At 70.1% G+C, this 115,343-nt stretch carries 59 protein-coding genes and 5 pseudogenes (2 of these 64 cut by a window edge); 41 read left to right on the top strand and 23 right to left on the bottom strand.

What is annotated here, in order from left to right; all coding sequences use genetic code 11:
* From KCH87_RS36615 to KCH87_RS36585, 7 genes are all read left to right on the top strand, one after another.
* On the top strand, positions 1-2,042 hold the 3' portion of the coding sequence (locus KCH87_RS36615) for an AAWKG family protein (protein ID WP_210592170.1). The gene continues 1,192 nt to the left of window position 1, outside the view; the window shows 2,042 of its 3,234 coding nt (coding positions 1,193-3,234); the start codon falls outside the window, past its left edge; its stop codon occupies positions 2,040-2,042.
* Between the two features lie 43 nt (positions 2,043-2,085).
* On the top strand, positions 2,086-2,565 hold the full coding sequence (locus KCH87_RS36610) for a YbaB/EbfC family nucleoid-associated protein (RefSeq protein ID WP_247197341.1): 480 nt from the start codon (positions 2,086-2,088) through the stop codon (positions 2,563-2,565).
* Positions 2,562-2,918, top strand: a complete 357-nt coding sequence (locus KCH87_RS36605; protein WP_210592169.1) for a hypothetical protein — start codon at positions 2,562-2,564, stop codon at positions 2,916-2,918. Before KCH87_RS36610 ends, KCH87_RS36605 begins: the two co-directional genes overlap by 4 nt.
* Complete coding sequence (locus KCH87_RS50230; RefSeq protein WP_210592168.1) at positions 2,919-46,631, top strand: lonely Cys domain-containing protein; 43,713 nt, start codon at positions 2,919-2,921, stop codon at positions 46,629-46,631.
* Positions 46,632-46,677: 46 nt separating this feature from the next.
* Positions 46,678-47,313: a type VII secretion system-associated protein gene (locus tag KCH87_RS36595; RefSeq protein WP_210592167.1), complete on the top strand. Its 636-nt coding sequence runs from the start codon at positions 46,678-46,680 to the stop codon at positions 47,311-47,313.
* A 108-nt stretch (positions 47,314-47,421) separates the two neighbouring features.
* On the top strand, positions 47,422-48,300 hold the full coding sequence (locus tag KCH87_RS50545; protein ID WP_210592166.1) for a type VII secretion system-associated protein: 879 nt from the start codon (positions 47,422-47,424) through the stop codon (positions 48,298-48,300).
* On the top strand, positions 48,297-51,053 hold the full coding sequence (locus KCH87_RS36585; RefSeq protein WP_210592165.1) for a hypothetical protein: 2,757 nt from the start codon (positions 48,297-48,299) through the stop codon (positions 51,051-51,053). The genes KCH87_RS50545 and KCH87_RS36585 overlap by 4 nt, the downstream gene beginning before the upstream one ends.
* Before the next feature lie 306 nt (positions 51,054-51,359).
* Here KCH87_RS36585 and KCH87_RS36580 read toward each other — a convergent pair whose 3' ends face one another.
* The gene (locus tag KCH87_RS36580; protein ID WP_210592182.1) at positions 51,360-52,100 is read right to left on the bottom strand and encodes an SDR family NAD(P)-dependent oxidoreductase; all 741 of its coding nucleotides are present in this window, start codon (positions 52,098-52,100) and stop codon (positions 51,360-51,362) included.
* A 407-nt stretch (positions 52,101-52,507) separates the two neighbouring features.
* On the opposite strand from KCH87_RS36580, the gene KCH87_RS36575 reads away from it, so the two are divergent.
* Positions 52,508-53,005 (top strand): EamA family transporter, encoded by a 498-nt coding sequence (locus KCH87_RS36575; RefSeq protein WP_210592164.1) that lies wholly within the window; start codon positions 52,508-52,510, stop codon positions 53,003-53,005.
* A 317-nt stretch (positions 53,006-53,322) separates the two neighbouring features.
* Here KCH87_RS36575 and KCH87_RS50225 read toward each other — a convergent pair whose 3' ends face one another.
* From KCH87_RS50225 to KCH87_RS49595, 4 genes are all read right to left on the bottom strand, one after another.
* A complete protein-coding gene (locus KCH87_RS50225) occupies positions 53,323-54,516 on the bottom strand; it encodes an RICIN domain-containing protein (RefSeq protein ID WP_210592163.1) in 1,194 nt (397 codons plus the stop codon).
* A 424-nt stretch (positions 54,517-54,940) separates the two neighbouring features.
* Positions 54,941-55,945 carry a methyltransferase gene (locus tag KCH87_RS49600; protein ID WP_210592162.1) on the bottom strand — a complete coding sequence of 335 codons (1,005 nt, stop codon included), beginning with the start codon at positions 55,943-55,945 and terminating at the stop codon, positions 54,941-54,943.
* A gap of 149 nt (positions 55,946-56,094) precedes the next feature.
* On the bottom strand, positions 56,095-57,552 hold the full coding sequence (locus KCH87_RS36560; protein ID WP_210592161.1) for an amino acid permease: 1,458 nt from the start codon (positions 57,550-57,552) through the stop codon (positions 56,095-56,097).
* A complete protein-coding gene (locus tag KCH87_RS49595; protein ID WP_282613040.1) occupies positions 57,515-57,997 on the bottom strand; it encodes a transposase in 483 nt (160 codons plus the stop codon). The genes KCH87_RS36560 and KCH87_RS49595 overlap by 38 nt, the downstream gene beginning before the upstream one ends.
* 269 nt (positions 57,998-58,266) lie before the next feature.
* On the opposite strand from KCH87_RS49595, the pseudogene KCH87_RS50850 reads away from it, so the two are divergent.
* Both KCH87_RS50850 and KCH87_RS49585 read left to right on the top strand, forming a co-directional pair.
* Positions 58,267-58,953: pseudogene (locus tag KCH87_RS50850) on the top strand (class I SAM-dependent methyltransferase); the annotation flags it as partial.
* A gap of 311 nt (positions 58,954-59,264) precedes the next feature.
* Entirely contained in the window at positions 59,265-60,410 is a 1,146-nt protein-coding gene (locus KCH87_RS49585) for a SagB/ThcOx family dehydrogenase (protein WP_247197339.1), read from the top strand.
* A 28-nt stretch (positions 60,411-60,438) separates the two neighbouring features.
* Here the strand turns inward: KCH87_RS49585 and KCH87_RS36540 are convergent.
* From KCH87_RS36540 to KCH87_RS36520, 5 genes and pseudogenes are all read right to left on the bottom strand, one after another.
* Positions 60,439-60,576, bottom strand: a pseudogene (locus KCH87_RS36540) (IS110 family transposase); the annotation flags it as partial.
* Between the two features lie 22 nt (positions 60,577-60,598).
* Positions 60,599-61,462, bottom strand: a pseudogene (locus KCH87_RS36535) (transposase); the annotation flags it as partial.
* Positions 61,461-61,655 (bottom strand): annotated as a pseudogene (locus KCH87_RS36530) (NAD(P)-binding domain-containing protein); the annotation flags it as partial. The pseudogenes KCH87_RS36535 and KCH87_RS36530, both read right to left, overlap by 2 nt.
* 7 nt (positions 61,656-61,662) lie before the next feature.
* A complete protein-coding gene (locus KCH87_RS50845; RefSeq protein ID WP_374199081.1) occupies positions 61,663-61,881 on the bottom strand; it encodes a GntR family transcriptional regulator in 219 nt (72 codons plus the stop codon).
* A 110-nt stretch (positions 61,882-61,991) separates the two neighbouring features.
* Positions 61,992-62,573, bottom strand: a complete 582-nt coding sequence (locus tag KCH87_RS36520; protein ID WP_308298998.1) for an SDR family oxidoreductase — start codon at positions 62,571-62,573, stop codon at positions 61,992-61,994.
* A 263-nt stretch (positions 62,574-62,836) separates the two neighbouring features.
* Between KCH87_RS36520 and KCH87_RS36515 the strand changes: the two genes are divergently transcribed.
* Positions 62,837-63,433, top strand: coding sequence for a TetR/AcrR family transcriptional regulator (locus KCH87_RS36515; RefSeq protein ID WP_210592158.1), 597 nt, complete (start codon positions 62,837-62,839; stop codon positions 63,431-63,433).
* A gap of 418 nt (positions 63,434-63,851) precedes the next feature.
* Here the strand turns inward: KCH87_RS36515 and KCH87_RS36510 are convergent, their stop codons facing one another.
* Positions 63,852-64,376: a hypothetical protein gene (locus KCH87_RS36510; protein ID WP_210592157.1), complete on the bottom strand. Its 525-nt coding sequence runs from the start codon at positions 64,374-64,376 to the stop codon at positions 63,852-63,854.
* Between KCH87_RS36510 and KCH87_RS50220 the strand changes: the two genes are divergently transcribed.
* Positions 64,327-65,043 (top strand): TetR-like C-terminal domain-containing protein, encoded by a 717-nt coding sequence (locus tag KCH87_RS50220; protein WP_308298997.1) that lies wholly within the window; start codon positions 64,327-64,329, stop codon positions 65,041-65,043. The genes KCH87_RS36510 and KCH87_RS50220 overlap by 50 nt on opposite strands.
* An 82-nt stretch (positions 65,044-65,125) precedes the next feature.
* Here KCH87_RS50220 and KCH87_RS49580 read toward each other — a convergent pair.
* The 4 genes and pseudogenes from KCH87_RS49580 to KCH87_RS36480 all read right to left on the bottom strand — a co-directional run bounded on the left by KCH87_RS49580 (position 65,126) and on the right by KCH87_RS36480 (position 68,307).
* Positions 65,126-66,355 (bottom strand): annotated as a pseudogene (locus KCH87_RS49580) (DUF3500 domain-containing protein).
* A gap of 18 nt (positions 66,356-66,373) precedes the next feature.
* On the bottom strand, positions 66,374-66,865 hold the full coding sequence (locus KCH87_RS36490) for a nuclear transport factor 2 family protein (protein WP_210592153.1): 492 nt from the start codon (positions 66,863-66,865) through the stop codon (positions 66,374-66,376).
* A complete protein-coding gene (locus KCH87_RS36485; protein WP_210592152.1) occupies positions 66,862-67,005 on the bottom strand; it encodes a hypothetical protein in 144 nt (47 codons plus the stop codon). Before KCH87_RS36485 ends, KCH87_RS36490 begins: the two co-directional genes overlap by 4 nt.
* 477 nt (positions 67,006-67,482) lie before the next feature.
* Positions 67,483-68,307 (bottom strand): hypothetical protein, encoded by an 825-nt coding sequence (locus KCH87_RS36480; protein ID WP_210592151.1) that lies wholly within the window; start codon positions 68,305-68,307, stop codon positions 67,483-67,485.
* Between the two features lie 343 nt (positions 68,308-68,650).
* Between KCH87_RS36480 and panD the strand changes: the two genes are divergently transcribed.
* The 3 genes from panD to KCH87_RS36465 are packed head-to-tail and all read left to right on the top strand — an operon-like array spanning position 68,651 to position 70,114.
* Positions 68,651-69,070: an aspartate 1-decarboxylase gene (gene panD / locus KCH87_RS36475; protein WP_210592150.1), complete on the top strand. Its 420-nt coding sequence runs from the start codon at positions 68,651-68,653 to the stop codon at positions 69,068-69,070.
* Between the two features lie 38 nt (positions 69,071-69,108).
* Entirely contained in the window at positions 69,109-69,453 is a 345-nt protein-coding gene (locus KCH87_RS36470) for a GNAT family N-acetyltransferase (RefSeq protein ID WP_210592149.1), read from the top strand.
* A gap of 19 nt (positions 69,454-69,472) precedes the next feature.
* Positions 69,473-70,114 carry an aspartate/glutamate racemase family protein gene (locus KCH87_RS36465; RefSeq protein WP_210592148.1) on the top strand — a complete coding sequence of 214 codons (642 nt, stop codon included), beginning with the start codon at positions 69,473-69,475 and terminating at the stop codon, positions 70,112-70,114.
* A 392-nt stretch (positions 70,115-70,506) separates the two neighbouring features.
* On the opposite strand, the gene gndA is transcribed toward KCH87_RS36465, so the two are convergent.
* Positions 70,507-71,946: an NADP-dependent phosphogluconate dehydrogenase gene (gndA, locus tag KCH87_RS36460; RefSeq protein WP_210592147.1), complete on the bottom strand. Its 1,440-nt coding sequence runs from the start codon at positions 71,944-71,946 to the stop codon at positions 70,507-70,509.
* 293 nt (positions 71,947-72,239) lie between these two features.
* On the opposite strand from gndA, the gene KCH87_RS36455 reads away from it, so the two are divergent.
* Complete coding sequence (locus KCH87_RS36455) at positions 72,240-73,376, top strand: transglycosylase family protein (protein WP_210592146.1); 1,137 nt, start codon at positions 72,240-72,242, stop codon at positions 73,374-73,376.
* Here the strand turns inward: KCH87_RS36455 and KCH87_RS36450 are convergent.
* Entirely contained in the window at positions 73,366-74,475 is a 1,110-nt protein-coding gene (locus KCH87_RS36450; protein WP_210592145.1) for a DMT family transporter, read from the bottom strand. The genes KCH87_RS36455 and KCH87_RS36450 overlap by 11 nt on opposite strands.
* A 560-nt stretch (positions 74,476-75,035) precedes the next feature.
* Between KCH87_RS36450 and glgA the strand changes: the two genes are divergently transcribed.
* The 7 genes from glgA (at position 75,036) to KCH87_RS36415 (ending at position 87,827) form a co-directional block, all read left to right on the top strand.
* Complete coding sequence (gene glgA / locus KCH87_RS36445) at positions 75,036-76,187, top strand: glycogen synthase (RefSeq protein WP_210592144.1); 1,152 nt, start codon at positions 75,036-75,038, stop codon at positions 76,185-76,187.
* An 80-nt stretch (positions 76,188-76,267) separates the two neighbouring features.
* Entirely contained in the window at positions 76,268-77,488 is a 1,221-nt protein-coding gene (gene glgC / locus KCH87_RS36440; RefSeq protein ID WP_210592143.1) for a glucose-1-phosphate adenylyltransferase, read from the top strand.
* Between the two features lie 103 nt (positions 77,489-77,591).
* Entirely contained in the window at positions 77,592-79,040 is a 1,449-nt protein-coding gene (locus KCH87_RS36435; protein WP_210592142.1) for a sialidase family protein, read from the top strand.
* A 146-nt stretch (positions 79,041-79,186) separates the two neighbouring features.
* Positions 79,187-81,790 carry a PA14 domain-containing protein gene (locus tag KCH87_RS36430; protein WP_210592141.1) on the top strand — a complete coding sequence of 868 codons (2,604 nt, stop codon included), beginning with the start codon at positions 79,187-79,189 and terminating at the stop codon, positions 81,788-81,790.
* Between the two features lie 19 nt (positions 81,791-81,809).
* Entirely contained in the window at positions 81,810-84,128 is a 2,319-nt protein-coding gene (locus KCH87_RS36425; protein ID WP_210592140.1) for a GH92 family glycosyl hydrolase, read from the top strand.
* A 145-nt stretch (positions 84,129-84,273) separates the two neighbouring features.
* A complete protein-coding gene (locus KCH87_RS36420) occupies positions 84,274-85,617 on the top strand; it encodes a wax ester/triacylglycerol synthase family O-acyltransferase (RefSeq protein WP_210592139.1) in 1,344 nt (447 codons plus the stop codon).
* Between the two features lie 716 nt (positions 85,618-86,333).
* Positions 86,334-87,827 carry an SDR family NAD(P)-dependent oxidoreductase gene (locus tag KCH87_RS36415; RefSeq protein ID WP_210592138.1) on the top strand — a complete coding sequence of 498 codons (1,494 nt, stop codon included), beginning with the start codon at positions 86,334-86,336 and terminating at the stop codon, positions 87,825-87,827.
* A gap of 25 nt (positions 87,828-87,852) precedes the next feature.
* On the opposite strand, the gene KCH87_RS36410 is transcribed toward KCH87_RS36415, so the two are convergent.
* A complete protein-coding gene (locus KCH87_RS36410; RefSeq protein ID WP_210592137.1) occupies positions 87,853-88,302 on the bottom strand; it encodes a hypothetical protein in 450 nt (149 codons plus the stop codon).
* Positions 88,303-88,783: 481 nt separating this feature from the next.
* Between KCH87_RS36410 and KCH87_RS36405 the strand changes: the two genes are divergently transcribed.
* The gene (locus KCH87_RS36405) at positions 88,784-88,957 is read left to right on the top strand and encodes a hypothetical protein (RefSeq protein ID WP_210592136.1); all 174 of its coding nucleotides are present in this window, start codon (positions 88,784-88,786) and stop codon (positions 88,955-88,957) included.
* Between the two features lie 76 nt (positions 88,958-89,033).
* On the opposite strand, the gene KCH87_RS36400 is transcribed toward KCH87_RS36405, so the two are convergent.
* A complete protein-coding gene (locus KCH87_RS36400) occupies positions 89,034-90,371 on the bottom strand; it encodes an amidase (RefSeq protein WP_210592135.1) in 1,338 nt (445 codons plus the stop codon).
* Positions 90,372-90,625: 254 nt separating this feature from the next.
* Here KCH87_RS36400 and KCH87_RS36395 point away from each other — a divergent pair, with 254 nt between their 5' ends.
* The 3 genes from KCH87_RS36395 to KCH87_RS36385 are packed head-to-tail and all read left to right on the top strand — an operon-like array spanning position 90,626 to position 96,342.
* On the top strand, positions 90,626-92,956 hold the full coding sequence (locus KCH87_RS36395; protein ID WP_210592134.1) for an alpha-L-fucosidase: 2,331 nt from the start codon (positions 90,626-90,628) through the stop codon (positions 92,954-92,956).
* Positions 92,949-94,784: a family 20 glycosylhydrolase gene (locus tag KCH87_RS36390; protein WP_210592133.1), complete on the top strand. Its 1,836-nt coding sequence runs from the start codon at positions 92,949-92,951 to the stop codon at positions 94,782-94,784. Before KCH87_RS36395 ends, KCH87_RS36390 begins: the two co-directional genes overlap by 8 nt.
* A gap of 13 nt (positions 94,785-94,797) precedes the next feature.
* A complete protein-coding gene (locus KCH87_RS36385; protein ID WP_210592132.1) occupies positions 94,798-96,342 on the top strand; it encodes an alpha-L-fucosidase in 1,545 nt (514 codons plus the stop codon).
* A 45-nt stretch (positions 96,343-96,387) separates the two neighbouring features.
* Here the strand turns inward: KCH87_RS36385 and KCH87_RS36380 are convergent, their stop codons facing one another.
* Together KCH87_RS36380 and KCH87_RS36375 are read right to left on the bottom strand one after the other, a co-directional pair.
* Complete coding sequence (locus KCH87_RS36380) at positions 96,388-97,407, bottom strand: S9 family peptidase (protein WP_210592131.1); 1,020 nt, start codon at positions 97,405-97,407, stop codon at positions 96,388-96,390.
* Positions 97,408-97,555: 148 nt separating this feature from the next.
* Positions 97,556-98,605 carry a LacI family DNA-binding transcriptional regulator gene (locus tag KCH87_RS36375; RefSeq protein WP_210592130.1) on the bottom strand — a complete coding sequence of 350 codons (1,050 nt, stop codon included), beginning with the start codon at positions 98,603-98,605 and terminating at the stop codon, positions 97,556-97,558.
* A gap of 183 nt (positions 98,606-98,788) precedes the next feature.
* Between KCH87_RS36375 and KCH87_RS36370 the strand changes: the two genes are divergently transcribed.
* The 6 genes from KCH87_RS36370 to KCH87_RS36350 are packed head-to-tail and all read left to right on the top strand — an operon-like array spanning position 98,789 to position 106,278.
* Positions 98,789-100,078, top strand: coding sequence for an ABC transporter substrate-binding protein (locus KCH87_RS36370; protein WP_210592129.1), 1,290 nt, complete (start codon positions 98,789-98,791; stop codon positions 100,076-100,078).
* Positions 100,079-100,080: 2 nt separating this feature from the next.
* Positions 100,081-100,968 carry a carbohydrate ABC transporter permease gene (locus KCH87_RS36365; RefSeq protein ID WP_210592128.1) on the top strand — a complete coding sequence of 296 codons (888 nt, stop codon included), beginning with the start codon at positions 100,081-100,083 and terminating at the stop codon, positions 100,966-100,968.
* A complete protein-coding gene (locus KCH87_RS36360; RefSeq protein WP_210592127.1) occupies positions 100,965-101,816 on the top strand; it encodes a carbohydrate ABC transporter permease in 852 nt (283 codons plus the stop codon). The genes KCH87_RS36365 and KCH87_RS36360 overlap by 4 nt, the downstream gene beginning before the upstream one ends.
* 27 nt (positions 101,817-101,843) lie before the next feature.
* On the top strand, positions 101,844-103,100 hold the full coding sequence (locus tag KCH87_RS36355) for a cellulase family glycosylhydrolase (protein ID WP_210592126.1): 1,257 nt from the start codon (positions 101,844-101,846) through the stop codon (positions 103,098-103,100).
* The gene (locus tag KCH87_RS50215) at positions 103,097-103,225 is read left to right on the top strand and encodes a hypothetical protein (RefSeq protein ID WP_282613039.1); all 129 of its coding nucleotides are present in this window, start codon (positions 103,097-103,099) and stop codon (positions 103,223-103,225) included. The genes KCH87_RS36355 and KCH87_RS50215 overlap by 4 nt, the downstream gene beginning before the upstream one ends.
* A gap of 35 nt (positions 103,226-103,260) precedes the next feature.
* Positions 103,261-106,278, top strand: a complete 3,018-nt coding sequence (locus KCH87_RS36350; protein ID WP_210592125.1) for a glycoside hydrolase family 38 C-terminal domain-containing protein — start codon at positions 103,261-103,263, stop codon at positions 106,276-106,278.
* 19 nt (positions 106,279-106,297) lie between these two features.
* Here KCH87_RS36350 and KCH87_RS36345 read toward each other — a convergent pair whose 3' ends face one another.
* The gene (locus tag KCH87_RS36345) at positions 106,298-106,999 is read right to left on the bottom strand and encodes a FadR/GntR family transcriptional regulator (RefSeq protein WP_210592124.1); all 702 of its coding nucleotides are present in this window, start codon (positions 106,997-106,999) and stop codon (positions 106,298-106,300) included.
* Between the two features lie 200 nt (positions 107,000-107,199).
* Between KCH87_RS36345 and KCH87_RS36340 the strand changes: the two genes are divergently transcribed.
* Genes KCH87_RS36340 through KCH87_RS36305 form a run of 8 tightly spaced genes read left to right on the top strand, consistent with a single transcriptional unit; the run spans position 107,200 to position 115,007 of the window.
* Positions 107,200-108,243 carry a sugar ABC transporter substrate-binding protein gene (locus tag KCH87_RS36340; protein ID WP_210592181.1) on the top strand — a complete coding sequence of 348 codons (1,044 nt, stop codon included), beginning with the start codon at positions 107,200-107,202 and terminating at the stop codon, positions 108,241-108,243.
* On the top strand, positions 108,240-109,739 hold the full coding sequence (locus KCH87_RS36335) for a sugar ABC transporter ATP-binding protein (protein ID WP_210592123.1): 1,500 nt from the start codon (positions 108,240-108,242) through the stop codon (positions 109,737-109,739). Before KCH87_RS36340 ends, KCH87_RS36335 begins: the two co-directional genes overlap by 4 nt.
* On the top strand, positions 109,732-110,757 hold the full coding sequence (locus KCH87_RS36330; protein ID WP_210592122.1) for an ABC transporter permease: 1,026 nt from the start codon (positions 109,732-109,734) through the stop codon (positions 110,755-110,757). The genes KCH87_RS36335 and KCH87_RS36330 overlap by 8 nt, the downstream gene beginning before the upstream one ends.
* Before the next feature lie 36 nt (positions 110,758-110,793).
* A complete protein-coding gene (locus tag KCH87_RS36325) occupies positions 110,794-112,152 on the top strand; it encodes an L-fuconate dehydratase (RefSeq protein WP_210592121.1) in 1,359 nt (452 codons plus the stop codon).
* Positions 112,149-112,904 (top strand): SDR family NAD(P)-dependent oxidoreductase, encoded by a 756-nt coding sequence (locus tag KCH87_RS36320; protein WP_210592120.1) that lies wholly within the window; start codon positions 112,149-112,151, stop codon positions 112,902-112,904. Before KCH87_RS36325 ends, KCH87_RS36320 begins: the two co-directional genes overlap by 4 nt.
* Positions 112,901-113,869, top strand: coding sequence for an aldo/keto reductase (locus KCH87_RS36315; protein ID WP_210592119.1), 969 nt, complete (start codon positions 112,901-112,903; stop codon positions 113,867-113,869). Before KCH87_RS36320 ends, KCH87_RS36315 begins: the two co-directional genes overlap by 4 nt.
* Positions 113,866-114,180: an L-rhamnose mutarotase gene (locus KCH87_RS36310; protein ID WP_210592118.1), complete on the top strand. Its 315-nt coding sequence runs from the start codon at positions 113,866-113,868 to the stop codon at positions 114,178-114,180. Before KCH87_RS36315 ends, KCH87_RS36310 begins: the two co-directional genes overlap by 4 nt.
* A complete protein-coding gene (locus tag KCH87_RS36305; protein WP_210592117.1) occupies positions 114,177-115,007 on the top strand; it encodes an amidohydrolase in 831 nt (276 codons plus the stop codon). The genes KCH87_RS36310 and KCH87_RS36305 overlap by 4 nt, the downstream gene beginning before the upstream one ends.
* On the opposite strand, the gene KCH87_RS36300 is transcribed toward KCH87_RS36305, so the two are convergent.
* Positions 114,995-115,343 carry the 3' portion of a lipase maturation factor family protein gene (locus tag KCH87_RS36300; protein WP_210592116.1) on the bottom strand. Its footprint extends 1,073 nt past the window's final position, so 349 of the gene's 1,422 nt are visible here — the last part of the coding sequence; the start codon falls outside the window, past its right edge; the stop codon is at positions 114,995-114,997. The genes KCH87_RS36305 and KCH87_RS36300 overlap by 13 nt on opposite strands.

Here is a 115,343-nt window from a genome sequence, read left to right as displayed (position 1 = left end):
CGCGTGGCGACGACCTCAAGACGTCCTTCCAGGAGGACCTGGCGTACAAGGATAAGAAGGACGCCGAAAAGGCCGAGGAGGAAGCCAGGAAAGAGGCCAAGGAAGAGGCCGCCAAGCAGCGTGAGGAGGAGCGGGAGTACCGCGAGGAGCAGGAAAGGATCCGTAAGGAGCAGGAGGCCAAACAGGACCGGATCCGCGAAGAACAGGAGGCCAAGGCCGACAGGCAGCGTGAGGAGGACCTGAGGCGCCAGGAGGAGCAGGAGGCGAAGCAGGACCGGATCCGCAAGGAGCAGGAGGCGAAGCAGGAGGAGTACCAGAGGGAGCAGGAGCAGGAGCAGAAGGAGCAGGAGGCGAAGCAGGACCGGATCCGCGAAGAGCAGGAGGCGAAGCAGGAGCAGCAGCAGAGGGAGCAGGAGCAGGAGCAGAAGGAGCAGGAGGCGAAGCAGGACCGGATCCGCGAAGAGCAGGAGGCGAAGCAGGAGCAGCAGCAGAAGGAGCAGGAGCAGGAGCAGAAGGAGCAGGAGGCGAAGCAGGACCGGATCCGCGAAGAGCAGGAGGCCAAGCAGGAGGAGCAGCAGCGCAGGCAGGAGCAGATGCAGCTCCAGCAGATGGCCCAGCAGAGGGCCATGCAGGAGCAGCAGCGGAAGGAGCAGGAGAAGAGGGAGCGGGAGCAGGAGGCCGAGCAAGAAGAGCAGGAGAGGGAGCAGGAGCAGGAGCAGAGGGAGCAGGAGCAGGAGCAGAAGGAGCAGGAGGCGAAGCAGGACCGGATCCGCGAAGAGCAGGAGGCCAAGCAGGAGCAGCAGCAGAAGGAGCAGGAGCAGGAGCAGAAGGAGCAGGAGGTGAAGCAGGACCGGATCCGCGAGGAGCAGGAGGCCAAGGCCGACAAGCAGCGTGAGGAGGACCTGAGGCGCCAGGAGGAGCAGGAGGAAAAGCAGGACCGGATTCGCGAAGAACAAGAAGCCGAACAGGAAGAGCTGCGCAAGGAACAGGAGGCCGAGCAGAAAGAGCAGCAGAAGGAGCAGGAGCAGGAGCAGAAGGAGCAGGAGGCGAAGCAGGACCGGATCCGCGAAGAGCAGGAGCACAAGCAGGAGCAGTACCAGCGCAGGCAGGAACAGCAGCAGAGCCAGTACCTGGATGAGCAGCAGCAGCGTCAGAACGAGATCACCGGCCCGGTCAACGGCGACGATTCACTGAGGAACCCCGGCGGCAGCAACTCGTACGTGGACGAGCACGACCGTGTCGTCACCGAGTATCCGGACGGCAGCCGGACCACAGTCGACCCGGAGACCCAGACCGTGACCGTCGCCGAGCCCGACGGCTCGACCTCCTCCGGACCGCTGAACGCGGGCGACGTGTTCACCAACCCCGACGGCAGCGTCTCCCACCTCGACTCGCAGGGCCAGGTGGTGACCGAGTACCCGGACGGAAGCACGACCACGGTGGACCCGAAGACCGGCGCCACCACGATGACCAGCCCGGACGGCACGACGACCACGGGACATCTCAACGGCGGCCAGGGGAACGGCTTCTCGCAGCAGGTCCCCCAGGACGTCGCGGGCGGACCGGGCGAGTTCAGCAGCCAACAGGGCCAGGAGCAGGAGCAGTACGACCCGCAGTCCGAGGGCGGAGACGGGCAGAACAACCTCGGCGGAATCGGCAACACGGGCCAGGGCGGCGGAGGCATGCCGGGCGGTATGCCGATGAGCCCGGGAATGATGGGCGGCCGTGGTGCGGGCGGGGGTGGCGAAGGCGGCCCTTCGGAGCGCACCCGGAACTTCGTCGAAGCCGCAGAAATCTTCAGGCAGCGCCGGCAGGCGGCCAGGAACGGCCGGGCGGCGAACAGGCGCTACGACCACCGCGAGCCCGCGGTCAACACGAGCAGCAACTCCCCCTTCGTCCCGCCGATGGGCGCGGGTGCCGGACAGGGGGACCAGGGACAGCAGACGCAGAGCAGCGACCGCACGCGCGATGTGTGGGCGCCGGAGGAGGAGGACGTGTGGGGCTCGGACGAGGGTGGCGCACCGGCGGTCATCGGGCGATGAACGACGACCGGACGAAGAGAGCGACGAGTGAACGGAGGCCGTGATGGCGGGTCAGACTGAGGAACCAATGCAGGACCGCATGGCCAAGGCGCGGGCCCATCTGGAGGCGACCCAAGCTGCCATTGCCCGTGCCGAGCAGGATCTGATGTCCACCTCGGAGACGGTGCGTTCCAAGGACCGCGCCGTCGAGGTCACCGTCGGGCCGCAGGGCGAACTGACCGGACTGGTCTTTCCTGACAACAAGTTCGCCGGCATGGCAGGGCCGCAGCTCGCGGCCTCGGTGCTGGAGGCCGCCGCCGAGGGCCGCAGGCGGATCGCGGAGCGGGTCATGGAGGCCTTCGAGCCACTGACGCAGCCCAATCCGCACATTCCGGGCTTGTCCGGAGGGGAGATCGACTGGGAGCGGATCTTCGGCTCTGCCCTCTCCGACAGGCCTCGCGCGGGCGGCGGGCGCAGCCGGGGCCAGCTGTGGGACGAGATCCACGAGGACGACACGGACCCGGCTGGGGGAGGCAGGGCATGAGCACGTTCGAAGTCAACACTTCCAAGGCAAAGCAGGCCCTCGACGGCGGGTTCGACAGCGCGAAGAGCACTGCGGAGAATCTCGGCGCGAGGTTCCGTGGTGACCTAGAGGACGTCGAAGGCTGGATGGGGGACGACAAGTACGGCCAAAAGGTGAAACCGCAGTACGACGAGACGAATCGATCCCTGGAGAGCATCAGGACGCTCATCCTTGAGCAATTGGCAACAACGGGCGTCAACCTGACGGAGACCATAGAAAATATCGAGAAGACCAACAACGACGCCAAAGACCTCATCGGCGACGCAGAGCGGAACAGTCCCTTCCAGGACGAATCCGGCGGCGGTAAGCGCTAGATGCTGGAAAAGTACGAGAACTGGCGCTGGACCGATGAAGAGAAGGGCGTGCTCTTCTCCTTTACTGGCGAGATGCCGCCCGATGGCGTGGCGGAGGCGGCGTTCGCCGCCAGGTTGGTGTACGACCACGCGAGGGAGGGGTACACGGAACTTCAGGAGAAGATCCAGGACGCCGTGACCCGGATCGCCGAGGAGCTTCCTGAAGAGGTGGCCGACTCCTTCGAGGAGTCCATGGGCCCACTCACCGGCCGGCGTGGCGGAACGAGCATCTTCGATCAGCTGTACGACGAGCTGATCACGCTCTCGAACAACCAGGTGACCCAGTCCCAGCAGATCCAGCAGGCGGACTGGCAGATGTACGCCGAGGTCGTCAGCTTGATCATCGAGTTGGCGGTGCTCGCCGCGTTGTCGTACTTCACCGGTGGACTGTCCCTGGCCGCGGCGGCGGCGGCCAGGGCGCGCGCCGCGCTCGGGATCACCATGGCGCTCCAGCGGCTGCTGAGCTACGTGCCGGTCATGCCGAGTGGTCTCCAGGCAATCGAGGAGGCGCTCCAGAACTACGCCGTCCAGAAGCTCCAGATGGAGCTCCCCGAGCCTGATCGACGGCTGGACAAGGTCGACTGGAACTCGATCAAGGACGATGCGGTGATCGGCGGCCTGATGGGTGCGTTCACCCACTGGTTCATGGGGCTTGGCGACCTCGTCAAGGACAGCATGTCGAAGATCTTCAAGAAGATCTTCGACACCGACGTTTTCACCAAGATCGACAAAGACCTCGTCAAGACGTTGGGCGAGGACTTCTTCAACGACAAGAAGTGGCTGCACAATCCGGATTTCGACCATCTCGTCAGGAAGCCGGATCCGGTCCCGGAAACCGTCTACGAGGTCGGTCAGATCTTCGTGGCCGAAGGGCTCGGCGAGTCCCTGGCCGAGTACCTCGGTCGGTGGTGGCTGCACGGCGTCCGGGAATGGGATTGGCAGACTTTCGGGGGCGCCGGGCTCAGCAGCGTCGTGCATCACGGCATCGAATCGGGTCTTGCGAAGGGCGTTATCGGGCTGCACCAGAGCGCGTTCCCGAACGGGAACGCCCTCACCAAGTTCTACTACGACAGCTTCCGGCAGAGCGATCTGAACGGCCCGGGCGGCTGGAACGGTTCGGATGCGCCGGGCGGTGCCGGAGGAGGCGTGAACGGGGCTCCCGCCCCCGCGACGGGGCCCAACGACCCCGCGGTCACGCCTCCCCCCGTATCGCCCGACACGCTGCCCACGACCTCGTCCCCGAACAGCGCCTTCAACGGGAACAAGCAGCCGCCGTACTCGATCACCCCGCAGGCCCCTCCGCCGCCGTACTCGCAGGACTCTCCGCCGCCGTACACGCCGCAGGGAGACTTCTCGGACGTAGGACAGCCGGGACAGCCCGGATACACGGCCGACCCGCCCCCGCCCGTGGCGCCGCCCGTGAACAACCCCGTACCGGACTTCGGGACCGTGAGCCGGGTCTCGCCGGGCGAGGTTCCGCAGGTGCCGAACGTCAACCCGCCCCTGGGCAAGGGCGTCGGCGGCACTCCGGGCGGCGTCGACATGTTCAACCCGGAGAGCGAAGTCCTCAACCCCCTGCCGGAGGGCCAGGGCGCCGACGGTGGCCCGCTGTCCCCTCCCGGCGGCGTCGACCCGGAAGCGGCCGACCTGAAGGGCGACAAGAACCTCCTGGACCCCGGCCCCGGGGCCAAGGCTCCGGAAGGCGTGCACGGTGCTCAGCCCCCCGCGCAGGGGCGCGGCGCGGGCCCGGAGGGCCAGCCGTACACGTCCGGCCAAAACCCGGTGCTCGACCCCGAGGAGGAGGGCGCGACCCCTGCGCCGGGCGCCGCACCCCAGGCGCCGGTGGCACCGGGCAGTCAGCCGCCGGCGGGCCAGCAGCCGGGCAGTCATCAGCCGGGGAATCAGCAACCCGGTGGCCAGGGCAACCGCGTCCCAGAACAGCCGCAATCCCCTGTCTCCCGTCCGGAAGCAGAGCAGGACGCACAGCAGGCCCCGCACGCCGACGACATCTCGGAGACGAGCTCTGTCTCGTCCCAGAGCAGTTCCAGCGACCTCGATGACTTCTCGGACACGAGCTCCGTGTCCAGCTTCACCAGCGTCGACAGCTCCGAGATCCCGGGGCCCACGGACGACGCCCAACGCCGGTGGCTCGCCCAGCGGTTGACGGCCGAGGACCTGGGCGGCGACTCTTCGCCGCTCGATCCGGACGAGACGGTAAGCGCCGCCGAACTGGGGGCGGCCGGCTATCCGGAAGAGGAAGTCCTCGCCACCATGGGCGACGGCACGCTGCCCATGCACGCCACGAGCCTGACGCCGCTGGACCAGGCGCGGCTCCTCATGGCCCGGACCGGCCCCTGGAGCGGGCAACTCGAGGCCATCGCAGACCGGGTGGCTCAGCGGATCTGGCAGGAGGCGTACGCGGACTTCGCCGCTTCGGCCCCGGCGGACGCCACCCCCGAGGATCTCGCCCGCACCTGGGCGACCGTCGTCTCGCACCACGGCGGCGAGACCTTCCGCGACGCGGTCCGGCCGGTCGCCGGCAAGCTGCTGACGCACAGCCGGGGCGGGGACTTGACCCCGGATCCAGCCCCGGCCCCGGCGTTCCTCGACACCGTCCGCGCGGACCTGGGCCTGGCCGAGACCGGCGTCGTTCCCCCGGCCCGGATCGCCACCATGTCGTCGGACATCGAGGGCAAGGGCAAGGGGCGCCTCGTGTCGGGCGATCCCGACCGCGCCCCGGACGACACCACCAGCCCCGCTGTACCGCCGCCTGCCCAGGAGTCCTATCCGCCCGTGGAAACGGGCCCGGTCACCTCTGCGCGACAGCGGACTCGGTCGCTGGATCCGCGGCCGGCACCGATGGCGGACGCGGCCCTGCGGGCGATCAAGGTGCCTGCTGCCGCCGGTCCGTCCCGGCGGGTGTTCACACTGCCGGTGGTCGAGGTGTTGGCCGGCGACCCGACGGACGACCTCTCGGCTGCCCCGGCCGACGCGCCGACGAACGCGCCCCCGCCGGGGCCCGTGCCCGCTACCGGGCCTGCGCCCGCGGCCATGCTGACGCCGCAGGCGGCGGCGCGGCACTACGAGGAGATCCTTTCCGGGCTGTACGACCCACGGCCCCCGGGCGCCTCGCAGCCGACCACGGAGCGAGTGGCCCTCCTGGCCTCGCTGGACAGGCTGCGTGCGCAGGTGCCAGCACTGCGGGCCGGGCCGCTCGACATAGTCGCGCTGACCCGCCATGTGCTGATGCTGAAGCCGGGCGAACCGGTGACACCGCAGCATCAACGCGAGTTGCTGCAGGTGGCGATGGACCCGCGGACCCAGGGGGCACGGAAGCTGTCCGTGCTGTCCGCGGTCCATCTGGTGCGCCAGGGGGTGTTCGAGCCCCGGTATCTCCGTGGCACCGCCCAGCGTCCCCGGGGCTGGGACTGGACAGCGCGGCGCGTGCCGGAGGACCTCGATCTGAGCAAGACGGCGACGGAGATCCACCGCGCGGACGGTACGTCGTTCGTCGCGGAGGCCGGTCCCAGCCCGTGGGGCTCGGACGCGTACCTCCTCGCCGCGGACACCGACCAGGGGGGGCAGCGGATCGAGGTGCGTGGCAGTCGCCCGGAGTTCAAGCCGGTCGTGCCCCCCGAGGTGTTCACCGAACTGATGACGTTCGACCCGATGCGGACCCAATTGCCGCCGAAGCTTCCCGTCCTCCTGGCGATGGACGAAGCCATCGCGCGGAACCTCAACGTCCAGGACGGGCTCGTGGGCAAGTACGACCGGGAGGTATGGGCGACGCAAGGTATGAAGGAGTGGGCTGGGTCCGAGCGGTCCGAGCTCAGGCTGAGTGCACAGGAGAAGAAGGGCGTTCGGGGGAGCTGGATACTGCGGGATCCGGCCACGATACGTGCAGCGGCCGAGTTGCTGAGCGGCGACGTGGTCGACTGGAACCAGAAGGAGATCACCTTCCCGCTCGGCGGCCCGGACCACCGCCTCATCGGCTTCATCTCGATAAACCTCGCCGCCGAGCCGGACGGTGGCTGGAAGCGCACTGATAGCTTGCGCCGGGTCGCCGAGGTGAGGTCGTATCTCATCCGCCGCGTGGGCCGGGAGGTCTCGGGTGGCCTGAATCCGGTGCCGTGGGCCGGGGCCGGGGCCGGGCAGCTCCCCGCGATCTTTGCGGGCGTCCACGGTCGGCCGGGGTTCACGTTCTGGTACACCACGGACGGGGTGGAAGAGACCCAAGGCCCCGAGACCGGGCGCAGGATCGCGCGCCAGGTGGCGCTGACCGGGCTGCCCCTGGAGTGCCCCCTGGTGGTGATGAATTGCGGCGCCGCGATGCCCAGGGGATCGGATCACACGTTGCCGAACCCGCCGGCTTCCGGTGCGCGACCGGCCGTGGTCAACCTGCTTGCGGACCGGCCCGAGGCCCAGCACGTCTCCACCAAGAACCGCCGGCAGACGTACGCGGTGTACTACGAGAACCGTCACCTACGCACGGCCAATTCAGAGGAGTTGCTGTTCGGCGTGGCCTCGGACGAGCGTGGTCACGAACTGCACTGGGAGGAGTTCCAGCCCGAGCCGGAGGGCGACGCGCTCGTCAAGCTGGCGCGCGAGGCGGACCTCCACACCGGGCCCGTGTCCGAGGAGACGCTGACCCGGACGCTGGAGCTGGTATACGCCCTGCGACGGGTCTTCGGCGCCTCCGTGGCGAAGAGGGCGGACTACCCGAAGCTGTGGCGCGGCATCGGGGCACTGGAGTCGATGCGCAAGGCCGACCAAGCGCTGGACCGGCCCGGTACGGGCCAGTTCACCATCAAGCTGTTCCAGACCCTCGTGCAGGAACACAACCGCCGCGAACCCGCGCAAGGCGGGCAGGGAACGCAGTCCCTGTCACCGGCCGACCGGTTGCGCGACGGTTACCGGCGCCTGCTCCTGGCCGCGGAGGGCAGGAGCGCCGGACAGAGGAGGAGCCCGCTGACCGGTTGGCTACCACTGCCGCCTGTCACCAGGGCGCTGGCGTGGCTGCACGACTTCCCGGACTCGGAGCGGAAGATCAGGGACGTCCTTGACTTCGACGTCACGACGCCGGTCGGAGAGGACGAGTGGGCACGCACGCTGTGGGCGGAGGTCGAGACCCAGCGGTTGCTCCAACAAGGCGTCGACCGCGGTGCGTTCGCGGCGGAGATGTTGCACCTGTCCAGCCCGGATCCGGGGCGGTGGGACGACGCGGTCGACGCCGTGCGCAGGGCGGTCGCCGCCGGCCGGAACGCCCAGGATGCCAACGAGCTGGCCTCCTACGGCCTGGAGCGGGCCGGAGCGCTGTCCCCGGCCACGCTGCTGCGCGGCCCCGACGGTCAGGTGTGGGGCCGGTCCCCCGGGGACGCGCCGTTCGATCCCGGGAGCTTCGATCCCAGCGTCGTCACGGTGATGGTACTGGCGCCCGACGGCACGTCGTACGTACCCATCAAGACGGAAAGCGCCCCCTGGCACCTGCCGGGTGGACCGCCGCCCTTCGTGTATCTGGTGAACGGCGACCTGAGGCCGTACGAGGAACTCGCCGATCTGGCCTACCGCGACCCGGAGGTACGGAAGCGGCCCGAGACCACCCCGCTGATCGCGGTGAGTCCCGAGGCCATGCCGTCCGGATCCCCATACGATCCCATCAGGGGCAGTCTGCCGGGCGAGTTCGCACGCAACACGGGCAAGAAGACGTGGGCCTCCACGGCGCCGGTCGGGCTGCACCGTGACGAGACGACCGGCATCTACACCGTCGCGGTGTACTTGGAGCCCGGTCAGCAGGCGGCTGTGGCGGACCTGTGGGGGATGGTGACCCCCGACCAGGGCGACCCACCGCGCCCCGCGGCATCAGGAGCTTCACGCGTCGTCCCAGTCCGGGCGCCGGTCGACGCCGCGAGCGCCACATGGGACGATCTCGGGGCCCCTCCCGCGTCCGAAGGGGCGTTCACGTCCACGTTGACCGGGCCCGAGCAGACGTCGGCCGCTCCCCGGAAGGCGGTGCCGACGAGCGCCGCCACGTCGGCGCCGGTGGTGTCGATGGCGCACGGCTCGGTGCCGACCGCGGCGGGGCCGGTGTCCGTCGCGCCGGTCACCGCACCGGACGCGGGCACGGAGGCAGAGGGTCCGGCCCCCGCGCCCGCGAGCACATCCGCGTCGGCGAGGGGGAAGCCGGGGTCGACGGGGCGTCCCCTTCCCGCGACGACCGCATCCGATGCGGAGGCCGTCGCCGGGCCCGCCACCGTCGGCTCCGCCACCGCTTCCGTGCTGCCGGGTACGCCGCCGAGCTGGGGACCGGCGGGGGCGTTGCTGCCCGCGTCGCCGAGCTTCAGGTTCACCGGCGGGGCTTACGAGCTCACCTCCTTCGAGCTCGAGCGGATACCGAAGCTGGTGCGGGAGATCGCGGAGGCCTCCGAGCCGAACGTCCCGGCGGGTGTTCCCGGCCCGCGCCTCTTGGTGACCGGGTATGGAGACGATGGCCACTCCTCCGGTTCGGGCATAGCCGGGCAGCGCGCGAGGGCGGTCGCCCAGGCGCTCCGAGGACACCTCGACGGGTCGGACGTGTTCACGGTCGAGGTGCGCGAGGGGACACGGCCGCAAGGGACTACAGCGTTGGGCGGCCTGGGACGGGTCACGGTCGACATCCAGCTGCGCTCCGACACCGTGGCGGTCGCCCGCCTGGACCAGCTACGGCTGGCCGATCCGGACCTGCAGGAGGGGGCGTTTGATCCGGCCCCCCTGGCCCGTCGGATTCTGCATCTGGAGCCCTCCGCGCCGGTGGACGCGGCGGCGCGTGCCGAGCTGTACGCGGTCGTGGCCGAGGCGAAGGCGGAGGGCCGCGACCGGAGCCTGGCGGCGCTGGCGGCGTTCCACGCAGTCACGCGGGGTGAGGTGCTCTCGCCCCGGTATCTGCTGATCAACACAGATGGGACGGTGGCAGGCCGTACCTGGAGGGGGCTGTTGCAGGGTAGGCACGCGGCGGTCCAGGACATGACCGGAAGTGACGAGGAGTACCTGCTGGACGCGGAGGGTGGCCGGGATCATGCCGTGGCGCCGTGGCCGGACAAGACGACCCGCCGGATTCCGGGTGATGAACTGACCGAAATCCTCGCGATGGACGGGGAGTTGGACAAGCGGGACGACTCGGCGGCGGTGAAGCTGGTTTGGTCGAAGGCGGGGGACGGCGGTTTGGATTTGCCGCGTGGTCTCGCGTTCGGGCTCTCGCGTGAGGTGAGTGCGCACAGCGGCGCCGTGAGACTGGATTTCAACAGCAAGCTGGGGCGGCATGAGCCGAAGGAGGTGCCGGAGCGTCCGGAGGGCGTTTGGATCGTCAGCATGCCGTTCGATCTGGGACCGCAGGGGGCGTGGGCCAAGGCGGGGAACGGGTTCATGGTGATGGCGGACGGCACGAAGCTGATGGACCGGCACCTCAAGAGCACCACCTTCACCGATCCGAGCACCAGGCGGCCCAGGGACCGTGCCGTCCTGAGCGATGATGACCTGGTCAGTCGGCAGGGGCGGTTGGGGGATGTGCAGAACCGGCCCCTGTACGACATCGACCCGGTCACCCATCACATGATCGGGCCTCCCAGGAAGCGCCTGCGGACATGGCGGAACGCATATGTATTCCTATTGCACGCCCTGCCGGGCGCCTACTTCGTGGTGGACATCACAAACCGTTCCAGGGCCACTTCCGGCGAGCAGCTCGGGGGCTATCTGAAGCGCCGTCCCAGTGTGCAGGCGCTCGATAAGAACCACCCGATCGTGATTCCGGGGTGCTGGTCCAACGCGCGCTGGGACGGAAGTCGGCTCGTTAGCCGGCACGATGGCAGGCCCTCGCCGTTCGTCCCCAATCCGCTGCGGCAGAGAACGGAGGCGGAGAAGACCGCCACCGCGGCCGACCACCTTGTAATCGCTTTCGACCGGCCGCAGCTCATGGCGTTCGACGCACGTGGCAGGCCCATAGAAGGCATCGCGACGACCGTCCAAGGTGAGAGCGGGACGGTGCAGGAGTTGTTGCCGGAGCCTGGTCCGGAGGTGCTGCGCCGGTTGGCCGTGACGGCGGGGTTCTCGGACGCGGTGGTGCCGGAGGATGTGCCGGACAGCGACGTGCTGGTGACGCTGGATCTTGTGTGGGCGTTGCGTTACGTCTTCGGCCATCGCATCGAGGCCGACCGGGACGACCCAGACGGGACGTACCAGAAGCTGTGGGCAGGAATCTCGGCGCTGGAGCGGATGCGCCGGGAAGATCCGCTTGCGGAGGCCGGGCCGTTCACGCTGGATCTGCTCGACTTCGTGGTGCGCTCCTTCCTTGAACGGCAGGGGAGGCCGATCCGGGCGGCGGATCCATTCGAGGACGTGGACGAGATGCGGGCCGAGGTGGAGGATGCGCTGGAGGCGGCGCGGGAGCTTCGGGCGAACACCTCCGGACGGGTGTCCCTGCACGACTTCGTGCCCCTCACCACGCTCGATGACGCCGCAGCAAGGTTTTCCGCGCTCTCGGCAGATGCCGTCGAAAGGTTGCTGGATCCGCGGACACAGACCCCGCCGGGGCAGGCGAGGCGGGAGGTGGCGTTCTGGGGGCTGGCCAAGGCGCTGGGTGCCTGGGCGGATTTCACCGATCCGGAGGGCACCGCGGCCCGGATTCTGCACCTGAGCGACGGCGGTCCGGTGACGGACGAGGTCCTGGAGCGGGTGCTGTCGCTGATGTCGGCCGGGGCGATGATCGGCCGGAATCTCTACGATCCCGTCGACATGGCCGCCTACCACCTCGATCTGATGGGCGCGTTCTCCAAGGGAACCGAGATCCTCTCGCCCACGGGCCAGAGCGTGGGCCGCAACTTGACCGGCCGCCCGTTGGCGGACCCCTTGCTGGCCGATGGCTACCGTGTGTCACCGGACGGCACCTACACAAACACCGAGATCCGCTGGCTCGGTGGAGACGGTCACTACTGGCTGTTGGCCGATAAGGACGGGGATGGCACCGAGATCGACTTGCCCGGCGGTAGCCTGCCGGGCGGTCGCCTGAAGGTGCCGCATGAAGAGGTCGCGGCGCTCGTCAGGGACGATCACCTGCTGTTCGACAGCCCGCTCACCGCGGTACCCGTCAAGCTGTTCGGTACGGCGGCGGGGACCGGACTGGAGAGTGCTGTGGCCGCGCGGGAGGGCGCGGCCCGGAACGTGCTGACGCCCGCGCACCCGGCCCGGCTGGAGTCCAACAGCCATGGCCCGCACAAGTGGACCATGCTCGCCATGCAGGCCGACCCGGCGCGCACGTCTGCCGACGACGACTGGATCCGCACTACCCCGCCGCCTCTGCCCGGAGCGCACAGCAGTCCTGCCGCGGCGGTCATCAGCCACAGCGCGTCCGTGGAATCCGGGAACCCGGAGCCGGACCGGGCCGCGGAAGTGGCCGAGGAGACGGCGGACACCACGTCGGCGACGGCTCCCCGCGCGCGGCCCGCCGAGTCCGGGCTGTCCCCGTACGGCGAGGCCGCCCGTCGGCCTCGCCCTCAGGGCACCCGGCTGTCCGTCCCGCAAGGCGGCGACGGCCTGCTGGCGGCCGTGCTGGCGAGCGGCCCGAGGTTGCTGCGTGACCGGGTGCCGGGTCTGGCAGAGCGCGACCCGGCGGCGTACGTGTGGCTGTCGGATCCGGCTCGGGTGCGGCGCGATCTCGCAGGCCGGGCAGAGGAGTTGGCGGCGACCCCGTACGCCGCTGTGCTCGCCGCCATCCGCGAGATGGTCACGTACCGGCTGGCGCGGGGCCGCGGCCGGGGTGCCGGTCAGATGTTGGTGCAGTACCGACTGAGCGCCCTGGAGGAGGAGTCGTTCGCGGAACGCGTCGCCGGGATGGAGCTGCCGGAACTGGTCTCGAGGCTGGTTGAGCTCGGCGTCGTTCTGCCGGAGGAGAGCGATCTCGCGACGGACGAGGGACTGCGCGGCGAGCTGGCCGACCTGCTGCTGCGTCATGAGCCGCTCCAGGATGATGAGTTGAGCGCTCTCGTCACCGTGGTCATGGACTGGTCGGATCACTGGGACTCGCAGGAAGGCGAGGCGTTCCTGCCGTTGCTGGCGCACATTCTCGATGTGCGGTTCGACGTGTTCCGGGCCGGGCCGTACGGCGAGGTCGGGCCGCTCGACTTCCGGACGCACCAGTCCGTCGGCGCCGCGGATGCCGAGCGGACGATCGAGCTGTTCCACTTCGCTTCCTACGCTCAGGACTCTGGCGACGAGCGCTACGAGGGCAGTGACGCCACCGACGGCGCGGTCGCCGAGAACGAGCTCTGGGAGGACTTCCGGGCGCTGTGGGACCCGGAGCCGCTTCCTTCGGCCGAGTCGCCGGCCGAGTCGCCCGCGGTGCCGCCCGCCCGAGCCCCCCGGCCCAGGGTGCCCGGGGCGCAGATCGACGAGGAACTCCAGGAGCGCCGACCGGCCCGGATGGACCGGGAGATGGCGCCGCCGCCGCGGTTCCCCGGCCCCAGTACGTTCACCGACGACAGCCGGATTCCGGGCTACGCCGACGGCCTGCTGCCCTTCTCACCCGAGGAAGAGCACGACGAGGACAGCCTGTTCACCTTCGGCCCGGGCCAGGCGCGGCTGCGGGGCACCGACCAGGTCGTGCAGGGCATCCGTACGGAGCTGGACTCTACGGACCGGGAAACTAGGCCGGAGCAGCCGTCCGCGCGACCGTCAGCCCGGCGCTCGGAGGCGCCGCACAGCGACGACATCCGCGCGGACGTGTTCCTCAGGGTCCAGCAGGCAATGGCCGAGCGGCCGGCCTCCTTCGCCGGGAGAGGACGGGAATTCCTCTACCGCACGGAGTCCGGCCGACTGCGCAAGCTGCACGTCAAGATCCGCAACTACGGTGCCTGGGAGCGGTTCAACGACGGCAAGGGGCCCACCAGGTCCGACATCGTCCACCGCGGCCAGACCACCACCGGCGGCACCAAGACAGTCAGCCAGACCCGGCAGCTGACGCCCAGCGCCCCCATCGGGCCGCTGAAGGAGATTGTCGCCCCGTTCGGCAGGATCTCCACCCGGCTGGGCTGGTCCCGTGACCTGACCTACACGATGAACGACCGGGTGATGCACCACGGCGAGACCCGCACCGTGGACCACTCCCACCTGCACCTCGACGACGTCTACTACGACGTGAAGGTCACCGACGCACTGCCGCCGCGTCCCGCCAAGCGCGGGGTGCTGGGCACCCCGTGGCGGGCTCGCCCCGCACGTGAGGCGGCGGGCGACGTCGACTTCGGCCTCGGAGTGTGGAGAGGCCTTGCCGCCCGGCTGCCGGACAGCGTGACCGCGCCCGGCAAGGAGGGGACCCGCACACCGCGCCGGATGGCGCTGGGGGCCGGGTCGGACTACCGGCTGGTCGTCACGGAGGCGTTCGGCCCGACCGCCGAGATGCGGGACTGGGCGGCAGGCAGGGTGGGCGCCGAGCCGGGGACCGGGGCCTACCGTGACCTGGGCGGGTTCTTCTCCCCTGAGAACTTCCAGCAGAACGCCCGGCGGCTGGCGCCCTCCATGGTGGCCGGGCCGCAGCTGTTCGCCGACGACAAGAAGGGCACTCCGCTCGGCGCGTTCGTCGTCGAGCGGATGGTCCCCGGACGTGCGGTACTCGCCTCGGAGACCGATCTGGCCGAGATCCGTGACCTGGGCCAGCTGGGCATCATCAACACCCGCAAGCAGGGCAAGACGTACAAGACGGATCTGGGCGCCGCCGCGGGACTCGTCTTCAACCTGCCGACCTTCGGCGTCGCCGACGCGCTCGCGGACTGGGTGAGCCGGCTCAAGCCCCGGCTGCGGCTCGGGCCCAGCGCGCGATTCGCCCACGCCCGGGGACGGACCATGGTCACCGGCGGCACGGGCGAGGTCAAGGCGGCAGGGCGGGCCAAGTCCACCCCCACGGCGCTGTACCGGGTGGAGAAGACCGTCTACATCCGCAAGACCGGGGACACCGAGGCCCGTGCCTTCCGCACCTGGAGCCTCGACCGGATGACCCAGGGCGAGGCCCGCCGCCTGGCCGGCATGGACGACGGGACGACGCTGGCCAAGCGGAACGGCAAGGAGCCGTACGCGCCCGCCTATCTGACCGAGAACAGCCCGCCGACCCTCGGCATGAGCCGCGCCGAGCAGTTCTTCTTCGCCGATGGGCGCTACCGGGACGGCGCCGGCAACACCATGGTGGACGCCTTCACCCAGCAGGTCCTGAGCGCGGTCTCCCGTAAGTACCCCCGGATGGTCGCCACACTCGACGAGCTCGGGGATCCGGACGACAGCAGGTGGCGCAATCACGGCCACTACCAGACGGTGCTGGAGAACACCCTCAAGGTCATCAACGCGCTCTCCCACCACTCCCTGGTCGGGAACCTGGAGCCCCTGCCCACGACCGGGGCGCGTATCACACTGGTCGAGCCCGGCCGGTTCACCCGTGACCGCCGCTACATCTGGCTCGACGCGGAGCTGTTCGACCGGCGCTTCGAGGGCCACGCCGACTCGGTCCTGCGGCGCGGTGTGCCGGGCAGCACCCCCGTCGAAGGCGGGCAGTCCGGCGTTCAGGGATCCGAGGCCGGGGTGGAGGGGATGTTCTCCCTCCGGGACGCGGACCTCACGGACGACAACGTCGCCTCTCTGCACGCGGGCACGGCGCAGGTCGGCTACCGCGCGAACTGGCAGCGGCGGGTCGAGTCCGGATACGGCATCGTCGCCTCCCTCGACCCGCTCACTGCCACCGTGGATCCGGGCCACCTGTACAGCTACGGCATCGCGCTGAAGGTCAGCACCGGCGGCTACTGGCGGTTCCGCGGCTGGCTGCGCGGTTTGTTCTCGCTCGGCGTGCTGGGCACCCAGCCGTTCGTCTTCGGCGAGGAGCAGACCGATCTCATCGGGGGGATGTCCGATGTGCCGGCCGTGACCGGACGGGTGCTGCTCAGCGTCCCCTCCGATCACAGCCCGGAGCGGGACCCGCACGCCCCGGGTGCCGACAACCCCTACCGGGGGCCCGGCCGGGTCGAGCAGGGGTCGATGTCCCGTTCCCGCGCCAGGGAGCTCGTGCGGGGGCGCCCGTCGGCCGACTCCGGCCGGCAGTCGGGGCTGGGACCGCTCGACAAGATCCCGCACCAGACCATGTCCGTGGTGGCCACCCCCCACGACGAGGCCATCATGAAGGGAGTGCTGGACGAGGCCTCGCACGGAAACTGGAATCTGACGCACACCGGGGCGGCTCCTCACGACGCGGCGGCACGGACGCAGCAGCCGCAGTACCTGACGGCCGACTTCGACCAGAGCACGGGTCCGATGGGCTCGCGCAACACGGGTCTGATGGCCAAGGGCCCTTATATCGACTGGCTCTTCAGCACCGTCCACCGCGTACGGGTCACCGGGCTGCGCGGGCTGACCAGGCCCAGCCGGATGGACACGGAGGTGAGCGTCGGCAGCAACATCAAGGCCTCCGGCCTCGAAGGCAGCTCCGGGAACCAGCGGGCGGGTGCCACGGTCATCTACAGCGAGAGCCACGGCACCTCGCAGACGACGTCGACGGGCAACTACGGGGTGCACCTGACGCCGTGGTTCCGTTCGAAGGGACAGAGCGCTCTCGTCAGCCGGACGGTGACCTCGGAGGTCGGCCGCCTGGACAAGGGGTACTCGGTGCTGGCCGCGGGCGACGTCCGGCACGAGTTCGCGGCCGAGATGCGCAACCTCGGTCCCCTCTCGCCGCTGAAGTCGGCCTTCCGCAGCCTGCACGACTGGGCCGGGAAGTGGATGCTGGTCAAGGGCGGCTGGCTCGGCCATGTGCCCGAGCGCATCGCACTCTCCATGGGCCTGGTGCGCGGCGACGACCTGGGCGCGGGGCCGGCCTACACGCGCAGGAAATGGACCCAGCCCGGCTGGTTCCGGCAGCACCCGTTCGCCATCCACACGGTCAACAGCCTCGACACCGCGGCGGCCCTGGAGGGATTCGAGGCCAAGCTGCGGGACCTGGGCATCGACGACGAGAGCCGCGAGAACATCAGGCGGCTCGCTTCGGGCCGGCTCACCCGCGCCCTGCGCCAGGAGCTGGCGGACGCCGGCCCCTCCACCGTCGCCAGGATCGGCGGCCCGGGGTGGAAGCGGGCCCGGATCGGGGGCCGCAACGTACGCATCCGGGTGCAGCTGGTGCCGGTCGAGGATGGTCAGACCTTCGAACGGCTCTGGCCGGCGACCGATCTGCGCGACCACCTGTGGGCGACCGAGACCCGAACCGGTTCGGACACCTCCGCCAAGGGCGCCGATGCCGGCCTGCTCGCTAACGAGGCGGTGCACACCGGCGACAGCACGGTGCGGGCGGCGGGCCCCGCGCTCACCGGGACCGGCACCAGGCAACAGAGCTTCCTCGAATCCTCCACGGCCACGGTGGCCCGGCTGCGGACGATGTTCACAGTGGAGCCGCACGCCGAGTTCGCGACGCACTACCGGGTCCGTTTCACCCTGGAGATGGGTCGCTCCAAGGGGAGCGAGCCGCGCAACCCGGACTCCCGCCGAGTGACGCACGAGGACGACGCCGGCGTGCTCCACGACCTCGTCCCGCTCAGCCTGATGCGCGCGGAACCCGAGAACCCCGACGACCCACTGCGCCTGCCGCAGATCGGGGCCCTGCCGCCGGTCATGAACGTGCTGAAGGGGCGGGCCAACCCGGCGAACACCGCCGGAGGCGTCGAGGCCTGGCGGTCGATCCAGTGGCCGGACGGGACGAAGAAGCCGTTCGCGGTGCCCGCCAACGGCTTCCACGCCCGCACCGTCATCGGGGCGGAGAACGTCCACGAGGCCGGCGTCCTCGCCCTTGCCAGCGCGTTCGACAACCGGCTCGCCGGCGTCTCGGCGCAACTCGAGGGCGAGGAACTGGAGTCGGCGCTGCGCAAGGCCCGCATCACCCCGCTGACCGCGGAGGGCACCGGCTCCGCGCAGACGCTGGAGGACGGCCATGGGAGCCGCGCCCTCAGCGCGTTCCTCGAGCAGGCATCCGGGCCCGGGGGCTACCAGACCGCCGGGCTGGCCGAGAACACGATGCTGGACGGCTCGAAGGCGACGCTCACGGAGTACATCCGTCCGCACTTCGAGGAGGCTCAGCTCCTCGCGGTGACCGACGGCTCCCGGATGGAGTCCTTGGTCCGGTACGTCGCCAGCGACGGTTCCACGGTGACGCTGGACGAGGGCGGCTCGACCGATCCGAGCGGTTTCCCCACCCTGCTGATGGATCCGACCGGCAGGAACAACCCCGGCGGCATCGGCCCGGGCGTGGACGGCAACGAGGGCGAGGCCGGCGAGAACACCCCCGAGCAGACCCACCAGTTGAACATCAAACCCAACACGGGGCGGGCCTTCGCGTTCGCCATTCCGACCGACTGGCTGAGCGTTGCCGACACCGACCGGCAGTTCAAGGACAGTTCGGTCGCCAAGTGGGCCCGCGACCACCTGATGGGGCCGTTCGGCGGCGTCAAGCCGGGCACGCAGGCCGTCGAGTCGCAGGCCGTGGTCGTGGCCTGGGTCCGTGAGGACGTCGCCCGCAATCTCGGCCTGATCACCGACGGGAATTTCCCCAAGAAGGTCGCCGAGGCGTGGGACGAGGCCGGCAAGGCGGCCAAGGCCTGGGCCGCGGCCGACAAGGCGTACTGGGCGCTGCGCCGGGAACTGCCGGACCTGCGGGACGCCGTCGACAAGGCGGTGGCCGAGCGCTCCGCCGCCCGGCGGCGCCGGGACGCGCTCCAGCACGTCCTCCGGGTTGCCGAACGGGGCGCCAGGGCGCAGTTCGAGGCATCCGTGGCCGCCGCCGACCGCGTACTGGAGGCCCCCGCCGCCGAACTGCCGGCCGACTTCTCCAGCCGGCTCCAGCCCGCCCTCCAGGTGGAGGCGGAGGCGGCCCAGGCCGTACGGGACGCGCTGCAGGCCGGGCTCCAGCTCGCGCCGGACGCCGACGCCGCGCGTCAACGGGCCGCCGATGAGGCGGTCACCGAGGCGCGTACGGCACAGGACGAGGCCGACGCCCTGGTCGCCCTGCTGCGGCAGGACGAACGGGACCGGCTCATGGCGGAGGCGATCCTGGCCCGTGACGCGCGGCTGGCCCGGGCGGCGGCGGACCTCTCGGCCGCCGAGCAGCGGGTGCAGTCCGCCGCCGTCGCTGTGGGCGATGCCAACAAGGCTGTCGAAGACCGGCTGCGCGAGATCGAGGAGCAGCGCGTTCGCGCCGAGTCCGCAGCCGAAACCCTCCACGAAGTGCGCGCCGCCACCGACCGGTTGACCCGCTGGCACAGTCTCCCCGCCGACCCGGTGGTCGACGCCGCATTCCCGACCCGGGGCGGGGTGCCGGAGCCGGAGCTGCCCGGTGCCCGTGCGGCACGGCCCGGCCCGCGAGCGGCACGCCCCAGCGGGCTGGCGACGATCCCCGAGGAGCCGGCGCGATACACCGCGCTGCCCCTCCCGGAGGATGCCCCCGACGGCGCGGCCGCGCTCCTGGCCCCGGACGGCACAGGGCACTGGCTGAAGGACGTTCCCAGGGACGGCAGGTCCTTCGCCCGCGCGTTCTCCGAGGCACACGCCACGCTCACCGGGGCCGCGCTGCCCGAACTCGAAGCCGCAACCGAGGCCGAGGGGCTCCAGGCCCGGCTCGCGGATGCGCTGGACGGGCTCCCCGACGACTCCCCGCTGCTGGCCTATCTCGCCCCGGACGAGCGGGACGTGTTCACCGCCGCCGAACTCGACGGCGCGGCACTCGACCTGGGCACCGACACTCCGCAGCGCCGCGAGTTCGACGCGCTCGGAGTGATCCCGCACTCGGCAGGAGACCAGCCGGTCCCCGAGCGCGCCCACCGTCCGCTGAACGCGGCCCAGCGTCGCGGCCTGGCCGCGGCGCAGCTGCGCCGCCCGGCGGACGCCCCGCAGGACCAGGGTTGGGACCACGGCGCGGCGGACGTGCTCCCGGCGCTGGCGGCGCTGTTGACGGGGGAGGGCGTACGGGTCGTCCTGGAGGACGGCAGCTTCCTCGACTACGACCCGGATCCGACCCAGCCGCTCCCCGCTGACGCACCCCGCGTGGTGCTCCACCTGACCGGCAAGCACTACCGCGCGGTGCTGCCGCAGGACATGACGGAGCGGCCGGCCGCGTCCGTGCCGGCCCCGCCCGCGCCGACGCCCCCGGCCGACGCGCGCCCGGCCCACGAACACCGCCCCTGGACCTGGGATGCGCTGAACGGGACGAGCAGCGCCGGCAAGCCCAAGTTCGACGCGGCCACGGACCCCAGGACGCTCACCGGACCCGACGGCCGCGTGCACGACCTGCATGAGCCGACCGGCTCCGGAAACGGCTTCTACGAGGCGGTGGTCCGCGCACTCGCAGCGGCGGCCGGATCGGACACCATCGACCTCGCCCGGGCCACCGCGCTACTGCGTACGCGTACGCTGACGGCCCCCCACCCGCTGCGCGCCGGCGCCACGCTGGACCCCCGCGCGGTCTTCACCCGGGAGGAGCTGCGGGAGGCCGGCGTCGTCCTGACCCCGGCGCAGGAGGCGGAGTTCGACCGCAGGGGCGGTCGGCTGCCCGCGACGCTGATCCCGGACGCCGGCCAGCGGGCCAAGCTCATCCGCACGCACCTCTACCGCGCCGGGCACTGGGACGCGGGCTCCGCGCGGGAGGCCGCCGACCTGCTCGCGCGGATCAACCGGATACGCCTCACGCTCGTGCACGAGAACGGCACGTTCGAGACCTTCGGCGACCCGAAGACCGCCGCCGCGCGCGCCGTGACGGTCTACGAGCGCGGCCACGATTTCCTGGCGGCCGTGCCCCGCGCCGCCGACCACCCGCAGGCCCGCGCCGCCCTCCCGCCGCCTCCCGCCGCACCGGTACCCCCGGTCGCGGTGACACCGGCACCCACGCCCGCGCCGGTGGTGGCGCTGCCGGCCACCGGCCCCGAGGGCGCGAAGGAAGCCCTCAAACCGCGCCCCGCACCGGAAGGGGCGACGGACACGGATACACGGCGCCGGGTCGCGGCCGACGGCCGGTCGTTCGCCGTGCTCTCCGTACGGCCCGACGGGCACTGCCTGGTCGAAGCCGTGCGGGGCAGCCTCGCCGCGCAGCAGCCCGATGCGTACGGCGCCGGTTTGAGCAGGGAGGAGGTGCGTGCTCACGCAGTCCGGTGGTACAAGAACTCCGAGAACGCCGCCGCTGTCCGCGCCCAGAACGCCCTCCGGGATCCGCTGGAGACGCTCGTCCACGACCGGTTCCCCCACTTGGCGAGCCTCCTGCAACTGCTGGGCCGTACCAGCCCCCCCGAGCTCACCCGCGAGCAGCGGGCCCGGATCAGCAAGCAGCTGGCCGATGCCCGGCGCCGGAACCAACTGCTCGGCCTCGCCGCCGAAGCAGAGGACCGGGAACTGCTGGCCGACCTCCCGACGGGGGCAGTGTGGGCCCTCCTGCCCGGTGTCCGGCCCGCGCCGGAGCCGACGCTCGGCGAACGGCGGCAACAGCTGACCGAACAGGCCCAGGCCGAGACCCTGCGGGCCGAGGTGCTGGACATGCTGCGCGCCCCCCGCGGCGACGCGCGCGCGGACGCCGCGGACGCGCAGTGGCGGCGCATCCGTGCCACGTTGCCGTACACCGTCGAGCAGGACCGCGCCGCTTTCGCCTCGACCGGCTATGGCGAGCTCGTCGAGGACTCCCTGGCCTCCGCCGAACTGTGGCAGTCGCCGTTCTACGACGAGGCGCCCTCGCTGCTGGCCCGCTCGCTGGGCCTGAACCTCGTGCTCGTACAGCCGGACGGGAGCGGCGGCTTCCTCACCTGGCGTCTCGACCCCGACGCCACCGGACCGGCGGTCCACGTCTACTACAACGGCCAGGACCACTATGAGACGCTCGTCCCGGCCGGGGCCGCCGACGTCACCGGAGCGGGACCGGAGGGCGAGACCGCACCGGAGCCCGGGGTGGTTCTTCCGGCACCGGACCAGGAAGCGCGGGACTGGCTGATGGAGCTGGCTCGTCGGTACGGGGCGAGCGAGGACTTCGTGCGACGCCTGACGGAGGGGCTGTCGCGACAGACCCTGCTGGCGCTGCGGGATCTCGGCTCCGACGTGCGCGGGGCCGGTTCCACGCCCGCGGGGAAGTCCTCGGCGCAGGCGTCGGCGCCCCTGCCCGCTCCAGGGCAGCGGATCGGCACCGAGGCCAGGCCGTTCACCACAGCCGCGGCGCCCCCTGCTCCCGCGGAGGAGAAGGCCGGCGGCGGCGTACGGGTGCCGATGTCGGCCACCGAGATCGAGGAGGACTTGCGCGACGCGGTCAATCGTGAGTTGAACCGGAATCACTGGCGCGGCAAGCCGGTGGACACGGAAACCGCGCTGCAGCGTGAGGCCGAACTGGTGGCGAAATATCCGTCGTCGCAGAGGCTGTGGTCGTGGCAGCGTGCGGATCAGATCGCCCAGATCATGGTGACGGAGGTCCGCGACGGCAAGGACCGCGTCATCGAGCCCGGGCATCCGTCCCGAACCCTCGGCGGTGCGCCTCCGCAGGGCGTGAGTTCCGAGCAGTTGCAGCACATGGAGGAGTACTCGGCGCAACAGTTCGCCGGGGCCATCGAGGGCCGGCCGGTCGACGTGGGGCGGTTGCTCGGGCTGCTCAATCAGCGGGCGTCTTTTGCGGGTTCCACGGCGACACCGGCGTTCGAAATTGCCGTACAGCAGCTCACCGGTTCGCATCCTGCCGAGCTGCTGGACCGGGCGGTGAGCGAGGGGAGGCTGGACAGCGGCCATGTCCAGTCGGTGCTGAGCGGCCTGGGCTACTCGCACGTCTTCTCCGCGAGCAACCACGGCGTGGGCAGTGTTGCTGTCGCCCCGGATTCGGACCCCGCGCAGCTTCCGCAGGTGCAGCAGTTCACCGACCATCTCTACGCCTTGGTGTCCGCCGGTCAGGGCGAGGCCGCTCTGGACTACCTCGCGACGCTGGACCGGGACCTGGAGAAATTGTGGGCGGTTTTCGATGCCTGGTTCCATCGATACGGCTCGATTCTGCCTGACGAGCTGTCGCATGTGCTCCAGTCATCAAGTCATCGGGACCGTATCGGCCATGTGCTGGGGGGGTCGTACTGGGAGCCGGTCGCGTGGGAGCAGGCTCAGGCGTGGTACCAGATGATGGCGCAGCTGGGGTATCAGCATTACCGATGGAACAGTTTGCCGGTGCCGCACAACCATCCCGAGACGGGTTGTGAGCTCCGTGCCCATGTGATGGCGCTGAAGCTGTGGCAGTGGGGCGCGCGGGTGCGGAAGATTTCCGTTTCGCAGGTCGGAACACTTTCCGTTGTCACGCCCAATGCGATAGGGGCGACAAGTGACAGACCGGGAACGGTGACATGGGGAAACCATATTGCTCCGGTTGTGGATGTGCGTATGCCCGACGGTTCCGTTGGGGTCATGGTGATCGACCCTGCTCTGGGTCGGGGACTGCTGACGGTGGAGCAGTGGTTGCAGGTCATTGGTGTGCGGACGGATCGGCCTTATCAGCTTCATGTCGGTGCGTTCAGCGATATCCAGGAGGAATTCCGTCGCGAAGCGGCGCAGCACCCGGAGAGGTGGGACACCAGCGCGGACGACAGGGGGGGTCCGGTCCAGCCGCGGGTGGTTATTTCCGAGGCATATACCTATGTTTTCCCGTACCCCTACAGTGAACGTAAATACGATTCCATCCGTTCGCTGCGTGAAACTCATGACTATTACCGAAGTGTCATTGACACAATTGCCGCGAATACGTGGGAAGGCATTCACCGTGCGGTGATCAGGAGTACTTGGGAAAAGCTGGCGTCGCAGGACCGGGATCCCCAGTGGGCGCGGCAGCAGTACGACTGGCTGTTCAGCGTGGGCAAGGCGGATGACTACCGGCAGCTGGCCCTGGCGCTGCGCGAGCAGTTCGATCCGTGGCGGACCAGCCCGGAGCCTCCCCCGGCGACTCTCGCTACGAGTGATCTGGGACTGCCCAGCCTGGACAGGCTGCTGGCCCCCGGGTTCCTGGAGGCATGGGAGGACACGGCAGATCTCGATCATCTGGAGACCGTCGTGGATGTGGCGGGGCTGTTGGGGCTGACTTCTCGCCCAGGCACCTCAGCCCACCTGTCCACTGCCGGGCCGTCCGCCGGACCTTCTGACGCTCCGCCGCGTGACAGGCGCGGGCGCGGCGGGGCCGGGTCCGGGAGCCGGTCCGGGCTGCGCGGCGGTTCGGCGGACACCAGAGTCGACCCGATCGCGGCGCATTGGCCCATAGGCCGTGAACTCACCCTCGCCGAACCGCGGTTCGGCGACGTCACCGAGCTGCCCAAGGACCGTGCCGCCGAAGCGACGCGCGGCGACTCCGGGCAGGTTTTCACCTATCGGCGGCCCTCGCCGTCCAGTTCGACACCGCTGACGTACGAGGTCACCGGCGCCGGAGCGATCACCCTCCCGTCGGGCGAGCCGCCGATCTCCTCCAGCGGCTGGATACGCTTCGGCGACGACTTCGTCCACCGCACGTCGGGGGCGCTGCTGCGCGGCGACAGCGGATGGATCGGCAAGGTCGGCAACCTGGAGACCCTGCTGGAAGCCCTGGCGGAAGGGCTGCTGGACCCGAAGGCCGCCCCGTACACGCTGAGGGCGAACAAAGCGGGCCTCTACCTGATCCCCGACGACCCCAGCACGGGTTCTCCCGCCGCCGCCCATATTCCCTTCCCCGGCCGCTCCTCCGCTGCCACCCGGCGGCCCGTGCTCACACGGCCCGTGGACGGTGCGCCGCCGAGTTCGAGGACGAACGCGCCCCCGGCGGGGGCGCCGCCCTTGCTCGCTGCGGTGACGCCGCCGGTGCCGCAGACCCCGGAAATGGGTGACGCAATGGCTGCTGCCGGGACCGCTGGCCCGGCGGCGGTTCCCGTGCCTCCGCCGGCCTCCACCGGCGCGCTGCCTCCCGTACCGGCCGCACTGTTCCCGGCCAACTCGGCGGTCCCCGCGCCCGCTCCGCAGCCACCGGCACTTTCCAGGCAGCTTTCGCCGCCGGTGCGGGCGGAGTTCGGCGTCGAGGTGGAAACCTGGGGGGCCACGGTCCCCTTCTATTCCCGGGGGGTCGTGCTCCTGCAGGGGCGGGGGTGGCGGTTGGAGACCGACTGGCCGTCCGGCGGGCCGTTCGACCACTCCCACCTGGAGTTCGTGACGGAGCCGATGTCGGACATGGCGCAGATCGAGCGCGCCCTCCGGGACATCGTCGGAGCCGTCTCGCGTATGAGGGCGCTGGCACTGGCCGACCCGGACCACCGCTTCCGGCTGTCGGACGTGCTCGACGGGGCCCGGAACGACGTGAAGCTGGGGCGGGGGCAGGGGGACACGTTCGTCACTGTCAACGACGTCAGGTTCCCGGCGGTCCTGCAAGTCACCTACGGCATTGGCTTGTCGGATCTCCGCTCGGTGATCACCAGCCTGCTGCCGCGCGAGGAGGCGGAGAGGATCCGGCAGGAGACCTCCCGGATCGAGGAGTTCTTCGCCGCGAAGCACGGCCGGTCCCTGACGGCGGGCGCACGGGAGTTCGTGCGGCTGACCCTGATGTATCTGACACGGGCGGAGAGGGCGAAGCGGAAGGAGGTGAAGTCGGCATTCCGGCTGCTGCTCCGCAGCGACTTCTGCGCCATCCACGACGGGCTGCTCACCGACGAGGACCGCACGGACGTCGACTTGCTGCTGCTCGGCCGGGATGGCCAGCAGCTCCCGGACCTCATGCGAGCACTGGGCCATGACGTGACGGAGCGGGTCTTCCCCGGGCCGTACAAGGGCTGGGACGGCGCTGTGCACGACGGTCCCACCAAGGCCGAGTGGCTGCGCTCTATCGTGTACGGCCGGGGCGAGGGGGAGCTGAAGAAGGACCTCCTCTCGCCCCTGCCGGGTTTCCCCCTGCACACCGGGGATCTGGACGTGGCCTACAGCATGGGCGCCATGGGCGTTGACATCGAGCGCCAGCTCATCATCGTCGAGGGGCGCGGCGCGCCCGACCGTCCCAGGGAGGTGCCGCTGAACGGCGTCGTCATCCCCCTCGTGGCCCAGGAGTTCGGCAGGGCTGCGCGCCACAATCCGGCACTGGCGCAGGACGGCGGCCTCACCGCGTCACTGCCGGAGGCCGTCAAGATGGCGGGCAGGCTGGGCGATGAATTGCAGCGGCTCACCGAGATGCACTCCGCTGTGCAGCGGGCCGCCGAGAACCCCGAGGGCACGAGCAGGCGCACGATCTGGCGCAGCTTGGTGAACATGAACAAGGCGCTCAATGCCCTGCTGGCGGATGATGCCCCGGCGGCGCTGCGCGATGTGGCCGAGAGCATGCGGGAGTTGTCCGCTACGTGGCTGCTCCGATCCGGTGACGTGATCGCGGTGAACGCGGCCCTCTCCAAACTGGGCGCGCGGATAAGGGTGTTCGAGGCGGCCCTGTGGGAGGCAGAGAACCGTACGGGGCTCGCGGCAGCGCCCGCGCACGCCCCTGCGCTGCCGCCCGCGGGCCAGGACCCCACGTCTGTGGCGTCGTTGGCGAGGGCGGCCGTGGAGCCGGTGTCCCCCCAGCTGCTGAGCCGTGACGAGCTGACCGGGCTGGCGCGGGACGTCGCCCGGCGGGTGCCGGCGGGGGAGCCGACTGTCGAGCGGTGTGCGGAGCTGGTGCAGGGGCTGCGGGGCGAGCTGTATCCGCAGGGGGTACGTGCCGCGGGGACGCTGGACGACTCGGCGGTGAGTCGGAGCGGGCGCGAGTGGGCGCTGGCGGCGGGGCCGGGGTGGCGGTCGGTGCGGGCTTGGGAGGACATTGCCAAGGCGCTGCGGCGAGCGGGTCCGGGATCCGCGGCGTTCGTTCTGGCGCGGTGGCTGGGCCAACGGCCGGGGCACGCGTGGGCGGCGTACCACCTCGGTGGCGAGGACGGTGTGGTGTGGGTGGACCTGACGCGGCCGGAGAAGCTGCAGGTCTCCGGCAACCCGCCGGTCATGGCGCCGGTGGATGCACGCGCTGTGGTCGTCGGGCCGGAGGGCCAGGTGCTGGCGGGCCAGGCGCTGGAGGACACGCTGCCGTTGCTCGCGCAGTCCTCCGAGACCGAGCGTTCCGTGGTGGACGCCGCCACGGAACGGAGGTACGCCGGGTTCAGGGTTGAGGTCGAGGGCATCCGGGCCATCCGTATCAAGCACAAGGAAGGTCAGCCCGTCGCCGCCCGGCGGCCTCTGCTCACACGGCCCGTGGACGATGCGCCGCGGAGTTCGGGGACGAACGCGTCTCCGCCGGGGTCGCCGCCTGCACTCGCTGTCCAGCCCACACGTGCGCCGACGCCGCCGGTGCCGCGGGCCGGGCAGGAGCACTACGAGGGGATCCTCAACACGCTGTACGGGCAGCGGGCCCAGGGCGGGTGGGGGAGCGCCGCAGAGTTTGGCGCCCTGGTCCGGTTGGACGGGCTGCGTGCAGGGGTGCCTGCGTTGGCCGGCGGGCCATTGAACGTGGACGAGCTGACCCGTCGTGTGCTGATGCTGGCGCCGGATGTGTCGGTGACGGCGGGGCATCGTCGTGATCTGCTTGAGGCGGCGATGGACCAGGAGGGGCTGGACGCACGGACTCTTGCGCGCGTTTCCGCGGTGTATCTGGTGCACAACGGGATGTACGACGATCAGTTCCGTCGCAGGAATGCTCAGTATCAGGACCGGGGCTGGGACTGGACTTCGAGCGGTCTGCTGGCGGGCTTGGACCTGAGCAGGACAGGAACGGTCAGCGGTCCGGTGTGGGCGCCTGTTCCAGCGGTCGGTGACAGCCCGTGGAGCAGGGATGTGTACTGCTACGCCCCGAACGGCAGCGATGGGAACACGGTCGAGCTGCGGGGCCGTGCCGGGTTCAAGCGGCAGGTGCCGTTTGAGGTGTTCGCCGAGGCGATGGCGCTCGACCCGGCGTTGCGTCCGGTCCCGGCGGGTGTCGACATCCTGCTGTTGACGTCCGGGGCCGCGGCTCGGAACCTCCATCTCCTCGATGCGCCCGCGATCCGTGAGAACCGGCGGGTCTGGGCCGCCAACGGCCGTGTGTCGGCGGAGAGTCCGGGGCAGTCGGTCGGCAGTGTGCTCATGCTGGAGGCCCGGGACGGGGAGATCCGGTCGCGTTGGCTGGTGCGGGACCGGGATACGGCGCTGGCCGTCAGGCGTGAGAGCGGTGTGGTCGACTGGAACCGGAAGGAGGTCGCCTTCCCGCTCGTCGGCCCGGACCACCGCGTCTTCGGCTACCTGTTGATGGACCCTGCCGCGGATCCAGGGGACTTCGCCGAGCGCACACACGTGTACAGCCGTCTCCTTGAGGCCAAGCACTACGACATCCATCGTGTGGGAGGGGAAGACGAGTTCCCGGGGCAGAGCCCGACGCTTGTGCTGCCGTGGGTCGAGGCTGGACTGCCTCATCCGATCGTGGAGACCGCCCACGGCGGCCGGTTGGGCGTCACCCACTACACCGAGGACGGGAAGGTACGGCTCCGCGGGCGGGAGAACGCGCGCAGGATCGCGTACCTGGCGTCGCTGACCGGGCTGCCCAAGGAGCATCCCCTCGTGCTCCCGATGTGTTTCGGCGCGGAGTTCACCCCGGAGGGCTCCTCGCCGAGCCAGCCGGTGACCGGCGGCCTGCCGGCGGGAGTGGACCTGCTGGAGGTCGTGCCCGATGCTCAGCGCGCGTCTCAGATGGAAAAGCGGACCGTTTACACCACCCGCTTCAAGAACAACGCCGTGCCCGAGGAATACCGCTTCCCGGATACCGGTGCGGATGTGCCGATCTACCTCGTCTACACGGACGAGAGCGGCCAGAGGTCGTACTGGGTGGCCTTCCGGCCGGAGCCGGAGGGTGCCGAGCTCGACCGTGTGGCGGCGATGGCGCATCTGTATGACGGTTCGGGGGAGGCGTCCGAGGAGGTGTGGTACCGGGCGTTGCGGCTGGTGCGGGCGTTGCGGCTGGTGTTCGGTGCCTTCGTGGATGAGGGCGGGACTGCCGAGTACACGCGGTTGGTGAGCGGTATCGGGGCTCTGGAGATGTGGCGGGAGGCCGATCCGGCGTTGAACCGTCCCGGCGCCCAGCGGTTCACCATGGAACTGTTCGTGGCTCTCGCGCGGCAGCACCAGCGGAGCGGGCAGGCTGGGCAGCCGGTCACACCCGACAGCTACCGGCGTCTGCTGGAGGATGCCGCGGACCGGTGGGACGCGGGGCACAGGGGCCCGCTGACCGACTGGCTCCCATTGCCGGGCGTCATCGGAAAACTGAACTGGATGCACTCCCACCAGGATGTCGACAGCGCGGTGAGGGACGTAGCGGGGCTGGAAGCCATCGGGCCGCTCGGGGAGAGAGAGCGGGCGAGGGCGCTGTGGACACTGGTCAAGATCCAGGAGGTCATCGACAAGATCGAAAGCGGGACGTTCGCGGGGGACTCCACGATCACCCCTGCGACGTTCGCGCAGACCATGCTGCGCCTGCCCGCACCCGACGCCTCGCGTTTCTATGACTCCATCGTCGCGCTGAGCAGGGCGCTGGTGGCCGGCCGGGATGCCGAGGACCCCGACGCATTGGCCTCTCACGGTCTGGAGAGGGACGGCGCGCTGTCATCCGCCACCCTCGTCCGCGGACAGGACGGCATACCGTGGGGCAGGTTCATCAACGCCCAGCACCTGCATCCCGAGCAGTTCGACTTCAGCGTTCCCATGGAGTTCGACTCCAGCATCGTCACGTTGCTGAAGCGGACGCGGAAGCGCAAGGCCGATGGTTCGATCGTCGAATCGTTCGACTCGTACGGCCAGGAACCGGCCCCCTGGCCTGAGCGAGCCTTCGTGCATGGCGTGCTCGTGGACACTCCTCCGGTTGGGCAGCTCGTCGATCTGGCTTTCCGTGACCCGCAGTTGCGCTCGCTGAAAAGCAACGTTCCCGTTGTCACGACGTTCGCCATCGGCACCGGACTCGATGAGTTCGCTCGTATGACGGGCAAGAAGTCCTTCGGCTCCACACACCCGGTCGCCCCGTGGTTCGACAAGGGCCGCGGCGTCTACACCCTCGCGGTGTACCCGAGAAGCACGGAGTCGCAGGCCCCGTCAGGAACGTGGTCCTCGGTCACCCCGGACATGGGCGACGCAGCGGCTGCGGCCCGGGCCGCAGGCCCGGTAGCGGCCACGGACCTGGATCGCGCGCCTGAGGCGCCGTCGCCGGGGAGTCCTGTGGGCCCGGTGTCTCCTCGGTTGCTGAGCCGCGACGAGTTGACTCGGCGGGTGCGGGATGTCGTGCGGCGGGGGCCGTCGGCGTCACGGTCGGGCGAGCCGACGGTCGAGCGGTGTGCGGAGTTGGTGCAGGGGCTGCGGGACGAGTTGTATCCGCAGGGAGTGCGCGGCGCGGGGACGCTGGATGAGTCGGCGGTGGGCGGGAGCGGGCGCGAGTGGGCGCTCGCGGCAGGGCCGGGGTGGCGGTCGGTGTGGTCGTCAGCGGATGTGGCCGCCGGGGTGGAGGCGGCGGGGCCGGGGTCGGTGGCGTTCGTGCTGGCGCGGCGTCAGGGCAGTCGGCTGGGCGGTGAGGTGGAGGGCCGGCCGGGGCATGCGTGGGCGGCGTACCACCTAGGCGGTGACGACGGTGTGGTGTGGGTGGACCTGACGCTCCCGGTGGACACGCTCCGCGTCTCGTCCGTCCCGCCGAGAGTGGCGTCGGTGTCGGTGGAGACGCGGGCGGCGGTCATCGGCCCTGACGGGCAGATGCGGTTGAAGGCGCTGGCGCCGCTGACGCAGTCCTCGTCCACCGCCCAGGCGTTGGTGGACGCGCCCACGGGGCTCGGCTATGCGGGGGACGGCTCCGGGGCCCAGGACCGGCAGCCTCCCGGGTTCGCGGGCGAAGGAGACCTCCGGCGCGGCGCCTCGGGGGCGGTGCCTGGCGCGGATCCGGCGCGTGTGCGGGGGCTTGAGGAGGATTCGGCTCGCCGGTTCTGTGAGGTCTTCATGGGCGCCGGTGCGGTTGATGTGGGGCAGCTGCTGGGGGTGCTGACCCGGCGGGCCTCGATTGTGGGTGCCGCGTCGACCCCGGCTTTTGAGGCGGAAGTGCGCCGGGGGACCGGTCTTTCCCCTGTTGACTTGCTGCGTCAGGCGGTTGATGGCGGAGGGCTGGACCCGCGTTTTGCCTGGACGGTGGCGCAGGGGCTGGGACAAGAGTCCGCACCCCCCGGCCAGGGCTCGGGCCTGGGAGATGTGACGGTCGATTCCGCGTCGGATCCCGCGCGGCTTCCCCAGGTGCAGTCGTTCGCGCGCCGGCTCCACAGCTTCGTCACCGGCGCGGACGGGCAGGGCGCCCGGGATCTGCTGCGGACGCTGGATCGCGATCTGACGAAGCTGTGGCCGGTATTCGACGCGTATTCCCAGTTGTTCGCCATGGATCTGCGGACCGTGTTGGAGGAAATCGGCCGACATGAACAGGATCACTCTGACATCAGCCATGTGATGGGTGATCCGGTCCAGGAGCCGGTCCCGTGGGAGCTGGCCCGGTTGTGGTACGAGAAACTGGAGGGCCTGGAGTATCGGGACTCCAACGGGAACAGCCTGCAGCTGCCGTACAACTACCCCGAAGCCGGTGACCAGCTGCGCGCGCATGCGATCACGCTGAAACTGCGGCAATGGGGCGCGCCGGTCCGGAAGATTTCCGTCGCCTGGGCCGGAATGCTCTCGTTCTCCACGCACAACGCGGAAGCGGCCACCAATCAGGTCCAGGAGACCGTGAAGGTGCCGCACCGCATCGTTCCGGCTGTTGATGTGCTGCTGCCCGACGGGTCCGTTGTGGTGTCCGTGTTCGACCACGTGCTGGGCCGGGGGTTGTTGGCGGAGCAGCAGTGGCTGCCGGCCATGAGCGCGCCGCCGGTTCAGCCGGGGCAGCGCTATGTCGGGCAGTTCAGGGAAATTCAGAATGCCCTCCGTGCGGATGTGGGGGAAAATCCGTGGAACTGGGACACTTTCATGGATGACCGTATTAGGGGGCTGCCGGCTGAGCCTGTCGTGGTGATTTCTGAGGACCACTCTCCCTGGTTCCCGTTCCCCTTCCCGCGTGGCGATGACTTCCTGCCTCCATGGCCGTATGACGATGATTCCTTTACTTCGCTGCGAGACACTCACGCGTATTACCTCAGCCGAATGGACACCCTCACCCATCTGTCCATGGAGGGCGCCAAGCGCGCGGTGGTCAGGAGCATGTGGGACGTGCTCGTCACGGGGACTGCCACGCCGGACTGGGCACGGGAGATGTACGACTGGCTTCTCCGCTCGGAGGTGTACGGATACCCGCTGCTGGGCGAGCAGTTGCGGCGGTTGCTGGAAACGCCCCAGCCTGCTGTGCAGGATGACCCGTCGGGGAACAACACCGGCAACCTCGGCCAATCCGATCACGCCGTCGACTCAGAGAGCACCGAGGACCCATTGCCCACCAACCGCGGTGCCGTGGCCATAATGAGTCCTGCCGAAGCGGCAGAGCTGGTGTCGGCGGTCCGTGGTACGGCCGCGGAGCTGGGGTCGGCGGTCCGTGCCGAGCTCCGTCGAATAGGCGAGTCCCGTGGTACGTGGGTAGCTCCCCCGGCTGACAGTACTGTTGCGGCGAGGGAACGGGACCTGGGCCCTTCGTTTCGGGGTGCGGGGCTCGATGTCCGGGCCAAGGCCATCGCACAGGGCTGGATCGTCAAGCAAAGCGGCACGGGAAATGAGTCTCGTTCCAGGGTGCAGGGGTCCGGCGCAGATTCCGCGACTCTCTCCCCTGCCGAGACGAAAGCACTGTGGTCTGCGGTTCTAGCCGAACTCACCGACCGTGGCTGGGGGGAGAAACCCCGCCCGGATCTCAGGTTTATTGCGGCGAAGCACGGGAAACTGGAGGCTTCGGTTCGGGGTGCGGGGTTCGATGTCCGGGCCAAGGCCATCGCACATGAGTGGAGCATCAAGGGCTACGACGATCCTTCTACCGACGAGGCGCGGGACCTGGGGAAGGCGGTCCGAGCCAAACTCCGCGATGGTGGCTGGGAGGGCAAGTTCCCGCAAACCATTTATGTGGTGGCAGAGCATACGAAGCTGGACGCCTCTGTTCGGGGCAAGGAGCTCGGAGTCCGGGCCGCGGTCATCGCGCAGGACTGGGGTGCCGCCCAAGCCAGCAGGGGGCGCGGCTGGTTCAAGGGCAGCGGCGTGCAGGTTCAGCAGGATCCGCCGGGCGGTCCGGCCGGGCCGCCGAGGCAGGTCCTCACCAGTCCGGTGGACGCCGCGCCGGAAGGCTCCGGTAGCCGCGGACCGGACGAAGGGCCGGACGGAACGTCCACGACGCCGAGCGGCGTGGTCGTCCGCGCGCCCGGTGGCGTGGAGGGGCAGCGGGATGCGGGTGCGTCGGGTTCGGCGGCGGGGACGTCCTTGGCGGGCCGGCCGGGCCAGCGCGATGCTGATGGTGACGTCGGTATGGCGGAGGCCGGCTCCGGAGACGGGGCGCCCGGCGGTTCGCCGGCTGCCGGGAACGGATCGCCCATGGGACGCGGCGAGGGCGCTGCCGTTGGTGGTCCGGGGGCGGAGTCCGGCGCGGCTACCGTGCAGCCGTCCGCCGGTGCGGGGGAGGAACTGCGGTCGGCGTTTAGCGCTGAACTCACCGCATGCGGCTGGGAGAGCGGTCCTCCGGGCACCGCTGCTGTTGCGGCGAGGCACGGGCTTCTGCCGGCGGGCGCTTCGAGTCTGGATCTCGGCACCAGGGCCAAGTTCATGGCACGGGCTCATGTACTGGAGGAGCTCGAAGCGGGTCGTGACGGATTCGGTTCCTCGGCACAGCACACCAGCGCAGCCGCCAGTGGGCTGTCCGCCGATGAGCAGCAGGAGCTGTGGCTGGCGGCTCGCGCCGACCTCACCGACAGCCGCTGGCTGGGCGGATACCCGCTGCTCAACACCGTAATGGACATGCACAGGCGGCTGCCTCATGCAATTCGGGGCCAGGCTCTTGGCGTCCAGGCAAAGTTCGTTGCGCATTCCTGTATGGCCCGCGATCTCACCGGAAAGCAACACAGGCGGAGGCTGGAAGGGCGAGGGAGCGGCGTCAAGGTCAATGACGGGGAGCTGCAGCTGTTGTGGGCCGTCGATGCTGAACTCACCGGCAAGAGGTGGCTGGGCGAGTACCCGTATCTGAAAACCGTGCTGGACTCGGATCGGGATCTGCGGGATCCGGTGCGACGCCAGGGCCGAGACATCCGGGCCAAGTTCATCGCACGGGCCTGGATGTTCGACAAGATCTTCGCGAACCGTGATGTGCTGACGACTTCGGGTCGCCGAATAGCCGCGTTCGCCCCCGCCATTTCCGTCGATGCGCAGGAATTGCGGTCGGCGGTGTTCGAGGAACTCGCCGGAATGCGTTGGACGAGCAATCACCCGGTCATCGGGGAGGTGACGAGGAGGCGTGAACTACTGGGGATGGTGATTCGCAGCCGCCCTCTTGGTGTCCAGGCCATGGTCATCGCATGGCACTATGTGATCGATAAATTGGATCAGGGTATTGATGGGTTCGGGCCCGGCGATGAGGGGCCTGGGCAGGCCCCGGAGCGTCCGTCGGCCGGGCCGCAGCCGCCCCCGCCGTCGGCCGCCGGGCCCGAGCGGGACGGGGGCAGGCGGGTGCGGCCGGCGGGCGAGAGGGCCTCGGGGCCCGCCACGGCTGCCGCGTCGGATACGGACACGCGCGTGCTGACGTCGCGGCGGTCCGCTCCGGGGCGGGCGTTCTCCTCGTCCAGCCAGCCGACGCCGGGGCTGGGGGCTTCCGAGTCCGGGGGTCCCGGGCTCCCGGTCCGCCCGGTCACCGAGCCGGTGAGCGCCGCACCGCTGGCGGCGCTGCCGAAGTCGACGCCGATTCCGGTCGCGCGGCAGGGAGCCAGGGGCGCGCAGCGTACCGAAGCCGTAGGAGGGCTGGCGGCCAAGGTGGCCAGGGCGGGGCTGCGGAACCGAGGGCTGGGAGTCTCGCTGCCGACCATCGCCTTCGCCGGATACGGCGCGGACGAGACATCGGGCCGGAAGATCGCGGAGGAACTGCGCGACGAGTTCCTCACCAGCTTGGAGAAGGAGCTGACGGGCCTTCAGCGAGGTGTGCCCGAGGGGCAGCAGCGGCTGACGAGGGCAGCGTTCAACACCCGGCAGCTCGGCCAGGTGCAGGGGGACACCAGGCCGCGGGCGGCCGTCCTGCTCGGCGGCGCCACGGACGCCAAAGCCGTCGAAACCCTCGATGCGCTGCGGAGGAAGGACCGACGGCTGGACGGCAAGCCGCTGGACGTGGAGGCCCTGGCCCGGAAGGTTCTCCATCTGAGGCCCTTCGACATGGTGCGGGCCCCGCAACTGAAGACGTTCTTCTCGCTGGTCGAGCGGGCGGTGGCGGCCGGGCGGGCGCGGAGCATCGCGGAGCTGGCAGCCTTCGAGCTGGAGCAGCGGGGCCTGCTGGCGGCCGACCGGCAGCGGTACTTCACGCGGAATGGCGCCCGCCTCCCCGGGCTGAACTGGCTCCACGAGAGGGTCGTGGAGCTGGACCACACGCGCAGTTTCACGCGCACGGTGAGCGCGAACGGCTCCGAGGAGCGGCGTGAGGCAGAAACCCCTGGGTGGAGGGGGTACCGGAAGCCCTATGTGGTAGCGGCCGAGGGGCGGCACGACAGGGTGTGGGTGCGCCTGCCCGACGGGTCGAAACAGTTGGTCGGCATCGAGGAGTTCGTTGAGCTGGTGGCGGCCGATGTGGCGCGTCAGCAGCTGCCCGACGGGACTCCGATCGTGCTGGCCATTCCGTTCGCCGGTGACCGACTGCTGGACCTGCCCCGGCTGCTCGCCGACCGGACCGGGATGACTGTGTGGGCACACAGCGGCGAGGTGGAGCTGGGCAAGGAATCCGGCACGTTCACCGTGGATGTTGTGCACCGGCACGGGAAGCGTCAGGGCGACTGGATCCCCAATCCGCCCGGTAAGGGGCGCGATCCACGGTACGGCGACGAGCTGGCCGATTTCCGCGACGTGCAGACCCGGGCCACCATCAGCGCGACGACCGGCAAGCAGACCGGCCGGAGCTGGTATGACGACGAGGAAATGGCCGAAGTCTGGGAGGACCGTCTCCGCCACGCGGACACCATCGAGACCTTCGTGCACATGCATCCCGTCACCGAAAGGATGTCGGGCGAATTGCGCCTGCCGGCTCCCGGGAAGGAGAGCGACGGATACAGGAACAGCGGCCACGGATCGAACAAGGGGAGTACGCTGCGTCGGTCCGACGGCTCCAAGAAGCGGGTGTCCGACGAGGAGGACTACCGGCGCTTCTACCGACGCAAGAGCGTGACCGAGAACCCCAGAACCTGGCTCATCACGGACGAGTGCGAGCTGTCCGAATATCCGGACTCTGCGATACCGGTCGTCGACATCTTGGGCGCGACAGCGGAAGCATTTGTTCCGGATCCGCTCGCGGTGGTTCCGAAGCTGCAGATCATCGCGAATGCGACCCGCCTTCATGTGAGGGGCGCCAACCGCAAGCAAGGCATATGGAAACTTGAGGACGGCAGATACGTCCGGTTCCTGCACACGGACCTCTGGGGCAGGCCCGGTCGGTGGATCATCTGTGCCCCGGAGCCCGATGACGCGGAGCTGGACCGGTTGGCTGCCGAGCTGGGGTGGCATGCCGACGCGGAGGAGGTGACGCAGGAGGAGATCCGGGTTCGGATGCTGCGCGCGGTGCGGGCACTGCGGTTGGTCTTCGGCTGGAACGTGGACAATGCGCGGGACTTTCTGGACCTGCTGCGGGGAGTCGTGGCGCTCGATCACATGTGGCACGCGGACGGCCGGTTCGAGGACGTGGGTCTGTTCACCATGGACCTGTTCCGGCGAGTCGTGGCGGCGCGGTCGGAGGACGGCCCCGACGCGGACCAGGCCGCGTACCGCGCGGTACTGACCGAGGCGAGGGCGCAGCGGCCCGGTACGCGGCTTTCCGACTTCGTCAGGCTCCCCGCCGTGGACGCGGCAGCTGAGTGGGCCCGGCTGGCGGACCTGGACGACGAAGTGGCCGAAGCGCTCGGCCGGACGCGGAACGAGGTATGGGAGTCCCAGCGATCGCGGGTGTTCTGGGCGCGGGTGAAGGCCGAGGAGACGCTGCCCGACTGGAAAACCGAGCCGGACGAGCTTTTCGTGCAAGCGCTCCGTCTCGACGCGGGCGTTCAGCCGGACGACGGGCTGCGTGAGGAGCTGCGCGCGGCCTACACCGCGGCCTTCGCGGCCGGCTGGCCCGCCGCGGACCCCGACGTGGTGGCCGCGCACGGCTGGGCGACGTCGGAGGACACACTCGGCAACGACACGCTGGTGGAGACGGTCGGGAAGGGGAGCAAGCCCAGTGAGGGGCGGTACTTCGGGCCGCCCGGGTCGAAGCGCTCCACGGTCGATCTGTCCCGGATCCGTACCCCCGAAGGGCTGAAGGACGCGCCGTGGGCGGGCGAGACGACCGTCAATGGTGAGAAGCCCACGCCGTTCCTGGTGGCGGGGGCCGCGGTGGACCGTGACGATCCCGACATCATCACGATCTTCGTGGGCGAGACCCAGCATCGGATGGGCATAGGCGCGTTCATCGAAATGCTGGCCGCCGACCGCGCTCTGATCGAACATCCCAGAGACGCCGATGTGGTGATGTCCGTCGACGGGTTCGAGAGGATCGACCCGGCGATGAGAGACATCATCCGTGAGCGATTCGCCCGGCCGGTGCACTTCACCTCGCTGCCCGCGGACCTGTCCGGCGTGAACGAGCGCGGGCAGCACGTGCTCACCCTGCTGCCCGGCCCGGCGGGAGCCCCTGCGCCGACGGTCGCCGCCTGGCAGAAGATGGAACCCGAGTACCTCTACGCCGACGGGGAGTACCCCCTTTCCGTACCCCCTCCCGTGCGCAGCTCGGCCCCGACCCCGACCCCGACCCCGACCCTGACCCTGACCCCGACCCCGACCCCGACTCCGACCCCGACGCCGCCCTCGACGCCGGCTGGGGCTCCCGCGACGGCGGCCTCTTCGCCCGCGCGCTCGGCCCGGCAGGGCGGCCGTCGTGCGGCGGCGCCGACGGGAGCTTCCGTAAGCGCCGAGTCCGCACCGCGCGGGGCTGGTGGCCGTGCGGCCCCTGCGGGCCCCCAGGGCCGGCGGCAGCCCCCAGGTGGAGCCGACCGGCCCCACCACGCGCCCTACCCCGACGGCTCCCTGCTCCCTGACGGCGCCGTGAGTATGCCGGGGCAGCAAGCCGGGCACGGAGAGGCCGCGTCCGCTCCCGGGCCTGTTCCGGTGGTGCGTGAGGTGCGTGGTGAGGGCGGACGGATCGCGGCCGTGGGGTTGTTCGACGAGGGGGACTGGGAGGCGCGGCGAGGGGCGTATGCCCGGTTGGGCGAGGTGTCGGAGTTTGTCTGGTGGGAGCGGGGTGCGGGCGGGGAACGGGTGGCGTCGCGTCGGGTGCTGCCGGGTGGGGGAGGCCCGGGTGGAACGGTGTTCTTCGCCTCGCACGACAGGGACGCGGGACCGGGGCTGGCCGAGGGGTCGCCCGCGGTGCGGGTGTTGAAGAGGGCCATCGAGGGCGGGGCCTCGTCCGTCTCGTCGCTGGGGTGTGCGCTGGGCAGTGGGGCGGAGAGCGTGGAGAGGGCGCGTGAGAGAGCCAAGTTGATCGCGGATACGACGGGTGTGACGGCGCATGTGGCGGTGGGCCGGGCCGCGGTGACGCCGGGGCGTGCGGGCGGTCCGCCGCGGGTGCATCTGCTGGAGGACGAGCAGGGGCGTGCCACGTATTTCGTGACGGAGTATCCGCCGGGGCAAGACCGGCCGCAGAAGGCCCGGGACGCAGAGAAGTCCGCCGACGCCGGGCGAGCGGACGAGACGTATCCGGATACCCGGTTGGTGAATGACGGTGCGGCATTCGATGAGGCGAAGTACCGGGCGGATCGGGCGGTGCTGTTGGCGCGGATGTCGAAGTTCGACGCGATGCGGAAACCGGAGTTCACGGCGGCGCTGGACCGGGTGCTGGAGGCCATTCGCATCGATGGCGTGGGGGGTGGTCAGGGGGCTGTTGAGGAAGCGCTGGATGCCTTCATGGCGATCGTGGAGTCGGAGCGGATGCTTCAGGTGCGTTTCGACTGGTGGGCGGAGAATCAGCACCGGTTGAGTTTCGACGAGAAGAAGGAAGCGGCGGCCGAACGGGAGACGGCCCGTGGGTGGGTGTGGTCGAAGATCTCGCCGTTCCTGCCGACGGAGGCGGCGCGGGAGGGCGATGGTATTGCGCTTGAGGCGACGGTGTTGGGGAGTTGCTTCAACGGGTTGAATTTCGGTCATGGGGTGTGGTCGGGATCTCCGAATCTGATGGCGTTGTGGACGAGGATGTCGATGGGGTTCGTGGTGAGCCTGCACGGCCTGGTGAGCGGCATGATCCTGACCGGTGTGGTGCGGGAAAGCGTGCTGTCGAAGGAAGAGATGGTGCACCTGGACAAGGCGATTCGCGAGGGGCGGGTGAGCGGGCTCAAGTTCTATCGGTACACGATCGATATGCAGGACGGGAAGCCGCGTCCGCGGCAGGCGTCGCTGTATTCGATCCATTCGAGGGATTCGTTCAACGCGAAGATTCCGCTGGCTCCTGTGGAGGACGAGGGCTGGCGGAAACTGCAGACCGAGATCAACACGCGGGGCAATGACGAGCTCAAGAAGATGATGGTCGAAGAGGGTTACTGGGCGCTTCCGGTGCGGCAGGGCACATTGGCTTCCTCGGGCTCGGGCTCGGGCGGGAAGGGGCCTGCGTCGCCCGAACCGATTGCGCCGCAGGCTCGGCAGGACTCCTCGAGTTCGGCCATGAGCGCAGAAGAACTGTTCGCCTCGCCCGAGATGATGACCCCGCAGCTGACGGAGTCTCCGAAGGAACTGCGTGCTCCGGGCCGGCTGGGGTACTTCGCCGAGCCAGGCCGGCGGCGCCCGGGCCCGCTGATACGGCGCGATGCGTCGCACCGGCTTTCCGTGATCCCCGAACCGGTCCCCGCAGCGGAGAGCGCGCTCGGGGACACCACGCCCGAGGGCACCGCGTCCGCATCCGCGGTCGGCTACCGGCGCACCGGGTCCCATACGGCCGAACTCGACGGCTATGTCTACACGCTGCGCGAGCTCGGGGAGCACGAGTGGGACGTCGATCTCCTTCACGCCGCGCTCCGGAACGCGGCGCCCGCGTTGCTTGATGCTGTGGGGGCCGACACCGCTCACGGCTTCCGCCGGATCGTCGCCCGCGGCGTCGTCGAAGACGACCTGTCGTCGGTGACGGCGCCGGAACTTGACGAGCGCCGGGGCCTCTCGACGGGCCTGCTGCGATCGATCGGCGCCGACGCGAACCTCACCGCCGCGGAGAGCATCCAGGGGGAGCTGGTCCCGCTGGCCCCCGCCGACGCCCGGCTGATTCCGCTGGACCGACTCCGGGTGGTGATCGCCGAACCGTTCGACGGGGAAGAGGGAAGCCGGATTCCGCTGGCTGCGCTGGTGGCGATGGCCAGTCGCGCGCTCGGCGCGCGGATCGCCCTGGTGGATCCCCAGGGTGAGGTGGCGTCGTACGGCGTGTCCTCCGGGGAAGCCCGGCCTGTTCTCCTGGTACGAGACGAGGACGGCGATCGCGTCGGGATGCCGGACGATCCCGACGGTGCTTCGGAGGAAGCGCCTGAACCAGGCGTGCAGCCCTCCGATGAGGAGGAGGACGCGGACGCGGGCGACGGCACCGACGACACGGAAGGCGTCACCGACGACACGGAAGGCGTCACCGACGACGACACAACCGAGAGCCGCGACCCATCGATCTCCCGGGGCAAGCGGGCTGCCGCCGCGGGTGACTCCTCCCGGTCGGCCTCCCAGACCGGGTGGGACGGTTCGTTCACCGATTCCGACTCCGACACGGCCTCCGCGTACATCGAAGGCGACTACAGCGAAAGCGAGTTGAGCCACTACAGCGACTCCGAGTTCGAGTCCGACTCTGATGACGACTCGTCGGACGAGCCCGCCGGCTACCCCGCACCGCGTCTGGCTGGTAGGCCGCTGCTGAGGGCCGAACTGACAAATGACCGGGGAGAAACGGAGACCGTGTCGGTCGGGCGGAATCTCACGAGCCAGGCGGTGATCCGGGTGGCGGCAGGCCGACAGTGCCACTATGAGATCCGCGACGGCGTGCCGCGGATAACGGACTACCGTCCCGCGCCATGGGGAGAGTTGGCGTACATCCTGGCCGTCGATATCGACGAGCACGGCGATCTGTTGGACAGCGACGGCCGACCCATGGACCTCCCGAGCCTGGTGCAACGGGTCGCCGCCGACGACGTGCTGGCCGAACTGGACGCCCGCGCCGGCCGCAAAGTTCCGGTGGTGCTGGTCCTGCCGTTCGGGGCCTCCGGCTTCTACTCACCTGCGCAGATCCATGCCGACCAGCTGGACCGTACGGTCTGGGCGCACACCCGGGACGGGCGGCTGGTGGAGGACGACAACGGCGTACACGTCCCGGCCACCCTCGACGAGGACCCGGACCTCCCGTACGGCGACTGGGCCCGGGTCGAGCCGAGACTCGAGAGCCACCGTCCCCCCGCAGATCCCTGGTTCACCGCACTCGACGGCACCCGGTTTCGGGCGAGTCAGGTGGACACCCGGCTTGTCGTCGCGCCCGACGGTGAGCCGTTCGGCCGTGAGTCGACTGATGGAATACACGAAGACCGCCACGGAGAGCAGCAGTTGCGTGGCTATCGGCACCGCACGGAGACCGACCACTTCACGATAACCACCCGCGATGGCCGGGAGTTGCTCTACCGCGAGACGCACCCCTCGCCGCCGGCCGTGCTCGTCTTCTCCGCGCACGGCACTGCTGGGGAGGTGTTGCCGGCCATCCGGATCGGGGGGAAGACCAAGGAGAAGGCTCTCCGCGCCAAGGAGGGCGCACGGTTCGTGGCCAGCCTGCCCGAATTCGCGGAGGCACGGGCGAAGCTGGCGCGGGGCGAACTGCCGCCGGGCTTCAAGGTGCGCTTCCCGGTCTGCTATGGCGCCACGGCTCACCACGACTACGAAACACTGGAGCCGACGCCGCACGGCCCGCCAGGGGTGCGGCCAGTGGACGATCCGCTGGACACGGTGTCGTTCGTGCAGCACTTCATCAACGTGACCGGGCTGCCCGCCGAAGCCAGCACCCTCACGGCGTACATCACCGGCAAGGTCTACCACTCACCCGATGGCCGCGGCGGTGTCGTCACCCCCAGACGAGAGCCAACGCGGGAGGAACTGGCCCAGTTGGCGCGGCGCGCGGGGCTGCATCGGGGGACCGGCCGGGTGCCGCCCACCGTGCTGAAGCGGACCCTGCGGCTGGTACGCGCGCTGCGCGCGGTGTTCGGCGAGGACGTCGAGGACGACCCCGGAACCTACGACGAACTACTCATCGGTATCGGCGCGTTGGAGCGCCTGCGCGCCAACGACGACGACCTGAACCGCCTCACCCCGTTCCGTATGGAAATGTGGAACCTACTGGCCCGGCAGATGGAGGGGGGCGATCCGGACCGCGACCCGGAGAAGGCCGCGTACCGGCAGGTCCTGGCCGCCGCCCGGGAGCAGGTGGCCGCCGACCCGGATGCCGGCCTCTCCACCAATCCCGGCCCACGGCTGGGTGCGGGCGGCATGGCCCGCCTGCTGGTGGACGCCATCGTCGTGCTTGACGGGCTTGGCGACAGCCTGGTCCGTACGATTTTGGCTATCAAGGACGACAGTGTCCGGGTGCGCCGCGCGCAGCGCGCCCGCGTGCTGTGGGCCATGGCCGGTGCTGGTCAGGCACTTTCCGAGCTGTCCGGGGACGAGGCCGAGGTGCTGGCGCGCCGGGTGCTGCACAGGGCCTTCGACGGTCCTGATGAGGAGGCACACCGGCGCCGGGCCCTGCGTGAACTGATGACGAGGGCCCTCGCCGCCCGCTGGGACGTGCGGGACGACGACGCGCTCGGCGCCTTCGACCTCCGGACCCGCGGTGCCTTCGACGAGTCGCTCCGCATCGGTACGCCGGACGAACCGCAGGGCATCAACTGGGGCGGTGAGCGGCTTTCGCACGGAGTGGAGACGAGCCGACTTTGGGTCGACCCGGCCGATGGTTCGGTCCCGCAACAGAAACGGCCTCCGTGGCGTAAGGCCAAGTCCCGGCGCGAATACGTCGTGACCCTTGATCGGGACGCACGTCCGGGCCGGCTCCTCATGCACCTCCCGGGCGGCAAGGTACATGCGACGGAAGGCGAGATCCTGGCGCTGCTGCGGGCCAACCCGGAGTGGAAGGCCGTGACCAGGAGGGACTTGGGAGTATCGGTGGTCGTCCTGGTCGCCGGTCGAGGCGGCGGGACCATGCTCGGAATGCAGCGGTTCTCGGACTACAGCGGGTGCGACACCCACCTCTGGACGGGCCGGGCGAAGCTACGCCGGAGCTCCCCTCCGGGCTCGGCGCACAGGATCGTGCTGTTGCCCAAGCCCGGCGCGACGGCGGGGCGCTTCAAGCGCACCACCTGGACGCCTCCCGCGGTATTCGAACCTTCCGCCGCCGCCACCGCCTCCGCCACCGCCACCGCCTCCGCCTCCGTAGAGGCGGCTTCCTCCCGCGTACGGGAGCACGACTCCTCCCGCGACGCGAGCCGGCGCCCGGCACCCACGAGCGCGGTGTCGGCGTTCGCGCAGGGCGGGGCGGAGGCGTTCTTCGGACAGCGGGCTGTTGCCCCGGGAGCGCAGGACGGTTCGTCTCCGGACGGTTCCGGCACGCTGCCGCCCGGGGGCACGCATGCCTACGTCCTTCCCGAGCCCGTGCTGACTGCTGCGCCCCCCGCGGGCACGCTCGCGCCGCCCGCTGCGGGGGGTCCCCTTGCCGTCCCCGGTCCCCTGGCGCGTCCTCGTGTGGATCCCACGACGCATCCGCTGCTGTCGGCCCATACGTCGGTGACGGGTCCGACGTCCGGCTGGCAGGGGCGTAGCTGGCTGGCGGACACTCAGGTGAAGCATGTTCTGCCGGGGAAGATGCGCCGGTTCCTGAGCGAGAACGGCCGACTCCGGCAGGCGGCGAGCGTCCCGGGCATGGCGATCTCGTGGCCGGACTCGGCGATCGTGGTCGCGGCGGCGAAGGCCGACCGCCGTGGGCTGCTGCTGGGCGGCCGGACGCTGAACGGGCGCCGACTGCCGGTTCGGCTGGAGGACCTGCCCGACCTGGCACGTCTGCCCCGGGACCGGAAGACCGGTTTCCGGATCATGGACCCGACCGCCCTGGCCGATGTGCTGAGGGCCGACCCGTCCCTGGCCAAGCAGCCCAAGGACATGCCCGTGGTGTTGGCGATCCCGCACGCGGGTGTGCTGAACATGGAGTACGCACGGGCGGTCGCCGACGCTCTGGGCAGGCGGGTGTGGATTCCCACCAGCGACTGGGGGCTGCACCCCGACGGGACTGGCCAAGGGCATCTCCTCGGGCTGGTCGACCCCGAAGGGGACGCGCCAGTCGGAGGCTGGGTGCCGATCGACCCGAGGCCGGACCGGAGGCGGCCAACACCGCTGCGGCTGAAGAGTCTTGGCAGTGGTTTCGAGTTCTGGGACACAGACCTCGACCGCAGGCCCTGGGTGGATGACGATCCCAAGTGGTCCGGCACCTCGTTCATGCGGGACAGCGACATGGGGCGGAATCGGGAGGCGTGGGGCCGGATGCTGGCGGCCTACACCATGCTGTACCACTTCGCGACGAGTGGCGAGAATGGGCGTCGCTCCGTGATCACCAGTCAATTGGTCGATTTCCTCCCCAGGCTGTTCGCCCTCAACGTCCACGCGTTCGCGGGCGGAGCCCAGTTCTCCACCTATGGCGGACAGACCGTGCGGCTGGCTGTCCGGGAAGCCGGCCACGTGCTCGGCACCCTGCCCGAGGTGGCCGACCAGCCGCCGGATGTCTGGCTCTATCTCAACGGCTGCTTCGGTGCCAAGCCGGGCGACCCCATGTGGCGGATCCGCAACAGTCTGCCGGTGCCGACTGTCAACGATCCCCTGAGGGAACTGCCACTCGGGCAGTGGGTGGCCGACGTCAGTAGGCGGTGGGTCGTCGCGAACACCTCGTTCGCCGGTACCGGGGACGGCTACCTCCAGGCGGAAGCCACCGCTGCCGGCCGACTGGGACAGATCGTCCTGTTCAAGCCGGCGCCGGAGCGGCACGAGTTGGCGGAGCTAGCACGAAAGGCGGATCTGTACAGCGGCCACGGTCCCGTACCGGAGGAGATCCTGGAGACGACGCTGGTACTGGTGCACGCACTGCGGCAGCAATTCTCGCCCGTCGTGGAGGACGATCCGGTTGACCACGTAAAGAAGCTGCGCGGGATCGCGGCGCTGGAGAGGATGCGCGCCAACGACTCACAACTCGCCTCCATCACCCCTTTCCGGTTGGACTTGTGGACGTACATCGCTCGTGTGGTCGCCGGCCCTGCAGCCCCACTGACGTTGGACCACTATCTGGCCGCTCTCGAAAAGGGCCAGCGGCAACTGGACGCCAAGCCGGACATCAAGCTGACCCAGGCGTTCCCCGACCCGGCGATCCAGGCGGTCCTCACGCGATGGCAGGGCGGCTCCGTCGACCACCAGGCCCGCAAGGTACTCGGGCTGCCGATTCCGTCCGCCGCTCCGTCGGGCGTGATGGGTCTCGCACAGTCTTTCAAGACCAAGCTCGGCCTGGCGACCAGCCCTCCGCCGCCGAGCGCGGCGGACATCGCGCGAGCCTTCTGGGCCGCCGCCCGGACCGAACAAGAACTGCGCGGGCAGCCGCAGAGCGCACCCCAGGCGTCCGGCCCCGCCCAGCTTCACCTCGATGTGAAGCTGTCCCCGGAGGAGTTGCGGGAGAAGCTGGCGGAACTGATGTCCCAGACCGATGCGGCGGGCCGGGTGAGCCGAACCGGCTACGAGTACCCCGCGTTCGACCTGGAGCGGCGTGGCGCGTTCGAGCAACTGTGGAGGGCGCCGGACGGCGCGGGCCATGGGTACGGTTGGGGAGGCATCCCGTTGCCCCAGGGCATCGACATGACGCAAGTCTTCTGGGAGGAGCAGCGGCCCGGAGGCGGAACCGTCGTCCGGGCGGAAGCCGCGCCGTGGCTGAGGAAGGACCAAAGCGGCAAGGCGCTGCCCGTCTACGGGATCGACCTGGAGGTACAGAGCAACGGCCGCCGGGTGATGCACCTGCCCGGCGCCGCCGTCCCAGTGGCCCTTGGCGAGTTCTGCGAACTGCTGCGGAACGCGCCCCTGGAGCAGGAACTTGAGCCCCAGGCGCGGATCGTGTTCCTGATCTCCGGCTTGGGAGGATCGGCCTTCCGTCTGGTGCAGCAGCACAGCAACTACACCGCTCGGACCGGATGGGCTTTCACCGGTGTTATCCGTCTCCGTGAGAACCCCGGCAACCCGCGGGGGCCGCGGCAGATCCTGCTGCTTCCCGAAGCCGACACCGGAAACCCGGGCGTCTGGAAGGGCACGAACTGGCAGGTTCCGAAAACGGCGCCGCCACAACCGCCTCGGCTGCCCGCCCACGTTCGCAGGCAGCCGGGCACTCCGAGCCCGGGCGGGGCCGGACCGTCAGGCAGCGGCACCGGGGGCAGCACGCCGAATGTGCCCTGACCCCTGGGACAACGACACCACACATACCGACCGTTGGAGAGCAGCTATGTCGATCCCGGAGGACGACGTCCGGCGACAAGGTGCCGAGGAGGAACCACCCACGCTCGTACGCCCTGGTGAGCCGGGCTTTCCGCCTCCTCCCGAGGACATTTCCGAGGCGGCGAAGCTGGCCCCCGACCACTGGCTCGGCGTCGTCGACCAGCAGTGGAACGGCGAGGAAGGGGAGGAACCGCCGACCTGGGCGATGCTCGGCCGCTGGCGCACCGACGAGCACGGGGAGATCGTCGAGTGGCAGCGCAATCCCGACTACCGCCCGTCGCCCGAGAGGATGGGGTGGCCCGAACCGGTCAGCTCCGCTGACCGGGCCGTCCAGCGTGCTGCCACCGGCTACGGGCCGGAGGACGACGTTGTCCGTGCCCTGGCGGACGCCGAGGTCGCCGTGTGCGTGGACGACGAGGGGCGGCCCTCGGTTGACGAGACGCCCGAGGGTGTCCCCGCTGTGGCCGTCTTCTCCACTTCGTCCGGCCTGGAGGCGGACCAGCTTCCCCGGCATGACGTGATGCCGATGACAGACCTGTTGGAGCGGCTGGGCGACGACGAGGAGGTGCTGTTCCTCAGCTCCTCCGCCCCGGTGGCGCTGCTCATCGGAAAGGGCGCGCTCCGGGCCGCGTCCCAGGACTGAACGTTTCCGAGCCGAAATCCGTGGCACGTGACGCAAGCCCTGACGCGGCGGTGCCGATGACCGCTCCCGATCCATACGACACCGTACGAACCAGCGAGTGAGGACAGAATGAGTGAGCCCAACGGCGAGGTCCGTACCGCAGACGCAGGGGCCGAGGAGGCCGCGGACGCCGCGACGGGTACGGCGATGGTGGACCCCGCCCCGCCGGAGGAGTTCATCGAGGCGGCCCGGCTCGCGCCGAACCACTGGCTGTACCTGATCGACCCGGCCTGGTCCGGTGACGGACCGCCGCCGGAGTGGGCCGTGGTCGGCCAGTGGCGCTCCGACTTCGACGGGGAGATCGTCGAGTGGCAGGACAACGAGGACTACCGGCCCTCGCCGGGCGCGATGGGCTGGCCGGAGCCCACCGACGAGGTGGACGCCGCCATCCAGCTGGCCACGACCGGCTACGGCCCCGCCGAGGACGTCACCAGCGCCCTGGGGCGCGCCGAAGTGGCGGTACTGGTCACGGCGGAAGGTGACCCGGTGCGCGCGTCGGCGCCCGACGGCACCCCGGTGATTCCGGTCTACACCTCGCCGCAGTACCTCCACCTCGCCGGGCGGCTGGGCTTCGAGCAGGTGAAGGCGCGGGAGTTCCTGGACCGGATTCCCGAGGGGTACAGCCTGTGCCTGAACAGCTCGGCTCCGGTCAGCATGGTGCTGCACACCGACGGTCTGGAGGAGGCGATGGACAGGGCGGAGGCCGAGCCCGGGTCTGAGCCTGAGACCGCCCCCGCCTCCGGCTCCGCGACGGGGCCCCGTACCCCGTCCGTGGACGACTGGCCGCTGACGATGAGCACCGAGGACATCGGCTCGGCGACGGCGAACCCGGCGAACCTGGCGGACCCGGTAGATCCGGTGGACGGGGAGCCGGCCGGAGAGCACAGCACGGAAGACGCCCCCGGCGGTTCGGAGAATTCCGAACCCGGCTCGGAAACAACACCGTGAGCCGCACCGGCGGCGGCCGGTCGAGGTGGTTCGGCAGGCGTGGCGACCGGTCGGCCGCGGCGGAGTCCGCACCAACCTCGCAGGCCGAGGGCTTCGCGAACACAGGCGAGGGAGGGGAGCGGCTGCTCGTCGAGGAGTACGACGGCATCCGGCTGCTCCGTACGCCCTCCGACGACGCCCTCGGCACGTCCGACGTCGCGGACCTCGCCCGGGTCCTGTCCGCCGACGCGGACACGGTCACGGTGCTGACCGGTGCCGACGCGTCGCACTCCGCCGACCTGTGGCCCCGGCTCGGCGGCGTCCTCGACGAGCTGCGGGACGACGGCATCCGCACGGTCCGGCTCGTCATGACGGCGGCCGGGGACGACCGTCTCGAGGCACCCGCGCTGGCCCGCCGGATCGCGGACGCCTGGCAGTTGGAGGTCGTCGCGCCCGACGGGCTTGCTCTCGTGGTGCCCGGCGGCGGGCTGTTCGTGCCGGCCCGGGGTCCGTACGCCGGCGGGGGGCCGGTGGGGGAAGAGGGGAGCTGGTGGCGGTTCCTGCCCGACGGGGCAGAGCCGGAGCGGATCGGCCCCCGCCAGCCGGCGCCCGACTGGCAGCCGGCGATCGAGCTGCTGCCCGAGAAGGTCGGGGCCGCCTCCGTGATCCAGCAGATCCCGGCCGGGGTGCTCGCCCGGTCCAGGGACGTGGACCCGCCTGGCCTGGGCGACCTGTGCTACGCCGTACCGGCCGATCCTCGGGGACCCACCGTGCTGCTGGGCGTTCCCGAGGGCGGGGACGTCTCGGCCGGCGATGTCGTCGAGCTCCTCACCGCACTGCCGGAGCCCACGCGGAACCTGGTCAGGATCGCCCCGGGAGGCCACCGGGATGTGCTGCCCACCGTCCAGGCGGTGTCCGACACGCTGGGCGCCGAGGTCACGGCGTGCACCGGAATGCCGCTGCTGACGCACGGCTCGGCGGCGCGGTCCGGCGTGCACGCGGTGGTGCTCGGCGCCGACGGCTCGCCCCGGTGGCAGGCATTCGTGGACGAGGTGCGGTGCCGTCCCGCCGAGCCGGGCGCGCCCGCACCGGCCCCCCGGCTCCAGCGCTGGACCTCGCCTGTCGACGACGGTCACGACAGCCGGGTGCAGCCCGAACAGGGCGTCGTCCGGCTCTCCGAGAGCTGGCAGATCGCGGTGACCCGCGCCGGCTTGTGGCTGACCGAAACGGACGAGCAGCGCCCGCCGTTGGCGGACCGGCTGGCGGACCCGGACGGCCCGGCCATAGAGGTGGGACGCGCCGGGCAGGCTCTGGACGAGTCGTTGACCCCCGTACTCGGCACGCTCCTGGGTGGACTCGCCGCCGAAGTCCGGGGAAAGGCACGGTTGTTCGTGCACGGCGCGAGCACGGACGACGGCCGCGCGCTGCGTCGTACCGCCGCCGAACACGCCCTGCGCGCCATCCGCTTCGAGACCACTCCGGCCGCTCCGCAGGAGGCCGGCTACGGCACGACAACGCTCCCCCGGAACCCGCTGCGTTACGCGGCCGAGGGGCCGCCCACCCCTGCTCGCCGGGCCCGACCTGCCCCGGAGGCCGCGGCCGCCCCCGCCGCCGGCGACTTTCCTGCCCCTGCGGCTGCGCCCGTTCCCGAGGCTGCGCCCGTTCCCGACTCCGCCTCGCCGCCCACCGGCAGCGAGCCGGCGCCGACGAGCAGCGGTGAAGCGGCGTCCTCGCCCGACCCGCACCAGGTCGAAAGCGACGAGCGGGAACCGTGGGAACCCCCACCCCCGTTCCCGCCGAGCCCCTCACCGGACATCCGCACCACCTCCGCCCCGGCCGAGCGCGCATCCGCCCGCCGCCTTCCCGCGCGCGACGAGGCAGGCGAGGAGACCTCGGAGCCACGGACCCCCGAACCACCGCCCGTTGCGGCACCAGAAACACGCCCGGCCGGCCCCTCGCACCGACGGCCCGCCGTCGTGTCCGTGTCCGCGGGACCGCTGCCCGCCGTCCCGTTCCTGCCGGGGCACGCCAGTACGGCAGCGCAACGCGCGGCGTTCCGGAGGCTGGCGGAGGAGAGCTGGGAGCGGCACGGCGCCGCCGTCACGCGGGCGCTCACCAGGATGCCCGCGCTGCGCGGGCCGGAGCTGGAGGACGCCAGGGACGACCTGATCGCGCTGCACGCGTATCTGCACGCCGCCGAAGGTCCGCTGGGGCATGACGAGTTGGCCCGGGGCGTGCGGGCCGGTGACGAGCGGGCGTTGTGCTACGCCGCGTGCGTGGCGTCGGCGCTGCGCCGGCTCCCGTCGTACCGCGGCCCCGCCTTCCGCGGCACCGATGGCGCGGACGACGGCGTCGTCCCGGGGAACCTGGTGCGCGATGCGGCACCCGTCGGCGGGCTGCCCCATTGGCCGGGCACGCCGCGCCCCGCCGGTCCGCAGTACGTGATCTGGTCGGCGACGGGCCGCCGGGTGCGCGAGCTGACGGGCGGACCGGGAGCCGCCGCGAAGCGGGACGAGATCGTGTTCGCGCCGGGCACGCTGCTGCGCGTGCTCGACGTCCGCGAGAGCGACGGCGACGGCGCTCGACTGGTGCTGATGCGCGAGGTGTCCAGCGCTCCCGCCGCCACGAACGCCGGAACGATTCCCCAGAGCACGGAGCTCGACGAATACGACCGCGCAACGCTCGACAGGCTCGACGAGGCGCTGCGTAGCCATCCTCGCGCGCCCGGACCGTTCAACTGGCCGGAGACGTGCGCGGGACCGCTCGGACGGTAGGCCGGGAACGCGGCCGGTGCGGCGCCCGGCCGGGCGGGAGGACAGTGGGCCCGCCCGCCGCACCATCGGACCGGCGGCGGGGAGAGGACAGAGCGCCGTGCCCGGGGGCGGTGTTCGTGCGCGGGGATGTCCGGCGCTTCACAGGACGAGGGGGCCTGGGAGGCGGTCCCGTGCTCCGGCGGGATGGGTGAACTCCTCGAACATCGTGCGGTCGTCGCGAGCAACTCATGTGCGCTCAGGTCTCGCTGACGCGCCGCGGCCGCCCGGGTCCGACAATAGTTCACCCTCCAGCCCCCGCCGGCGCACTCACACCTGCGCGGATCCACCGTCGGCGAAGAACTCGGCACCGTTGACGTAACTCGATGCGTCCGAGGCGAGGAACGTCGTCACGGCGGCGATCTCCTCGGGCTCGGCGAGCCGGCCAAGGGGGACGCCACCTCCGGCCTCGGCCTGCTTGAGCATCTCGGGCCCGAGCAGCTCGAGCAGACCAGGGGTGCGTGCACCGCCCGGGGATACGACGTTGACCCGAAAGCCATGCGCGCGCGAGCTGTGGGCCCAACCGCGGGCGAGGTTGCGCACTGCGGCCTTCGACGCTCCGTAGACCTCGAGTCCCGGGTTGGGCCGTGTTCCAGCGGTCGAACCCGTAAGGATCACCGAAGCGTTTGTGCTGAGCAGCGGCAGCGCTTGCTGGAGAGTGAAGATCGTGCCCTTGACGTTGGTGGCGAACACCGAGTCGATCAGATCCTCCGTCACCTCGCCGAATGGAGCCACTGTGCCGATGCCGGCGTTGGCGACCAGCACGTCGATGCGTCCGGCCTGGTCGCGCACGATCCTGTAGAACGCGTCGAGTTCTGCGGGCACCGAAACATCGCACACCACGCCGGTAGCGCCGGGTCCGAGCTCAGCGACCGCGGCGTCGAGCGCGTCCTGGCGGCGACCGGTGATGAACACCTTGGCACCCTCGTCGCGGAACGCGCGTGCAGTCGCGAACCCGATGCCGGAACTGCCCCCGGTGACCACGGCGACCTTGTCTGCCAAGACGGCCATGCCGCCCTCCTTCAAGTTGTGGACTATTACGTCCATAACCCTGCCTGATCTGGACCGGACAGTCAAGATTGCTTCGGTGCGGGGGGACTCCCCGGGGCGGCCCCGCCGCCGGCCACCGCGCCATAACCCAGCCGGCGGACCGCAGCCTCCAGCAAGAGGCGCAGCACACAGCACGGGGTTCCGGTTGCGGGCGCGGCCAGGAGTTCACTGTGTGGCCCAGGGGCCTGGAGCTGATTTGAACCGTTGGGCGCCGCTCCACGTGTAGGGGGAGGTGGCGCGGCGGGAAACCCCCGTACCCGCCGCGCCACTTCCCCCCCCCGCTGCCGTCGGCGTCATTCCTTCGAAGGAACTGAGCACGTATCCGGACGACGGCGCCCCGACCGCAAGCAGTTGAGCCAGCTATGCCCATGTCCTCGTCTTCCGGTGATGCGAAGCGCTCTCGACCGGTCTTCGACCCATTGGCCGTCGCCGCGATGACGGTCACCGTGGTCTCTTTCGCCGCCACCGCCCCGCTCACCGCCGCTGCCTCCGCACCGGCTCTGGCCATGGCCTTCTGGCGCAACGCCCTGGGCTTCGTCACACTCGTGCCGCTCCTCCTGCTGGTGCTGCGTCGCCGCGAGGTGGCGCGGGTCGCGCGCGGCGAACGCGGAGTGCTGCGGCGCGAGCAATGGCGGCCCCTGACCCGCGGCTTCCTGGCCGCCACCTCGCTCGCGCTGCACTTCGCGACCTTCATGACGAGCACGCGGATGACCACTGTGGCCATGTCCACGGCGCTCGTGGCCACACAGCCGGTCTGGCAGGCGTTCATCGCCGCGGGCCAGGGCGTACCGGTCGCCCGCCGCACCTGGGCGGGGCTGCTGCTCGCGGTGGTGGGCGCGGCCCTGGCTGCCGGGCCCGATGTGTAGGCGGGCGGTTCGGCGCTGATGGGCGACGTGCTCGCCCTGGCCGGTGCCATGGCCCTGGCCGGGTACACCGCCTTGCCGCGCCTTTTCCGTTCATTGCGCGGATCCTCCTTCAATGCGGATGTCGGACGGGGTGTTTCCGTCCGGGGCGCCATGCCCCTATCACGGCTCACGTGGGGAGGAGTTCACCGCGCGGTGAGGAGGGGAGCTGGGGAGGCGAGTGAACCGGTCGGCCGTGCGGCGTGACGGTTGACGACGAAACCCCCGCGGCGCACTTCCTGCCGCGGGGGTTTCGTCGGTCCCAAGGGGCCTGCGGGCGGTCAGCTCATCCGCCACTCATGGTCGTCCTTCGGGTTGCAGCGAAGGACTCCGAGCCGGGCGTCCTCGCCGCCGCTGCCGTACTTCTTACCGTGGACGTCCAGGCACATCTGCTCGCTGCGGTAATTGCGGATCCAGGAGTTACTGCCCGCCCGGCGGTCCAACCACCAGAGCTGGTTGTCCTCGTACGTGCCGTCGCAGGGGGCCTCGACCACTCCCGTCCCGCCGGGCACGCCGCCGTACCCGGGCAGGTCCAGGCACAGGTTGTCTTTGGCGTTGCGGAACACGACGAGCCTGCCGTGCTTGGACGTCTTCTTCTTCACGTCCATGTACCACTGCTGGTTGTCCGTCCGCCGGTCCTTCGCGCACGGGTCTTGGTTGACGGGGCCGTTCACCCTCCCCTTGCCCTTGCCCGGGACGTCGATGCACATCCGGGTCATGGCGTTCACCAGAATCAACCGGTCCGGGAGCAAGGGGCCGGGGCCGGAGTACGGCGCCGGCGGAGAGCTAGAGGAGTCGTCGCCCTCCGAGCTGTCGTCCTTCAGGGAGTCGTTGCTGCTCTCTTCCCCTTCTCCGCCCTCATCCTCGGCGGCCTTCTGGCCGCCGGAGTCGGGATCGACGTCCGAGCTGCCCTTCTTGTCCTTCGTGGGCTCGGGGACGGGGGACTTGCCCTTGTACGAGCCGGGGTTCTGCGGATCCTCGCCGTCGGGGATGGTCGCCCAGGCGGCCTTTCCGGTGCCGGAGTCCTTCTTGTCGTCGTCCCCGGTGCCGAGGGCGATCAGGGGTACGGCGATCAGGAGGGCGCCGGCGAGGGCTGCGGCGGCGCGCAGCGCCTTGGTGGGGCGGCCGGAGGGGGGCTCCTCGTCTCCGCCGGTCGCGGTGGAGGACTCCGGCGGGTCGTTGTCGGCCCCGGCAGCCGTCGCCCCGGCGGCACCCGTGCTGCCCAGGCCCCCGTCGGGCACGGACGAGGACGAGGTCTCGACGGCCGCTGTCGGCCCCTCAGGGCGGGCCGAAGCGGCGGGCTCGAAGGAGTCCGGGGCCGCGGTCGGCCCCTCGGTTGATCCGGACGAGCGAACCGATCCGGCCGGTTCGCCCGGCGCCAGTGCGTCGAGGGCGGTTGCGGGCGCGGACCCCGGAAGCGGCACGGCGCGGCGTACCGTCGGTCCTCCCGGATCCGTCGGTTCCTTGTTGGGCATAGTGTCTCCGTTTCGGATCTGAGGTCAGGTGGCCGCTCAGTCGCGGGGGGCGGCCCGGGGTTCCAGGCCCCGGGGTCTCACGGCTGTCCGCCCTTGCCCGGGCTCGTCTCGATCCTCGTGCGCAGCGCAGTGCTCCAGCCGACGGGAGAGACATGACGGGCGTGCCAGACTGGTCGTTGCGAACATAGGTGGAACGCCGCGTGCGCCTCGAATCGCGTAATTACGGATATTCGCCGCGGAAGATCGTCAACCAGGTGTTTCTGATGTGCATTTGGCAAGCGATAAGCAATACCGATGCAAGGAAGCGGCGTCCGGGCCAGGAGGCCTCGCCGCCCGGCACCCCACGGCGACTCGGCCCGTCCGGGCGCTGGGCGGGTTTGTGCTGCTGGCGTTCATGGAATCGAGCGGGGCGGCGCAGATGCTGTCAGGAGGTGACGGCTTCGACGATGTAGTACGGAGGGGTGAGCGGTGTTGTGTTCGAGTGTTTGAGTCCGGCTGATGCGAAGAGTCGATCGAGGTCGTCGTGGTCGCGTTCGCGGCCGGGTTGCAGGGTGAGCATGTTGACGTCCATCAGTGCGGCGGGGTCGGGACGGGAGACCGGCCCGATCAGCATGTCGACGACAACGACTCGTCCGCCGGGCCGCATTGCTTCCCGGCACCGCTCGAGGAGCCGGGCGCAGGCCTCGTCGTCCCAGTCGTGGAGGACGAACTTCAGCAGGTAGATGTCGGCTTCCGGAACCGATTCGAAGAAGTCACCAGCCTGGGCGGTGCACCGCTCGCTCAGCGAGCGGGCTTGTATGTGTACACGGGCGGAGTCCACCACGTGGGGAAGCTCGAAGAGGATGCCGGTGGTCCCGGGATGCTCGTCGAGCATGGACAGCACGAATGCTCCGGTGGCGCCGCCGAGATCGACGATCGTCTCCCCGGGATCGGCAGGGATCTCCGGGACCGCCTCGCGGATGATCGGGAGCGACAGTTCGGTGATGCCCTGGGTGAAGAGCTCACCTTCCTCGGGGGTGGCGCTGAAGTACTCCCACAGGGGTTGCCCGAGGACCTCCATAGCCTGGTCCTTGCCGGTGCGCACTGCGTCGGGCAGGCTGCCCCACAGCCGCCAGTGCCGTACGATCGCGAGGTTGCGCAGCGAGTCGGCCGCGTCGGTGCGGAGCCGGTCGAGCAAGGGTGTGCTGGTGAACCGGCCGGAGGCGTCGTCATAGGCGGCCAGGCCTGTCCCCACGGCCCCTCGCATGAGCCGGAACGTCGTCTCCGGGTGTGTACCTGCGGCCTCGGCGATCTCGTCAGGTGTGCGCGGAGCTTCGTGCAGCAGGTCGGGGACCCGCATTTCGGCGAGGGTCCGTGCTATCTGGCTGACCCACTGGGCAGTGATGATCGACATCATCGCTTCCTGGTCGCCGGTCTTGTAGTCGGTCACCGGGTACTCCTCCTAGACGTGTCGCATATCGACCAGCGACGTCAGCTGTACGCCCAGGGACGGTTCGGTGCCCCATCCCGGACGGTCCCTCCGGTGCCGCGCGTCGTCGTCCGTACGACAGGCGACAACGGAGGAGACCGGGCCGCGGTTCATTCGGGAGGGCCGCCCTGGGCCTCCGGCTTCCGGCCGACACACTCGCGGATCAGCGCGATGCCGACGACCACGACCGCTGCCAGCATCGACATCGTGACCTGCTCGCGCGCGTCGGGCTCGGTCAGCATGTAGACGAGAACGAACGAGATCATCCCGATCGTCGCCCAGGTCAGATACGGGAAGAGCCACATCCGCACGGTCAGCTTCTCGGGGGTCTCGCGCAGGATGATGCCCCGCATCTTCAGCTGGGTGCCACAGATGACCAGCCAGACGAACAGAGCCACCGCGCCGGAGGAGTTGAGCAGGAAGGCGAACACCGTCTCGGGCCACTGGTAGTTGAAGAAGACCGCGAGGAAGCCGAAGACGACGGAGCCCAGGATCGCCGCCTGCGGGACGCCCCGCGCGTTCGTACGGGCGAAGGAGCGAGGCGCGTCGCCGCGCTCGCCGAGCGAGAATGCCATTCGGGAGGCCGTGTACAGGCCGGAGTTGAGACAGGACAGCACCGCCGTGAGCACAATGACGTTCATGACCTGCCCGGCGTGTCCGATGCCGATGGAGTCGAGCGCTGCGACGTACGAGCCCTTGTCGGCGATCGCCTTGCTGTCCCAGGGGAGCAGCGTGAGGACGACGAAGATCGAGCCGAGGTAGAAGACGGCGACGCGCCAGATCACGCTGTTGGTCGCCTTGGTGACCGCGCGGCGCGGGTCCTCCGACTCGCCGGCCGCGAGGGTGACGATCTCGCTGCCCATGAACGAGAAGACCACCAGCAAGATGCCGGTGAGGATGGCCCCGGGCCCCTCGGGGAAGAAGCCGCCATGCGCGGTGAGGTTGGCCAGCCCGGCCCCCTCGTTGTCCGAGCCGGGCAGCAGGCCGAACGCCGCGAGCCCGCCGATCGCGACGAACGCGGCGATGGCGACGACCTTGATGCCCGCGAACCAGAACTCGAACTCGCCGTACGAGCCGACCGAGACGAGGTTCGTCGCGGTGAGGACGACCATCACGATCAGGGCCCAGCCCCACTGGGGCACGGCCGGTATCCAGCCCTCCAGGATCTCCGCGCCCGCCGTCGCCTCGACGGCGAGGACCACGACCCAGAAGAACCAGTAGAGCCAGCCGATGGAGAATCCGGCCCAGCGCCCGAGCGCCCTGTCCGCGTACGCGGAGAACGAGCCCGAGGAGGGGGCGGCCGCGGCCATCTCGCCGAGCATCCGCATCACGAAGACGACCAGCATGCCCACGAACGCGTACGAGAGCAGGATGGCGGGCCCCGCGGCGGCGATGCCGGAGCTTGAGCCGACGAAGAGCCCGGCGCCGATCACGCCACCGATCGCGATCATGGAGAGATGGCGGTTCTTGAGACCGGTTTGCAGCCCGTCGGAGGATGGGGGCGCCCCGGAGCCTTCGGTCTTCCCGGCGTCACCGGGCGATGTATTCACATCGGATGGGGAGTGCATGCTGATGGCTCCTTAACGTGGTGTTACGGATTAGGCGCGGGCAAATTCGCCCCGAGTGTGCACGGCTGGCCGCGCATAGGAGTTCAACCGCTGCTGCGGGGAGAGGGGCGAGGGCCGGAGGGCGTAACCGCCGCGCGGCGCGGGTGAGGCGCGCCCAGCGGGCCGGCTGCCCGAGCTGGTCGGCCACATAGTCCCGCAGATCGTCGCGGATCTCGTCGGGGTCCCACTGGCACCACGACAGCAGCCTCTGCAGCCCATACGGGGTGTCATTGCCTGCGTGCTCGGCTATCTGCCAGCTGTTCTTGCGGCCCACCGGGCCCAGCAGGCCACGCACGTAGTCCCGCATCCGCCGCCGCGGCTCGACACGGCCGAACCGCTCGCCCACCCGCAGCAGCAACGACTCCAACTCGGCATCCCACGAATCGACTTCGGCATCGCTCCCCATATCCACGACCGGTCAACGCGCCCCGATCGAGTGAGTCACAAACCACCACCAACCTGATGCAGCGTCAGCCACCTAGACTCCGACAGGGCCCCGCGACCAGGGCATATGGAGAAGTACAACTGGATTACTAAGGCCTGTCCGGCGGATCTTGCCGACTGCAGCCCCGATCCGCAGGCTCGCCGGAGGAAGTTGCGGTCTCGTGTGAACCGTTCGCCGGGATACTCCGTCGTGGGGGTGCCGTCAGTCCATCGTGCCTCCCGGGAGATTGCATGCCCCCGAAAGCCCGTTCACCACGAGATCCGGAAGCCGCCTGCGAGGAGACGTCCGCGCGGGCGGGCACGGCCGGCGCTGACCCGGTGCGCGGGGCATACGACCGTATGGCCGTGGTCTACGACCGGCTGACACGCGCAGACGATTACGACGTGTGGGTCGGTCTCTACCAGGAGCTGATCGACCGTCATGGCGCGCCTGGCCGTGAGCTGGTGGACCTGGGGTGCGGGACAGGAAAGGCCGCTCTGCGAATGGCGGCCTCGGGATACCGGGTGACGGGCATCGACCTGTCGCCGGAGATGGTCCGTGTCGCGTCCGCCAAGCCGGGCGCGGATCGGGTGCAGTTCCTGATGGGGGATCTGCGCGACCTTCCCGAGGTGGGCCCGTTCGATGTCGCGATCGCGCTCGGCGAGCCCCTCGACCACCTCGCCGGCGAAGCGGAGTTGCTGGCGGCTTTCCGGAGCGTGGCGGGCGTGCTGCGGCCGGGCGCGCTGTTCGTCTTCGACCTGAACACGCTCGCCTTCTACCGCATGCTCGCCCAGGAGATCAGCGTCGAGGAGGAGCCGCAGGCCGTCGTCGTGCACCGGGGCAGCCCCTCGGCGCGGCAGCCGGAGGCGGCAGACTGGCAGATCGACTACTTCGACACGGCGGACGGCGTCACCTGGCAGCGCACCGGTATCCGGCACACCTACTCCTACTTCCCGCCCGCCTCCGTCGACGAGCTGCTGCACCGCAGCGGCCTGACGCAACTGGCCTCCTACGGCCTCCACAAGGGCGAGCTCACCCCGGAGAGCGACGAGGTGACGACACATGCGCAAGATTGTGATCAAGGTCGGCGACGCCACGCGCAAGGACCGCAGCGGTTACCGCTGGGCCCTCTGACGGGCAGCAAGAGCCATCCCCTGGTTGGTGCGGCGGTCCGCGTCCGACTGTTCCGGATCTCCCGGACCGCCGCCATCCCGTTCCGACCCCTCCGCGTCCTGGAGAACCCTGCCTCATGCGACTGCGCAGAGCCCGGTGCCTGGTGTGCTACTGGCACGAGGGCGACTTCATCGCCCACCCCTATCTCGGCGGCTCCCCCCGTGCGCTGCCGTCAGAGGCGGCGGAGATCCTCGCGGCCTTCGACGAGTGGACCACGCCAGAGGAGGCCGCCAAGACGTTGTCCTCCTACGACTCCGACAGCGTGGCCGAAGCCGCTGGCACCCTGCGCGAGCACGCCCTGCTCCTCACCGAGCGCAGCCCGGAAGCCGAGCGTGACGAGGAAGTTGCGCGCCATTGGGGGCCGTGGGCCCCCGAGGCGTCGTTCTTCCACTACGCGACCCAGGACTCCAGGTATGAGGAGCTGACCGAAGAAGGCCGCTACGCACTGGTGACGGACGGCCGTCCGGCTCTCTTCACCTCCCATCCGGAAGCGCGGCGCATGCTCTTGCCCCGTACCCCGGCACGTCTCGATGCGCCCCTGGGCGAGACCCTCTATCGGCGCCGCACGCACCGCTCGTTCGGCTCGCGACCGGTGCCGCAGGCGGACCTGGCCGCCCTGTTGGCCACCACCTTCGGACCCGTGGACTTCCGCGACGCCGGAGGTTTCGGCGCCCTGATGCGCCGCACCAGCCCATCCGGCGGCGCACGGCATGAACTCGAAGCGTACGTCGGAGTCAGGCGCGTGGCGGGGGTCGCGCCGGGCTGGTATCACTACAACGCGCTGGAGCACTCCCTGGAGTTGCTCGCCGAGGGCTGTACGGGAGCGGACCTGGCCTCCCTGGGCGGTGACCAGTCCTGGATGGGCGAGGCGTCCTTCGTGGTCGTCCTGGCCGCGGTGATCGAGCGCATGCTGGTCAAGTACCGTTCTCCTCGCGCTTACCGGGTCTGCCTCCTCGACGCCGGCCACTTCGGGCAAACGTTCGTCCTGGCCGCCACCGCGATGGGCCTGGGCCCCTTCCAGACCGGCGCCTTCGACGACGGAGGTGTGACCGAACGCCTCGGCCTGGACGGCACCACCGTCACCCCCCTCTACATGGTCGGTGCCGGCGCCCCCGGCGACGTCGACCCCTTCGCCCCGCCCTCCGCCGACAGCGATACTTTCGCCCGTACCACCCTCACCCGCCATCGGGAACATGGAGTGGTTCACCGGATCTCGGCCTGACGGGCGGGGGGGGTCTCTATGTCTTTGGTCAAGTGAGCTGTGGGATTCGGGGTTCGTAGAAGGTGCCGTCGCGGAGCATTGCGAAGAGCACGCTGATGTGCTGTCGGGCGAGGCGGAGGAGAGCCTGCGTGTGTGTCTTTCCTCTGACTCGGCAGCGGTCGTAGTAGACACCTCATGATGTCAAGTCATCAGGCAGCAGCAGTGAGTTGGAAGGGAAAAGCGGTCTGTTCGTCGAAAAGCTTGTTGTGTTGGAGGCAGTGGTGGAGCTGGCCGATCATGCGGTTGAAGAGGTTGCGCTGAGCTGCTGCATGCCAGTCCCCGTGCTCGCGACGGCGCCGGTAGTGGTCGTTGGCGCCGTCGGATGCTCGCAGTGAGGCGAAGGCCCACAGATATCCGGCGTGGTTGAGTCGGTCGTTTTTGACCCAGCGCCGGGTGATGTTGGACTTCTTGCCGGAGGCTCTGGTGATGGGCGAGGAGCTGGCGTATGCCTTCAGGCCACGGGCGTCAGCAAACCGGGTGTGGTCGTCCCCGATCTCAGCGAGGATTCGGGCGGCGAGCTGGATGCCGAGCCCGGGGAAGCTCAACATCACCTCGGCGTCCGGGTGTTGGGGGAACGCCTCTTCCACCGCCTTCGCAAGGTCATCGGCGGCGGTGCAGGCGGCCTCGAGCTGGAGGAGGAGGGCAAGCATCTGCTTGCCGAGCGCGTCCTCGACGAGCTGTGGCTGGTGGGCCCAGTCGGCGCGGAAGACGTCGCGGAGCCGGTCGCCGTCCGGCTCGATACCGCGCTTGCGGCCAGCGCGCTTGAAGGCCGCTTGGAGCTGCGGACGAGTCAGCCGTGCAGCCCGAGACGGCGTCGGCGCGGCCTTGAGGAGTTCCCGGGCCTCGGGGCGACAGAGGCCATTGGCCCAGGTGGCGAAGGCATCCAGTGCGGCCGGATAGAACTCGCGCAGCAGGGACCGGAGCTGGTTGGCGATCTGCTGCCGGTTCCAGATGGCATCCTGTTGGGCGCGAGCCAGAACAGCGATAGCCCGGCCCAGGTCAGAGTCCTTGGGCGGCCACGCACTCCTCGGGGCTCTCGGCCGGGATGAAGGTGCCCTCGTCGCCGAACTCGTCGCTCAGTGCGCGGGTGCGGGCGGCGTTGCGGTTGTGGACGGCGACGGTGTAGCCGTTGCGGGCGAAGTTGCGGGCCAGGTTGCGGCCCATCACCGCGAGGCCGGTGACGCCGATCTGAGCTGTTGCGTTCATGAGGGATTCAACTCCTGGAGGGTGTGGGAGTGGAGGCGGAGGTGCCTGGGCGCGCGGCTCGGCCCGCCTGGTCGTCCGGTTCCCGGGTCACTGCTGTGCGGTGAGTGCCTTCGGCGGCCAGTTCTGCGTAGGCGTCGGCCACGGTGTTACGGGCTATATCTGGATGAGTGGCAAGGGATCGGGCCGAGGGCAGCCGGGTGCCCGACACGAGCCGCCCGGTGCGCATGGTCTCCCGTAAAACGTCCATGAGGCCGGCGCGCCATCCGGATCCGCTCAGTTCCAGATGCAGGTCGATGCCGGCCACGGACGGCTGCCGCCGTCGGCTGCGCGGTCGGGCTATGCGCTGTATCCGCCGTCGATGCTCAGTACTGCGCCGGTGACGTAGGAGGCCTGCGGGCCGGCGAGGAAGACGACGCCTGCGGCGATCTCCTCCGGCCTGCCGTACCGCCCCATCGCCGTCGTCGGAAGGAACATGGATGCGGCCGGGCCGTCGGCGGGGTTTCCTTCGGTGTCTACGAACCCGGGCTGGATGACGTTGACCGTGATGCCCCGGTGCGCCAGATCGCGGGCTGCGCCGCGGCTGAAGCCCTCGAGGGCCGACTTCGATCCCGTGTAATACGCCATGCCAGGGAATCCCGCCCGCGTTCCCACACCCGAGCTGATACTGACGATCCGCCCGCCATCAGGCAGCAGCGGGAACGCCGCCTGGATCCCGGCCACCACGCTGGTGTAGTTGACGGCGAGCTGCCGCTCGATGGCGGCCTGGTCGACGAGCTCGCTGTCGATGAGGCCGCCGCCACCCGCGGCCGCGTTGTTGACCAGGATGTTCAGCTTTCCGAACTGCTCGACCACGCTGTGGACCAGGCCCACCGCCTGCGTCGCATCCGCCTGGTCGGCCTGGAAGGCCGCCGCGCACACCCTTGGCCTCCAGCTCGGCGACCACGGCCTTGGCCCGATCCGCCGAGGACGAGTAGCTGATCGCGACGTCGGCTCCCTCGTCGGCCAGCGCCGACGCCGCCTCGATCCCCCGCGATCCGCCGGTGACGATCGCCACCTTGTTGTCCAGTTTTCCCATGTGCTTCTCGCTTCCCTAGGTGTGACGCGCCACGAAATTCTTGACCGTCTGGTCCAGCATGCACGGGTGTTGGACTGCACGGTCAAGAACTCGTATCCTGTGTCGCATGGCACGTCCGCGAACGTTCGACGAGAGGCAGGTCCTGAACGCCGTCCGGGAGCAGTTCTGGGACGCCGGTTACGCCGCGACCTCGCTGGAAGACCTGATGCGGGTCAGCGGCCTGGGCAAAGGCAGCCTCTATGCGGCGTTCGGCGACAAGCGTCAGCTCTTCCTTCGGGCGCTGCGCAGCTACACCGACGACAGCCATGACCGTCTCCGGAAAGCCCTCGCCGAGGCTCCACGGGCTGTGGACGCACTACGCATGCTCCTCGAGGCACCGATCGACGACCCGACCGGCGCTGGTACGCGGCGCGGCTGCCTGATGGCCAACAGCACCTGCGAACTCGGTATCGCCGATCCAGAAGTCGTCGCCCACGCCCACCGCACCTACGAAACGACCACCGCGCTGATCGGTGACTGCGTCGCCCGCGCCCAACGCGAGGGCGACCTGCCAGCCGCGGATCCGATCGCCCTGGCGCGGGCCCTCCTGGCCGCGCAACAAGGGATCGTGTTCATGAGCCGCACCGGGCTGGACACGGCCACACTCGCCGCCACGGCACGATCACTCGCGGCTCAACTCCTGCCGGACCACTCCGGGGACTGAACCAACAGGCGCGAACCGACCGTTCGCACTACGCCTTGCCAACTGCGCGGCCGCCGCACCGCCGCGCCGAACGTGGGACCCGGGGGCGCAAGCTGCCCGCCGGGCGCCAGGCCCTGCTGTCGTGGCCCACCTGCGCAAGAACGACACCTACGCCGAACTGGCCTGCGGGGGGAACTGTCTCTGGCGGCCGAGCACCGACGCGGGCACGGCGCCTTGGACGCCGCGAACATCGACCGTCTCTGGCAGGCCTACCTGTGCAGGTTCGACCTGGAGCGCACCCGCAGCATGCGCCGCAGTGCGCCGGAAACAGCGCAGTGGCCCAGCTGTCTGGCGGACAGCCGGGGCGCTTTGGGGTGGTACACGTGCCGTCACCGCGTTCGGTCGAACGTGGCGTTCGGCGCCCGTGGTTGGGCGAGGGTCAGCAGCGCTTGTCGGTAATTGCCGTGTACTTGGCAGGATCGCCATGGGGGACCACGCTGCCGGCTGCGGCGGTGCAATCCTCGACCGTGTCGGTGCCCGTGGACCAGTACTCCTGGCCCTTGTCCAGCGGGAAGTCCTGGGTGCCGAGCTTCTTCCCCTGGGTGTAGCTGTAGACACCGGTGCTGATGGTGTAGGTGTCTTCCTTGTCGACGAACGACTGCCAGAGCCAGACGTAGCTGTAGTTCTCCTTGCACTCGGGCGAGTAGAACTGCTTCACGGAGGCGATGGTCGCGCCGTCGCGCTTGACGTAGGCGGTCTTGCCGATCTGGTAGGCGTCCTCACAGACGTCGCTGGCCTGCGCCTTCAGACTCAAGGGATTGCCCTTGGGCGTGGGGGCCACGGACTTCGACGCGGAACGCTCGGAGGGCGCGGGAGCTGGCCCGCTGCCCGCGAGAGCACTGCCTGCCGGGACCATGACGAAGGCCGCGGCAATTGCCGCCGTTGCGATCATGCGTGTACGCATGGATTGTTCTCCCCTTGCTTGGGTGGGTGATGGTTTCGGAGCACGGCGGGGTTGGTCATCCCCTCCGTACGCATACGAAGGGGGCATTGGTCGAGCAGCGCTCCAAGGGGTTCAACGCGAAGGGCAGAGGGTTGGTTCAACGGACTCTTTGATCCTGCACCGGGAGGGTGAAATTGCCTGGTCTGGAGGCGTCACGGAGCAGGGTCTTCGTTGTCCGCGCGGTGCTTCCCGGGGTGCTGATCCGAGCTCCCAGGGCCCCGGCGCTGTTCGGCCCGCAGTTTCGGTTCGCTGTTGGGCAGCGGCTTATCGAAGACCCTCGTGCCGGCCGGGCGTTGCGCTTCGAGAAGTCTCCCTCCGCGGTGGCGAAGAGCGCGGCGACTCGCTGCTCGTCGGCGACGCGGGGGCCGCCCGCGGGCTGATGGCCGAGAACCTGACCAACCCCGAGGACACCGCGAGCCTACGCGCCCACATGTTCACCAGCCACGACAAGCTGATGGGCGACGTCCTGGGACGCGCCGCCGCCCGCGGCGAGATCCCCGCCGAAGCGATCAAGCCACGCGTGATCGACTTCGCATCCGCCCTCGTCGACCACCACTTCATCGTCCACGGTGCGCCGAAGCCAGAACCTGAGCAGGGCCTGGCCGAGGTTCAGCGTTCACACGGGTAGCGGTCCTACGGCAAGCATCCGACATCGGTGCTGCTGTCGCGGCTGCCTTCACGGCCGCCCCCTGTCCACCGGCGCAGTGACCTCAGTGGTGGAGCCGGTAGTGCTGGGCGAGGAGATCACGTCCGTAGTCGCCCCGGTTGGGGGCGCGCACGATCGTGTGGACGTGGTAGCGGGCGGGTTCGGGGTTGGTGAGGAAGACGCCGGGGTGGTTGTCGTACTCGATGAGGAGCACAGGGGAGTGGATCCGGTAGTAGAAGGCGCAGACGTCGTCGTGGCCGCCGCGCCAGGCGAACCGGGTTTCGTCGAAGTGCTCGCGGACGAGGGCCAGGGTGCGCTCGGCCTGTGGCGGGGGGGGGAGAGAGAGCCGGTCGAGATAGACCCGGATCAACTCCACCAGCCCGTCACGCTGGTCGGAGGCCAGGCTGGCTGCGACGAAGCCTTCGGAAGGCAGAATGAGGTTGTCGCTGCCCGCGCCGGCGAGGTGCCGTCCGTTCCACGGTCCGGCCAGTTCGGGCGGCAGGGCGTCGCTGCGCAGCGACGCCCCCATCAGGAACTCGTCCTCCCGGTCGGGGGCGAGGGTACGGCGGAATTCCAGGGCGATCTCGGTCTCGTCGCGGAAGGCCTGGACGCCCGCGAAGCGCACCGTGCCGATGGTCGGCTCGGCGCCGAGGAACACCGGGGCGAGGACCACCTGTCCGGCGACGAAGACGCAGTGCAGGTCCACGTGGTGTCCCATCAGCTGCCATCCCTACGGAGAGCGGGGCGACGGCGTCCCGAAGACGGTGAACCAGTAGGCGAATTCCGTGAGGGTGTCGCGGTAGTTGTCGATCAGGTCGCCCAGGTTCTGGTTGAGCGCCATCGCGGAGCACACCTGGGTGTAGCCGGCCAGGCTGAGACTTGCCTCCACGACGGCGAGCGCACGGTCGCGGTCGCGTTCGGCGAGGCGCTCCAGGCGCATGCCCTTGGGGTGCCAGGTCGGGATCGCGTTGGTCCACAGCCGCCACGCCGCGGCTTCCATCGGCAGGTTCCCGACCACCCGCTGGTGGGGTGCGAGCCCGTCGAGGTACGCCTCGGCCGCCGCAACCGCGGCCACGGGGGATGTCCCCGCGTCATTGAGGCGGTACAGGCCCGGGCGTGGGGTGCCGTCCTCGGTGATGCCGACGAAGGGATCGCGATAGCTGCGCAGGTCGGCCGTCAGCTCGAAGGCTCCCTCCGCAGGGAGCAGATCGTCGAAGAGATGAGAGTCGATACTCGGCAGCCCGCCCAGGGCGTCCGGAACCGGGAACTCGCCCGGCGGTTGCTGAGAAGACATCGTCGTCTCCTTCTACTTCTACTCGGTCGGAACAGCCAGGACGTCGCCGGGCATCAGAAAGCGGTTCTCGATCCGCCGCGAGGCGATCCGCCAGCGGCTCGTATGCTCATCCGCCGCGCCGACCCGGACGAAGCGGTCGTACACGTCGGCGATCAGCACCGGCACGGTCGCCGGCACAGGAGGCGTTCCGTCCTGCGCAAAGAGCATGAGGGCGGACACGGCCTCGACATGACCGCTCTCGTGCCGCAGGACAAGGAAGTTGGTCAGCAGGTGCCGTGAGACCCTCGGCCCGCGTGCGGCGCGGTCGCGGTACACGCCGCTGATCTCGTCGGTGCCGCGAAAGGTTCGGCGCGAGAACGTCAGCTCGGCGTCGGAGGTGAAGAAGCCGGCGGCCGCCGAGCCGTCACCGTGGTCGATCTCGTGCCACAACGCCGTCACCAGCATCGACAGCTCGGTGTGCAAAAGGGCCGCGAGGGCTGGGCCGGCGATGGTGCCGGCCCCGGGGGTCATCGGCCGGCTCCCGGGGCAGCGGTACGTGCGCTGTTCACGAGCGCGTGTGCGCCCTGCCGCAGGATGGTGGTGTCGGCCCCGAGGACGAGGAAGTCGTACCCGCGGTGCTCCAGCAACTCGGGGGCGTTGCCCGAGGCCACGGTCCCTGCAGTCCTCTACCGTCAGCTGCAGCGAACGTCGGGAATCTCTAATTTCGAGTACGGGGTCCTGGCCCGGCTGTCCATGGCCGACGAGCACGCGATGCGGCTCAGCGACCTGGCGCGGGAGTGCGATAGTGCCCAGCCCCGCCTGGCCAAGCGGAGGTGATCGCGGGCGAGGACTCTCCCGGCGTGGCGATGGGATGCGACGGCGCGTCCGATCTTGGCCTGGAAAACTGCCCTTCAAGAAGCTCGAGGTTCTGGGCACCGTCCGGAGGAAGGTTGCCCCTTCGAGTCATGGGTCAGCGAGCGAGGGTGCCATGTGGAGCCGTAGCGGAGGTTTGACCAGATGTCGGATTGGACCTCAGCGGGACTGACTGCCCGGGGACGCGTCGGCGGGCTCAGCCCATGTTCGGGCCGAGCCCGCTAGACGGGACTCATGGCAGTGGCGGCTCAAGGTGAGCCGCGCCGGCGGACGGCTCAGTTGTGCTCCTCGTCGATGGTGACGGCGCCGCCGTTGGCGAGCTCGACGACGACCCGTACGCCGCCCTTCTTGGCGGCGGCTTCGAGCTGACCCTCGGTGCAGTCCGCGAGCTGGCCGCCGGGCTCGCCGCAGATCCAGCCGTCGCCGTTGATGGTGGTGGCGGTGTTGCTGTGGAACTTGATCTTCGAGCCGTCCATCTCCCGGAGGGAGTACGTGCCCGGGGCCAGGTAGCCGAGCTCGCCGGAGTGGGTGCCCGTCGGCTTGCCGGTGCCGGGGTCGACGTCGCCCCCACCGGTGTTGGAGTGGTCCTCGAAGATGCTGACCGCGGTGCCGTTCTCGATCTTCACCGTGGCGGAGACGCCCTTCTTGGCCGCGGCCTCGAGCTGCTTCTCGCTGCACGGGGTGGCGGCCTGGCCCTCGGCGTCGCCACAGATCTTGCCGGCGCCCTGGATGTTGGTGTCGGTGGAGGTGAAGAACGCCTGCTCGGTGTCCTTCATGTCGGAGACGGTGTACTTGCCGGGCGCCAGGTAGGAGACGGTGCCGAACCAGGTGCCGGACACGCCCTTGTCGCCCTTGCCGTTCTGGCCGCCCGACGTGCCGCCCGAGTCGCTGCCGGTCTGCGCCCCGGCGCCGTCCGCTTCGGCGCCACCCGAACCGCCGTCCCCGGACGTGCTCTTCGCGTCTGACTGAGAGGTCGACGACCCGGAGCCACTCGACTTCTTGTCCCCGTCCGAGTCCCCCTGGCAGGACGTGAGCAGAGCGGTCGTGGCCATCAGAGCGGCGGTGGCGAGGACGGCCTTGCGGCGGTGGCTGCGAAGCATGGTGTGGGTTCCCCTCACGGCTGTACGAATGGGTGGTCAGCGATCAGCCGGCCACGCTGGTGCGCTTGGTCGATCTTGAGCCTGCCCGACCTGGTGCGCTCAGGGGAAGATCAGTTGCGAAGCGGTGACATGCCTGGCGTGCCTCTGAGACGCACGGGCACGACTCAGTCACTCCCAGCCGTAACGGCTGACCTGACGGTGCATCAGGAAAGTCAGCAAATGGTCAGCATGAGTCCTGAAAACCTGGGGAACCATGCCCGAAGATGCGACACGTTGTACGCTAAGGAAATAGCCCTTGACCTGCAAAAACGCAGGCAGGGAGCCTACCTTTCGGAGTGTCTCGATGCTGCGTACCATGTTCAAGTCCAAGATCCACCGCGCCACCGTCACCCAGGCCGACCTGCACTACGTGGGATCGGTGACCATCGACGCCGATCTGCTCGACGCCGCCGACCTGTTGCCCGGCGAGCTGGTCCACATCGTCGACATCACCAACGGCGCCCGGCTGGAGACGTACGTCATCGAGGGGGAGCGCGGCTCCGGCGTCGTCGGTATCAACGGGGCCGCCGCACACCTCGTACACCCCGGTGACCTGGTGATCATCATCAGTTACGCTCAGGTCTCCGACGCCGAGGCGCGGGCGCTTCGGCCGCGGGTGGTGCACGTGGACCGCGACAACGGGATCGTGGCCCTCGGCGCCGACCCGTCCGCACCGGTGCCGGGCTCCGACCAGGAGCGCAGCCCGCAGGCCGTGTCGGCCTGACCTCGTCGGTGTGACCCCTTCGGACCAGGAGCGTGCTCATGAGTGAGATCGAGATCCGCGACGACCGGGCAGCGGGGCGCCTTGAGGCCCTCGGGGACGGCGAAGTCGTCGGCCACATCGAGTACTTCGTCCTCGAAGCCCCGGGGCGCGCCCTCGTCCCCGTGCACACCATCGTGGAACCCGCGCACGAGGGGAAGGGCATCGCGGGCTCGCTGGCGCGCGAGCTGTACGCCATCGCCGAGCGCGAGGGCATCGCCGTCGCCCCGCTCTGCCCGTACGTCGTGAAGTGGGCGGAGCGCCACCCCGCCGAGGCTCCGGCGGCCGACCCGGAGTTGTCGACGGCGGCGATGGAGTGGCTCAGGGCCCATCCCGGCCGGTTCTGAAGAAGGGATCCCTCGGACCGTGCTCGCACTTCTGCACACCTCACCCGTCCACATCCCCGTCTTCGACGCCCTGCGCGACGAGAACCACCGGGGCCTGGAACTACGGCACTTCGTCGACGAGTCGCTGCTCGACCGGGCCCGGGAGAAGGGCCCCGAGGCGGTGACGGACGACGTGCGTGCCGTCCTGGAGCGGGCGGTCGCCGACGGTGCGCGGGCCGTGCTGTGCACGTGCTCGACCCTCGGCGGCGTCGCGGAGGAGGCCGCCGTCGGGATCGGGGTGCCGGTGCTGCGCGGTGACCGTCCGATGGCGGCCGCCGCCGTGGCCGCGGGGTCCAGGGTCGTCGTGCTCGGGACGGTGGAGAGCACGTTCGGACCAACCGCGTCGCTGATCGAGGAGGAGGCCCGCCGCGCCGGGCGCCCCGTCGACGTACGGGCCCGTCTCGTGGCGGGCGCCTGGCCGCGCTTCGAAGCGGGCGACCTGGAGGGATACGCGCGGCTCGTCGCCGCCGCGGCCGACGAGGTCACCGACGCCGACGCGATCGTCCTCGCCCAGCCTTCGATGGCCCCGGCCCGGCAGCTCACGACGACACCGGTCCCGGTGCTGTCCAGCCCCCGGCAGGGCCTTGCTGCGGGGGCAAGGGCGGCGGGCCCACCCGGGTGAGTGGCCGAACGGGCCCCGGGTACGCGGGGGAGTAGTCCAGAGCCGACGTTTCACCACTGGCCGGAGGACCTCATGACCAACCCGCACCCCGACCCCGTCCCACCAGGACCGACCCCGGGCCCAACGCCCGGCCCGGACCCCGTACACCCCGAGCCACCACTCCCGAGCCCACCGCCGGCCCCCCACCCCCACCCGGACCCGTCCCCGATCCCACCGGGCCCGGAACCCGTACCGAACCCGGAGCCGGGCCCACCCCTCACCTGAGCTGAGGACGAATGCCGGTGGGCGACGCAAAAGCGCCGCCCACCGCAGCGCCCCGTAAGGGGCGCGGGGAACTGCGTGACCAGCCCCCACAAGGCCGCACCCGCAATACGACCGAACGAACCGAGCTACTAGGCGGAAACTTCGGACTGGTCCCCGCCCCACAGCGTGTGGAACGACCCCTCCCGGTCCACCCTGCGATACGTGTGCGCCCCAAAGAAGTCCCGCTGCCCCTGCGTAAGCGCCGCAGGCAACCGCTCGGCCCGCAGACCGTCGTAGTACGCCAGCGCCGCGGAGAAGCCGGGAGTGGGCACGCCCTGGCGGGTCGCCGCGATGACCACCTCGCGCCAGTCGTCCTGCGCGTCGGCGATCTCACGGGCGAACGTGTCGTCGGAGAGCAGGCTCGGCAGGTCCGCCCGCGTGTCGTACGCGGCGCGGATGCGGTCCAGGAAGGCGGCACGGATGATGCAGCCGCCGCGCCAGATCGCGGACACCGCACCCAGGTCGATGTCCCAGTCGTACTCCTCGCTGCCCGCGGCGATCTCGTGGAAGCCCTGGGTGTAGGAGACGATCTTGGAGGCGTACAGCGCCTGCTCGACCTGGTCGGCGAAGGCGCCGGCCTCGGACTCACTCAGCGGGGTGGCCTTCGGCCCGGCCAGCTCCCGCGACGCCTCGCGGAGCGCCGCGTGCCCGGACAGCGAGCGGGCGAAGACCGCCTCCGCGATGCCCGAGACCGGGACTCCGAGGTCCAGGGCGATCTGGACCGTCCACCGGCCCGTGCCCTTCTGCTCGGCCTGGTCCACCACCACGTCCACGAACGGCTTACCGGTCGCCGCGTCCACGTGCGACAGCACCTCGGCCGTGATCTCGATCAGGTACGAGTCCAGCCGTCCGGTGTTCCAGGTACGGAAGATCTCCGCGATCTGCGCGGGCTCGTACCCGGCGACATCGCGCAGCAGCTGGTACGCCTCGCCGATCAGCTGCATGTCGGCGTACTCGATGCCGTTGTGCACCATCTTCACGAAGTGCCCGGCGCCGTCGGGACCGACATGCGTCACACAGGGTGCACCGTCAGCGGCCTTCGCGGAGATCTTCTCCAGCATCGGGCCCAGCGAGTCGTACGACTCCTTCGGGCCGCCCGGCATGATGCTCGGACCGTGCAGCGCACCCTCCTCGCCACCCGAGACGCCCATGCCGACGAAGTGGATGCCCTGCTCACGCAGATCGCGCTCACGACGCCGGGTGTCGGCGAAGTGCGCGTTGCCGCCGTCGATGATCATGTCGCCGGGCTCGAGCAGCGGGGCGAACTCCTGGATCACCGCGTCCGTCGGGTCACCGGCCTTCACCATGATGACCAGGCGCCGGGGCCGCTCCAGCGCCGCCACGAACTCCTTCGCGGTCTCGGCCGCGACGAAGTCGCCCTCGCTCCCGAACTCCTCGACCAGGGCGTGCATGCGTGCCGCCGTCCGGTTGTGCACCGCGACCGTGTAGCCGTTGCGCGCGAAGTTGCGGGCGAGGTTGCGGCCCATGACCGCGAGACCCGTGACGCCGATCTGGGCTGAATTGCTCATTGCGTTGGCTCCTAGTGACCTCGGTATCAGCGGTGCCGGTCCTGCATGCCCGCCAGTATTGCCCCATCGTCCATCCTGACGTGCCGGTACGCCGACCGCACATCCGGGTGACCCGATGTCGCGCAGGCACATACGCATGGAAGGCCTCGCCGCACTCAGCCGTCCCGGGCGTCCCGCCAACGCCCGCCGATTCCTCGCCACTTGGTGTGACCATGCGGCTGATTGCCGTCTTGTCATGGCCTGTTCGCGGCGCTTACTTTTGGCCCTCCGACGCATGTCGAGGGGGCACTTTCATGGCCGTACGCGGCCGGCACCGCCGGTATCAGCCGAACAGGATCAACCGCGCCTCACTCACCGTCACTGCGGGCGGCGCCGGAATGGCGCTGCCGTTCATCGGCACCGGTGCCGCTCACGCCGCGGACGTGGACACCTGGAACAAGGTCGCCGCCTGTGAGTCGACCAACAACTGGAACATCAACACCGGCAACGGCTACTACGGCGGCCTCCAGTTCGCCCAGTCGACCTGGGAGGCCTTCGGCGGCACCCGGTACGCGCCGCGCGCGGATCTGGCCACCAAGGACCAGCAGATCGCCGTAGCCGAGAAGGTGCTGGACGGACAGGGCCCCGGCGCCTGGCCGGTGTGCTCGGTCCAGGCCGGGCTGACCCGGGGCGGCGACACACCCGACATCCAGCCGGGTGGCACGGCCCCGCGCACCGCCAAGAGCTCCGTGGCCGACGTCCAGCCGCAGACCACGCCCCAGTCCCGGGCGGGCACCGCCGAGATGTACACCGTCGTCAGGGGCGACAGCCTCTCCGGGATCGCCGAGAAGCAGGACGTACGGGGCGGCTGGCGGGGGCTCTACGCCGCCAACCGCAAGACCGTCGGAGCGGACCCCGACCTGATCCTGCCCGGCCAGCGGCTGAGTCTGCGCGGCAAGCCGGTCACGACGACGAGTACGACGACCGAGCCGGCACCCAAGAAGCAGCCCGTTTCGGACAGCGCCCCCAAGACGGAGACGCGCAAGAGCGGCTTTGTCGCGCCCGTGAACGCCGGGACCGGCACGCCGTACCACAAGGCGGGCTCAGCCTGGTCGAAGGGCTACCACACGGGCGTCGACTTCGCCGTCGCCACGGGGACCTCTGTGAAGGCCGTCGCTCAGGGGCGGGTCGTCAACGCCGGCTGGGAAGGGTCCTTCGGCTACCAGGTGGTGATCCGGCACGACGACGGCCGCTACACCCAGTACGCGCATCTCTCGGCGATCTCCGTGAAGAGTGGGCAGTCCGTGGGTGTCGGGCAGCGCATCGGCCGCTCCGGGTCCACCGGCAACAGCACGGGCCCGCATCTGCACTTCGAGGTGCGGACCGGGCCCGGCTTCGGTTCGGACATCGACCCGGTGGCGTACCTCCGGGCCGGTGGCGTCAGGATTTGATCCGCATGCGGTGCCGGTCCAGGACTGGCATCGGGACGTACGGGCCGCCGTAGAAAGGCCCGTACAGCAGCGGGGGACTCACGACGTGCGCCGGTTCCTCCTCCTCGACGTCAGGCGTCGGCGCCTGGGACGGGACCAGGGTCTCCGACGGAAGTTCCGCAGCGGGCTGCTTGAGGAGCTTCTTGACGACGTCGGGCGACTCGCCCGAGTGCTGTGCGAGGAGCTCCTCCACAGGCGCCGGCTCCGCCGCGGGCTCAGCTGCCGGCTGCGTACGCCCGATCCGCTCGGTCGTCAGCAGTATCAGCCCGCCCGCCGCCACGACGCCGCAGCTCAGGGCGAGCACGGTGCCCGTGGTGCCGTAGCGGAAGGTCTCGCCGAACATCGTGATGCCGATCGCGGCCGCCAGCACCGGGTTCACGACCGTCAGCGTGGCCAGCGGGGCCGCGAGTCCGGCGCCGCGGTAGGAGGCCTGGGAGAGCATCAGTCCGGCCGTGGCGAAGACACCGATCGTGGCCAGGGACGGCAGATCCGCCGCCGAGACGCCGCCGCTCCAGTCGACCGCGACCGTCTTGGTGAACACCGAGGACATACCGAACGCTATGCCGGACGCCGTGGCGAGCAGCACGCTGCGCACCGCCGGGTGCCGGTGCGCGGCCCGGCCCGCGATCATCAGCGCCACGACCGCACCCGCGGTGACCAGGGCCACGCCCACCCGCTGGGTCGAGTCCAGAGACTGTGTGTCGGCCGTGCCGACCAGAGAGAGAAGACCCGCGAGTCCGACGGTCGCCATGATCGCGCCCCGCCAGGCGGTCGCCCCGGCCTTGCGGCCCACGAACAGCGCGGCCATCGGCAGCGCGAACACGATGGTCAGCGCGCCCAAGGGCTGGACCACGCTCAGCGGACCGAACGCCAGAGCCACCACGTGCAGCACACCGCCGAGACCGTTCAGCGCCACCGCCGCCCACCAGCTCGGCCGGCGCAGCGGCGCGTACTGCTGGTCGGGGGAGGAGTCCGCGACGCGCTCCTGTACGATCGCCCCGCCCGCGTACGCGACGGCGGAGACGAGCGACAGCAGCACGGAGAACGCGAGGGCACTCATGTGCTGCTCCTCTGCGCGAGGCGGGGGCCTGCGGCCCGGCGCGACGATCGGTCGGCTTCCATAGTCAACACGATGCCTCGAAAAGTTCTTCCCGTCGTCGTACCTGAGCACTCAATGGTTCCTACTACCGATGGAGTACGACTGGAGCCTTGTCCTCCCCCAGGGGGGTGACACCCTCGGTAACCCTCCTGGTCGCGCCCCCTAGGGGCCTTGGTACTACTGCTCTTCGTGGGTCTCGCCCCCGGTCTCGCCGCGCTCCGCCCGCTCGGCGGCTTCTTCGTACTACGCACACCAGGAGACCCTCACCGGCCACTTCCGCCCCTCGCGCAGACGCGGGGCGACAGGGCATCGGATATTCACGGAAATTTTCTGAATTCTCGCGTTCGGAAGGCCGCGAACTCGCTTGGGACTCCCGAGTTGCGGATCGCGGCCGGCTCTGGTCTAGGCAGGCCGTGCGGGCCCGGGCGGCGACTGTTGCTTCACACGACCCCCGCGCTCTTCCCCGGGCGCCGCTCTTGAGTGACCATGAGGGAGCCGGGTGCCGAGACAGGGGGTTGCGGGTGCGAGTGGGACTGCTGACCCGGGAATACCCCCCGGACGTCTACGGCGGCGCGGGCGTCCATGTCGAGTTCCTCGCACGCGAGTTGCGCAGCCTCGTCGACCTGGACGTGCACTGCTGGGGCGAGGGCCGGGCGGAGGGCGTCCTGCGCCATCGCCCCTGGCCCGCTCTGGACACCGCCAACGACGCTCTGCGTACCTTCTCCGTCGACCTGGCGATGACCGCCGCACTCGAAGGCCGCGAACTCGTCCACTCCCACACCTGGTACGCCAACCTCGCCGGCCATCTCGGCAAACTGCTGTACGGCATCCCGCATGTGATGACCGCCCACTCCCTGGAGCCGCTGCGCCCCTGGAAGGCCGAGCAACTCGGCGGAGGCTACGCGCTGTCGAGCTGGGCCGAGCGCACCGCGATCGAGGCCGCCGACGCCGTGATCGCCGTGTCCGGCGCCATGCGCGAGGACATCCTCGGCTGCTATCCCACGCTGGACCCGGCGAAGGTCCACGTCGTGCACAACGGCATCGACACCACCCTCTACCGGCCCGACCACGGCACCGAGGCCCTCACCCGTATCGGCGTCGACCCCGACCGGCCGTACGTCCTGTTCGTCGGCCGCATCACCCGCCAGAAGGGCGTGCCCCAGCTGCTGCGCGCGGTACGGAACCTCGACTCCGCGGCGCAGGTGGTCCTCTGTGCGGGCGCGCCCGACACCCCCGAGATCGACCAGGAGTTCCGCGACCTGTTCCAGGAGCTCAGCAGCGTCCGCGCGGGCGTGCACTGGATCCCGCAGATGCTGCCGCGCGCCGATGTGATCCAACTCCTCACCCACGCGGCCGTGTTCGTCTGCCCTTCGGTGTACGAACCCCTCGGCATCGTCAATCTGGAGGCGATGGCCTGCGGAACGCCCGTCGTGGCGTCCCGGGTCGGCGGTATCCCGGAGGTGGTGGAGCACGGAGAGACCGGCCTGCTGGTGGACACCGAGGGGAGCTTCGAGGCGAACCTGGCCATCGCCCTGGACTCGGTGCTCGCCGACCCGGAGCAGGCGGGGCGCATGGGTGAGGCCGGACGGAAGCGCGCGGTGGGGGAGTTCGGCTGGGACGCGGTCGCCCGGAGGACGGCCCAGCTATACCGGGAGATCCTCAAGCAGGCGTAGGACGGGGGCAGGTCCTCGAACAGGCTTAGCGGCCCCTGATCAAGGGCACATCATGGTCAACCAGGGTGAGGGGAGCGGCCATGCGGCGTGGCGGACCTTCGGTGCTCGGAATCGTACTCGCGGGCGGAGAAGGCAAACGCCTGATGCCCCTGACCGCGGACCGCGCCAAACCCGCGGTCACCTTCGGCGGCACGTACCGTCTCGTCGACTTCGTTCTCTCCAATCTCGTCAACGGCGACATCCTGCGTATCTGCGTCCTGACGCAGTACAAGTCGCACTCGCTGGACCGGCACATCACCACCACCTGGCGGATGTCCAGCCTGCTCGGCAACTACGTCACACCGGTCCCGGCGCAGCAGCGGCTCGGCCCGCGCTGGTATCTGGGCAGCGCGGACGCGATCCTTCAGTCGCTGAACCTGATCTACGACGAACGTCCCGAGTACGTCGCCGTGTTCGGCGCCGACCACGTGTACCGCATGGACCCGCGCCAGATGCTCGCCCAGCACATCGAGAACGGCGCGGGCGTGACGGTGGCCGGGATACGTGTCCCGCGCACCGAGTCCTCCTCCTTCGGTGTGATCAGCCCCGGCTCCGACGGCCGTACCGTGGAACGCTTCCTGGAGAAGCCGGCCGACCCACCCGGCCTGGCCGACGACCCCGAATGCGTCTTCGCCTCGATGGGCAACTACATCTTCACCACCAAGTCCCTGATCGAGGCGCTCCAGCGCGACGCCGAGGACCGCAACTCCGTGCACGACATGGGCGGTTCGATCCTGCCGCAGCTCACCGAACGCGGCGAGGCCCAGCTGTACGACTTCAGCGACAACCACGTCCCCGGCGAGACCACCCGCGACCAGGGCTACTGGCGTGACGTCGGCACGCTCGACGCCTACTACGACGCCCACATGGACCTGATCGCCGAGCGCCCCGCCTTCAACCTCTACAACCGCCAGTGGCCCATCTACACCCACTCCGGTCAGCTCTCCCCGGCCCGCTTCAACGCGGGCGGTATCGCCGGCGAGTCCATCATCAGCGCCGGATGCCTGATCCGCGGGCAGGTCACCCGGTCGGTCCTCTCCCCGGGCGTCGTCGTCGACCCGGGAGCGGTCGTCCAGGGCTCGGTGCTGCACGACAACGTCCACATCGGCCGGGGCGCGGTCGTGCGGGGCGCCGTGCTGGACAAGAACGTCGAGGTGCCGCCGGGCGCGACGATCGGCGTCAACCCGGACCGGGACGCGGAGCTGTACACGGTGTCCAAGGGCGGCGTGATCGCCCTGGGGAAGGGGCAGTTGGTGTCGTAGCCCGGCTACTCCCGGAGAGGTACGGGCGGCGTCGCCCCGGGTACGACGACTGCACGGCAGGGACTGCGGACGATGGTGGCTCACCGTCCGGAAGGAGCCCATCGTGCGCAGTTCCGCAGCCGTTCTCGTCGCGGCGACGTTCCCCTTACTCACCCTGACCGGCACCGCGAACGCCGCCCCCGCACCCGAACCGCAACGTATCTCGGGGGCGAACCCCTTCACCGACTGCACCCCCGGGGCGATCGACGGCAAGATGGCCGACGGCGCCATCGAACCGCAGCTCGCCGTCGACCCGCACGATGCCCGCCGGCTGGCCGCGGTGTGGCCGCAGGACCGGCAGCGGGGCGTGGTCCTCGCCGTCAGCCGGGACGGTGGCAGCAACTGGCAGCGCACCGTCGTGCCGAACCTGACGAGGTGCTCGGGCGGCAGCCACGACCACGTCGACGGCCCGGCCGTGACCTTCACCGGTGACGGGGGCCTCGTGGTGACCGGCGGACTCTTCATGGCCGACGGTTCCGCGAGCGCGGCCGTATCGACGCGCTCCGAAGACGGCGGTCGCACATGGACCCGCCCAGCGGTGATCGTCGCGGCGACCGAGCCGGCGCAGGGCGGGGTCGGTGGAGGAGCCCCTGTTGTGGACCCGCGCGATCCCGATGTGCTGTACGTGGTGACGCCCAGGTTCCCGGCCGAGGCGCGGACCCGCAACGACGGCTGGATCAGCCGCAGTGCGGACGGCGGACGCAGCTGGCAGCCGCCGACGCTGGTCGTCGACGCCGGCGACGGACACCTCGTCTCGGGGCATCGGCTGACCGTCCTCGACGACGGCACACTGGTGGACGTTCACTCCCGCGTGCGGTTCGGCGAGGGCCCGATCACGAACCGGCTCACCCTCCAGGCCGTACGGTCCACCGACGGCGGCCGCACCTGGTCCACGCCCGTCAAGGTGGCCGACCAGCGGACCAAGTGGCTGTTCCAGGATCCCGAGTCGGGCGAACAGGTCTCGCACACCACCAGCCTGCTCTCGGACACCGCGGTCGACCGGCGCACCGGCCGGATCCACGTGGCCTGGCAGGACGCGCGGTTCAGCGGAGGCGGGGCCGACGCGGTGGCCCTGGCCTCCTCCGACGACGGCGGCCGCACCTGGTCGGAGCCGGTGAAGGTGAACCGGACGCCGACGGACATCCCCATGCCGAATCAGCAGGCCTTCACCGTCGCACTGGCCGTCGGCCGCGGCGGCACCGTTGCCGTCTCGTACTCCGACTTCCGCCGTAACGACACAGGCGCTCCACTGCTGACCGACCGCTGGCTGGTCCGGTGCAGCCCGCAGGCCGCCGATTGCGCCTCGAAGGGGGCGACTTGGCGGGAGACCCGGCTGACCCCGATCTCCTTCGACATGCGCCAAGCGCCCCGCATCCCTGACGAGGCAAGTCCCCGCGGATATTTCCTGGGCGAGCAGACGGGCCTGATCGCCAACAGGAGTGGGTTCGCTGCCGCGTGGGCCGCGCCGGACGAGCCGGGCAGCGCAGCCGTTCATGCCGTGACGGTGCGCTGATCCAAGGGCCCGCCTCCCCGGGGGAGAGGCGGGCCCTTGTCATGTCCCTGGACAGGAAGTGGAACCCCGTGTTGGGATGCCAACTGCCGTTGATGACAACGTTTTCAGCGCAAGAGCCGCCACCCGTCCTCGACGAGGAGGATCCCATGCGCCACCGACGACTCAGAAACCGCCTGGTGCTACTGCTCGCAGTCGCCCTCGGATTCGCGTGCCTCACCGCCACACCCGCCGCGACCGCCGCATCCGACGACCCGGTCGAGATCCACGGCCTGAAGGGCGAGTACTACACCCACTCCGCCCCGGGCGCCTTCGACTTCCACGAGCTCAAGGCCACCGGCTTCGACCAGAACCTCGACTTCGACAACCTGGAGCCGCGCCTGCGGTTCGCCACCGGTCAGGACAACGATGTCAGTGTCCGCTGGACCGGAAAGATCGTGCCGGAGAAGACCGGCCCCACCACGTTCTCGATCATCGGCGACAACGGCTTCCGTCTCTGGATCGACGGACAGCCGGTCATCGACCACTGGGTCGACGACTGGGACCGCGAACAGACCGCCCAGCCCATCGAACTGACGGCGGGCCAGGCCTACGACGTCAAGCTGGAGTACTTCGAGCACTACGGCGGCTCCAACCTCCACCTGCGCTGGACCCCGCCCGGCGCCAGCAAGGCCGCCGTCCCGCAGTCGGCCTTCCGCCTCCCCGACGGCTACGACTACGACGGCGCCATCGCGACCACCGTCCTCGGAGACGGCCGTACGCTCAAACTCGACTTCGCGCACGAGCTGTCCGCGCCCCCGGCCTCCGTCACCGACCACATCGAGGCGGTGATCGGCGGCGCCAAGTGGCCCCTGACCACCGCCCGGTTGGACCCGTCCGATCCCAAGTCCCTGCTGGTCGGCCTGAAGGAACCGGTCGTCGGCAACAAGACCGGTACCGCCCGCGGCACGTCCGACGTGCGCTACGACGGTCAGGGCGGACTCACCGCCGGCGGTGAGGAGATCGGCGCCTTCTGGAGCAGCGGCCCCAACCGCTCGACGTACGAACTGCGCACCCCGTGGGCCGAAGAGGTCGGTCCGGACAACGCGCTCCCCGAGTACCCGCGCCCGCAGCTGACCCGCGACGCCTGGCGGAACCTCAACGGACGTTGGCAGTTCGCGGCGGCCGACGCGGGCGAGCAGCCGCCGTTCGGCCGGACCCTGAACGAACGCATCCTCGTCCCGTACCCCGTCGAGTCCCAGCTCTCCGGCATCCAACGGCACGAGGACCGCATGTGGTACCGCCGTACCTTCACGGTCCCCGCCGACTGGCGCATCGGGTCCGGCCAGCGGCTACAGCTCAACTTCGGCGCCGTCGACTGGCAGACCGAGGTGTACGTCAACGGCAAGAAGGTCACCGAGCACAAGGGCGGCTACGACAAGTTCAGCGCCGACATCACCGACGCGCTGAAGCCCGGCCGCACCCAGGAACTGATCGTCGGCGTGTACGACCCGACCGACGCGGCTGACGGCGAGAACCCGCCCATCGGCAAGCAGCGCCTGGACCCCAGCGGCATCTGGTACACGCCGAGTTCGGGTATCTGGCAGACGGTGTGGATGGAGCCGGTCGCACGCGACCACGTCGGCTCCCTCAAGGTCACGCCCGACGTCCCGAACAGCCGCGTGACCGTCGAGGCGCAGGGCGTCCGGGCCGGCGTACCGGTCACGGCGACGGCGTACGACGGCAAGGAGAAGGTCGCGACGGCGAGCGGCCGGACCGGGCAGCCGCTGACGCTGACCATCGACGACCCGCACCTGTGGTCGCCGGACGATCCGTTCCTCTACGACCTGAAGGTGAGCGTCGGCGCCGACCGCGTCGGGAGCTACTTCGGGATGCGGTCCATCGCCGTGGAGAAGGTGAACGGCGTTCCGCGCACGGTCCTCAACGGTGAGCCGATCTTCCTGATGGCCACGCTCGACCAGGGCTTCTGGCCCGACGGCCTGCACACCGCGCCGACGGACGAGGCCCTCGCCTACGACCTGAAGGTGCACAAGCAGCTCGGCTTCAACTCGGTGCGCAAGCACATCAAGGTCGAGCCGGACCGCTGGTTCTACTGGGCCGACAAGCTGGGCCTGATGGTGTGGCAGGACATGCCCGCGATGACCGCCGGGGTGACACCGAACGCCGCCTCGCGCGCCGAGTACGAGCGCGAGATGAAGGAGATGATCGACGAGCACATCAGCAGCCCGTCGATCGTCATGTGGGTGACCTTCAACGAGGGCTGGGGCCAGTACGACATCGGCCGCGTCGCCGAGCAGGCCAAGGCCTGGGACCCGACCCGGCTGGTCAACGGCCAGTCCGGGCTGAACCTCGGGGCCGACGGCGGCACCGGCGACATCATGGACGAGCACGGCTATCCCAGCCCCGCCCTGCCACCCCAGCCCGGCGGGGAACGCGCCCTGGTCAGCGGCGAGTACGGCGGCCTCGGTCTCGCGGTCCCCGGACACGCCTGGTCCGTGCAGCAGTCGTACGTCGACGTCGACCCGGCGACCTACACCGACGACTACCTCACCAAGCTCGACGAGGTGCGCGCCCTGGCCTGCCGGGGCGGCAACGGCGCCGTCTACACCCAGATCGCGGACGTCGAGGGCGAGCTCAACGGCCTGCTGACCTACGACCGCAAGGTCCTGAAGCCGGACGTGGCCCGCGTGAAGGCCGCGCACGAGGCGCTGATCCGAGACATCTCCCGGCCGGCGCCGGCCGGCTGTCCGTAACCCCTGGAGGAACTGCACGATGAGATCGACCCGGCACCTGCGCCTGTGGGTGGCCGGGGCGGTGGCAGCGTCCGCGCTGTGCACCGTCCCGGCCGCCCGGGCCGCCGAGCCGCACGACGGGCACCTCACCGAACTGGTCAACCCGTTCATCGGCACCGAGAACGAAGGCAACACCTATCCCGGCGCCGCCGTGCCGTTCGGCATGGTGCAGCTCTCGCCCGACACCGGTCACAACACGGGCTACGACTACTCCCACGACCGCATCCGCGGCTTCTCCCTCGTCCACCTCTCCGGCGTCGGCTGCGGCCTCGGCGGAGATCTGCCCGTGCTGCCCACGACGGGTGACGTCACACAGACGGACTACGCGGACTACGCCGCCGGGTTCAGCCACGACGACGAGGAGGCGAGTCCCGGCTACTACAAGGTGGGGCTGTCGTCCGGTATCGACGCCGAACTCACGGCGACCGAGCGCACCGGCGTCCAGCGGTACACCTTCCCGGCCACCGACAAGGCCAACGTCCTGCTCAACGCGGGACAGTCGCTGCACAAGAACATCTCCACCAAGGTGGAGGTCCTCGACAGCCGTACGGTGCGCACCGCCATCACCGGCAGCGGCTTCTGCCAGGACACCGAGCCGTACACCGTCTACACGGTCACCCGCTTCGACCGGCCCTTCACCGCGTACGGCACCTGGGACGGCAGCGCGGTGACCGAGGGCGCGAAGAGCGGGCGGGACGGGGCCTACGTCCGCTTCGACACGACCGGGGACCGTACGGTCGAGGCGACCACGGCCCTGTCGTACGTCGACGCCCGTGGCGCGGCCGGCAACCTCCGTGCCGAGGGCGGGCGTTCCTTCGACTCCGTCCGCCACGGAGCTCAGCGGGCATGGGAGGACCGCCTCGACGACGTGCGCGTCCAGGGCGGCAGCGACACCCTGCGCCGCACCTTCTACTCCTCCCTGTACCGGTCGTTCCTCGCGCCGAACATCGGCAGCGACGCCGACGGCCGCTACACCGGCTGGGACCAGAAGATCCACCGCGCGCGGGGCTGGACGTACTATCAGAACTGGTCCCTGTGGGACACCTACCGCACCCAGTCCCAGCTCCTCTCCCTGCTCGCACCCCGCGAGGCCCGGGACATGGCCATCTCGGTCATCCGGATCGACGAGGAGAGCGGCTGGCTGCCCAAGTGGGGCTACGGCACGGTCGAGACGAACATCATGACCGGCGACCCGGTGACGCCCTTCCTGACCAACGCCTACCAGCAGGGGCTGCTCCAGGGGTACGAGGAGCGGGCCTACCGGGCGCTGAAGAAGAACGCCGACGGAGTGCCGCCCGCGGACTCGCCGGCGGTAGGCCGGGAGGCGAACCAGGAGTACCTCGCCGAGGGCTTCGCGCCGTACATCAAGGGCCGCCCGCATGTGAAACCCGGTGACTCGGACTACGACCACGGAGCCTCGGCCACGCTGGAGTACGCGCTGTCGGACGCGATGCTCGCGCAGATGGCGCGGGATCTCGGCCACACGGCGGACGCCGATCGCTATGCGGCCCGGGCCCAGAGCTACCGGCATGTCTTCGACCCCTCGACCGGCTTCTTCCGGGCCCGCGACGCCTCCGGAACCTTCACCGGACCCGCCGACCCGGCGAAGAGCGAGGGCTTTCACGAGGGCACGTCCTGGCAGTACCAGTGGCTCGTGCCGCAGGACCTGCCGGGGATGGTGGACCTGATCGGCGGCACCCAGGCCGCCAACGACCGGCTCGACTCCTTCTTCGCCTACGAGCAGCTCCTGGCGGACCCGGCGAAGACGGCGCGCGAGGTGTGGGTGAACGGGCCGTACGACTACTACAACGCCGACAAGTACAACCCGCAGAACGAACCCGACCTCATCGCCCCCTACACCTATCTGTCCACCGGTCAGCCGTGGAAGACCACCGACGTGGTGCACGCCGCGCTGACCCTGTTCACCGACACGCCGACCGGCATGACCGGAAACGACGACCTCGGGACGATGTCCGCCTGGAACGTGCTGTCGTCGATCGGGATCTTCCCGGTGCAGCCCGGTTATGACACCTGGGGCCTGTCCACGCCCGTCTTCAACCGCGTCGACCTCACCCTGGATCGCCGCTACTACCCGAAGGGCGGGCTCACGATCACGGCACCCGGCACCTCGGAGACCGACCGCTACATCCAGTCGGCCCGGACGGACGGGTCGGCCTACGAGCGCACGTATCTGACCACCGGCACTCTGCGGTCCCTGCGGTCGCTCGCTTTCACGGTCGGCCCGCGCCCGTCTGAGTGGGGAACCTCACCGGAGGCGGCGCCACCTGCACTGAGGTGATCCCAGACGCCTCATGAGTCCCGCCCCTTTCAGCAGGGGCGGGACTTAATCTCTTGTTAACTGTGCGTAGCTTGATCGTACTTGACCGTAATCGGTCGAGGGAGGTTGACTGCTGCCTCACCCTTCGTCGACGCGAGGCAAGCCATTGACTTCTGACGTGCTCGCACCTCTCGACCTTGCGTTCTGGAACATCGAGTCCGACCGGAACCCGATGCACCTGGGCGCGCTCGGCGTCTTCACCGCGAACTCGCCCACCGCAGGTGCCCACGCGGCCGACCTGCTCGCCGCCCGGGCCGCCGCCGTGCCCGGGCTGCGGATGCGGATCCGGGACATCTGGCAGCCGATCGGCTTTCCGCCGGCGTTCCCGTCCGCCTTCGGCGGTGCCGCCCGCGTGCCTGCCGCCGACTTCGATCCCCTGGACCACATCCGGCTGCATGCGCCGACCGAGGACTTCCACGAGGCGGCAGGGCGGCTCATGGAACGCCCGCTGGACCGCACCCGGCCGCCGTGGGAGGCGCATGTGCTGCCGGGGGAGAACGGCGTCTCGTTCGCCGTGCTCTTCAAGTTCCACCACGCACTGGCCGACGGGCTGCGGGCACTGACGCTCGCCGCCGCGCTTCTGGACCCGATCGACCTGCCCGAGCGCCGCCCCCGCCCCGAACCGCCGGCGCGCGGCCTGCTCCCGGACGTGCGCAAGTTGCCCGGGTTGCTGCGCGGCGCCCTGTCCGACGTGGGCCGCGCCCTCGACATCGGTGCCTCCGTCGCCCTGTCCAACCTGGGCGTGAGCTCCTCGCCCGCGCTCACCACCGAGCCCAGTGGCACCCGCGGCACGGCCGGTGCCGTCATCGACATCGACGATGTGCACATCATCCGCAAGGCCGTCGGCGGAACCGTCAACGACGTGCTGATCGCGGTCGTCGCCGGTGCCCTGCGCCGCTGGCTCGACGAGCGCGGCGACGGCAGCGAAGGCGTCGCGCCCCGCGCCCTGATCCCCGTCTCCAAGCGCCGCCCGCGCACCGCCCACCCTCAGGGCAACCGGCTCTCCGGCTACCTGATAAGGCTCCCCGTCGGCGACCCGGACCCGCTCGGCCGGCTCGGCACGGTCCGCGCGGCCATGGACCGCAAGAAGGACGCGGGACCGGGACGGGGCGCGGGTGCCGTCGCGCTGCTCGCCGACCATGTCCCGGCGCTCGCCCATCGGCTCGGCGGACCCCTGGTCAGCCAGGGCGCGCGGCTCTGGTTCGACATCCTGGTCACCAGCGTGCCCCTGCCCGGCCTCGGCCTGAAGCTCGGCGGACACGCGCTCACCGAGGTCTACCCCTTCGCCCCGCTGGCCCGCGGGCAGTCCCTGGCGATCGCGATCTCGACCTACCGCGGACGCGTCCACTACGGCCTCGTCGCCGACGCCCAGGCCGTCCCGGACCTGGACCGCCTGGCCGCCGCCATGTCCGAGGAGGTGCAGACACTGATCGCCGCGTGCGGTCCCTGACGGGCGTGGGGGTGGTCGGGGTGTGGTCCTGCATGGGCGTGGGTGTGGTCGCGGCCTGTGGTCCCTGGCGGGGCGCGGGTGTGATCGGCGTCCGTGGTCGCTGACCGTCGGGGATGCGATCGGTGCGTGGCCGCCGGCCGGTGGGTGTGGTTGCGGCTTGTGGTCCCGGCGAGTGTGGGTGTGATCGGCGTCTGTGGTCGCTGACCTCGGCGGGTTCGGGAGCACTTTGCGGTCGCTGACGGTCGGGGATGCGATCGGCGCGTGGGGCGCCGGCGGGTGGGTGTGGTCGCGGTGTGTGGTCCGTGGCGAGCGTGGGTGCCGTTGGCGTCTGCGGTTGCTGATCTCTGCGGGTTCGACAGCCCTCTGCGGTTGCTGAAGACCGCGGTTCGAGAGGCGTCAGCGTCGCTGATCTCCGCGGGTTCGGAGCCGTCTGCGGTGGCTGATCTCCGCGGGTTCGGAGCCGTCTGCGGTCGCTGACCTTCGCGAGGTCGACAGCCGTCTGCGGTCGCCAGCCACCGCGAGGTCGAGAGTTGTCTGCGGTCGCCGGCCACCGCGCGTCCGATCGCCGCGGCAGGCATCCGCACCGCAGGTTCGATCACCCGCCACCCTCCATGATCGTCGCGGGTTTGGCGGTGGGCCCGGCGCTCCGTAAAATTCCTCGTTCGAAAGCGGACTCGACCGGAGCGCCGCGCGGTGGATCAGGAACGGCAGCGGCGATGACGGTGACAGAGGACGGCACGGCGACCACGGACGAGGTCGTGTACGGGCCCGGCATCGACCCCGAGCGGCTCGCCGTCTGCCTCGGTGTGCTCGAAGAACTCGACAAGCTGGACGTGGACCACCCCGACGCCATCGCCGTGCGCCGGGCCACCGCCGGCATCTACCGCACGGTCAAGCAGCGCCGCCGTCAGGAGCGCCGGGCCGCCAAGACCGCCCACGACAAGGCGGTCACGGAGGCCACGGCGACCGGCTCCGCCGAGCGTATCGACGACGAGACCGAGGGCCTCCTGCCGTCGTCGATCACGGCGGAGGGCAAGATCGCGGGGATACTCCAGCGCCCGCGCTCCTGCTACACCTGCAAGGCCCGGTACGTCGAGGTCGACTACTTCTACCACCAGCTCTGCCAGAACTGCGCCGCCGTGAACCGGGCGCACCGGGACTCCCGCGCCGACCTCACCGGCAAGCGCGCGCTGCTCACCGGCGGCCGCGCGAAGATCGGCATGTACATCGCGCTCCGGCTGCTGCGTGACGGTGCGCACACCACGATCACCACGCGGTTCCCCAAGGACGCCATCCGCCGCTTCAAGGCGATGGACGACTCGGCGGACTGGATCCACCGCCTGGAGGTCGTCGGCATCGACCTGCGCGACCCGGCCCAGGCCGTGGCCCTGGCCGATCAGGTCGCCGCGCAGGGCGCGCTCGACATCCTGATCAACAACGCGACGCAGACGGTGCGCCGTATGCCCTCCGCGTACGCCGCGCTGATCGAGGGCGAGAGTGCCCCGCTGCCGGCCGGTGAACTGCCCGCCCACCACGTCATCGGCGCCTTCGGCTCCGGCGCGGTCGACGGACTGGCCGCGCTGCCCGCCGGTATCAGCGGCCTCGACGCGCAGCAGGTGGCCGATCTCGCCCTGGTCGCGGGCAACGCCAGCGTCGCCCGGCACCTCGACGGCACCGCCATCGACGCGGGCGGCCTGGTCCCCGACGTCGTCGACACCAACACCTGGGTGCAGAGCATCGAGCAGATCTCCCCGGTGGAACTCCTCGAGACCCAGCTGTGCAACTACACGGCGCCGTTCATCCTGATCAGCAAGTTGCGACCGGCGATGGCCGAGGCCGCGCGCAAGGCATCCAGCACGCGCGCGTACGTCGTCAACGTCTCGGCTATGGAGGGCGTGTTCGGCCGCGGATACAAGGGTGCGGGCCACCCGAACACGAACGCCGCCAAGGCCGCCATGAACATGGTGACGCGCACCAGCGCCCAGGAGATGTTCGAGACCGACGGCATCCTGATGACCTCCGTCGACACCGGCTGGATCACCGACGAGCGCCCGCACTACGACAAGCTGCGCCTGGCGGAGGCCGGCTTCCACGCGCCGCTGGACCTGATCGACGGCGCGGCCCGCGTCTACCACCCGGTCGTCGCCGGCGAGCAGGGCGAGGACCTGTACGGCGTCTTCCTGAAGGACTACGCGCCGGGCAAGTGGTGAGGCGGGGCGGATGACGAGGGGGCCGTCACTCGACGGCCCCCAGCCGTGAGTTGCGGGCCGCCACCAGCTCCAGCACCGTGCGCCAGTCCTCCAGCACCCCGGCGTCGAACCCGGCGCTGCGGCCCTCCTCCTCGGCCTGGCGCAGGCTGACCAGGTCGTCGTCGACCGGAGTGCCGAGCCGGGAGTGGCGGCGTACAAGACGGGAGACCCGTTCACCGAGCAGACCCCGCACCGCGTCGGCCGTACGGTCGGCGAGGCCGGCCGTGTCGCCGGGCCAGAGCAGCTGCCCTATCGGCTGCACCAGGCCCGCGACTTGGAGTTCCTTGTCGGCAGGACGGCTGCGGCGCAGCAGCGCGGCGGTCCGCAGGGCGTGATCGTGCAGATCGACGCGGTCACCGGCGCGCTGCCGGGCGTCCCACGTGCCTCGGCACGCGTACAGAAGATCCATCAGCTCCTCGACGCTGCGCAGCTCCATGCGTCAGTCCTCCTGCGAGACAGCCGTTGTCTGACGGCAGCAGATCATGGCGAGCTTTCGGCACAGCCAACGGGACTTGAACTGCGCGGCGATCGATCCGGCTGTCTCGATCCCGTCGACGTCGACGCAATCCGATGTAGGCCGAACGAGTGACTTCGCTGTAAGGCATCTCGCAATAAATAAGGGCATATCATGACCCAATCAACACAGGCGACTTGTGACGGTTACCCCAAGTTTTCAGCCCCATCGAGCGGACCCCCGCTCATTTGGTTACTCTGTAGGGGACGGACAGCAGTACCGGGTCCTACCCACACCCACAGTCCGTCCCGGGGCGAGCCGGATATCACGGCCCGCTCTCAGCTGAGTTACCGGCGCCACCGCGTCCGAACAGTTCTCGACCCAGACCCGAGCGGGCGTCAGGCGCACAGCAGCAGAGTGGCCGACACGCCCCGAGGGTGACCCGACACATAAGGAGTGCGCGGTGACACCGGAGAAGACGAATCGCGAACAGCGCCCCAAGGAAAGTTCGGAGCGCGCGGGCCAACGGCCCGGGGAGATCGGCAGTCTCGACGTGTGGGCACGTTCCGCCCCCATCCGCCTGGCCGGCTACGAGGACGACCTCGCCGAGCCCCACATCCTGCCCAGCGTGGACTGACAGCCCGGACAGACCCTTTCGCGATCGCAGCCGCGGCCGACGACCGGCCGCGGCTTCGACGTGTGCAGCCGCAGTCCTAGTCGAGCGGTGCCGTCCGCTGCCACGGATGCAGCTTCTCCACCTGCTCCGCCAGTTCCAGCAGCATCGCCTCCGATCCCGGGAGTCCCACGAGTTGTACGGCGCAGGGGGCGCCCGAGGGCAGCGAGCCGAACGGGACGGTCAGCGCGGGCCAGCCCGTCAGGTTCCACGGCGGAGTCAGCGGCGAGTAGTTCGTGTTGGCGAGCACATTGCGCAGCCAGCCCCGCTCGTGCCAGGCCTCGGCCTTGGGGGAGCGGCGGGCCAGCGCCGGCGTGAGCACCACGTCGTGCTCGGCGAAGAACGGCTCCAGGCTCCTGCGCAGCTTCTCCCTGCTGTCGCCACCGGTCACCCGGCCCACGAAACGCCGCCCCACGGCCGCATGCACCCGGGTGCGCCGGGTCAGCAGACCCGGGTCGAGATCCTTGGCGTCCACCGCCGTGCCCGCCGTCCAGTGGGCGAGCGAGGTGAAACTCAGCGACAGCGGGTACGGCGGGTCGGCGCGCCGTACCTGATGCCCGGCCTTGGCCAGGACACCGGCGGCCGCCCGGGTCGCCGCCGCGTACGGCTTGCTGATGGCGACACCGGCGAGCGGGCTGCGCAGGGACACGGCGACCTTGCGCGAGCCCGGCTCGTGCGGTCGTACGGCATCGGTGTCGGCGAGGACCGACAACATGAGACGGGCGTCCTCGACGGTCGTCGCGAGGGGGCCGTTCTCGGACATACCGAACCAGTTGCTGGTCCCCGCGGGAACGACGCCGTGGCCCGGCTTGATGGTGACGAGCCCGCAGTTGGCCGCCGGGATGCGCAGCGAGCCCATGCCGTCGTTGCCGAGGGCGATCGGCACCAGGCCCGCGGCGACCGCGGCCGCGCTGCCGCCGGAGGAGCCGCCGGCCGAGCGCGAGGTGTCCCACGGGTTGCGGGCCGTGCCGTGGACGCCCTCCGTCGTGCCGAAGACACACAGCTCCGGCACGTTCGTCAGGCCCACGACCACCGCGCCCGCCGCCCGCAGCCGGGCCACGGTGACATGGTCGTCCTCGGCGGGGGTGTCCGGGATCGCGGCGGAACCGACACGGTTCGACTCGCCGCGCACCGCGAGGTTGTCCTTGATGGCCACGGGCACGCCCGCCAGGGGCAGTTCGGCCAGATCGCCGCGCGAACCGACCTCGTCGGCCTCGGCGAGCGCAGCCTCGGCGCGCACCACGCGGAACGCCCCCACACGGCCGTCGAGCCGCTCGATCCTGGCCAGGTGCTCGGCCACCACCTCGCGTGGCGTGGCCCGCTTCTCCCGTACGGCGGCGGCGATCTCGGCGGCGGTCCGGCCGGCCCAGTTGGTCACGTGTGTTCCTCCGAAGTGCGTGTACCGGCGAGTATGTAGGGAGAACTGTGCCCGCGTCGGCACGGCACGTCGAGAGGGAGCAGGGCTTGGACATTCGGGCTGCTGTTCTTGGACTTTTCGCGCGGGCACGCACAGGAGACGCCCGTTGAGCAGGCGATCCTCCGATCAATCCCTCAACTCTCTTGCCGTTCCACCCCATTGACAGGCCCAGGAGCCCGCTCAATCATCAGACATCCGATGAATTGGAGCCGCTCATGCGTATGTATCCAAGACGTCTGGTCCTGGGTGTGGCGGCAGGCGCAGCCGCCTCCGCAGCCCTTCCGCTCACCGTGGCAGGCAAGGCGCACGCCGCCGCCGGTCAGTGGGTTCCCGTCCCGGACCCGGTCCCCGTCCCGCTCGACGGGCTGTACGACAACGACGGCATCGACACCGCCTCGTCCCGCGGCGGTGACTTCGACGGCTCGGGCTACACGTTCCCGGGCGAGGAACTCCCCTCCGGCCGTATCGAGGTCGACGGCATTTCCTTCGACTTCCCCGGCTCGGCGGCGGGCGCGAAGAACAACGTTGTCGCGCTCGGCCAGCGCATCGAACTGCCCCGGGGCCGCTATCTGTCGGCCCTCTTCCTGACGGCCGGCAGCTACGGCAACGCCACCGGCACGGCCACCGTCCACTACGCCGACGGCTCCACGACCACCGCCGGTATGGGAGGCGCCGACTGGTACTCGGCGGGCGGCTCGCTCTCGGTGCCGTACCGCTACACGCCGGACGGCACCAAGGACGAGCACAGCGTCGGGATCGGCGTCTCGGAGGTGTGGGCCGCCCCGGAGCGGGAGGCCGTGGCCGTCACCCTGCCGGTCACCAACCCGGCTCAGGAAGGCAAGTCCTCCCTGCACGTCTTCGCGCTCTCCCTCCAACCCGTCGCCCAGGGAAGGGCGTTGGTGCTGCGTGACGCGCACTCCACCAACTCCCTGCTGGACTCCACCGGCGCGCAGAGCGTCGAGGCCACCGTCATCAACGTGGGCACCGTCGCGATCCTCGGCGGCGACAAGGTGTCCGTACAGGTCGACACCCCCGGCGCACGCACGGTCGAGCCCGCCCGCATACACCGTCTCGACCCCGGAGAGCAGGCGCGCGTGCGCGTCGGGATCCGCAACCGCACGGGAACGGCCCCCGGAACCGAGCAGGACGGCTCGGTGACCGTCCGCGGCCGCGGAACCCAGGCCGCCGCCGGCCGCCGCAAGCTGACGCTGGGCGTCGCCGACTATCAGCCCGCCGAGACGTCCCTGTCCGGCCATCAGGCGCCGTACTGGTTCAACAGCGCCAAGTTCGGAATCTTCATCCACTGGGGCGTCTACTCGGTGCCCGCATGGGCGCCGGTCGGCGTGCAGTACGCCGAGTGGTACTGGGACCAGATGCAGGACCCGGGCAACCCCACGCACGCCTACCACCGCACCACCTACGGCGAGGACTTCGCCTACGACGACTTCATCCCGCGCTTCACCGCGGAGAAGTTCGACCCGCGCGCATGGGTGGAGCTGTTCCGCGACGCCGGAGCCCAGTACCACGTACTGACGTCCAAGCACCATGAGGGCTTCGCCCTGTGGGACACCAAGGTCTCCGACCGCAACTCCGTGAAGCTGGGCCCGAAGCGGGACCTGATCAAGGAGCTCTTCGAGGCGTCCCGCCGGTACACGCCCGAACTCCACCGGGGCCTCTACTTCTCCATGCCCGAGTGGTTCAACCCGGACAACCCCTGGATGGGACACGCCCCGCGCAACCCGTACACCCTGGAGCCGGTCCCGTACACCGGACACACCGCGGGCAAGGACTATGTGAAGGACCTTCAGGCCCCGCAGATGCTGGAGCTGATCCACGGCTACGACCCGGAGATCATCTGGGCCGACATCGGCGGCGTCAACGACAGCCTCAACGTCCTCGCCGAGTACTTCAACCACGCCAAGAACCGCGCCCGTCCGATCGAGGTCACCGTCAACGACCGTGCGGGGATCGGCTTCCACGACTTCACCACCCCCGAGTACACGACGTACGCGAACACGGTCGTCGCCAAGTGGGAGGCCAGCCGCGGGCTCGACCCCCGCAGCTACGGCTACAACCAGGCCACCCCGGACGACGCCTATATGACGGCCGAGGAGGTCGTGCACAGTCTCGTCGACATCGTCTCGAAGAACGGCAACTTCCTCCTCGACGTCGGCCCGCGCGCCGACGGCACCATCCCGGAGATCATGCAGACCCGGCTGCGCGAGACGGGCCGTTGGCTGCGCACCAACGGGGAGGCGATCTACGACACCACGTACTGGTCGCGGATGGCCCAGCTCGGCGAGGATCTCCGCTTCACGGTCCGCCCGAACGAGGCCTTCTACATCCACTCCCTGGCCCGGCCCGGCGCACAGCTCACCGTCGAGGCCCCCGTCCCGGTCCGCGGCGGCGACAAGGTGACGATGCTCGGCCACGACCGGCCCCTGACCTGGACCGTACGGAACGGAGCACTCGTGATCGACGTACCCGAGGCGGCCCGGAAGGCGGGTCGTCACGCATGGGTGTTCAAGGTGGAGTGGCATGGCTGAACGAAGGAGGAGACGGTTCGCGCTGATCGGCCTCGTCGCGGTGCTGATGCTCTTCGGAGTACCGGCGCAGGCGACGGCGAAGCAGGAACCGCCACCGGTCACCGTGCCCGCGCTGACCAACTGGACGGCAGAACCGGGCAGTTATGCCTACGGGCAGGGGACCCGTGTCGTCGCCGACTCGGGGACCGAGCGCCGGGTCGCCCGGACCCTGGCCGACGATCTGAGGGAAGCGGGACACGGCACGGTTCCCGTCGTACGGGGCGGGGCGCGCGCCGGTGACATCGTGATCGACGTACAGCCCTCGCGTTCTGCTCTTGGCGCCGAGGGCTATGAACTCCGGGCCGGCAAGCGGCTGTCGGTGACCGGCGCGACCGAGACCGGTGCCTTCTACGGCACCCGGACCCTTCTGCAACTCCTCGCGCAGGGAGACCGGATCCCCGCCGGACGCACGGTGGACGTGCCGCGCTACCAGGAGCGGGGGGTCGGGGTCTGCGCCTGCTACATCCACATCTCGATGCCCTGGCTGGAGAACCTCGTCCGCGAGATGGCGTACCACAAGCTCAACCAGCTGCTCGTCGAGCTGAAGGTGAAGAGCGACGCCCATCCCGAGGCCAACACCTGGGGCTACTACACCAAGGACGAGATACGCGGCCTCGTCGCTCTCGGCGCCAAGTACCACGTCGAGATCATCCCCGAGATCAACTCCCCGGGCCATATGGACCCGTGGATAGAAAACCGCCCCGACCTCCAGCTCACCGACACCGACGGCAACAAGCAGCCCTCCCGCCTCGACATCACCCGGCCGGAGGCCTTCGCCTACTACACCAGCCTGATCGACGAGTACGCGCAGGCCTTCACGTCCACGTCCTGGCACATGGGCGCGGACGAGTACATGCTCGGCTCGGACTTCGCCAAGTACCCGCAGATCCTGGAGTACGCGCAGGAGAAGTACGGCCCCGACGCCACACCCCAGGACGCCTTCGTCGACTTCGTGAACCGCGTCCACGCCTACGCGGTCGCCAAGGGCAAGAAGCTGCGCATCTGGAACGACGGGCTCACCGGCGCCAACACCGTGCCGGTGGCGGCTGGCACCACGGTCGAGCACTGGCTGAACGTAGCGGTGAAACCGAGCCAACTCATCGATCAGGGCTATCCGTTGATGAATTCGGCGTACGCCCTCTACCTCGTCCGCGGCGGCTTCCACTCCGACACCGGGGCGCTGTACGAGCAGAGCTGGGATCCGCGCAGCTTCGAAGGTGAGAAGCTCACCTCGGCCGACGGCATCACTGGCGCGAAGATCAGCCTGTGGCCCGACAACGGCCGTGGCGAGACCGAGAACGAGGTCGCCGAGCGGCTGTGGCCCGCACTGCGTCACATCGCCCAGGCCACGTGGGGCGATCCGCACCCGGACGCCACGTACGCCGAGTTCACCGCGCGCGGTACCGCGGTCGGGCACGCGCCCGGGTGGCGGGACCTGACCAGGACGCCGGTCGCGGACGGGACGTACACCTTCCGGACGGACGGTCTCTCGTTCACGGCTCAGGTGCAGCGCACGACCGACGGCTATCTGACCCTGCGGACCGCGGCCGGCTGCCTGGAGGTGCGCGGCGGCAGGCTGACGCTCAACGTGCCGCTCCAGCCGGGCGTCGAGGCGACCGCGCAGTCCTGCGACGCCGCGAACACCCTTCAGCGCTGGGAGTTGCAGCCCGCCGCCGGCGGATACCGGCTCGTCAACGCCATCACACGGATGACCCTGAGCCCGGACGACGGCCGGCTCGTGCAGTACCCGCCGGACCAACGCCCGTCCGCCGTCTGGTACCTGAGCTGAGGAGCCCCACGCCATGACCGTCTCCAGACGCCTCTTCGTCAGTGCCGCCACCGCCGTCACCGCGCTCGCCGTGACCGGAATCCCCGCGGTGGCCGCACCCGCCGAGGCCGAAGACCCCCGCTACCGCATCCCCGTCTCCCCGGACGACACCGAGGCGGACCTCGTCCGCAAGGCCTCCCAGGTCCGGCCGACCGCTCGGCAGGTCGCCTGGCAGCAGCTGGAACGGACCGCGTTCCTGCACTTCGGTGTGAACACCTTCACCGGTCTGGAGTGGGGCACCGGCGACGAGGACCCCGATGTGTTCCAGCCGGCCGGCCTCGACACCGACCAGTGGGCCCGTGCCCTGCGCGACGGCGGCTTCAAGCTCGCCATCCTCACCGTCAAGCACCACGACGGCTTCGTGCTCCACCCCTCCCGCTACACCGACCACTCCGTGGCCTCCAGCAGCTGGCGTGACGGGCACGGCGACGTGCTGCGCTCGTTCGCCGACTCCATGCGACGGTACGGCCTCAAGGTCGGCGTCTACCTCTCGCCCGCCGACGAGAACCAGTTCCTCCACGGCGTGTACGCCAACGGCAGTGCCCGCACCGAGCACACCATCCCGACCCTCGTCGAGGGCGACGACCGTTCCCCGGACCGCGTCTTCACCCTGGAAGCCACCGACTACGGCGCCCATATGCTCAACCACCTCTACGAAGTGCTCACCGAGTACGGCCCGATCGACGAGGTCTGGTTCGACGGGGCCCAGGGGCGCATCCCGCCGGACAAGGTCGAGAAGTACGACTGGGACAGCTGGTACACCCTGGTGCGGTCGCTCGCCCCGGACGCCGTGATCGCGGTCTCCGGCCCGGACGTGCGGTGGGTCGGCAACGAGGGCGGGCTGGCCCGCGAGGACGAGTGGAGTGTCGTACCGGTCCAGGAGAAGGACTACGGCCGGACCGACTACGCCCTCGCCTACGACGCCCCCGACATGGGCAGCCGTGACGCGCTTGTCACGGCCCTGCCGACAGCGGACTATCTGCAGTGGTGGCCGGCCGAGTGCGATGTGTCCATCCGGGACGGCTGGTTCTACCATGCCGACCAACAGCCCAAGACAGTGGAGCAGTTGACGGACATCTACTTCCGGTCCGTCGGGCGCAACTCCGTCCTGCTGCTCAACATCCCGCCGGACACCGACGGGTTGCTGCCCGCCGCCGACGTGGTCCGGCTGCGGGAGTTCCGCGAACGCGTCGACCGGGAACTGCCCGAGGACCTGGCGCAGGAAGCCCGTGTCACGGCCTCACCGGGCCGGGTGAGCGTCGACCTCGGAAGGGAACGGGAAGTGGACCGGGTACGGCTGGCCGAGGACATCCGCCGCGGCCAGCAGGTGGAGAGCTTCGTCGTCGAGGCGCACCTGGACGGCGCCTGGACGGAGGTGACCCGGGCGGGGGCCGTCGGTGCGAGCCGGATCCTGCTGCTGTCGGCTCCGGTGCGGGCCCGGCGGTGGCGGTTGCGGGTGACCGGTGCCCGGAGTGCCGTACGGATCACGGAGTTCGGGCTGTACCGGTCCCGGGTCTGAGGGGCCGGGTGGCCACCGGGGCGTCGGCGACCCGGTGGCCACCCTTCAGCGCAGGTGTTCCTCGAAGAAGTCCATGGTGGTCTCCATCGAGCGCGGCCACTGTCCGTAGAAGGTGTGGCCCTCGCCCTGGTACGTGCGCAGCTGCACGTCCTTGCCCGCCTTCTCGAACGCGGCCACCGTGTGCCGGGTCCAGGCGATGGGGCAGGTGTCGTCGACGGTGCCGTGATGGATCAGCAGGGGCTCGGTGACCCGGTCGACGTAGGTGAGCGGGGAGGCCTCGCGCCAGAACTCCGGGTTCTCCTCGGGCGTGCCGTGCTCGGCCTCGATCTCGGCCACGACCGGGTCGGCGTCGGGACGCTGGAACTGGTCGATGTTCTCCTCCGGGTGCGCGCTGACCGGAGCGAAGGCCACAGCCGCGTCGAACAGGCCCGGAGCCACCACCAGCGAGTTGTAGACGACACCGCCGCCCATCGAGCGGCCCAGCAGTCCGATGCGGTCGCCGTCGATCTCCGGCCGCCCGGACGACCGCAGCGCCATCGCCGCACCGATGGCGTCCTCGGTGTAGCCGAGCCGCAGGTTGACGTTGTTGTCGGCGTCCTTGTCCGACCTCGCGTGGTTGCGGTAGTCGGTGTGCAGGACCACATAGCCGTTGCGGGCGAGGAGATCCTGCTCGCGCGCAAGTCCCCGGCCGGTCGTGTAGACGGCCGGGTCGATATAGCCGTGCGCCAGGACCAACGCCGGGAACGGCCCCTTGCCCTCAGGGATGTTCATGAGCCCCGAGATCGTCAGCCCGTTCGCCTCGTACGTCACCTCGTAGCTGGTGTAGTCGGCGGTACGGGCCAGGACGGTGCCGAGCTTGAGGCCGGAACCCGTGTGTTCGCGCTGGATGAGGGCGGGGATCGACACGGGGTTGACCGGGGAGGGCGTGGGGGAGGGGGTGACGGTGCGGGTCGACGCCGGCGGGCTCGTGCGCGCCGGGTCGTCGTCACCGCCGCCCGCCGTGCATCCCACCACGGCCGACAGCACCAGTGCGACGGCAACACGGACAGTTCCCCTGAGCGGCATACGACCATTGTCCCCAATCGGGGCCCGCAATGTCCCCCGGGTTCGGCAACGCCGCTAAGGGGCGCGGGGCTGTGTCGATATGCGGCTCCGCCGCGTGGGCGCGACCAGCCACGACGGCGCCGCGACCGACCGACGACAGATCGCGGCACTAACCCGCGGAGCGCACCGCGCCCGTACTGTCCCGCACGATCAACCGCGGCACCGGCACCCGCACCGTGCGAGCCGGCCCACCGTCCAGCAGCGCAGTCAGTTCCGTCGCCGCCATACGCCCGAACTCCACACTGTCCCGGGACAGGGCAGACAGCCACGGCTTGACCATGCGGCACAGCGCCGAGTCCTCCCAGGCCACCACCGACACATCCCTCGGCACCGAGAAGCCCAGCTCGGTCGCGGCGGCGACCCCGGCGAGGGCCATCACGTCATTGTCATAGATCAGCGCGGTCGCGGGAGCGGCCGTCGACAGCACGCGACGGGTCACGGCCGCGCCCTCCGCGTCGGAGTAGTCGGTGGGCACCGAGTCCACTCCGGTCAGCCCGCGCCGCCCGGCCTCGGCGCGCAGCGTGCGGATCCGGCGCTCGGTGTGCGCGAGCCCCGGCAGCCCCGCGATGTGCACGATCCGCCGGTGGCCGAGCGCGTACAGCTCGTCGACGACCGCGGCCATCGCACCCGCGTCGTCCGCCCACACGGTGGACAGGCCGGGGTGGCGTTCGTCCGGGGCGCCGCCGATCACCACGGCGGGCAGACCCAGCTCGTCGAGCAGGTCCGGCCGGGGATCGTCGGTGCGCGGGTCGACCACGAGGACGCCGTCCACCCGGTGCTCGGCCCACCAGCGCCGGTACACCGCGCACTCGTCGTCGATGTCCTCCACCACCTGGAACAACAGCCCCAGATGCCGCTCCGCCAGCACCTCCTGGATGCCCGAGACGAGCTGGAGGAAGAACGAGTCCACGCCCAGCGTCTCGGCCGGCCTGGCGAGCACGAAGCCGACCGTGGCCGCGCCCTCCCCGGACAGCGCGCGGGCCGCCGTACTGGGCCGCCAGCCCAGCTCCTCGGCGACCTGCCGCACCCGGTCGCGGGTGTCCTCGGAGACCCCGGGCCGGCCGTTCAAGGCGAAGGAGACGGCGCTCTGGGAGACCCCGGCGTGGCGCGCGATGTCCTTCATGGTCGGCCGGCGGGCCGGTGACCGCTTGCCTGACATGGTGATTCCCCATTCCACCGACGCATTACCGGGCCAGTATGCACTAATGCGGTTCAGCTCGGTGATCCTAATACGCATTAGTCACTAATGAAATTAGCTGCGCCAGAGCCATTGACGGGCCGGTGAGGGGGCGTGCAAGGTCTGCGTCGTTGGCCAACTCCGTTGCAAAGGAGGCCGTTCACGGTGCCTATTTCCCGCAGAGCCCTTGCTGCCGCTTTCGCCGTCTGTGTCCTCCTGCCGCTGAGCGCCTGCGGCTCCGGAGACGACGGTGGCTCGACCGACGCCTCGGGCAAGGTCGAGGGCGACATCACCTTCCAGACCTGGAATCTCCGCGCCAACTTCAAGGACTACTTCGAGGGTCTGGTCGCCGACTTCGAGAAGAAGTACCCCGGCACGAACGTCAAGTGGATCGACCAGCCCGCCGAGGGCTACGCCGACAAGATCAGCGCGGACGCGGCCGGCGGCACCCTCCCCGACGTCGTCAACGTCTCGCCGGACCTGGTCGCCCCGCTGGCCAAGGCGGGCCTCGCGCTCGACCTGGACAAGGCGGCCTCGCAGTACAAGAAGGAGTACCTGGACGGCGCCTGGGCCAGCCATCAGATACCGGGGATGACCGGCACGTACGCCTTCCCCTGGTACCTCAACACCGGGCCGCTGTTCTACAACAAGTCCCTGTTCGAGGAAGCCGGACTCGACGCCGACCAGCCGCCGACGACGTACGACGAACTCTTCGCCGACGCCCTCCAGATCGCGGAGAAGACCGACGGCAAGGTCGCCACCCTCGCCAACGTGCCCACCGTCGAGGACTTCGGCCGCTACGGCGTTCCGCTCATGAACAAGGAGGGCACCGCCTTCACCTTCAACGACGCGAAGGGTGTCGAACTCCTCACCAAGTACAAGGAGTTGTACGACGCGAAGGCGCTCGACCCGCAGGCGCTGACCGCCACCCCGGAGTCGTCCGGCAAGAAGTTCCTCACCGAGGCCGTCGCCATGAACCCCGGCAGCGCCCTGGATCTGGGCAACTTCAAGAAGCAGGCGCCGAACCTGTACAAGAACATCGGCATCACCGACCAGATCACCAGCACCGGCCACGTCAACATGTACGTGATGGGCGTGATGGTGAACGCGCAGACCAAGCAGAAGCCCGCCGCGGTCGCTTTCGCGCACTACGTCACCGAAGCCGCGCAGCAGATGTCCTTCGCCAAGAAGGTCGCGATCTTCCCGAGCACCGCCGGTTCGCTCGACGACCCGTACTTCACCAAGGAGGACGGGACCGACGAGACGCGGGTGCGGGTGGCCGCCGCCAAGTCGCTGAAGACCGCGGTCAATTACACGCCCGTGCTGTTCAGCGAGCAGATGAAGACCGAGCTGCGCAACGAGGTCGCCAAGGCGTTGCAGGGCAAGCAGAGTCCCAAGGAAGCCCTCGACAACGCTGTCGAGGCCTGCGACCGGCTCCTTCAGCAGCAGGGATAGCGATGTCCACCGTGTCCCGGGTGCGGCGCCAACTGCCGGTGAGTCCATGGCTGTTCGCCGCCCCCGGCCTGCTGGTCATCGGCGCCTTCATCCTCTACCCGTTCGTCTCCACGCTGATCAACGCCTTCACCGACCGCCGCACCCTGATCCCCGGCGAGTTCGTGGGCCTCGCCAACTTCCGCGAGCTGCTGCACGACGACATGTTCTGGATCGGCCTGCGCAACAGCACGCTGTACGTCGTCGGAGTCGTCCCCGCGCTGGTGATCCTGCCCCTGCTGCTGGCCATGCTGGTGCAGAAGAGCATCCCCGGCATCACCTTCTTCCGCTCCGCCTTCTACACCCCGGTCGTCGCCTCGATCGTCGTGGTCGGGCTCATCTGGGTGTGGCTGCTCGACGAACGCGGGCTGGTGAACTCGCTGCTGGAGACGGTCGGCGTCGGCCGGATCGGCTTCCTCAGCGACCAGTGGTTGCTGCTGCTCAGCGCCATGGCCGTCACGGTCTGGAAGGGCCTCGGCTACTACATGATCATTTACCTTGCCGCGCTCGCCAACGTGCCGCGCGAACTCCACGAGGCCGCCGCCGTGGACGGCGCGGGTGCCGTGCGGCGCTTCCTCAACGTCACGGTGCCCGCTGTCCGGTCGACCATGGTGCTGGTCGGGGCGCTGTCGTCGGTGGCTGCCTTCAAGGTGTTCTCGGAGGTCTACCTGATGGCAGGGCCGAGTGGTGGTCCTGCCGGTGAGGACACGACGCTCGTGATGCTCGTCCAACGCACCGGCACGGGTCTGACGGGCCGTGTCGGTTACGCCTCCGCCATCTCCGTCGTCGTCTTCGTCGTCACCGTCGCGCTGATGCTGCTCGTCCTGAGGGCGGACCGGAGGAGCGAGGCGTGACCATTGCTGATGAGCACGGCCGCCGTGTACGCGGGTGGGAACTCGTCCTGCGCTACGCCCTGTTGCTCGCCGTACTCGCTCTGACCGTCGGCCCCTTCCTCTGGCAGCTCTCCACGTCCCTGAAGGGCCCGACCGAGGACATCTACACCTCGCCGCCGAAGTTCCTCCCGAGCGACCCGACGCTCCACAACTATGAGCGCGTCTCCGAGACCATCCCCGTCTGGGACTACGCGCTCAACTCGCTGAAGGTCGCAACGGCCAACGTCGTGACCAACTGCGTCGGTTCGGCACTCGCCGGCTACGCCCTCGCCCGGCTCCGCTACCGGGGCCGTCGCGCGGCCACGCTCGCCTTCATCCTGGCGATGCTCGTGCCGGTGGAGGGCATCATCATCGCCCAGTTCACGACCATGCGGGAGCTGGGGCTCAACAACACCCTGGTCGGTGTCGTCCTGCCGGGCTGCATCGGCGCGATGAACGTGCTGCTGATGCGCAACGCCTTCCTCAACCTGCCGTACGAGATCGAGGAGGCGGCCTTCGTCGACGGAGCCAACGTGTGGCAGCGGTTCCTGCGTGTCGCGCTGCCCTCCGTGAAGGGGATCCTTGCAGTCGTCGCGATCTTCGCCTTCATGGGCGCCTGGGACGACTTCCTGTGGCCGCTCATCGTGCTGAGCGACCCCTCCAAGTTCACGCTGACCATCGGCCTCAACTATCTGCACGGCACCTTCGCCAACGACGAACGGCTCGTCGCCGCGGGCACCGTCATCGCGGTGGCACCGCTGATCGTCCTCTTCGCCTGTCTCCAGCGGTACTTCTTCCGCGGCGTGGGAGAGGGCGCCGTCAAGGGCTGAACCCGTCCCTCCGTCACAAGGACACGCATGCCTTCTGCCGTGCGCTTCGGCGTCAACTACACCCCAAGCGTTGGGTGGTTCCACCACTGGCTCGACTTCGACCTCGACTCCGTACGCGCCGACCTCGACTCCATCGCGGCGCTGGGTCTCGACCACATCCGCGTCTTCCCGCTGTGGCCGTACTTCCAGCCGAATCGCTCGCTGATCCGCCCGAGGGCCGTCGAGCAACTGGTGCAGCTCGTCGACGACGCCGCCGACCGCGGACTGCACGTCAACGTGGACGGTCTGCAAGGGCACTTGAGCAGCTTCGACTTCCTGCCCGCCTGGACCCGGACCTGGCACCGGCGCAACCTCTTCACCGACCCGGACGTGATCGACGGCCAGGCCACCTTCCTGCGCACCCTCGCCGCCGCGCTCGCCGACCGCCCCAACTTCATCGGCATGACCCTCGGCAACGAGGTCAACCAGTTCTCGGCCGGTCCGCATCCCGACCCCGACCGGGCGACCGGCGCGCAGATCGACGCCTGGCTGGAGCGGATGCTCGCCGCCTGCGAGGAGGGCGCCCCCGGCAAGCTGCATCTGCACGCCGAGTACGACGCGACCTGGTACCAGGACGACCAGCCCTTCACCCCGGCCCAGGCCGCCCGGCGCGGCGCCGTCACCGCCGTACACTCCTGGGTCTTCAACGGCACCGCCCAGCGGCACGGCCGCACGTCCGTGCCCACCGAGCACCATGCCGCCTATCTGATCGAGCTGAGCAAGGCATGGGCGGACGAGCCGCAGCGGCCCGTGTGGCTCCAGGAGGTCGGCGCGCCGGCACCCCTGATCCCGGCCGAGCACGCCGCCGCGTTCACCGAGGCGACCGTTGCTCATGCGCTGGACTGCCCGGACCTGTGGGGCATCACCTGGTGGTGCTCCCACGACGTGTCCCGAGAACTGGCCGACTTCCCCGAACTCGAATACGGGCTGGGGTTGTTGACCAATGACCGGCGGCCCAAGGAGGCGGCCCTGGTGCTGGCGCGCGCGGCCCGGGAGCACACCCACGCCCCGGCACCTCGCACCACGGCGCTCGTCGTCCCCGCCGACCCGTTCGCCCGTTCCCTGTGCGCTCCGGGCGGCCCCGTCTTCGACGCCTACTTCCGGCTGGTCGCCGACGGTGCCCGGCCCACCACCGTGCTCGACGTGCGCGCCGACGACAAGGAACACCTCGCCGCGCGCGGCATCACCGAAGTCGTCACTCCCGACCAGGTACTTCCCACCCCACAAGGAGGTACCCGCCCGTGAACCCCACCAGACGCACCGTCCTGCCCGACGGCACCCAGGGCGAGCGGACGGCACGGTTCGAAGTGCGTGCCGTGGGGGAGCTGTACACCTCGTCGGCACCTGTGGCCGTCAGCCACACCTGGTAAGCACCCGCACCCGGACGATCTACGGAGCACCCCGCATGCATGACGACCGCAGCCTGGTCGAAGCCCGCCTCAAGCGTGTCCTCGACGAACGTGTCCGCCCCGCTGTGTACCCCGAGTCCGTACCGCTGGAAGTGGCGGTGTGGCACGCCCCCGGCGAACCCGTGCCGGTCGAGGAAGGGCTCGCGGCCGCACCCGAGCCGATCGAGGTGGGCGCCCGGTGGGGTGCTCCGTGGGGCACCAGCTGGTTCCGTGTCACCGGGACCGTGCCCGAGGCGTGGGCCGGACGGACCGTCGAGGCACTCCTCGACCTCGGCTTCGACGAGAACATGCCCGGCTTCCAGTGCGAGGGCCTGGTCTACCGGCCCGACGGCACCCCGGTGAAGGGCCTCAACCCGCGCAACCAGTGGGTGCGGATCGGCGCGCCCGTCGAGGGTGGCGAGGAGGTCCGGCTGCACATCGAGGCGGCCTCCAACCCCGTCATCCTCGACTACCACCCCTTCCTGCCCACCCAGCTCGGCGACAAGGAGACGGCGGGAGGAGAGCCGCAGTACAAGCTCACCCGCATGGACCTCGCCGTCTTCGACGAGACGGTGTGGCAGCTCGTCCTCGACCTGGAGGTGCTCGGCGAGCTCATGGTCGAGCTGCCGGTCGAGTCGGCGCGGCGCTGGGACATCCTGCGGGCGGTGGAGCGTGCCCTGGACGCCATCGACCTCCAGGACGTGGGCGGCACGGCGGCGCAGGCACGTTCACGGCTCGCCGACGTACTCGCCACCCCCGCCGCCCCGTCCGTGCACCGCATCAGCGCCGTCGGGCACGCGCACATCGACTCGGCGTGGCTGTGGCCTTTGCGCGAGACCGTGCGCAAGGTGGCCCGTACGACCTCGAACATGACCGCGCTGATCGAGGACGAGCCGGAGTTCGTCTTCGCCATGTCGCAGGCCCAGCAGTGGGCGTGGGTGAAGGAGCACCGGCCCGAGGTGTGGGCGCGGGTGAAGAAGGCCGTGGCGGACGGGCGGTTCGTGCCGGCCGGCGGCATGTGGGTGGAGTCGGACACCAACATGCCGGGCTCGGAGGCGATGGCCCGTCAGTTCGTGCACGGGAAGCGGTTCTTCCTCGACGAGTTCGGCATCGAGAACGACGAGGCGTGGCTGCCCGACACCTTCGGCTTCGCCGCCGGACTCCCGCAGATCATCAAGGCAGCCGGCTCCAAGTGGCTGCTCACGCAGAAGATCTCCTGGTCCCGGACCAACAAGTTCCCGCACCACACCTTCACCTGGGAGGGCATCGACGGCACGCGCATCTTCACGCACTTCCCGCCCGTCGACACCTACAACTGCTCCATGAAGGGCAGTGAAATCGCCCACGCCGCACGCAACTTCAAGGACAAAGGCCGGGCCCGGCACTCCCTCGCGCCCACCGGCTGGGGCGACGGGGGTGGCGGCACCACCCGTGAGATGGTCGCCAAGGCGGCCCGCCTGCGCGACCTCGAAGGATCGGCCACCGTGGTGTGGGAGACCCCCGCGGAGTTCTTCGAGAAGGCCGAGGCCGAATACCCGAACCCGCCCGTCTGGGTCGGCGAGCTCTACCTCGAACTCCACCGGGCCACTCTCACCAGCCAGGCGAAGACCAAGCAGGGCAACCGCCGCAGCGAACACCTCCTGCGCGAGGCCGAACTCTGGGCGGCGACCGCGGCCGTACGTACCGGATTCCCGTACCCGTACGAGGAGTTGGACCGCATCTGGAAGACGGTGCTGCTGCACCAGTTCCATGACATCCTGCCCGGCTCGTCCATCGCCTGGGTGCACCGCGAAGCACGAGCGACCTATGAGCGGCTCGCCGGCGAGCTGAACGGCATCATCGACGCGGCCCAGCGCGCCCTGGCCGGGGAGGGGTCGACGCCGCTCGTGTTCAACGCGGCCCCGCACACCCGCGAGGGCGTCCCGGCAGGCGGTGCGCGGACCCCCGTCACCGAGGGCCGCACCGCGCTCGCCCCACGCACCGACGGCAGTCACGTCCTCGACAACGGCCTGCTCCGGATCGAGGTCGACGCCCGGGGACTCGTGGTCTCCGCGTACGACATCGGCGCCGACCGCGAGACGATCGCCCCGGGACGGGCCGCGAACCTCCTCCAACTCCACCCCGACTTCCCGAACATGTGGGACGCCTGGGATGTCGACGAGTTCTACCGCAACACGGTCACCGACCTCGTCGACGCCGACGAGGTCACGGCGGGTGACGACGGCGTGTCGATCCGGATCGTACGGTCCTTCGGCGCGTCCCGCGTCACCCAGGTGCTGTCTCTCGCCCCGGGGGAGCGGCGGCTGGTGCTGGACACGGAGGTCGACTGGCACGAGACCGAGAAGTTCCTCAAGCTCGCGTTCCCGCTCGACGTGCACGCCGAACGGTACGCGTCCGAGACCCAGTTCGGGCACTTCCACCGGCCCACACACACCAACACCAGCTGGGAGGCGGCCAAGTTCGAGGCGTGCAACCACCGGTTCGTGCATCTGGAGGAGCCGGGCTGGGGCGTGGCCATCGCCAACGACTCCACGTACGGCCATGACGTGAGCCGAACGGTACGCACCGACGGCGACGGCGGTACGACCACCACCGTGCGCGTCTCCCTTCTGCGCGCCCCGCGCTTCCCCGACCCCGAGACCGACCAGGGCATCCACCGCTTCCGGCACGCCCTGGTGCCGGGCGCGGGCATCGGCGACGCCGTCCGTGAGGGCTGGCGGATCAACCTGCCGGAGCGGCGGATCACGGGCACGTCCGAGGTGGCCCCGCTGGTGAGCGTCGATCAGGACGCGGTCGTCGTCACCGCGGTCAAGCTGGCCGACGACGGCAGCGGAGATGTGGTGGTCCGGTTCCACGAAGCCCACGGTGGGCGTGCCCGCGCGACGCTCACCGCGGGGTTCGAGGTCGCGGGCGTCGCGGTGACGGACCTGCTGGAACGGCCGCTGACGGAGGCCGAGCCACAGTGTGACGGCAACAGGATCACCGTACGGCTGCGGCCTTTTGAGCTGGTGACGTTGCGGCTGAAGCGGGCCTGACCGGGGAAGGGCTGTGGGCTCAGCCTGCGAGCTGGGCCCGCAGCCACTCCTCCACTTCCCCCACATGCGCGGCCGCCGCCGCCCGTGCCGCGTCCGGGTCGCGGGCGGCCAGGGCGCGGTGGATCGCGGCGTGTTCGCGGCGGGTGCGGGCGAAGGCGCCCTCTTCCTGGTAGCCGCGCCAGACGCGGGCGCGGAAGGTGCGGGAGGACAGGCCCTCCAGGATGGCGGCCATGGTGTCGTTGCCGGCGGCGACCGCGATCTCGCGGTGGAAGGCGAGGTCGTGGGCGAGGATCTCGTCGGGGTCGTCCGTGGCGTTCATCGCCGTCAGGTGTTTCTCCACCTCGGCGAGCTGGTCCGGGGTGATGCGCGCGGCGGCCAGCGCGGTAGCCGTGGACTCCAGGATGCGGCGCACCTCCAGCAGTTCGACCAGGCGCGGGCCGCGCGAGAGGTCGGCCACGACGCCGAAGGTCTCCAGCAGGTCACCGGCCTGGAGCTGGGTGACGTAGATACCGGAGCCGTGCCGGGCCTCCAGCACACCGAGGACGGTGAGCGCGCGGATCGCCTCGCGCATCGAGCTGCGGGAGATGCCCAGCTGCACCGCCAGATCGCGCTCGGTCGGCAACCGCTGGCCCGGCTCCAGCCGGCCCTCGCCGATCATCGCCTTGATCTGCTCGATGGCGCGCTGGGTCACCGTGCCCTTCTGCGGGGCGGTCTCGTCCACGCCACTCCTCCTGTCGCCGGTGCGCTCGCAGTCTAATCTCGATAGTGGTAGGACCACTATGGCCGGAAACCGCGAATATTTGCTGCGCGAGGGTGTTGTCAGGCCGAAGTGGTCTGATAAATATGCGGGCAACTGCTCGATCACGCTCGATGAGGAGCTGGCAGATGGCCGACGGATCTGTGCGGAACGGACGGTGGCGGATGTCCACCACAGCGGTGCGCCTGGCGGCGGTGGCCGCGTGCGGCGCCCTCGCGCTCACGGCATGCGGCAGCACCACGGACACCGGCTCCGCGAGTGCCGGAGCCGGCGGCACCGGCAAGGTCGGGGTGATCCTGCCCCTGCTGACCTCGCCGTTCTGGCAGTCGTACAACGACTACGTGCCGAAGATGGCGAAGTCCGAAGGGGTCGAGGCGCTGAAGACGGTCAACTCCAACAGTGACCCCTCTCAGCAGATCACCGATATCAACAACCAGCTCAACCAGGGTGTGAAGGGCCTCGTCGTGGCGCCGTTGGACAGCGCCGCCATCGAGGCCGGGCTCGACCAGGCCGAGCGCAAGGGCGTGCCCGTGGTCGCCGTGGACGTGGCGCCCGAGAAGGGCAAGGTCGCCATGGTCGTACGCGCCAACAACGTCGCGTACGGCGAGAAGGCCTGCGAATACCTCGGCAAGCAGATTCCGTCCGGCAAGGTCGTGCAGATCATGGGCGACCTCGCCTCGGTCAACGGCCGTGACCGCTCGGAGGCGTTCCGCGCCTGCATCAAGAAGAACTACCCGAAGTTGCAGGTCCTGGAGATACCGGCCAAGTGGGAGTCGGACACCGCGGCCTCCAAGCTCGACACGCTGCTGAACGCCAACCCGGACATCAAGGGCATCTACATGCAGGCGGGCGGCGTCTACCTCGCGCCCACGCTCCAGACCCTGAAGTCAAAGGGGATGCTGAAGAAGACGGGCCAGGCGGGCCACATCACGATCGTCTCCAACGACGGCATCCCGCAGGAGTACGACGCGATCCGCAAGGGCGAGATCGACGCCACCGTCTCCCAGCCCGCCGACCTGTACGCCAAGTACGGCATGTACTACATCAAGGCGGCGATGGAGGGGAAGACCTTCAAGCCCGGCCCGACGGACCACGACTCCGAGATCGTCAAGCTGCCCAGCGGCATCCTCGAGGACCAGCTGCCCGCGCCGCTGGTGACCAAGGACAACGTCGACGACCCCGAGCTGTGGGGCAACACGGTCGGATGAGCACACCACTTGTCGAGGCGCGTGGCATCACCAAGAGGTACGGCCCCACCACCGCCCTGTACGAAGGCCAACTCACCGTGCTACCCGGCGAGTCCCACGCCCTCGTCGGCCGCAACGGCGCCGGAAAGTCCACGCTGGTGAACATCCTCACCGGCCTCCAGCCCGCCGACGAGGGCACGGTCCGCTTCGACGGAGAGCCCGCGCCCCCGCTCGCCGACCGGGAGGCCTGGCGCCGCAAGGTGGCCTGCGTCTACCAGAAGGCCACCGTCGTCCCCGAGCTGACCGTCGCCGAGAACCTGTTCATCAACCGGCAGCCCCTCAACCGCGGCTTCATCAGCTGGCGCACCCTGAGGACCGAGGCCGCCGCGCTCCTGGCCACCTGGGACGTGCACGTCGACCCCGAGGCCCGCACCGCCGATCTCAAGGTCGAGGACCGCCAAATGGTGGAGATCGCCCGCGCGTTGAGCTTCGGGGCCCGGTTCATCGTCCTCGACGAACCCACCGCCCAGCTCGACAACCGTGAGATCGAGCGGCTCTTCACCCGCATGCGGGCCCTCCAGGACTCGGGCGTCACCTTCCTGTTCATCTCGCACCACCTCCAGGAGGTCTACGAGGTCTGCCAGACCGTCACCGTGCTCCGCGACGCCCGCTGGATCACCACCGCACCGGTCGCCGAACTCCCGCGTCAGGCACTGGTGGAGGCCATGGCGGGGGAGTCCATCGAGACCATCGCCGAACAGGCCGTGGACCCCGGGGACGTCGACCACGACGCCCCCGTCCTGCTCGAAGCCCGCGGGCTCACCTCCCCGTCGTACCAGGACATCGACCTCGTCGTCCGCAGCGGCGAGGTCGTCGGACTGGCCGGCATCAGCGGCAGCGGCAAGGTCGAACTCGCCGAGTCCTTCGCCGGGCTGTACACACCGACGAGCGGGACCGCCCAACTGGACGGGAAGAAGCTCCCGTTCGGCGATGTACAGGCCTCACTGAAGGCCGGCGTCGGCTGCGTCCCCCGCGACCGGCACGAGCAGGGGCTCGTCTCCGGCATGACCATCGGCGACAACGCCACGATGACCGTCCTGAACCGCCTGGGCCGTTACGGCTTTGTCGGCATCGACCGCAAACGCCGGGTCGCCACCGAGCTGATCGACCGCCTCGACATCCACACCGAGGGTCCCGACCAGCCCGTCTCCGACCTCTCCGGCGGCAACGCGCAGAAGGTCGTCATGGCCCGCGCCCTCGCCTCCGACCCCAAGCTCCTGGTCCTCATCAACCCGACCGCGGGCGTCGACGTGAAGTCCAAGGAGTCCCTGCTGGCCCGGATGGACAGCGCCCGCGAGGACGGCACCGCCGTGCTCGTCGTCTCCGACGAACTCGACGATCTGCGGCGCTGCGACCGCGTTCTCGTCCTCTTCCACGGCCGTGTCGTCGCCGAGCACCCGGCGGGCTGGCGCGACCGCGAGCTGATCGCCTCCATCGAAGGAGTGGACCATGGCTGACACCAAGGCCCCGGCGGTGAAGCAGTTGCGGGTGCCCGAGGTACGGGCGGCCCGCACCGTACTGCTGCGTCGCGCCCGCGAACTGGCCCTTGTACCAGCCCTGTTGCTGCTCATGGTGCTCGGCGCGGTGGTCAACGACTCGTTCCTCACCGAGCGCAACCTGATCTCCATCCTCGGCGCCTCGGCCGCGCTCGCGATGGTGGTGCTGGCGGAGTCGCTGGTGCTGATCACCGGCAAGTTCGATCTGTCCCTGGAGTCGGTGGTCGGTATCGCGCCCGCCGTCGGGGCGCTGCTCGTGCTGCCCGTCGCCCAGTCCGGCTGGGGCACCGAATTCCCGGCCGTGCTCTCGCTGTTGGCGATTCTCGTGGTGGGCGCGGCGATCGGCGCGTTCAACGGGATCCTGGTCGTGAAGTTCCGGCTGAACGCGTTCATCGTGACGCTCGCGATGCTGATCGTGCTGCGTGGTCTGCTGGTCGGCGCGACCAAGGGCAAGACGCTGTTCGGGATGCCCGACAGCTTCTACTCCCTGGCCACCACCACCTTCATCAACGTCCCGATGTCGGTGTGGCTGGCGGCCGTCTCCTTCGCGGTCGCCGGGTTCGTGCTGAAGTACCACCGCATCGGGCGGGCGCTGTACGCCATCGGCGGCAACACGGACGCGGCCCGGGCGGCCGGCATCCGCGTCGAGCGCGTGATGCTCGGCGTCTTCGTCGTCGCGGGAATGCTGGCCGCGGTCGGCGGGATCATGCAGACCGGCTATGTGGGGGCGATCAGCGCCAACCAGGGCAACAACATGATCTTCACCGTGTTCGCGGCGGCGGTCATCGGCGGCATCAGCCTCGACGGCGGCAAGGGCACCATGTTCGGCGCCCTGACCGGCGTACTGCTCCTGGGAGTCGTGCAGAACCTGCTCACCCTCGCCCAGGTGCCGTCCTTCTGGATCCAGGCCATCTACGGCGGAATCATCCTGGTCGCCCTCATGATCGCCCGCGTGACGACGGGCCGTGCCCAGGACTGACCCGCCTTGTCCCTGCCAGCGACCGAAAGGCTCTCTGTGTCCCCGACGCCCGTCCGCATCACCGCGGTCGACACCCATGACATCCGTTTCCCCACCTCGCGGGAGCTCGACGGCTCCGACGCGATGAATCCGGACCCCGACTACTCGGCGGCGTATGTCGTACTGCGCACCGATGCCGCCGACGGCGGTCCGGAGGGGCACGGTTTCACCTTCACCATCGGGCGGGGCAACGAGGTCCAGGTCGCCGCGATCCACGCACTGCGCCACCACGTGGTCGGACGGTCCGTCGACGAGCTGTGCGACGACCCCGGGTCCTTGTTCCGGGACCTGATCGGCGACAGCCAACTGCGCTGGCTCGGGCCCGAGAAGGGCGTAATGCACATGGCGATCGGCGCGGTGACCAACGCGGTGTGGGACCTGGCCGCCAAGCGGGCCGACAAGCCGCTCTGGCAACTGCTCGCCGACGCCGACCCGGAGTGGCTGGTCGGCCAGATCGACTTCCGCTACCTCACGGACGCGCTCACTCCCGAGGAGGCGCTGGCCCTCCTGCGCCGCGGCCGCGAAGGCGCCGAGGACCGCAGGGCCCGGCTCCTGGAGCGCGGCTACCCCGCCTACACCACGTCCGCCGGCTGGCTCGGCTACGACGACGACAAGCTCACCCGGCTCGCCGCCGAGGCGGTCGCCGACGGCTTCCGGCAGATCAAGCTGAAGGTCGGCGCCGATCTGGAGGACGACATCCGGCGTTGCCGGGTCGCCCGGTCCGTGGTCGGCCCGGACATCCGCATGGCGATCGACGCCAACCAGCGCTGGGACGTCGACGAGGCGATCCGCTGGACCAAGGCCCTCGCCGAGTTCGCCCCGTACTGGATCGAGGAGCCCACCAGTCCCGACGACGTCCTCGGCCACGCCGCGATCCGCCGGGCCGTGGCCCCGGTGAAGGTCGCCACCGGCGAGCACGTCCAGAACCGGGTCGTCTTCAAGCAGCTGCTCCAGGCCGGCGCGATCGACGTGGTCCAGATCGACGCGGCCCGGGTCGCCGGCGTCAACGAGAACCTGGCGATCCTGCTGCTCGCGGCCAAGTTCGGCGTGCCGGTCTGCCCGCACGCGGGCGGGGTCGGCCTGTGCGAACTCGTCCAGCACCTCTCGATGTTCGACTACGTCGCGGTCTCCGGCACGACCGACGACCGCGTCATCGAGTACGTCGACCATCTGCACGACCACTTCCTCGACCCGGTGGTGATCCGCGAGGGTCACTACACGGCACCCACCGCGCCGGGCTTCTCGGCCGCCATGCGGCCCGAGTCGATCGCGCGGTACACGTTTCCCGGCGGCGCCTTCTGGGCCGCCGACCTCCAGACGCAGAACGTCACGGACAAGAAGGGGCAGGCGGCATGAGCGACTTCGAGGGCCTCAAGGCGTTGGTGACGGGCGGCGCGTCAGGCATCGGCCGGGCCACCGCGGAACTGCTGGCCGAGCGCGGCGCCCAGGTCGCCGTCCTCGACCTGGACCCGTCCTCCGTGGAGAAGCCGCTGTTCGCCCACCGCGCCGATGTCACCGACGACGCCTCCGTCCGTGAGGCCGTCGCCGCCGCGGTCGCCGACCTCGGCGGACTCGACATCCTGATCAACAACGCGGGCATCGGCGCCCAGGGCACCGTCGAGGACAACGACGACGCCGAATGGCACCGCGTCCTGGACGTCAACGTCGTCGGCATGGTCCGCGCGGCCCGCGCCGCCCTCCCGCACCTGCGCAAGTCGTCGCATGCCGCGATCGTCAACACCTGCTCCATCGCCGCCACCGCCGGCCTTCCGCAACGCGCCCTGTACAGCGCGACCAAGGGCGCCGTGTACTCGCTCACCCTCGCGATGGCCGCCGACCACGTCCGCGAGGGCATCCGCGTCAACTGCGTCAACCCCGGCACCGTGGACACCCCGTGGGTCGGCCGCCTCCTCGACGCCGCCGACAGCCCGGCCGCCGAACGCGCGGCCCTGGAAGCTCGCCAGCCCACCGGGCGCCTGGTCACTGCGGCCGAAGTCGCGGGCGCCGTCGCCTACTTGGCGAGCCCCCTGTCCGGCGCCACCACCGGCACCGCACTGGCCGTCGACGGCGGCATGCAGGGCCTGCGACTGCGCCCGGCGGGCCGGTGAACACCCTCGGCAGGAGCGGCGTCGAGGTCACCGACCTCGCCCTCGGAGCCGCTCCCCTCGGCAACCTGTTCACCGAGGTCACGGACGAGCAGGCGTACGGAGCCGTGGCCGCCGCCTGGCAACAGGGCATCCGCTACTTCGACACCGCCCCGCACTACGGCCTCGGTCTGTCCGAGCGCCGCCTGGGCGCCGCCCTGCGCGAGCACCCGCGCGAGGCCTACACGATCTCCACGAAGGTCGGCCGCCGCCTGGACCCGTCCGACACCCCGGGCGACGACCTGGCGAACGGCTTCGCCGTGCCCGCCACCCACCACCGTGTGTGGGACTTCAGCGCCGACGGCATACGACGCACCCTGGACGCAAGCCTGGAACGGCTCGGCCTCGACCGCGTCGACGTCGTCTACCTCCACGACCCCGACGACCACGCCGAACAGGCCTTCCGCGAGGGCTACCCGGCGCTGGAGAAGCTGCGCGCCGAGGGCGTGGTCGGCGCGATCGGCGCGGGTATGAACCAGACCGAGATGCTCACCCGCTTCGTCCGTGACACGGACGTCGACGTGGTGCTGTGCGCCGGCCGGTACACCCTGCTCGACCAGAGCGCCCTGGCCGGTCTGCTGCCCGCCGCCCTGGCGCGCGGCACGTCCGTCGTCGTCGGCGGCGCCTTCAACTCCGGTCTGCTGGCGGATCCGAGGCCGGAGGCGACGTACAACTATGCCCAGGTCCCGGCGGAGTTGCTGGACCGCGCCCTGCGCATGAAGTCCGTCGCCGACCGCCACGGCATCACCCTGCGGGCCGCCGCGCTCGCCTACTGCGCCGCGCACCCGGCCGTCGTCAGCGTCCTCGTCGGTGCGCGGTCGGCGGCCGAAGTCCGGGACTGCGCCGAGCAGTTCGCGACGGAGGTGCCCGCGGCGTTCTGGCAGGAGCTGAGAGAGACCGGCCTGCTGACCGACGAGGAGCCGTCATGAGAGTCGCCCTGCACACCAAGGTCCGCGCGAACCGCATCGCGGACTACGAGGCCGCGCACCGCGATGTCCCGAAGGAGCTCACGGTCGCCATCCGTGCCGCCGGTGCCACCTCCTGGACGATCTGGCGCAGCGGTACCGACCTCTTCCACATCCTGGAGTGCGAGGACTACGCACGGCTCCTCGCCGAGCTGGACGAGCTGCCCGTCAACGTCGCCTGGCAGGCCCGTATGGCGGAGATCCTGGACGTGGTGCACGACTACTCCGACCAGGGGGCAGACGCGAGCCTGCCCGTCGTATGGGAGCTGCCATGACGGTCGACGCCCACCACCACGTCTGGGACCTCTCCGTACGCGACCAGGACTGGATCACCGGAGACGAACTCCGGCCGCTGAGGCGGAACTTCACCGTCGCCGACCTGGAACCCGAGGCGCGGGCCGCCGGAGTGGACCGGACCGTCCTCGTCCAGACGGTCACCGTGCCGGACGAGACCCCGGAGTTCCTCGCCCTCGCAGCCGAGCACGAGCTGATCGGCGCCGTGGTCGGCTGGACCGACCTCACAAGCCTGGCCGTCGCCGACGAGCTGGCCCGACTGCGCGAACTCCCCGGCGGCGGCTACTTGAAAGGCATCCGCCACCAGGTCCAGGGCGAACCCGACCCGGAGTGGCTGCTGCGGCCCGAGGTACGCCGTGGACTCGCCGCCGTCGCCGACGCGGGCCTCGTCTACGACCTCATTGTCCTGCCCCAGCAACTGCCCGCCTGCGCCAAGGCCGCAGCCGACCATCCGGGCCTCACCTTCGTCCTGGACCACCTGGGCAAACCACCCATCGCCTCCGGCGAACGGGAACCCTGGGCGAGCGCCGTCCGCACCCTCGCCGCGCTGCCCAACACGGTCTGCAAGCTCTCCGGCATGGTCACCGAGGCCGACCCCAGCTCCTGGACGGTCGACGGCCTCCGCCCGTACGCCGACACCGTCCTCGATGCTTTCGGTCCGGACCGTCTGATGTTCGGCTCGGACTGGCCGGTGTGCACGCTGGCGGCCACCTACGGTGAAGTGCTGGCGACGGCACGGCAGTTGACGGACGCAGCGGATCGCTCCCGGATCCTCGAAGGCACCGCCACCCGCGTCTACGACCTCTGAGTCATCCCCGCCAGCCGCGTCGGCGGCAGATACTCCCGCACATACGTCCGCTCCCAGCACGCGCCCGTCTCCCGCAGCTCACGCCAGGTGGTGTAGCGGTAGCGGAAGAGACGGGCGCGCACGAACCGCGGGGGCCCGTCGGGCGGGAAGGGAGAGCGGCGCAGCAGCTTCAGAGTGGCGGGGTCGTTCTCCAGCAGCCGTTCCACCAGGGCGCCGAACCAGGTTCCCGCGTAGGCGGGCGACAGCGCGGCGAACCACATCATCCAGTCGAGCCGCAGATGGTACGGCGCGAACTGGCGCGGCCAGTGCCGGGGATCACCCGGCTTGCCCTTGAAC

It is taken from the genome of Streptomyces sp. GESEQ-35 (genome assembly GCF_017948485.1).
In the GTDB taxonomy this organism is placed as follows: Bacteria; Actinomycetota; Actinomycetes; order Streptomycetales; family Streptomycetaceae; genus Streptomyces.
The sequence above is the reverse complement of the archived record's forward strand: the minus strand, read 5'-3'. Positions and strand labels throughout refer to the sequence as shown.

Coding starts and splice junctions, on each gene's coding strand:
- KCH87_RS36515 (WP_210592158.1), top strand. CDS start 62,837: ATGGCACGTCCGCGAACGTTCGACGAGAGGCAGGTCCTGAACGCCGTC.
- KCH87_RS36560 (WP_210592161.1), bottom strand. CDS start 57,552: ATGCACTCCCCATCCGATGTGAATACATCGCCCGGTGACGCCGGGAAG.
- KCH87_RS50545 (WP_210592166.1), top strand. CDS start 47,422: ATGAGTGAGCCCAACGGCGAGGTCCGTACCGCAGACGCAGGGGCCGAG.
- KCH87_RS36595 (WP_210592167.1), top strand. CDS start 46,678: ATGTCGATCCCGGAGGACGACGTCCGGCGACAAGGTGCCGAGGAGGAA.
- KCH87_RS36430 (WP_210592141.1), top strand. CDS start 79,187: ATGCGCCACCGACGACTCAGAAACCGCCTGGTGCTACTGCTCGCAGTC.
- KCH87_RS36365 (WP_210592128.1), top strand. CDS start 100,081: ATGTCCACCGTGTCCCGGGTGCGGCGCCAACTGCCGGTGAGTCCATGG.
- KCH87_RS36395 (WP_210592134.1), top strand. CDS start 90,626: ATGCGTATGTATCCAAGACGTCTGGTCCTGGGTGTGGCGGCAGGCGCA.
- KCH87_RS36375 (WP_210592130.1), bottom strand. CDS start 98,605: ATGTCAGGCAAGCGGTCACCGGCCCGCCGGCCGACCATGAAGGACATC.
- KCH87_RS36480 (WP_210592151.1), bottom strand. CDS start 68,307: ATGCTTCGCAGCCACCGCCGCAAGGCCGTCCTCGCCACCGCCGCTCTG.
- KCH87_RS36350 (WP_210592125.1), top strand. CDS start 103,261: ATGCATGACGACCGCAGCCTGGTCGAAGCCCGCCTCAAGCGTGTCCTC.
- KCH87_RS36320 (WP_210592120.1), top strand. CDS start 112,149: ATGAGCGACTTCGAGGGCCTCAAGGCGTTGGTGACGGGCGGCGCGTCA.
- glgC (WP_210592143.1), top strand. CDS start 76,268: ATGCGGCGTGGCGGACCTTCGGTGCTCGGAATCGTACTCGCGGGCGGA.
- panD (WP_210592150.1), top strand. CDS start 68,651: ATGCTGCGTACCATGTTCAAGTCCAAGATCCACCGCGCCACCGTCACC.
- KCH87_RS36330 (WP_210592122.1), top strand. CDS start 109,732: ATGGCTGACACCAAGGCCCCGGCGGTGAAGCAGTTGCGGGTGCCCGAG.
- KCH87_RS36455 (WP_210592146.1), top strand. CDS start 72,240: ATGGCCGTACGCGGCCGGCACCGCCGGTATCAGCCGAACAGGATCAAC.
- KCH87_RS36385 (WP_210592132.1), top strand. CDS start 94,798: ATGACCGTCTCCAGACGCCTCTTCGTCAGTGCCGCCACCGCCGTCACC.
- KCH87_RS50845 (WP_374199081.1), bottom strand. CDS start 61,881: ATGCGCACCGGGCGGCTCGTGTCGGGCACCCGGCTGCCCTCGGCCCGA.
- KCH87_RS36490 (WP_210592153.1), bottom strand. CDS start 66,865: ATGACCCCCGGGGCCGGCACCATCGCCGGCCCAGCCCTCGCGGCCCTT.
- KCH87_RS49585 (WP_247197339.1), top strand. CDS start 59,265: ATGCGACTGCGCAGAGCCCGGTGCCTGGTGTGCTACTGGCACGAGGGC.
- KCH87_RS36335 (WP_210592123.1), top strand. CDS start 108,240: ATGAGCACACCACTTGTCGAGGCGCGTGGCATCACCAAGAGGTACGGC.
- KCH87_RS36355 (WP_210592126.1), top strand. CDS start 101,844: ATGCCTTCTGCCGTGCGCTTCGGCGTCAACTACACCCCAAGCGTTGGG.
- KCH87_RS36575 (WP_210592164.1), top strand. CDS start 52,508: ATGTCCTCGTCTTCCGGTGATGCGAAGCGCTCTCGACCGGTCTTCGAC.
- KCH87_RS36610 (WP_247197341.1), top strand. CDS start 2,086: ATGGCGGGTCAGACTGAGGAACCAATGCAGGACCGCATGGCCAAGGCG.
- KCH87_RS36380 (WP_210592131.1), bottom strand. CDS start 97,407: ATGCCGCTCAGGGGAACTGTCCGTGTTGCCGTCGCACTGGTGCTGTCG.
- gndA (WP_210592147.1), bottom strand. CDS start 71,946: ATGAGCAATTCAGCCCAGATCGGCGTCACGGGTCTCGCGGTCATGGGC.
- KCH87_RS50225 (WP_210592163.1), bottom strand. CDS start 54,516: ATGCCCAACAAGGAACCGACGGATCCGGGAGGACCGACGGTACGCCGC.
- KCH87_RS36470 (WP_210592149.1), top strand. CDS start 69,109: ATGAGTGAGATCGAGATCCGCGACGACCGGGCAGCGGGGCGCCTTGAG.
- KCH87_RS36510 (WP_210592157.1), bottom strand. CDS start 64,376: ATGCGTACACGCATGATCGCAACGGCGGCAATTGCCGCGGCCTTCGTC.
- KCH87_RS36410 (WP_210592137.1), bottom strand. CDS start 88,302: ATGGAGCTGCGCAGCGTCGAGGAGCTGATGGATCTTCTGTACGCGTGC.
- KCH87_RS36605 (WP_210592169.1), top strand. CDS start 2,562: ATGAGCACGTTCGAAGTCAACACTTCCAAGGCAAAGCAGGCCCTCGAC.
- KCH87_RS36340 (WP_210592181.1), top strand. CDS start 107,200: ATGTCCACCACAGCGGTGCGCCTGGCGGCGGTGGCCGCGTGCGGCGCC.
- KCH87_RS36415 (WP_210592138.1), top strand. CDS start 86,334: ATGACGGTGACAGAGGACGGCACGGCGACCACGGACGAGGTCGTGTAC.
- KCH87_RS36305 (WP_210592117.1), top strand. CDS start 114,177: ATGACGGTCGACGCCCACCACCACGTCTGGGACCTCTCCGTACGCGAC.
- KCH87_RS50220 (WP_308298997.1), top strand. CDS start 64,327: ATGACGAAGGCCGCGGCAATTGCCGCCGTTGCGATCATGCGTGTACGC.
- KCH87_RS49595 (WP_282613040.1), bottom strand. CDS start 57,997: ATGGGGAGCGATGCCGAAGTCGATTCGTGGGATGCCGAGTTGGAGTCG.
- KCH87_RS50230 (WP_210592168.1), top strand. CDS start 2,919: ATGCTGGAAAAGTACGAGAACTGGCGCTGGACCGATGAAGAGAAGGGC.
- KCH87_RS36450 (WP_210592145.1), bottom strand. CDS start 74,475: ATGAGTGCCCTCGCGTTCTCCGTGCTGCTGTCGCTCGTCTCCGCCGTC.
- KCH87_RS36390 (WP_210592133.1), top strand. CDS start 92,949: ATGGCTGAACGAAGGAGGAGACGGTTCGCGCTGATCGGCCTCGTCGCG.
- KCH87_RS36425 (WP_210592140.1), top strand. CDS start 81,810: ATGAGATCGACCCGGCACCTGCGCCTGTGGGTGGCCGGGGCGGTGGCA.
- KCH87_RS36580 (WP_210592182.1), bottom strand. CDS start 52,100: ATGGCCGTCTTGGCAGACAAGGTCGCCGTGGTCACCGGGGGCAGTTCC.
- KCH87_RS36310 (WP_210592118.1), top strand. CDS start 113,866: ATGAGAGTCGCCCTGCACACCAAGGTCCGCGCGAACCGCATCGCGGAC.